This is a genomic window from Pseudomonas sp. YuFO8 (genome assembly GCF_035065025.1).
GTDB classification, from domain to species: Bacteria; Pseudomonadota; Gammaproteobacteria; order Pseudomonadales; family Pseudomonadaceae; genus Aquipseudomonas; species Aquipseudomonas putida_AE.
Genome location: NZ_JAXDEQ010000022.1, coordinates 1 through 103274 on the forward strand (window position 1 = coordinate 1; position 103274 = coordinate 103274).

111 protein-coding genes and 2 pseudogenes are annotated in these 103274 nt (G+C 61.7%); 65 read left to right on the top strand and 48 right to left on the bottom strand.

The annotated features are described in order from the left end of the window. Positions 1-587: 587 nt before the first annotated feature. Both SOP95_RS19425 and SOP95_RS19430 read right to left on the bottom strand, forming a co-directional pair. The gene (locus SOP95_RS19425) at positions 588-2171 is read right to left on the bottom strand and encodes a rhodanese-related sulfurtransferase (RefSeq protein WP_323607999.1); all 1584 of its coding nucleotides are present in this window, start codon (positions 2169-2171) and stop codon (positions 588-590) included. Continuing rightward, complete coding sequence (locus SOP95_RS19430) at positions 2168-2776, bottom strand: cysteine dioxygenase (protein WP_323608000.1); 609 nt, start codon at positions 2774-2776, stop codon at positions 2168-2170. The genes SOP95_RS19425 and SOP95_RS19430 overlap by 4 nt, the downstream gene beginning before the upstream one ends. 242 nt (positions 2777-3018) lie before the next feature. On the opposite strand from SOP95_RS19430, the gene SOP95_RS19435 reads away from it, so the two are divergent. After that, complete coding sequence (locus tag SOP95_RS19435) at positions 3019-3924, top strand: LysR family transcriptional regulator (RefSeq protein WP_323608001.1); 906 nt, start codon at positions 3019-3021, stop codon at positions 3922-3924. A 128-nt stretch (positions 3925-4052) separates the two neighbouring features. On the opposite strand, the gene SOP95_RS19440 is transcribed toward SOP95_RS19435, so the two are convergent. Next, on the bottom strand, positions 4053-4214 hold the full coding sequence (locus tag SOP95_RS19440) for a hypothetical protein (protein WP_274077928.1): 162 nt from the start codon (positions 4212-4214) through the stop codon (positions 4053-4055). Here SOP95_RS19440 and SOP95_RS19445 point away from each other — a divergent pair. The 3 genes from SOP95_RS19445 to SOP95_RS19455 all read left to right on the top strand — a co-directional run bounded on the left by SOP95_RS19445 (position 4202) and on the right by SOP95_RS19455 (position 6865). Next, positions 4202-4870 carry a phosphoribosyltransferase gene (locus tag SOP95_RS19445; RefSeq protein WP_274077927.1) on the top strand — a complete coding sequence of 223 codons (669 nt, stop codon included), beginning with the start codon at positions 4202-4204 and terminating at the stop codon, positions 4868-4870. The two genes, SOP95_RS19440 and SOP95_RS19445, sit on opposite strands and share 13 nt — an antisense overlap. A 154-nt stretch (positions 4871-5024) precedes the next feature. Continuing rightward, positions 5025-5594 (top strand): YceI family protein, encoded by a 570-nt coding sequence (locus SOP95_RS19450; protein ID WP_323608002.1) that lies wholly within the window; start codon positions 5025-5027, stop codon positions 5592-5594. Between the two features lie 164 nt (positions 5595-5758). Then, complete coding sequence (locus SOP95_RS19455) at positions 5759-6865, top strand: DUF3616 domain-containing protein (RefSeq protein ID WP_323608003.1); 1107 nt, start codon at positions 5759-5761, stop codon at positions 6863-6865. 101 nt (positions 6866-6966) lie between these two features. Here the strand turns inward: SOP95_RS19455 and SOP95_RS19460 are convergent, their stop codons facing one another. After that, on the bottom strand, positions 6967-10389 hold the full coding sequence (locus SOP95_RS19460; protein ID WP_323608004.1) for an Ig-like domain-containing protein: 3423 nt from the start codon (positions 10387-10389) through the stop codon (positions 6967-6969). Between the two features lie 315 nt (positions 10390-10704). Between SOP95_RS19460 and SOP95_RS19465 the strand changes: the two genes are divergently transcribed. The 3 genes from SOP95_RS19465 (at position 10705) to SOP95_RS19475 (ending at position 14777) form a co-directional block, all read left to right on the top strand. Next, positions 10705-11214, top strand: a complete 510-nt coding sequence (locus SOP95_RS19465) for a sigma-70 family RNA polymerase sigma factor (protein ID WP_323608005.1) — start codon at positions 10705-10707, stop codon at positions 11212-11214. A gap of 3 nt (positions 11215-11217) precedes the next feature. Beyond that, the gene (locus tag SOP95_RS19470) at positions 11218-12171 is read left to right on the top strand and encodes a FecR domain-containing protein (RefSeq protein ID WP_323608006.1); all 954 of its coding nucleotides are present in this window, start codon (positions 11218-11220) and stop codon (positions 12169-12171) included. A 116-nt stretch (positions 12172-12287) separates the two neighbouring features. Next, on the top strand, positions 12288-14777 hold the full coding sequence (locus tag SOP95_RS19475) for a TonB-dependent siderophore receptor (RefSeq protein ID WP_323608007.1): 2490 nt from the start codon (positions 12288-12290) through the stop codon (positions 14775-14777). A 103-nt stretch (positions 14778-14880) separates the two neighbouring features. On the opposite strand, the gene paoC is transcribed toward SOP95_RS19475, so the two are convergent. The 3 genes from paoC to paoA are packed head-to-tail and all read right to left on the bottom strand — an operon-like array spanning position 14881 to position 18652. Then, entirely contained in the window at positions 14881-17079 is a 2199-nt protein-coding gene (gene paoC, locus SOP95_RS19480; RefSeq protein ID WP_274077921.1) for an aldehyde oxidoreductase molybdenum-binding subunit PaoC, read from the bottom strand. Continuing rightward, positions 17076-18032 carry an FAD binding domain-containing protein gene (locus tag SOP95_RS19485; protein WP_323608008.1) on the bottom strand — a complete coding sequence of 319 codons (957 nt, stop codon included), beginning with the start codon at positions 18030-18032 and terminating at the stop codon, positions 17076-17078. The genes paoC and SOP95_RS19485 overlap by 4 nt, the downstream gene beginning before the upstream one ends. Beyond that, positions 18029-18652 carry an aldehyde dehydrogenase iron-sulfur subunit PaoA gene (gene paoA, locus SOP95_RS19490; RefSeq protein ID WP_323608063.1) on the bottom strand — a complete coding sequence of 208 codons (624 nt, stop codon included), beginning with the start codon at positions 18650-18652 and terminating at the stop codon, positions 18029-18031. Before paoA ends, SOP95_RS19485 begins: the two co-directional genes overlap by 4 nt. A 196-nt stretch (positions 18653-18848) precedes the next feature. On the opposite strand from paoA, the gene SOP95_RS19495 reads away from it, so the two are divergent. Continuing rightward, entirely contained in the window at positions 18849-19529 is a 681-nt protein-coding gene (locus SOP95_RS19495) for a GNAT family N-acetyltransferase (protein ID WP_323608009.1), read from the top strand. On the opposite strand, the pseudogene SOP95_RS19500 reads toward SOP95_RS19495, so the two are convergent. Further along, a pseudogene (locus SOP95_RS19500) lies at positions 19510-19617 on the bottom strand (outer membrane lipoprotein carrier protein LolA); the annotation flags it as partial. The gene SOP95_RS19495 and the pseudogene SOP95_RS19500 sit on opposite strands and share 20 nt — an antisense overlap. A gap of 38 nt (positions 19618-19655) precedes the next feature. After that, the gene (locus tag SOP95_RS19505; RefSeq protein WP_323608010.1) at positions 19656-20096 is read right to left on the bottom strand and encodes a hotdog fold domain-containing protein; all 441 of its coding nucleotides are present in this window, start codon (positions 20094-20096) and stop codon (positions 19656-19658) included. A 146-nt stretch (positions 20097-20242) separates the two neighbouring features. Between SOP95_RS19505 and SOP95_RS19510 the strand changes: the two genes are divergently transcribed. After that, entirely contained in the window at positions 20243-20866 is a 624-nt protein-coding gene (locus SOP95_RS19510; RefSeq protein ID WP_323608011.1) for a TetR/AcrR family transcriptional regulator, read from the top strand. A 390-nt stretch (positions 20867-21256) separates the two neighbouring features. Here the strand turns inward: SOP95_RS19510 and SOP95_RS19515 are convergent, their stop codons facing one another. Together SOP95_RS19515 and SOP95_RS19520 are read right to left on the bottom strand one after the other, a co-directional pair. Continuing rightward, complete coding sequence (locus SOP95_RS19515) at positions 21257-22387, bottom strand: DmpA family aminopeptidase (RefSeq protein WP_323608012.1); 1131 nt, start codon at positions 22385-22387, stop codon at positions 21257-21259. A 156-nt stretch (positions 22388-22543) separates the two neighbouring features. Then, positions 22544-23647 carry a polyamine ABC transporter substrate-binding protein gene (locus tag SOP95_RS19520; protein WP_323608013.1) on the bottom strand — a complete coding sequence of 368 codons (1104 nt, stop codon included), beginning with the start codon at positions 23645-23647 and terminating at the stop codon, positions 22544-22546. 111 nt (positions 23648-23758) lie between these two features. Here SOP95_RS19520 and SOP95_RS19525 point away from each other — a divergent pair, with 111 nt between their 5' ends. Next, the gene (locus SOP95_RS19525; protein WP_323608014.1) at positions 23759-24535 is read left to right on the top strand and encodes a helix-turn-helix transcriptional regulator; all 777 of its coding nucleotides are present in this window, start codon (positions 23759-23761) and stop codon (positions 24533-24535) included. Here SOP95_RS19525 and SOP95_RS19530 read toward each other — a convergent pair. Then, on the bottom strand, positions 24519-25460 hold the full coding sequence (locus SOP95_RS19530; protein ID WP_323608015.1) for a class I SAM-dependent methyltransferase: 942 nt from the start codon (positions 25458-25460) through the stop codon (positions 24519-24521). The two genes, SOP95_RS19525 and SOP95_RS19530, sit on opposite strands and share 17 nt — an antisense overlap. 159 nt (positions 25461-25619) lie before the next feature. Between SOP95_RS19530 and SOP95_RS19535 the strand changes: the two genes are divergently transcribed. From SOP95_RS19535 to SOP95_RS19555, 5 genes are all read left to right on the top strand, one after another. Continuing rightward, the gene (locus tag SOP95_RS19535; protein ID WP_323608016.1) at positions 25620-26237 is read left to right on the top strand and encodes a cytochrome b/b6 domain-containing protein; all 618 of its coding nucleotides are present in this window, start codon (positions 25620-25622) and stop codon (positions 26235-26237) included. Continuing rightward, positions 26234-27019, top strand: coding sequence for a molybdopterin-dependent oxidoreductase (locus SOP95_RS19540; RefSeq protein WP_323608017.1), 786 nt, complete (start codon positions 26234-26236; stop codon positions 27017-27019). The genes SOP95_RS19535 and SOP95_RS19540 overlap by 4 nt, the downstream gene beginning before the upstream one ends. Before the next feature lie 53 nt (positions 27020-27072). Continuing rightward, entirely contained in the window at positions 27073-27339 is a 267-nt protein-coding gene (locus SOP95_RS19545) for a pentapeptide MXKDX repeat protein (RefSeq protein ID WP_274077910.1), read from the top strand. Between the two features lie 187 nt (positions 27340-27526). After that, entirely contained in the window at positions 27527-27934 is a 408-nt protein-coding gene (locus tag SOP95_RS19550; RefSeq protein WP_274077909.1) for a response regulator, read from the top strand. A gap of 104 nt (positions 27935-28038) precedes the next feature. Beyond that, complete coding sequence (locus SOP95_RS19555) at positions 28039-28653, top strand: HAD-IA family hydrolase (RefSeq protein WP_442967743.1); 615 nt, start codon at positions 28039-28041, stop codon at positions 28651-28653. Between the two features lie 108 nt (positions 28654-28761). Here SOP95_RS19555 and SOP95_RS19560 read toward each other — a convergent pair whose 3' ends face one another. Both SOP95_RS19560 and SOP95_RS19565 read right to left on the bottom strand, forming a co-directional pair. After that, positions 28762-29421: a methyltransferase family protein gene (locus SOP95_RS19560; protein WP_323608019.1), complete on the bottom strand. Its 660-nt coding sequence runs from the start codon at positions 29419-29421 to the stop codon at positions 28762-28764. Positions 29422-29448: 27 nt separating this feature from the next. Further along, entirely contained in the window at positions 29449-30393 is a 945-nt protein-coding gene (locus SOP95_RS19565; RefSeq protein WP_323608020.1) for a GlxA family transcriptional regulator, read from the bottom strand. 125 nt (positions 30394-30518) lie between these two features. Here SOP95_RS19565 and SOP95_RS19570 point away from each other — a divergent pair, with 125 nt between their 5' ends. Beyond that, on the top strand, positions 30519-31310 hold the full coding sequence (locus tag SOP95_RS19570) for an SDR family NAD(P)-dependent oxidoreductase (protein ID WP_274077905.1): 792 nt from the start codon (positions 30519-30521) through the stop codon (positions 31308-31310). A gap of 72 nt (positions 31311-31382) precedes the next feature. On the opposite strand, the gene SOP95_RS19575 is transcribed toward SOP95_RS19570, so the two are convergent. Next, on the bottom strand, positions 31383-31691 hold the full coding sequence (locus SOP95_RS19575) for a DUF2388 domain-containing protein (protein ID WP_274077904.1): 309 nt from the start codon (positions 31689-31691) through the stop codon (positions 31383-31385). A gap of 100 nt (positions 31692-31791) precedes the next feature. After that, entirely contained in the window at positions 31792-32811 is a 1020-nt protein-coding gene (locus tag SOP95_RS19580; RefSeq protein WP_323608021.1) for a GlxA family transcriptional regulator, read from the bottom strand. A 229-nt stretch (positions 32812-33040) separates the two neighbouring features. Here SOP95_RS19580 and SOP95_RS19585 point away from each other — a divergent pair, with 229 nt between their 5' ends. Continuing rightward, positions 33041-33982: a LysR family transcriptional regulator gene (locus SOP95_RS19585; RefSeq protein ID WP_323608022.1), complete on the top strand. Its 942-nt coding sequence runs from the start codon at positions 33041-33043 to the stop codon at positions 33980-33982. 119 nt (positions 33983-34101) lie between these two features. Here the strand turns inward: SOP95_RS19585 and SOP95_RS19590 are convergent, their stop codons facing one another. Continuing rightward, positions 34102-34416 (bottom strand): NIPSNAP family protein, encoded by a 315-nt coding sequence (locus SOP95_RS19590; protein ID WP_274077463.1) that lies wholly within the window; start codon positions 34414-34416, stop codon positions 34102-34104. 12 nt (positions 34417-34428) lie between these two features. Then, complete coding sequence (locus SOP95_RS19595) at positions 34429-35595, bottom strand: iron-containing alcohol dehydrogenase (protein ID WP_323608023.1); 1167 nt, start codon at positions 35593-35595, stop codon at positions 34429-34431. A gap of 155 nt (positions 35596-35750) precedes the next feature. On the opposite strand from SOP95_RS19595, the gene SOP95_RS19600 reads away from it, so the two are divergent. From SOP95_RS19600 to SOP95_RS19610, 3 genes are all read left to right on the top strand, one after another. Beyond that, a complete protein-coding gene (locus SOP95_RS19600) occupies positions 35751-36539 on the top strand; it encodes an SDR family oxidoreductase (RefSeq protein ID WP_274077461.1) in 789 nt (262 codons plus the stop codon). 280 nt (positions 36540-36819) lie between these two features. Beyond that, entirely contained in the window at positions 36820-38133 is a 1314-nt protein-coding gene (locus tag SOP95_RS19605) for an MFS transporter (protein ID WP_323608024.1), read from the top strand. A gap of 112 nt (positions 38134-38245) precedes the next feature. Beyond that, complete coding sequence (locus SOP95_RS19610; RefSeq protein ID WP_274077459.1) at positions 38246-38839, top strand: DinB family protein; 594 nt, start codon at positions 38246-38248, stop codon at positions 38837-38839. Here the strand turns inward: SOP95_RS19610 and SOP95_RS19615 are convergent. Together SOP95_RS19615 and SOP95_RS19620 are read right to left on the bottom strand one after the other, a co-directional pair. Further along, the gene (locus SOP95_RS19615; RefSeq protein WP_323608025.1) at positions 38760-39680 is read right to left on the bottom strand and encodes a LysR substrate-binding domain-containing protein; all 921 of its coding nucleotides are present in this window, start codon (positions 39678-39680) and stop codon (positions 38760-38762) included. The genes SOP95_RS19610 and SOP95_RS19615 overlap by 80 nt on opposite strands. A gap of 161 nt (positions 39681-39841) precedes the next feature. After that, on the bottom strand, positions 39842-40741 hold the full coding sequence (locus SOP95_RS19620) for a LysR substrate-binding domain-containing protein (RefSeq protein ID WP_274077457.1): 900 nt from the start codon (positions 40739-40741) through the stop codon (positions 39842-39844). Between the two features lie 117 nt (positions 40742-40858). Here SOP95_RS19620 and SOP95_RS19625 point away from each other — a divergent pair, with 117 nt between their 5' ends. The 3 genes from SOP95_RS19625 to SOP95_RS19635 are packed head-to-tail and all read left to right on the top strand — an operon-like array spanning position 40859 to position 43112. Continuing rightward, entirely contained in the window at positions 40859-41875 is a 1017-nt protein-coding gene (locus SOP95_RS19625) for an aldo/keto reductase (protein ID WP_323608026.1), read from the top strand. A gap of 2 nt (positions 41876-41877) precedes the next feature. After that, positions 41878-42675, top strand: a complete 798-nt coding sequence (locus SOP95_RS19630; RefSeq protein ID WP_274077455.1) for an SDR family NAD(P)-dependent oxidoreductase — start codon at positions 41878-41880, stop codon at positions 42673-42675. A gap of 26 nt (positions 42676-42701) precedes the next feature. Then, the gene (locus SOP95_RS19635) at positions 42702-43112 is read left to right on the top strand and encodes an SRPBCC family protein (RefSeq protein ID WP_323608027.1); all 411 of its coding nucleotides are present in this window, start codon (positions 42702-42704) and stop codon (positions 43110-43112) included. A 137-nt stretch (positions 43113-43249) separates the two neighbouring features. Here the strand turns inward: SOP95_RS19635 and SOP95_RS19640 are convergent, their stop codons facing one another. Next, a complete protein-coding gene (locus SOP95_RS19640) occupies positions 43250-44644 on the bottom strand; it encodes a sensor histidine kinase (RefSeq protein WP_274077453.1) in 1395 nt (464 codons plus the stop codon). Further along, entirely contained in the window at positions 44622-45305 is a 684-nt protein-coding gene (locus tag SOP95_RS19645; RefSeq protein ID WP_020796732.1) for a response regulator transcription factor, read from the bottom strand. The genes SOP95_RS19640 and SOP95_RS19645 overlap by 23 nt, the downstream gene beginning before the upstream one ends. Positions 45306-45623: 318 nt before the next feature. Between SOP95_RS19645 and SOP95_RS19650 the strand changes: the two genes are divergently transcribed. Then, positions 45624-46553, top strand: coding sequence for a hypothetical protein (locus SOP95_RS19650; RefSeq protein ID WP_274077452.1), 930 nt, complete (start codon positions 45624-45626; stop codon positions 46551-46553). A gap of 271 nt (positions 46554-46824) precedes the next feature. Here the strand turns inward: SOP95_RS19650 and SOP95_RS19655 are convergent, their stop codons facing one another. Then, positions 46825-47439 (bottom strand): glutathione S-transferase, encoded by a 615-nt coding sequence (locus tag SOP95_RS19655; RefSeq protein WP_323608028.1) that lies wholly within the window; start codon positions 47437-47439, stop codon positions 46825-46827. Positions 47440-47804: 365 nt separating this feature from the next. Here SOP95_RS19655 and SOP95_RS19660 point away from each other — a divergent pair, with 365 nt between their 5' ends. The 3 genes from SOP95_RS19660 to SOP95_RS19670 all read left to right on the top strand — a co-directional run bounded on the left by SOP95_RS19660 (position 47805) and on the right by SOP95_RS19670 (position 50394). After that, positions 47805-48209, top strand: a complete 405-nt coding sequence (locus SOP95_RS19660; protein ID WP_007935965.1) for a TraR/DksA family transcriptional regulator — start codon at positions 47805-47807, stop codon at positions 48207-48209. A 631-nt stretch (positions 48210-48840) separates the two neighbouring features. Beyond that, positions 48841-50064 carry a methyl-accepting chemotaxis protein gene (locus SOP95_RS19665; protein ID WP_414919567.1) on the top strand — a complete coding sequence of 408 codons (1224 nt, stop codon included), beginning with the start codon at positions 48841-48843 and terminating at the stop codon, positions 50062-50064. Positions 50065-50184: 120 nt separating this feature from the next. Next, positions 50185-50394 carry a hypothetical protein gene (locus SOP95_RS19670; RefSeq protein ID WP_323608030.1) on the top strand — a complete coding sequence of 70 codons (210 nt, stop codon included), beginning with the start codon at positions 50185-50187 and terminating at the stop codon, positions 50392-50394. A 2-nt stretch (positions 50395-50396) separates the two neighbouring features. On the opposite strand, the gene SOP95_RS19675 is transcribed toward SOP95_RS19670, so the two are convergent. The 3 genes from SOP95_RS19675 to SOP95_RS19685 form a co-directional block, all read right to left on the bottom strand. Next, positions 50397-50636: a DUF2789 domain-containing protein gene (locus SOP95_RS19675; RefSeq protein WP_274077448.1), complete on the bottom strand. Its 240-nt coding sequence runs from the start codon at positions 50634-50636 to the stop codon at positions 50397-50399. A gap of 139 nt (positions 50637-50775) precedes the next feature. Next, the gene (locus tag SOP95_RS19680; protein WP_274077447.1) at positions 50776-51006 is read right to left on the bottom strand and encodes a hypothetical protein; all 231 of its coding nucleotides are present in this window, start codon (positions 51004-51006) and stop codon (positions 50776-50778) included. Between the two features lie 155 nt (positions 51007-51161). After that, positions 51162-51401 carry a hypothetical protein gene (locus SOP95_RS19685; RefSeq protein WP_274077466.1) on the bottom strand — a complete coding sequence of 80 codons (240 nt, stop codon included), beginning with the start codon at positions 51399-51401 and terminating at the stop codon, positions 51162-51164. A 430-nt stretch (positions 51402-51831) separates the two neighbouring features. Here SOP95_RS19685 and SOP95_RS19690 point away from each other — a divergent pair, with 430 nt between their 5' ends. From SOP95_RS19690 to SOP95_RS19705, 4 genes are all read left to right on the top strand, one after another. Then, the gene (locus SOP95_RS19690) at positions 51832-52281 is read left to right on the top strand and encodes a hypothetical protein (protein WP_274077465.1); all 450 of its coding nucleotides are present in this window, start codon (positions 51832-51834) and stop codon (positions 52279-52281) included. Further along, positions 52281-52484, top strand: coding sequence for a hypothetical protein (locus SOP95_RS19695; RefSeq protein ID WP_274077446.1), 204 nt, complete (start codon positions 52281-52283; stop codon positions 52482-52484). Before SOP95_RS19690 ends, SOP95_RS19695 begins: the two co-directional genes overlap by 1 nt. 118 nt (positions 52485-52602) lie before the next feature. Next, positions 52603-53616: an ABC transporter substrate-binding protein gene (locus SOP95_RS19700; RefSeq protein WP_323608031.1), complete on the top strand. Its 1014-nt coding sequence runs from the start codon at positions 52603-52605 to the stop codon at positions 53614-53616. 103 nt (positions 53617-53719) lie between these two features. Then, positions 53720-54157, top strand: a complete 438-nt coding sequence (locus SOP95_RS19705; protein WP_323608032.1) for a DUF3995 domain-containing protein — start codon at positions 53720-53722, stop codon at positions 54155-54157. 185 nt (positions 54158-54342) lie between these two features. On the opposite strand, the gene SOP95_RS19710 is transcribed toward SOP95_RS19705, so the two are convergent. From SOP95_RS19710 to SOP95_RS19740, 7 genes are all read right to left on the bottom strand, one after another. Further along, positions 54343-54702 (bottom strand): Na+/H+ antiporter subunit G, encoded by a 360-nt coding sequence (locus SOP95_RS19710; RefSeq protein ID WP_274077443.1) that lies wholly within the window; start codon positions 54700-54702, stop codon positions 54343-54345. Further along, the gene (locus tag SOP95_RS19715; RefSeq protein ID WP_008063386.1) at positions 54699-54977 is read right to left on the bottom strand and encodes a K+/H+ antiporter subunit F; all 279 of its coding nucleotides are present in this window, start codon (positions 54975-54977) and stop codon (positions 54699-54701) included. The genes SOP95_RS19710 and SOP95_RS19715 overlap by 4 nt, the downstream gene beginning before the upstream one ends. Beyond that, complete coding sequence (locus tag SOP95_RS19720; protein ID WP_323608033.1) at positions 54974-55462, bottom strand: Na+/H+ antiporter subunit E; 489 nt, start codon at positions 55460-55462, stop codon at positions 54974-54976. The genes SOP95_RS19715 and SOP95_RS19720 overlap by 4 nt, the downstream gene beginning before the upstream one ends. Further along, entirely contained in the window at positions 55459-57144 is a 1686-nt protein-coding gene (locus SOP95_RS19725; RefSeq protein ID WP_323608034.1) for a monovalent cation/H+ antiporter subunit D, read from the bottom strand. The genes SOP95_RS19720 and SOP95_RS19725 overlap by 4 nt, the downstream gene beginning before the upstream one ends. After that, positions 57141-57485: a Na+/H+ antiporter subunit C gene (locus SOP95_RS19730; protein WP_007986256.1), complete on the bottom strand. Its 345-nt coding sequence runs from the start codon at positions 57483-57485 to the stop codon at positions 57141-57143. The genes SOP95_RS19725 and SOP95_RS19730 overlap by 4 nt, the downstream gene beginning before the upstream one ends. Next, on the bottom strand, positions 57485-60403 hold the full coding sequence (locus tag SOP95_RS19735; RefSeq protein WP_323608039.1) for a monovalent cation/H+ antiporter subunit A: 2919 nt from the start codon (positions 60401-60403) through the stop codon (positions 57485-57487). The genes SOP95_RS19730 and SOP95_RS19735 overlap by 1 nt, the downstream gene beginning before the upstream one ends. 247 nt (positions 60404-60650) lie before the next feature. Continuing rightward, positions 60651-61676: a DMT family transporter gene (locus tag SOP95_RS19740; RefSeq protein WP_323608040.1), complete on the bottom strand. Its 1026-nt coding sequence runs from the start codon at positions 61674-61676 to the stop codon at positions 60651-60653. Between SOP95_RS19740 and SOP95_RS19745 the strand changes: the two genes are divergently transcribed. Next, positions 61671-62234 (top strand): helix-turn-helix domain-containing protein, encoded by a 564-nt coding sequence (locus tag SOP95_RS19745; protein WP_323608041.1) that lies wholly within the window; start codon positions 61671-61673, stop codon positions 62232-62234. The genes SOP95_RS19740 and SOP95_RS19745 overlap by 6 nt on opposite strands. A 341-nt stretch (positions 62235-62575) precedes the next feature. Beyond that, complete coding sequence (locus tag SOP95_RS19750) at positions 62576-64006, top strand: FAD/NAD(P)-binding protein (RefSeq protein ID WP_323608042.1); 1431 nt, start codon at positions 62576-62578, stop codon at positions 64004-64006. Between the two features lie 68 nt (positions 64007-64074). On the opposite strand, the gene SOP95_RS19755 is transcribed toward SOP95_RS19750, so the two are convergent. From SOP95_RS19755 to SOP95_RS19770, 4 genes are all read right to left on the bottom strand, one after another. Next, the gene (locus SOP95_RS19755) at positions 64075-64287 is read right to left on the bottom strand and encodes a hypothetical protein (RefSeq protein WP_274077436.1); all 213 of its coding nucleotides are present in this window, start codon (positions 64285-64287) and stop codon (positions 64075-64077) included. Positions 64288-64640: 353 nt separating this feature from the next. Further along, positions 64641-65381 (bottom strand): response regulator, encoded by a 741-nt coding sequence (locus SOP95_RS19760; RefSeq protein WP_323608043.1) that lies wholly within the window; start codon positions 65379-65381, stop codon positions 64641-64643. 384 nt (positions 65382-65765) lie between these two features. Beyond that, positions 65766-67139: a nucleotide 5'-monophosphate nucleosidase PpnN gene (gene ppnN, locus SOP95_RS19765; protein ID WP_323608044.1), complete on the bottom strand. Its 1374-nt coding sequence runs from the start codon at positions 67137-67139 to the stop codon at positions 65766-65768. Beyond that, positions 67136-67375, bottom strand: coding sequence for a hypothetical protein (locus tag SOP95_RS19770; RefSeq protein ID WP_274077433.1), 240 nt, complete (start codon positions 67373-67375; stop codon positions 67136-67138). Before SOP95_RS19770 ends, ppnN begins: the two co-directional genes overlap by 4 nt. Here SOP95_RS19770 and SOP95_RS19775 point away from each other — a divergent pair. Then, the gene (locus SOP95_RS19775) at positions 67374-67901 is read left to right on the top strand and encodes a DUF3087 domain-containing protein (RefSeq protein WP_323608045.1); all 528 of its coding nucleotides are present in this window, start codon (positions 67374-67376) and stop codon (positions 67899-67901) included. The two genes, SOP95_RS19770 and SOP95_RS19775, sit on opposite strands and share 2 nt — an antisense overlap. Positions 67902-67907: 6 nt before the next feature. Here SOP95_RS19775 and SOP95_RS19780 read toward each other — a convergent pair whose 3' ends face one another. Beyond that, complete coding sequence (locus SOP95_RS19780; protein WP_323608046.1) at positions 67908-68861, bottom strand: LysR substrate-binding domain-containing protein; 954 nt, start codon at positions 68859-68861, stop codon at positions 67908-67910. Positions 68862-68993: 132 nt separating this feature from the next. Here SOP95_RS19780 and SOP95_RS19785 point away from each other — a divergent pair, with 132 nt between their 5' ends. The 6 genes from SOP95_RS19785 to SOP95_RS19810 all read left to right on the top strand — a co-directional run bounded on the left by SOP95_RS19785 (position 68994) and on the right by SOP95_RS19810 (position 74907). Next, positions 68994-70163 carry a M20 aminoacylase family protein gene (locus SOP95_RS19785; protein ID WP_323608047.1) on the top strand — a complete coding sequence of 390 codons (1170 nt, stop codon included), beginning with the start codon at positions 68994-68996 and terminating at the stop codon, positions 70161-70163. Positions 70164-70223: 60 nt separating this feature from the next. Then, a complete protein-coding gene (locus SOP95_RS19790) occupies positions 70224-71012 on the top strand; it encodes an ABC transporter substrate-binding protein (RefSeq protein WP_274077429.1) in 789 nt (262 codons plus the stop codon). 58 nt (positions 71013-71070) lie between these two features. Next, positions 71071-71760 carry an ABC transporter permease gene (locus tag SOP95_RS19795; RefSeq protein ID WP_274077428.1) on the top strand — a complete coding sequence of 230 codons (690 nt, stop codon included), beginning with the start codon at positions 71071-71073 and terminating at the stop codon, positions 71758-71760. Beyond that, positions 71757-72470: an ABC transporter permease gene (locus SOP95_RS19800; RefSeq protein ID WP_274077427.1), complete on the top strand. Its 714-nt coding sequence runs from the start codon at positions 71757-71759 to the stop codon at positions 72468-72470. The genes SOP95_RS19795 and SOP95_RS19800 overlap by 4 nt, the downstream gene beginning before the upstream one ends. Positions 72471-72490: 20 nt before the next feature. Beyond that, positions 72491-73258 (top strand): ABC transporter ATP-binding protein, encoded by a 768-nt coding sequence (locus SOP95_RS19805; RefSeq protein ID WP_323608048.1) that lies wholly within the window; start codon positions 72491-72493, stop codon positions 73256-73258. 95 nt (positions 73259-73353) lie between these two features. Next, a complete protein-coding gene (locus SOP95_RS19810; protein ID WP_323608049.1) occupies positions 73354-74907 on the top strand; it encodes a sensor domain-containing diguanylate cyclase in 1554 nt (517 codons plus the stop codon). A 3-nt stretch (positions 74908-74910) separates the two neighbouring features. On the opposite strand, the pseudogene SOP95_RS19815 reads toward SOP95_RS19810, so the two are convergent. The 3 genes and pseudogenes from SOP95_RS19815 to dapA form a co-directional block, all read right to left on the bottom strand. Further along, positions 74911-75340: pseudogene (locus tag SOP95_RS19815) on the bottom strand (LysR family transcriptional regulator). Positions 75341-75369: 29 nt separating this feature from the next. After that, the gene (locus SOP95_RS19820) at positions 75370-75738 is read right to left on the bottom strand and encodes a DUF2784 domain-containing protein (RefSeq protein WP_274077424.1); all 369 of its coding nucleotides are present in this window, start codon (positions 75736-75738) and stop codon (positions 75370-75372) included. A 60-nt stretch (positions 75739-75798) separates the two neighbouring features. Beyond that, positions 75799-76674 (bottom strand): 4-hydroxy-tetrahydrodipicolinate synthase, encoded by an 876-nt coding sequence (gene dapA / locus SOP95_RS19825; RefSeq protein ID WP_323608051.1) that lies wholly within the window; start codon positions 76672-76674, stop codon positions 75799-75801. A 412-nt stretch (positions 76675-77086) separates the two neighbouring features. On the opposite strand from dapA, the gene SOP95_RS19830 reads away from it, so the two are divergent. The 3 genes from SOP95_RS19830 to SOP95_RS19840 all read left to right on the top strand — a co-directional run bounded on the left by SOP95_RS19830 (position 77087) and on the right by SOP95_RS19840 (position 78313). Further along, positions 77087-77785, top strand: a complete 699-nt coding sequence (locus tag SOP95_RS19830; protein ID WP_274077422.1) for an AzlC family ABC transporter permease — start codon at positions 77087-77089, stop codon at positions 77783-77785. Further along, positions 77785-78096 (top strand): AzlD domain-containing protein, encoded by a 312-nt coding sequence (locus SOP95_RS19835; RefSeq protein ID WP_175649005.1) that lies wholly within the window; start codon positions 77785-77787, stop codon positions 78094-78096. The genes SOP95_RS19830 and SOP95_RS19835 overlap by 1 nt, the downstream gene beginning before the upstream one ends. Before the next feature lie 70 nt (positions 78097-78166). Further along, complete coding sequence (locus SOP95_RS19840) at positions 78167-78313, top strand: hypothetical protein (protein ID WP_323608052.1); 147 nt, start codon at positions 78167-78169, stop codon at positions 78311-78313. 132 nt (positions 78314-78445) lie between these two features. Here SOP95_RS19840 and SOP95_RS19850 read toward each other — a convergent pair whose 3' ends face one another. Together SOP95_RS19850 and SOP95_RS19855 are read right to left on the bottom strand one after the other, a co-directional pair. Beyond that, positions 78446-78715 carry a hypothetical protein gene (locus SOP95_RS19850; RefSeq protein ID WP_274077420.1) on the bottom strand — a complete coding sequence of 90 codons (270 nt, stop codon included), beginning with the start codon at positions 78713-78715 and terminating at the stop codon, positions 78446-78448. 178 nt (positions 78716-78893) lie between these two features. Beyond that, the gene (locus SOP95_RS19855) at positions 78894-79577 is read right to left on the bottom strand and encodes an SOS response-associated peptidase (RefSeq protein ID WP_323608054.1); all 684 of its coding nucleotides are present in this window, start codon (positions 79575-79577) and stop codon (positions 78894-78896) included. Between the two features lie 228 nt (positions 79578-79805). Between SOP95_RS19855 and SOP95_RS19860 the strand changes: the two genes are divergently transcribed. Beyond that, positions 79806-80705 (top strand): polysaccharide deacetylase family protein, encoded by a 900-nt coding sequence (locus SOP95_RS19860; RefSeq protein WP_274077418.1) that lies wholly within the window; start codon positions 79806-79808, stop codon positions 80703-80705. Between the two features lie 96 nt (positions 80706-80801). Then, entirely contained in the window at positions 80802-81041 is a 240-nt protein-coding gene (locus SOP95_RS19865) for a DUF1652 domain-containing protein (protein WP_323608055.1), read from the top strand. On the opposite strand, the gene SOP95_RS19870 is transcribed toward SOP95_RS19865, so the two are convergent. Continuing rightward, positions 81038-81937: a LysR family transcriptional regulator gene (locus SOP95_RS19870; protein ID WP_274077416.1), complete on the bottom strand. Its 900-nt coding sequence runs from the start codon at positions 81935-81937 to the stop codon at positions 81038-81040. The two genes, SOP95_RS19865 and SOP95_RS19870, sit on opposite strands and share 4 nt — an antisense overlap. Before the next feature lie 127 nt (positions 81938-82064). Here SOP95_RS19870 and SOP95_RS19875 point away from each other — a divergent pair, with 127 nt between their 5' ends. From SOP95_RS19875 to SOP95_RS19910, 8 genes are all read left to right on the top strand, one after another. Further along, positions 82065-83204: a muconate cycloisomerase family protein gene (locus tag SOP95_RS19875; RefSeq protein WP_274077415.1), complete on the top strand. Its 1140-nt coding sequence runs from the start codon at positions 82065-82067 to the stop codon at positions 83202-83204. A gap of 10 nt (positions 83205-83214) precedes the next feature. Next, positions 83215-83505 carry a muconolactone Delta-isomerase gene (gene catC, locus SOP95_RS19880; RefSeq protein ID WP_007978984.1) on the top strand — a complete coding sequence of 97 codons (291 nt, stop codon included), beginning with the start codon at positions 83215-83217 and terminating at the stop codon, positions 83503-83505. 50 nt (positions 83506-83555) lie between these two features. After that, positions 83556-84485: a catechol 1,2-dioxygenase gene (gene catA / locus SOP95_RS19885; protein WP_274077413.1), complete on the top strand. Its 930-nt coding sequence runs from the start codon at positions 83556-83558 to the stop codon at positions 84483-84485. A gap of 198 nt (positions 84486-84683) precedes the next feature. Continuing rightward, positions 84684-85643, top strand: coding sequence for an AraC family transcriptional regulator (locus SOP95_RS19890; RefSeq protein WP_274077412.1), 960 nt, complete (start codon positions 84684-84686; stop codon positions 85641-85643). Positions 85644-85876: 233 nt separating this feature from the next. Then, positions 85877-87241, top strand: coding sequence for a benzoate 1,2-dioxygenase large subunit (benA, locus tag SOP95_RS19895; protein ID WP_323608056.1), 1365 nt, complete (start codon positions 85877-85879; stop codon positions 87239-87241). Continuing rightward, the gene (gene benB, locus SOP95_RS19900) at positions 87238-87726 is read left to right on the top strand and encodes a benzoate 1,2-dioxygenase small subunit (RefSeq protein ID WP_274077410.1); all 489 of its coding nucleotides are present in this window, start codon (positions 87238-87240) and stop codon (positions 87724-87726) included. Before benA ends, benB begins: the two co-directional genes overlap by 4 nt. A gap of 10 nt (positions 87727-87736) precedes the next feature. Further along, positions 87737-88750 (top strand): benzoate 1,2-dioxygenase electron transfer component BenC, encoded by a 1014-nt coding sequence (gene benC, locus SOP95_RS19905; RefSeq protein WP_323608057.1) that lies wholly within the window; start codon positions 87737-87739, stop codon positions 88748-88750. Positions 88751-88884: 134 nt separating this feature from the next. Next, on the top strand, positions 88885-89658 hold the full coding sequence (locus SOP95_RS19910) for a 1,6-dihydroxycyclohexa-2,4-diene-1-carboxylate dehydrogenase (RefSeq protein WP_323608058.1): 774 nt from the start codon (positions 88885-88887) through the stop codon (positions 89656-89658). Between the two features lie 10 nt (positions 89659-89668). Here the strand turns inward: SOP95_RS19910 and SOP95_RS19915 are convergent, their stop codons facing one another. Then, entirely contained in the window at positions 89669-90031 is a 363-nt protein-coding gene (locus tag SOP95_RS19915; protein WP_323608059.1) for an NUDIX hydrolase, read from the bottom strand. 219 nt (positions 90032-90250) lie between these two features. Here SOP95_RS19915 and SOP95_RS19920 point away from each other — a divergent pair, with 219 nt between their 5' ends. From SOP95_RS19920 to SOP95_RS19940, 5 genes are all read left to right on the top strand, one after another. Further along, positions 90251-90448 carry a DUF2188 domain-containing protein gene (locus SOP95_RS19920; protein WP_274077406.1) on the top strand — a complete coding sequence of 66 codons (198 nt, stop codon included), beginning with the start codon at positions 90251-90253 and terminating at the stop codon, positions 90446-90448. Between the two features lie 168 nt (positions 90449-90616). Then, positions 90617-91558, top strand: coding sequence for a fatty acid desaturase (locus tag SOP95_RS19925; RefSeq protein WP_274077405.1), 942 nt, complete (start codon positions 90617-90619; stop codon positions 91556-91558). A 134-nt stretch (positions 91559-91692) separates the two neighbouring features. Further along, positions 91693-92484 (top strand): phosphate/phosphite/phosphonate ABC transporter substrate-binding protein, encoded by a 792-nt coding sequence (locus SOP95_RS19930; protein WP_323608060.1) that lies wholly within the window; start codon positions 91693-91695, stop codon positions 92482-92484. A gap of 167 nt (positions 92485-92651) precedes the next feature. After that, the gene (locus SOP95_RS19935; protein ID WP_274077403.1) at positions 92652-93194 is read left to right on the top strand and encodes a sigma-70 family RNA polymerase sigma factor; all 543 of its coding nucleotides are present in this window, start codon (positions 92652-92654) and stop codon (positions 93192-93194) included. Next, positions 93191-94204, top strand: a complete 1014-nt coding sequence (locus tag SOP95_RS19940; protein WP_274077402.1) for an ABC transporter substrate-binding protein — start codon at positions 93191-93193, stop codon at positions 94202-94204. The genes SOP95_RS19935 and SOP95_RS19940 overlap by 4 nt, the downstream gene beginning before the upstream one ends. 92 nt (positions 94205-94296) lie before the next feature. Here SOP95_RS19940 and SOP95_RS19945 read toward each other — a convergent pair whose 3' ends face one another. After that, positions 94297-94533: a hypothetical protein gene (locus tag SOP95_RS19945; RefSeq protein WP_274077401.1), complete on the bottom strand. Its 237-nt coding sequence runs from the start codon at positions 94531-94533 to the stop codon at positions 94297-94299. 180 nt (positions 94534-94713) lie between these two features. Here SOP95_RS19945 and SOP95_RS19950 point away from each other — a divergent pair, with 180 nt between their 5' ends. Beyond that, entirely contained in the window at positions 94714-94932 is a 219-nt protein-coding gene (locus tag SOP95_RS19950; protein ID WP_274077400.1) for a hypothetical protein, read from the top strand. A gap of 73 nt (positions 94933-95005) precedes the next feature. Next, positions 95006-95344, top strand: coding sequence for a hypothetical protein (locus tag SOP95_RS19955; RefSeq protein ID WP_274077399.1), 339 nt, complete (start codon positions 95006-95008; stop codon positions 95342-95344). Between the two features lie 3 nt (positions 95345-95347). Here SOP95_RS19955 and SOP95_RS19960 read toward each other — a convergent pair whose 3' ends face one another. After that, positions 95348-95917 carry an RrF2 family transcriptional regulator gene (locus tag SOP95_RS19960; protein WP_274077398.1) on the bottom strand — a complete coding sequence of 190 codons (570 nt, stop codon included), beginning with the start codon at positions 95915-95917 and terminating at the stop codon, positions 95348-95350. Positions 95918-96207: 290 nt separating this feature from the next. Between SOP95_RS19960 and SOP95_RS19965 the strand changes: the two genes are divergently transcribed. Continuing rightward, complete coding sequence (locus SOP95_RS19965) at positions 96208-97410, top strand: NAD(P)/FAD-dependent oxidoreductase (protein WP_323608061.1); 1203 nt, start codon at positions 96208-96210, stop codon at positions 97408-97410. Between the two features lie 411 nt (positions 97411-97821). Here the strand turns inward: SOP95_RS19965 and SOP95_RS19970 are convergent, their stop codons facing one another. Then, positions 97822-98427 carry a helix-turn-helix domain-containing protein gene (locus SOP95_RS19970; RefSeq protein ID WP_032831756.1) on the bottom strand — a complete coding sequence of 202 codons (606 nt, stop codon included), beginning with the start codon at positions 98425-98427 and terminating at the stop codon, positions 97822-97824. 268 nt (positions 98428-98695) lie between these two features. On the opposite strand from SOP95_RS19970, the gene glnT reads away from it, so the two are divergent. The 4 genes from glnT to SOP95_RS19990 all read left to right on the top strand — a co-directional run bounded on the left by glnT (position 98696) and on the right by SOP95_RS19990 (position 103115). Continuing rightward, positions 98696-100030: a type III glutamate--ammonia ligase gene (glnT, locus tag SOP95_RS19975; RefSeq protein WP_274077848.1), complete on the top strand. Its 1335-nt coding sequence runs from the start codon at positions 98696-98698 to the stop codon at positions 100028-100030. A gap of 141 nt (positions 100031-100171) precedes the next feature. Next, on the top strand, positions 100172-101077 hold the full coding sequence (locus SOP95_RS19980) for a class II glutamine amidotransferase (RefSeq protein ID WP_323608062.1): 906 nt from the start codon (positions 100172-100174) through the stop codon (positions 101075-101077). An 11-nt stretch (positions 101078-101088) separates the two neighbouring features. Next, entirely contained in the window at positions 101089-101772 is a 684-nt protein-coding gene (locus SOP95_RS19985; RefSeq protein WP_046817537.1) for a protein glxC, read from the top strand. A gap of 20 nt (positions 101773-101792) precedes the next feature. Beyond that, a complete protein-coding gene (locus tag SOP95_RS19990) occupies positions 101793-103115 on the top strand; it encodes an FMN-binding glutamate synthase family protein (RefSeq protein ID WP_046817536.1) in 1323 nt (440 codons plus the stop codon). Positions 103116-103274 lie beyond the last annotated feature (159 nt).

Here is a 103274-nt window from a genome sequence, read left to right on the forward strand (position 1 = left end):
CTCCTACAGGGATTTACGGGTGTGTGTTGAATTTGTGGTGTGACACAGATCTGTAGGAGCCGGCTTGCTGGCGATCAATGGTGGCCGTTATGCCGCCATCGCTGGCAAGCCACCTCCTACAGGGATTTGCGGGGTATGTTGAATTTGTGGTGTGACACAGATCTGTAGGAGCCGGCTTGCTGGCGATGCGATGGTGGCCGTTATGCCACCATCGCTGGCAAGCCAGCTCCTACAGGTTTCGCGCAGATAAGTTGAATTTGTGGCGTGACACCGATCTGTAGGAGCCGGCTTGCTGGCGATGCGATGGTGAAGCTGATGCCGCCATCGCTGGCAAGCCAGCTCCTACAGGGTTTGCGGGGTATGTTGAATTTGTGGCGTGACACCGATCTGTAGGAGCCGGCTTGCTGGCGATGCGATGGTGGCCGTTATGCCGCTATCGCTGGCAAGCCAGCTCCTACAGGGTTTGCGGGGTATGTTGAATTTGTGGCGCGACACTGATCTGTAGGAGCCGGCTTGCTGGCGATGCGATGGTGGCCGTTATGCCGCCATCGCTGCGATGCGGCGTCCCGACAAGCCCGTTCACCCTGTCAGATCACAAAAAATCCATGGGTGCCGTCGCGGGCCAATTGGTCGACCAGTCCGAACTCCCAGTCCAGATAGGCTTGCATCGCTTCGCGCGGGTTGTCGGTGCCTTCATAAGGACGGCGATAGCGGTCGATGCGCGGTGATGCCAGGCGGGTCTCGCCTTCTTCCAGGGGCAACTGGGCGGCGATCCAGGCGGCGGTGCCACCCTTGAGCAAAAACACCGCCTTGCCGGTCAACGCCTCGACTTCGGCCACCGCCAGTCGCGCCAACTGGCTGCTGCCGCAGGTCAGCACATAACGCTCGGCTGCGGGCACGTTGGCCAGCGCTTCTTTCAGTTGCCCACGCAATGCCCACCAGGCACCGGGGATATGGCGTTTGACGTAGTTGGCACTGGCGGTGAAATCCAGCAAGGCGGTATCACCGTGGGTCAGCCATTGGGCCAGGGTCTCGGTGCTGATTTCCTCGGCCTGTGGTGGCGTCGGAACGGGTGCCTGCCACGCGCCTTGTGCGCTGAAGTGAGCAGGGTTCAAATCATCCAGCACATGCACCTCCCAGCCCAGTTGCGCGAGCCAGGACGCCGACATGTTGGCGCGCACGCCATCGTCGTCCACCAGTACCAGGCGCGCGCCGCGCACGCTGGCGAAGTGATCGGTTTCCTGCACCAGTTGCCCGCCGGGAGTCGAGCGGGCGCCGGGCAGGTGGCCAGCTTCGAATTCCTCCGGGGTGCGCACGTCGAACAGGTAGGTGCTGCGGGTCGACTCCTGTTGCCAGCGTTGCAGGTCCGCCAATGTGGCGCGGCCGACCAGGGCCTGGTCGGCGACACGACGGGCATCGCGCGCCGCTGTTTGCCGATGCTCTTCACTGGTCGGGGCAAAGCGGCGCGACTGGCCGTGCTGCAGTTTCTGCCCGGCCAGGGTCCAGCCGATGGTGCCGTTGCGCAGGGCCGAAACCGGGTTGGCGATGCCGGCATTGATCAACGATTGCGTGCCGATGATGCTGCGGGTGCGTCCGGCGCAATTGACGATGATGCGCGTGGCCGGGTCCGGTGCCAGCTCACGGGCGCGCAGCACCAGCTCGGCTCCCGGTACGCTGATGCCGGTGGGGATGCTCATGGTCTGGTATTCATCAAAACGCCGGGCATCGAGCACCACCACGTCAGCTTCGCTGTCGAGCAACGCCTGGACTTCTTCGGCTGCCAGGGACGGCGTATGACGCTGGCTTTCCACCAGTTCGCCAAAGGCTTTGCTGGGCACGTTGACGTCGATGAACAACTCGCCGCCGGCGCGGCGCCAACCTTCCAGGCCGCCTTCGAGCAGGCTGACATCGAGGTAGCCCAGGTCCAGCAAGCGCTGTGCAGCGATGCTCGCCAGGCCCTCGCCATTGTCGTAGACGGTCACTTGGGTATCGCGCCGGGGAATCCGCGAGAACACCTCCAGTTCGAGTTTCGACAAGGGAATGTTGGCGGCGAACAATGGATGGGATTCGGCGAAGGGCGCTTCTTCGCGCACATCCAGCAGCGCCAGTTCTTCACGGTTCAGCAGGGCTTGGCGAATCTCGGCGAAAGAGCGGGTCGACAGGGTGCTCATAGGGCTTGGTTCTCTTTGGACAAATCCCAGATGTTGGGCAGGTAGGCGTTGGAATAACCGGAAATGAACAGCTTCTCGCTACCGTCGGGCTGATACACCGCGCGACGCACCGCACCGATGTTGGCGCCATACACATGGATGCTGATCGAGACCTGGTCGGCAAAGGCGTTGCTGACTTGATGGATGTCGCCGATCTTCGGCGACACGGCCTCGACCTGGCCTGGCCGCAACTGTACCCGGCCGCCATCGGCGATCAAGGCACCGTCGCCGTTGCGTTTGAAACCTTGTGAGTACTCCGCACCGCGCAGCATGCCGATCAGCCCCCAGACCCGATGGTCATGGATCGGCGTGCTTTGTCCCGGTCCCCAGACAAAACTGACGATGCTGAAACGCTGCCGTGAATCGGCATGCAGGAGGTATTGCTGATAGCGCTCCGGATCGGGGCGGGCAAACTCCTCGGGCAGCCAGTCGTCATGGCTGACCAATTGGCCGAGTAGCTTGCCGCCACGGTGCAACAGATCACCCTCGCGGGGGTTGCTGTCGATCAATTCCGCCAGGGCGCCTATGAATGCTCTGAGTCTCTCCGGGTGTCGGGCCTGGGTCATGGCGATTCCATCGTTCGTTGTGAAAGTGACCCTTTGATTTAAGCATAATGTTTTAGATCAATATGCGATTGTTTAATGATTAGGTTATAGCTGAATGTAATTTATAGAGTCTCCGTATAGCCCTTTGGCATAGCACCAGAAGCTATTGATCAGTGGCCCGGGGTGCGGCGGGCTATCCTTCTCATGGTGAAGGAACTATGCTTTTCAGACATCTTATTGACTGTTCTCTATGTGCGGGCCAAATGAAAATTGATGATATCGATGCCTTTGTCGAGGTGATTCGTTGCCAGTCCATCAGCCATGCCGCCGAGTCGTTGCAACTGACCCAGCCGGCCATCACACGGCGCGTTCAGAACTTTGAGCAGGCCCTGGGTGTGGAGTTGTTCGATCGCAATACCAAGCCGCTCAAGCCCACGCTGATTGGCACGCGGGTGTATGAACAGTGCCGCCTGATCCTGCGGGAAATGGATGCGCTGCGCGAACTGGTGGCCACCGACGCGCCACCGACCGGACTGCTGCGCCTGGGGGTGCCGCAGACCATCGGCGACGTGGTGTTACTCGACGCGCTCAAGCACCTGCGCAGCGAATACCCCGACCTGCGGGCCCAGGTGGCTACGGGCTGGGGCAGTCAATTGGTGGGCAGGATCGAGCGCGGTGAACTGGATGCCGCCGCGGCGCTGTTCCCGGCCGGCAAGATTTTCCCGGACAACATAATCGGTGAGTCGATTGGCAAGATGGAACTGGTGGTGGTCTGCGCCAAGGCCCAATTGCCCAAGCGCCCGAGCAAGCTGGCGGACGTCTACCAGAGTGGCTGGATACTCAATCCCGACGGCTGCGGTTTCCGCGCCGGCTTGCAACGCACCCTGTCGGACCAGGGCCTGGCCCTGCGCGTCAACCTGGAAACCTTCGGCACCGAATTGCAGCTGGGCCTGGTCGCCGACGGCCTCGGGTTGGGCCTGGTGCCGCGGCCATTACTGGAACGCAGCGTTCACCGCGATCAGTTGGCGGCCATGCCGCTCAAGGATTTCAAGCCGGTGATGGACCTGTGGCTGATCTATCCGCATTTTCTCGGCAACCTGCAGGGGCCGGTCGATGCCTTTGGCAAGCTGGTGGCCGGGTCGTTGCAGAAGATCAAGAGCGCGGCCTGAATGATTTTTGTAAGAGCAGCCGGTCGGCGCTCGAATGCTCGCGAAAAACCTGGGAGCACCGCGGGGTGTCAGGCTGCCCGCGTCATCGTTGACCTCCATCGCGAGCAAGCTCGCTCCTACAGTAGGTCTTATACCGCCGCGAGAGATTGGTTGGCTGTCAGGACGCCATCGCCGGCAGGCCGGGTCTCGTGTTCGGGCTTGCTGACAGCCACCGTCGAACCGACAATTGATGATGTGATGCGAACCGACAGGCGTTGATCGCCTGGGGAGGTTTCAAATGAATCACTCATCGCAAACCATCCTGCAAAACCGCGCGGCTGCCGGGCGACGCCTGGTGGAGCCGCTACTCCAGTACGCCCACAAACCCGATGTGATCATCCTGGCCTTGCCCCGGGGCGGGGTGCCGGTGGCCTATGAAGTGGCCACCGTGCTCGGCGTGCGCCTGGACCTGCTGCTGGTGCGCAAGCTCGGTGTTCCGTCCCATCCGGAGTACGCCATGGGCGCCATTGCCAGTGGCGGTATTGAAATTCGCAATGAGCAGGCGTTGCGGGCGCACCCCATTGACAAGGCGGCGTTCGAGGCCGTGGTCGCCCGGGAAACCCGGGAGCTGTTGCGCCGTCAGCAGGTCTACCGTGGCACGCGGGCGCCGGTGCAACTCAAGGATCAGGTGGTGATCCTGATCGACGACGGGTTGGCGACAGGGGCCTCGATGCTGGCGGCGGTGCAGGCGGTACGGCTGCAGGAACCGACGCGCATCGTGGTGGCGGTGCCGGTGGCACCGGTGGAAACGGCAGAGGCGTTGCGCAGGGAAGTGGATGAGGTGATCTGCCCGATCATGCCTGATTGGTTCATGTCGATCGGGCATTGGTACATGGATTTTTCCCAGACCTCGGATAAAGAGGTCATCGATCTGTTGCAACGGGCGTGGCGGCAAGAGGAAAGTTGATGGTTGCCACCACCGCAACAGCGAAGTCGGAAGTGGAGGCGGTCGGACTGTCATGAGAGGGCTGTTCAAGCCCGGCCCTTGCGGTGGAACAAACGGTGATTCTTTGCTTAAGTCCATCTGTTGGTGGCCTGATCGACAGCACCCGGAGAACCCAATGACTCAGCGATTTGCGCGCTCCGCCATGCTGACTGCCGCTCTCATGTTCGGGATTGTTCACGGCGCCCGAGCCGTCGAATACACCGACGTCAACCCCACGGCCAGCACCATCAGCTTCACGTACAACCAGATGGGGTCGCGGGTGTACGGCACGTTCAGCAAGTTCGAGGGCACCCTCGATTTCGATACGACTCATCCCGAAGCTGCCCACGCCACATTGTCCATCGACCTCGATAGCATCGATGCCGGCAGCAGCGACGCCAACGAGGAACTGAAAAAGTCGCCCTGGTTCGATACGGCCACTTTTCCGGTGGCGACGTTTGAGTCGACGGGCGTCAAGGACCTGGGCAATAACCGCTATCAGATCACCGGTCACCTCACGCTCAGGGGGATTACACGCGAGGTGGTCGCGCCGGTGCTCCTCAAGTCGGAAAATGAAATCGGCATATTCGATGGTGAGCTGACGCTTGAACGGGATAATTTCAAGATAGGCGAGGGCGAATGGGCGGATAGCGTCGTCTCCAACGAAATCAATATCCGCTTTCGCATGGTTGCGCCGCAGCGTTGATTTTCTGCGACCGGTTGGTGGATGGTCCTGTCGTTGGGTTTAAGCATTATTCCAAAACAGCCTGACGCTTTCTTGAGCCGCAAATGCCGGGTTTGTTGCCCGCATCTATAGTGTTTTGTCGGTGTTGCCCGAATCTTGCAAACCTGTATCTGAAGGTGGCTCAAATGAGTCGTATAGGGAAAGTGTTACTTAACTTTGACAGACAGTTTGATGTAGATGACAAGAAGAAGCTGCGTGACGGTTTGTCAGCGGTTCTACAGATTGGTCAGACGCTTTGGCTTGCCAATGATGAAACGCTGAGCCTGGAATGTCTTACCTTCAAGAGCGAGCCGGCCGGTGGAGAACTCGTTTACGAAGGCCATCGACAATTCTCACTGGACACATTACTCGACCTGCCTGCGCCACCGGCATCAGCGCAAAAGTTCGAAGAGGCCGATATCGAAGGGCTGGCCTACGACGAGGCTGGAGAGTACCTGTGGTTGATCGGTTCCCACAGCCTCAAGCGCAAGCAACCGGAAGCCGGAAAAAAACCAGGCCAGAACATCGAACGCCTGAGCAATGTGAGCAGCGATGGAAACCGTTATTTGTTGGCCCGTATTCCTGTGGTGAAAGAAGACGGCGTACTGAAACTTGTGCGCTCGACCTCGGACTTGCAGAAAACAGCCGCACAACTAAGCGGCGATCAGACGTGGAATGCGCTGACCAAAGCGCTCAAACATGATGAACATCTGGGTAATTTTTTTGCGATTCCCGGCAAGGACAACGGGTTCGACATCGAGGGCCTGGCCATCGCCGGCAAGCGTCTTTTCATTGGCTTGCGTGGCCCGGTGTTAAGAGGATGGGCAGTCATTCTTGAAATCGAACCACAAGTGTCCGAGGACGATAGCCACATTCTGAAACTGGCGAAAATCGGTGAGGATTGTCATCTGTATCACAAGCATTTTCTCCAGCTGGACGGCCTGGGCATACGCGATCTGTGCGTGGATGGGAACGATCTGTTGATTCTCGCCGGACCCACCATGGACCTCGACGGCCCGGTGACGGTCAGTCGCTGGGTAAATGGCGTGCGCACTTGCGGGGACAGCGTTGTATTCAGAGAGGGGCTTTCGAAGGTGCTGGATGTTCCCTTTGGTCAACGCGGCGACCATGCGGAAGGAATGACGCTTTTCACTCCCGCCGATGGCCGCGCAGCGCAGTTGCTTGTGGTGTACGACACCCCGATCGGGCGTGGAAAAGACGGCAGCGTCGAGGGGGATCTTTTCGATCTTTAGGCACGTTGTATTTCAGTCCAGAGAATTGGACGCTGGCAAGTTCCGTTGACTTATACGCGCCCGGTCCACCTTGCATGAACCGGGCGCCCATCAATACCCTATCAATGCGCCACGATCGGCACCGTAACGGCCTGCCCGAACGTCGAGCGTACGGTCACGGTCGCGCCTGGTGTTGGCCCGGCGCCAGTGGTGCTGACCGAGATCCTCCAGCGCGCTCCGGTGCCGGTTGGGGTGAGGATCGCATTACCCAGGTTGAGCGGCCCGGCAGTGGTGGTGACGGTGGCCGTCAGCGTGTTGCCCGTACCTTTCGACGTGGTCCCGGCCAGGTCCCAGGTGTAGCGGTTGTTGCTGCGCACGCTGACGGTGGCACTGGTGATCACCAGCTCTTCATTGACCGCAGGTTTTGGCGTCACCGCCACGGACACCATCGCCGGTTCCGACACCGCATTCTTCGCGTCGCTGGCCTGGTAGGCGAAGGCCGCGGTGAAGGGGGCGGGGATGCTGGCCGGCGGCGTGTAGATCACGCGCACGCCGTCGGTGCTGACCGAGCCCTGGCCGGAGTCCGGTTGGGCCAGGCCCACCACTTTGAGCGGCAGGTTGCCGTCCGGGTCGGTGTCGTTGGCCAGCACGTTGATGGTCACCGGCTGGCCGTTGCTGCTGCTGGCGCTGTCAGGGTTGGCGACGGGTTTCTGGTTCTGGTCTTCATTGTCGTCACCGTTGCCGTCACCATTGCCTGGGGTACGGAAGGTCGGCAGGGCGGCGGAGTTGACGTAGGTGACACCGTCCCAGCCGGGCAGCGGGGTCGGCATCAACTGGAACTGCCCCGGATGCTCGATATCCCAGCGCAACAGCATTGACGTGTCCTCGTGCTGGGTGTTGTGGCAGTGCTCCATGTAGGTCCCGGCGAACTCGCGGAAGTGGATGGCCATTTCCACGTCCACCGAACTGTCGATGCCTTCACCGATGCGATACACATCCTTGCGCGCCCATTTTTCCCATTCCGGTGGCGCCTTGCCGTCGCGGCTGAGGACGATGCCTTCTTCGAAATGCACGTGCACCGGGTGGTTCCAGCCGTTGCCGCCGTTCTTGATTTTCCACACTTCCAGCGTACCGTCGCCACCGTAGCCGCCATCGGTCGGGCCGGTGGACAGTTGCGCTGCTGCACTGATGCGCCGCGAGTCCATGTCGTAGCCGAAACCGCCGTCGGTCTTGATCGTCCACGGGGCTTCGTCGGTGCCGTCGGAGCGGCCGAAAATGAACTCGCGATGCCGGGCCGCCTTGACTTTGACCATGTCGGCGGCGTTGTCGCGATCGAGGGTCAGCGGGATCATTTTCTTGCCCGCCGCTTTACCGGGTTTGGCCGGTTCATAATCGGCAGGGTTCATGCTCACATCCTGGCCGGTGTAGGGCTGCACGATCATTTGCATGAACTTGCCCACCACCGGGTCGCCCTTGTCCCACTCCGGCCCTTTGCTGCCCTGCTTGATCACCGCCTTGTACTTCTCGGACAGCACGTCGGCCAGGCTCAGGCCGTTCTTTTCCGGACCCTTGCCGGTCTTGTGTTCCATCAGGTTGACGAAGTACAGCTTGTCGCCGGTCTTGATCCCGTTTTTCGCAAAGTTGACGATGATGTCGAAGCGCTCGGCGATGCCCTGGGTCGGCAGGATGGCGTTGTGGTTCTGTTTGTCTCCATCGCCATCCAGGTCCATGCTGCCGTCGAACGGCACGGCGTGTTCCATGAGGTTGCCGTCGTTGCCGATCAGGTGGAACGGCACCCGGCTGTAGGACACCCCGGAACCGGACGGCCCGGGAAACTCGCCGCCGTTGCCGGCGATTTCACGCACCAGGGCGATCCTGAAATAGCGCGATACCGAGCCGTTGAGGATGCGGAAGCGATAGCTGCGTGCGCGCACTTTCAGGCGTGGCTCGTATTGCCAGTTGACCAGGATCTGATCGCCGAGAAAGCCGTCGGTGTTGAACGGGTTGAACCACAACTGGCCGTTGGCGTCCCAGGCCTTGTCGGCGACCACCAGGTTGACGTCGTAGTCGCGGTTGCCCCAGGGCAGGGCCGAGCCGCTGGGCAGGCGCAGGTTGACGCCATCTTCGATGGCCTCGTTACCGCGATCCAGGGCGCTGTAGTAGTTCATCATCACCGCGTTGCCCTTGTAGACGTTCTGCGCGGTGAAATCGAGCATGTGGTCGTGGAACCAGTGGGTGCTCATGGTTTCGCGCCAGTCGCCACGGATCTTGATCGTGCCGTTTTCGCAGGTCTTGAGGCCGGGGCTGGCGTCGTTGACGAACAGCTTCTCGCCCGGTGCGCAAGGGAACGCCGCGCGCGGGTCCTGGGCGTTGGTGTTGATGGTGTCATAGCCGGCCAGCTGCAGCGGCCAACGATAGTCGTAGTACTGCCCCGGAAAGAAAAACGCATTGGTGTAGCCGTCGCTTTCGGCCGGGGAGTGGCCGTTGTGTTCGTGGGTGCTGATGGTGTGCAGGCCGAAACCCATGTTGGCCGCAGGGTCGATCGGCAGGCCGTTGTAGTGACGCATCAGCACCGGTTGGCCATAGCGGACCATCAGCAGTTTGACTGGAAAGGTGCCGTCGAAGGTCCACAGCGCATTGTGATTCTGCAGCGGAAAATTCGGGTGGAAGCGCGTATCGATGCCTTTGGTAGTGCCCGTGGTGGTGGGGATGTCCGAGGTCTGGTAGTAGAGTCCACCGGGGCCGAATTCACCGACGGCGTAATTGTGCAATTGCCGGCGGTCGCGCATGCCGGTGTTGATCCGCGCGCCCACTTGCACGGTCTTGTACGCGACCTGCGGGTAGAACTCGTTCCAGCGCTGGTGCGACCAGCCTTTTCCCGGTGGCCGCCCCTCGGCTGGCGAACCTACGGGTTGGCGGTTGAGGAAGGTTTCGATCTGCGCCTTCCACGGGTTGCGGTCCAGTACGTTGGAGTACTGCGACGGAAACGGGAACAGGCCAGGCTGGCGCATGAACGCATCCAGCGCCGAACCCGACGGAGCGCTGCGCGCAACAATGTTCGGGTCTTGCGCGGGGGCCGGGCCGACCGTGGGGACGGGGAAGGTCAGGGGCGGGGCCGGGATCGTCGGGTCGATTTTTTCCGTGCCGAATTCCTCGAACAGCAGCAATTGCTGAGTGAACGGCAGGGCCCCGTACAGGGGACTGGGTTTGCCGTTGGTGGGGTAGTTGAACGAGGTCTGCAAACTCGGCGGCAGCACATTGTCGGCACGGGGTGTGTTGCGATCGCCGTAGGCGCCGTTGGGCAGGGCCAGTGCGCCCTGATTGGTCTCGGGCATGGTTTTCAGGGCATCGAGCGCTGCGGCGGCGGCAATCGGATCGGCGGGCGCAGTGTAGTAGGCCGAAGGGTCGGTCGGTGGCGGCTGGCTTTCATCGTCCATGGGGGCCGCGCTGACGGTGGCGAGGCTGGCGGTGATCAGCATTACGGAGGCCACACTGGACCTGCGTATGTAGTTCAAGGAACGGAATGCGGGTGGTGCGTTTTTCATTTGGTTTCCCCTTGCACGTGCCAATTTGGCGAAACCCGCCGTCCCCGAGTTGGGGATGACTGCTGCGGTGCAAGGGGCTGGTGCAACAGATGGGCCATGTCAAAATCGGGAATAAAAAATGTGATTAATTAATAAGTTGTTACAGATTGTTTCATTGGCGCATCAGTCAGCGGTGGGTGCAGTTCCTCATATGCGGGGAAAATTCCCTTATTTCATTGGGTTACTTTCACCAATCACGGGTGCTCTTGCCAAAATGTGTCGGCTTGGAAGAAAATGAGAGTCATTATCAAATAAATTTTGTGTCGGGCTTTCTCCATGTCCTCTGTCGATCTCTCGCTGCAACAGGCCGTGCATACGCTTTACGAGGACCATCACGGTTGGTTGTGTGGCTGGCTGCGTAAACGGCTCGGCTGCCACCACCATGCGGCGGATCTGGCCCAGGACACCTTCATTCGCGTGCTGACCCAACGCAAGTCCTTCGAGCTGCGCGAGCCTCGCGCATACTTGAGCACCATTGCCCGCAGCCTGATGATCGACATGTTCCGCCGTCGCGCGGTGGAGCAGGCCTATCTGGACACCCTGGCCAACCTCCCGGAGCCGGTGGCGTTGTCCCCGGAAACCCGCTCGCTGATCATCGAGACCCTGATGGAAATCGACCGGCTTCTCGATGGCCTGGGCGAGCGGACCCGGGAGATTTTCCTGCTGGCCCAGCTCGATGGCCTGAGCTATGTCGAGATCGGTCGGCGCCTGGATGTCTCGGTAACCACGGTCAAGAAGCACGCGGTGCGCGCCCTGACGCACTGCCTGTTGCTGATCGAGGACTGAGCCGTGGCCCGTGTGCAACCGCTGGATTACGCCACCCTCGAAGCCGCCGCGCGCTGGTACGTCGATTTGCGTGGCGAGGTACCGGACGAAGCCCTGCGTGAGGCGCATCGCCGTTGGCTGGAGCGTGATCCACGGCATCTGCAGGCGTGGGAACGCCTTGCGCGCCTGCAGGACAAACTCGAACAAGTCACCCCCGGCATCGCGCGCCCGATCTTGGCCAGTGCCCGCGCCAAACGCCGCGATGTGCTCAAGGTCCTGTCGATTCTGCTGATGGCGGGCGGGGCGGGGACCCTGGCGTGGAACACCACGCCCTTGCCAACGCTGATGGCCGACCAGCGCACCGGCACCGGTGAACGCCGTCGGCTGCGGCTGGACGATGGCACGCAACTGCAACTGAACACGGCGACCGCGGTGGACATCCGCTACAACGACAACCTGCGTGAAATCCGCTTGCTCGAAGGTGAGATCTTCATCGAAACGGCGCGGGACGAGCGCGCGCGGCCCTTCCTGGTACACACCGCCGAAGGCAGCATTCGCGCCTTGGGCACCCGTTTTGTCGTGCGCCGCGAAGCGGACCTGACGCAGGTCAGCGTGCAGGAGCATGCGGTCGAGGTGCGCTCGGCCAACGTGCCGGGCACCGCCGTACGGGTCGACGCCGGCCAGCAAGTGAGTTTGCGCCAGGACGCCATCGAACCCGTGCAACGGGCCACCCCTCAGGCCGACGCCTGGACCCGCGACATGCTGGTGGTCAACGACTGGCGCCTGGGTGAGTTTATCCGGGAGCTGCAGCGTTATCGCCCAGGCCATCTGGGCTGTGATCCGGCGGTCGCTGCGCTGCGCATCTCCGGGGCTTTCCATCTGGCCAGCAGCGACACCATCCTCGAGAACCTGACCTCGACCCTGCCCGTACGCATTCGTCGATTCAGCCGTTACTGGACGCGGGTGGAGCCGGTTTGAGGATTTCCCGAAAAAAAATCTGCTCAGGGGTTACTGATTTCGATTCTCGTTCGACTTAGGTGTTAGAGGCGCACACAGACGCCGCCATTCACTGCCAACGGGCGAAAGGAAATTGCATGACCCCTCGTGATCCCCAACTCCGCATTTGTTCCGCCAAGCCATCCGTCAGACCCTTGACCCGCGCCGTGCATGCTGCACTGCTCGGGATGGCGCTGGTCTTTCCGTTGGGCATGACGATGGTTGCACCCGCTGCCTGGGCGCAAACCGATGTCGAAACCGAGTTCGACATTCCGGCGGGTCCTTTGGGTTCGGCCTTGACCCAATTCGCCGGCACGGCCGGGGTGACCGTTTCCTTCGAGCCAAGCGCTGCCAACGGCCAGCAAACCTCGGGACTGCGCGGGCGCTACAGCGTTGACGCCGGCCTGCGCCAGTTGCTCGCCGGGAGCAGGCTCGAAGCCGTGCGCCACGACAATGGCAGCTATTCCTTGTTGCCGATCGTTGCCTCAGGCGCGGCCATGCAGTTGGGCGCCACCAGCATTTCCGGAGTTGCCGTGGAATCGGCCTACGGCCCGGTGGACGGCTATGTCGCCACCCGCAGCGCCACCGGCACCAAGACCGATACGCCGATCCTGGAAATTCCGCAGACCATCAACGTGGTCACCGCCGACCAGGTGGAAGCCCAGGGCGCGCGCAACCTGACACAGGCGCTGCGCTACACGCCGGGGGTGAACACCGGTGGTTTTACTGACCGCAACTCGATTGCCGACGAGATCACCAGCCGTGGTTTCGCGCCGACGCCGCTGTACCTCGATGGCGCCTACATCCCGTACGCCGGCAGCCTCGGTGGCGCCCCGCAAATCGATCCCTACACCCTGGAGCGCATCGAAGTGCTCAAGGGGCCGTCGTCGGTCCTTTACGGGCAGAACCAGCCGGGCGGCCTGATCAACATGGTCTCCAAGCGCCCGACCACCGAGCAGCGCAGCCAGGTCAAGCTGGGGGCGGGCAGTTACAGCCGGGTCAACGGTGCCTTCGACACCAGCGGTCCGCTCGATGATCAGAAGCAGTTCACCTATCGCCTGATCGGTGTGGCCGACAAAGGCAACGAAATGGTCGAGCACAACGAAAGTGAGCGCATGCTGCTGGCGCCGAGCCTGACGTGGGCGCCGACTGAAGACACTTTCCTGACCTTGCTGGCGCAGGTCCAGCGCGATGACGGCGTACCCGATTATCAGTCGCTGCCGAGGATCGGCTCGCTCGACCGTGGTCCGAACGGCGAACGCATCGACCGCGATTTTTTCTCCGGCGACACCAACTTCAATGACTACAAACGTGACCAGTACATCTTCGGCTACGACTTCAGCCACAACCTCAGCGACGACCTGAAATACCGCTCCACGGCGCGCTACACCGACGTACGCGACCGCTACAAGGGTTTCTACCTGCGCAGCTTCGTCACCGATGACGCCGGCGTGACCGATTACACCCGGGCCTACCGCACCAAGCTCGACTGGCGCCAGCACAACATCGCCTACACCGTCGATAACAACCTGGAATACAAATTCAACACTGGCGCCCTGGAGCACACCACGCTCGCTGGCGTGGACTACCGGCACTTCAACCGCAAATACGACGGCTACAACGCCTACAACGTGTTGCCGGTGAACCTGTACGGCAAGAACAATTTCGACACCAGCAGCGTCACCCCGGTACTCGACACTAAATGGGATAACACTCTGCGCCAGACGGGTGTGTACCTGCAGGACCAGATCAAGCTGGACAAGTGGATTCTCACCATCGGCGGTCGCCAGGACTGGGCGGAGATCGACAACAAGGATGTGTTGGCCTCGACCCACGAATCCAAGCGCGATAACAAGTTCACCGGGCGGGTGGGCCTGACCTACGTCACCGATTTCGGCCTGGCACCCTATGTCAGCTACTCCGAGTCGTTCCTGCCCACCCTGGGCACGGCCGCACCCCAGCGCGGCGGCAAGTCCTTCGAGCCGACCGAGGGCCAGCAGTACGAAGTGGGCGTGAAGTACCAGCCGTTCGAGAAGACGCTGATCACCGCTTCGGTGTACGAGATCAAGCAGAAAAATGTCCTGACCGGCGACGATGATTATCCGGACTACATGTCCCAGAGCGGTGAAGTGCGCTCGCGCGGCGTCGAGCTGGAAGTCAAATCCAGCCTCGACAACATCGACGTCATGGCCGCCGCCAGCTACATGGACTCGTTCTACACCAAGGACACCTGGGGCAACGAGGACAACCGCAACGAAGCCCAGTCGCCGGTATCGGCCTCGATGTGGGTCGACTATCACTTCACCCAGGCCAGCCTCAACGGCCTGACCTTCGGTGCGGGCGCGCGCTACACCGGGCGCAAACCGGGGGATGCGGCCAACTCGTTCGATGTGCCGTCCTACGTCGTCTATGACGCTACCGTCAGCTACGACATGGGCAAGCTGGACCCGAGCCTGCGTGGTTTGCAGACCCGGGTGAACGTGCAGAATATCTTCGACCGTGAATACGTGTCGGACTGCAACTACGCGTTCGGTTGCTATTACGGGCAGGAGCGGGTGGCTTCGGTCGAGATGACTTACGACTGGTAATCACGCCAGGATCAAAAGATCGCAGCCTTCGGCAGCTCCTACAGTTGGAATGCGTACACCCTGTAGGAGCTGCCGAAGGCTGCGATCTTTTGCATTTCTGCGCTCAAATCATCGCCGGCATTTTATCCAGCATCTTGTCCAGGGTAATCGGGTACTCGCGCACCCGGATCCCGGTGGCGTTGTACACCGCGTTGGCGATGGCCGCACTGACGCCACAGATACCCAGCTCACCAACACCCTTGGCTTTCATCGGCGAGGAAATCGGGTCGGTTTCATCGAGGAAAATCACCTCCTGGTGAGGGATGTCGGCATGCACCGGCACCTCGTAGCCGGCCAGGTCGTGATTGACGAAAAAGCCCAGGCGCTTGTCCACCACCAGGTCTTCCATCAGCGCCGCGCCGACCCCCATGGTCATCGCGCCAATGACCTGGCTGCGGGCCGAAGTCGGGTTGAGAATGCGCCCGGCGGCGCACACCGCCAGCATCCGGCGCACGCGGGTTTCCCCGGTGGCACTGTCGACTGCGACTTCGACAAAATGCGCGCCGAAGGTCGATTGCTGGTACTTCTTGTCCAGCTCGCCAAATTCGATGCTGTCCTCGGCGACGATTTCGCCGGCCTGCGCCGCACTGCGCAATGGCATGCTTTTGCCGCCAGCCCGTACCTCGCCACCGACGAATTCAGCCTCTTGGGCGTTCACACCGAGGCGTTGCGCAACGGCCTCACGCAGTTTGACGCAGGCGGCATACACCCCCGCCGTCGAGCAGTTGCCGCCGAACTGGCCACCCGAGCCTGCCGAGACCGGAAAGCTCGAATCGCCCAGGTGCACCACCACCTTGTCGAGGCCGACGCCGAGCATTTCCGCCGCCGTCTGCGCGATGATCGTGTAGCTGCCGGTGCCGATATCGGTCATGTCGGTTTCCACGGTCACGGTGCCCTGGTCATCCAGGCGGACACGGGCGCCGGACTTCACCAGCAGGTTATTGCGAAAGGCCACGGCGACGCCCATGCCGATCAGCCAACGGCCTTCGCGCTTTGTGGCCGGTTGCGCAGGCCGTTGGTTCCAGCCAAAACGATCGGCCCCGGTGCGCAGGCATTCGACCAGATGGCGCTGGGAAAACGGCCGCTCCGGTTTCGTCGGATCGACCTGGGTGTCATTGATGATGCGAAACTCGATGGGGTCGAGTTTCAGCTTTTCCGCCATCTCGTCCATGGCAATTTCCAGCGCCATCATGCCTGGCGTTTCACCCGGCGCGCGCATGGCGTTGCCTTCCGGCAGGTCGAGCGTCGACAGGCGCATGGTGACCCGGCGGTTTTCCCCGGCGTACAACAATTTGCTCGGTTGCGCGGCCAGTTCCACCTTGCCGCCGGGCAGGTCGCCGGACCAGCCTTCGTGGGCCATCGCGGTGATCTTGCCGTCGCTGCCGGCGCCGATGCGGATGCGTTGAATGGTCGCCGGGCGGTGCGTGCAATTGTTGAAGATCTGCGGCCGGGCCAGCGCCACTTTCACCGGCCTGCCGGCCATGCGCGCACCCAGGGCGGCAAGGACCGCGTCGGCACGGATGAACAATTTGCCGCCGAAGCCGCCGCCGATGTAGGGCGAAATCAGATGCACGTTTTTCTTGGGGATGCCGAGGGTGGTGGCGAGGTCCGTGACCGACCAATCGATCATCTGGTTCGAGGTCCACAAGGTCAGTCGGTCGCCGTCCCAGGCGGCCATCGACGCCATGGGCTCCATCATCGCGTGGGCCTGGTCGGGCGTGGTGTAGGTGGCGTCGAGTTGCACCGGTGCCGCCGCGAAGGCCGTTTCGAAATCCCCGTGCAGGGTGTCCGCCATCTGGTCCTTGGGTTCCACCGCCGAGCCGCGGGCGCTGGCGAGATCGAACGCGCCTTCGGTGGTTGAGTAGGTGATGTCCACCCGTTCCGCGGCGGCGCGCGCCTGTTCGAAGGTGTCCGCCACCACCAGCGCCACTGCCTGATGGTAGTGCTGGATCTCCGGCCCGCCGAGCAGCTTGGCGGTGTTGTATTTGCCTTTGCCGAGCTTGCCGGCATTGGCGGCGGTGACGATGGCGATCACTCCCGGTGCCGATTGAGCCGCTTCCAGGTTCATTGAAGCAATGCGCCCCTTGGCAATGGCCGAACCGACCACCACGCCATAGGCCTGGTTCGGCGCGACGTCGTGGTGTTCGTAGGCGTAGGGCGCCTGCCCGGTGGTTTTCAGCGGGCCTTCGATGCGGGGCGTGGGCTGGCCGATGACCTTGCCTTGGTCGATGGGGTTGGTGGTGGCCGGGGTTTCGAATTTCATGCCTGGGCCCTCGCTTGTGCCATCACCGAGGCGAGCGTGCGCTCGACCAGCGTCAGTTTGAAGGTGTTTTCAGGGGTGGGTGTGGCGCCGTCCAGCAGCTGTTCGCTGAACGCTTTGGCGCCTTTGGCCATGGCTGCTTCAGCGCTTTCCACGCGCCACGGTTTGTGCGCGACGCCGCCGAGGGCTACGCGGCCGGAACCGTCCTGCTGGACCACCGCGGCCACCGAGACCAGGGCGAATGCGTAGGAGGCGCGGTCACGGACTTTCTGATAGAGGTGCGTGCCGCCCAGCGGCGCTGGCAAGGTCACGGCAGTGATCAGCTCGTGGGCCGCCAGGGTGGTTTCGATGTTCGGTGTATTACCGGGCAAGCGATGCAGGTCGGCGATGGCGATCACCCGGGTCGTGCCGTCGGGGCGAACCGTCTCGACCTGGGCATCGAGCACACGCATGGCCACGGCCATGTCGCTGGGATGGGTGGCAATGCAGGCGTCGCTGACACCGATGATGCCCAGCTGCCGACTGAAGCCGCCGATGGCCGCGCAGCCACTGCCGGGCTGGCGCTTGTTGCAGGCTTGATGGGTGTCATAGAAGTACGGGCAGCGCGTGCGTTGCAGCAGGTTGCCGGCGGTCGTGGCCATGTTGCGCAACTGGCCGGAGGCGCCGGCGAGGAGGGCGCGGGACAGCACGCCATAATCCTTGCGGATGCGTGCATCGGCGGCGAGGTCGGTGTTGCGCACCAGCGCGCCGATCCGCAAGCCGCCTTGCGGCGTGGTTTCGATGCGGTCCAGGGCCAGGTCATTGACGTCGATCAGTTGCGACGGCGTCTCGATGTCCAGCTTCATCAGGTCCAGCAGGTTGGTGCCGCCGGCGATGAAGCGCGAGCCATCGACCTGGGCGGCGAGCGAGGCGGCTTCGGCCGGCGACTTGGCGCGTAGATAGGTAAAGGGCCTCATGCGCTGGCCTCCGCGACTTCGGTGATCGCTTCGATGATGTTGGAGTACGCACCGCAGCGGCAGATGTTGCCGCTCATGCGTTCCTGGAGTTCGCTGGCGATCAGCCTGGGTGGTTCGGTTAGGTTCGGGCTTACGTGACTGGGAATGCCGTCGCGGATTTCCCCCAGCACCGCGACCGCCGAGCAGATCTGCCCCGGCGTGCAGTAACCGCATTGATAGCCGTCATGCTTGATGAACGCCGCCTGCATCGGATGCAGCTTGTCCGGCGTGCCGAGCCCTTCAATGGTGGTGACCTTCGCGCCTTCGTGCATCACGGCCAGGGTCAGGCAGGAATTGATCCGCCGGCCGTCGACGATCACTGTGCAGGCACCGCACTGGCCGTGGTCGCAACCCTTCTTGGTGCCAGTGAGCTGCAGGTGTTCGCGCAACAGGTCGAGCAGGGTGGTGCGGGCGTCGAGTTCCATCACCTGCTGTGTCCCGTTGACCCAGATCGACACTTTGCTCTTGACCGGCAGCGCGGCATTGGCGGCCGCTGCCTGTGCAGATATGAACGGTGGCAGGATCACGGCCGCTGCTGTCACCACGCCCACGATCAGCAGTTCTCGTCGGGAAATCGTCATCACGTCGAGCATCGTTGCGCTTCCTATGGTTGATTGGCGATAACAGCCCTCATCCATTGACTGACCCTGGTGCCAAGGGAAATGTTCATGCGGATTTCGGCTATAGACTCATGTGTGTGGCTCATGAATCGATCAAGGCAGGCTCCGGCGCGGTATGATAGGCAGCCGCGCCCATTCTCCGGAGTCAGCCCCCGCAATGCCCCAGATCACCCACTACAAAACCCCGTGCCCGGAGTCGGTCAACAGTCAGATCCTGCAGCTGGTGGTCGACAACCTGACCGACATCAGCATGGTCGCCATCGCGCCGAGCAACCTGTTGTACAACATCTACCAGTACGCGATCGGCTACGAGGTGCACCTGTATCTGGAGGCTTTGAACGGGGCGAAAGGGATGGCGGTGGAGTTGATCGTTGCCACCGATCTGGACGATCCGGACAAGGTCGTCGGTTTCCTGCTGTACCTGCCGGTCAAGGACGATCCCGACGCCTGCAGCGTGGCCTATATGGCCGTGGATGCCGGCCATCGGCGCCAAGGCATTGCGCGCCGGATGCTGCGCGAGATGGTCGGCCGCTACCCGCATGCCGAGCTGGCCTGCGCCGTGGCCAAGGTTCCATATTTCGAGTCGATGGGTTTTCAGGTGGTCGGTGCGCGCAGTACGCAAGTGCTGATGAACACCCGCGACCACGGCAGCGACGGTTTGAGGGCGCTGCTTGATGTGGCGCCGATCTACAGCTCGCTGGAGGTGCGGCAGATTCATACCTACCTGCTGCAAAAGCACGGCAAGCGCCCAATGCTCGATGCGGAAAAACAGCGTGACCGGCACCTGGACCAATTGACGCGCAAGGCCAGCGAGTTCGTCCGCGAACGGTTGGGATAACAGGTTCAACTGTAGGAGCGAGCTTGCTCGCGAAAAACCTGAGCACGCCGCGGGGTGTCAGGCTTCCAGCGTTATCGTTAACGATCATCGCGAGCAAGCTCGCTCCTACAGGGGGCTGCGTGATGCTCAGGGCAGCTTCACATTCATGGTGATCCGTGCCGTGAACACCTTCTTGCCTTCCACATCGTGAATGTCCACCAGCACGATCTTGTCGCCTTCGCTGGTCCAGTCCACCGCCTCGCCGTCAGCCACCGCCGTCACATCGCTTTTGGCCTTGGCCAGGTATTCGACCGTCATGCCCTTGGGAATCCAGCGCGCACCCGCCGGGATTGACACGTCGGTCATCATCCCTGCCGCCAGTTCGGCCGCATTGCACATCGCGATCGCGTGCACGGTGCCCAGGTGGTTGGTGATTTCCTTGACGAATGGCACCTGCACGATGGCCGAACCTTTGCGCAAATCGGTAACCAGCGGATTGATGGTGCTGAAGTACGGCGCCACCTGGCAGGCCATCTGGCTGAAGGCTTGCGGGCCGGCACTGTTGAACAGGCTGAGGAACTGACTCATGGGGTTGAAGCCTCACTGCGGGGTTGATTAACGGAATGATGTTCCGTTACAGAATAATGTTCTGTGACGGAACAGTATTCTGTCGACGGGAAATCTGTCAACCTAGCGCCAGCCTCAACCGTTGATTTTTTTGGACCGCATCCCGCATGGAAACTGCCGATTTACTCGAACGCTGCTACCCCGGCCGCCGCGCCGAACTCAAGCGCGACATCTTCAGAAAGGCCCTCCAACTGTTCAACGAGCAGGGCATCGAGGCCACTACCATCGAGATGATCCGGGCCGAATGCGATACCAGCGTCGGCGCGATCTACCACCACTTCGGCAATAAAGAAGGCCTGGTGGCGGCGCTGTTTTTCACCGCGCTGGACGATCAAGCCAAGCTGCGAGATAGCTACCTGGCCCACGCCCAAACCACCCAGGCGGGTGTGCACGCGTTGGTGCACAGCTACGTCGACTGGGTCGATAACCAGCCGGAATGGGCGCGTTTCCAGTATCACGCGCGATTTGCCGTCACCAAGGGACCGTTCAAGGACGAACTGGTCGCGCGCAACAAGGCGCGCAACAAGCTGCTGTTCGAGTGGCTGGGGGCTTCGGCGCGGGTCGACGTGTTGCGCGGTTATCCGCCGGAGTTACTGCCGTCATTGATCATCGGCCAGGCCGAGAGCTACTGCCGCGCCTGGTTGTCGGGCCGGGCCAAAGGCAGTCCGAAGGCGTACCGCGATCTGTTGGCGGACTCGGCGTGGCGTTCGATTGCCACCCAGGATCACTGACGCCCCCCTGTAGGAGCGAGCTTGCTCGCGAAAAACTCGAGCACGCCGCGGGGCATCAGACTCATAGCGTTATCGTTAACGACCATCGCGAGCAGGCTCGCTCCCACAGAGGATTTGCGGTGGGATTTTGAATGCACAAAGCCCGGCCAAATGCCGGGCTTTTTCATGTCGTTTTTTCGCGCAGTTAAAAAAGAGCCTCAAAGCTCTTTGATGGGGAGAAGTGGAGCCATTGAGGCTCAAGATGCGCATGAAGCAGGCGGTGAGCTTGATAGGGGTTCAGTGCACTCACCACCTACGCAACGGCTTGGACAAGCAAGCGGCTGCGCAACTCCATCGTAGGAAGATGGGGGTTGCGCCTCAAGTACCGCTAGTCGAATCCCCCCACAACTGTCAGCTTCGGCGATTGCGCTCCCCCGGCCAACCGGCCTGATTCAGGGCCTTGAGCAGGGTTTCAGCATCCAGCCCCGGCACCGCGTGGCCGTTACCTTCGGTCGTTTCGGCGGCGAGCAGGGCGTTGATGATGGCTTCTTCAACGGCTTCGGTGGCCGCCAGGAACAATTCGCTGATGTGATCGTTGTTGACCATGCTCAGGTTGTCGCAGGTCGGCGCTTTTTTGCTCTCGTACGCCGCCGGTGGTACGTGCTGATTGCCGGTGGCGAACGCGATGAAGATGTCACCGCTGTGGTCTTCATTGCCGCCGCCGGTACGGGCCAGGCCGAGGCTGGCGCGCTGGGCCAGGCGCGTGCATTGGTGCGGCAGCAACGGTGCATCGGTGGCCAGGCAGACCACGATCGAGCCCATGCCCGGATGCGGCAGCGACGCCTTGAGAAACGGTGAGTCGACCTGCTCCATGTAGCGCCCGACCGGGTAGCCATCGACGCGCAACTCATTGCGGATACCATGATTGGCCTGCACGATCGCGCCCACCGTCCAGCCGCCCTGGGCACTGCTCATGCGTCGCGAAGCGGTGCCGATGCCGCCCTTGAACTCATGGCAGATCATACCGCTGCCACCGCCGACATTGCCTTCGGCTACCGGTCCGCCCACTGCCGTGCGCAGTGCTTCGGCCACATGCTCGACCTTGACGTGAAAGCCGTTGATGTCATTGAGCAAGCCATCGAAAGTCTCCAGCACCACAGGCATGTTCCAGTAAAGCCGCCCGTCGTCCGGTTGCTGCTCACGGTCGAGCACGATCAAGGCATCGCGCACCACGCCCAGGCTGTGGGTGTTGGTGAAGGCGATCGGGCTGGTCAACAGGCCCGCCTCGCGAATCCACTCCAGGCCCGTGGCGTCACCATTGCCGTTGAGCACATGGACACCAGCGAAGCACGGCTGCTGGCTGGTGGAACCGGCACGGGGTTCGATCACGGTGACGCCGGTGACGATGTCGCGACCCTTGGCGCTGCGACCTCGGACATTGCTGTGGCCGACGCGCACGCCGGGTACATCGGTGATGGCGTTGAGGGGGCCGGGTTGCAGTTGGCCGAACTGGATGTTGAGGTCGCGGGCACGTGGTTTCATCGGTTTTCTCATCTTCAAATTCATGGAGGAAAAAAGTGGACGCAGACCCTGTGGGAGCGGGCTTGCTCGCGAAGGCGGCGTGTCAGTCGACATCTTCTTTGCCTGATGCACCGCCTTCGCGAGCAAGCCCGCTCCCACAAGGGGAATGCGGTGGGCCTACTGGCCGTTCTTGACCTTGCTCCAGATCCGCGTACGCACCCGTTCGGTCGCCGGCGGCAAGGGCTGCAGGGTGAACAAGGTCGCCAGGGCCTCGGCCGACGGGTAAACCGCAGGATTGGTCCGTGTCGCCTCGGCTACCAAGGCTTTCGCGTTGCGGTTGCCGTTGGGGTAGTTGAGGTGATTGCTGACCGGGGCGATGACCTCGGCGCGCATCAGGTAGTCGATGAAGGCCAGGCCCTGTTCGGGGTGCGGGGCGTCCTTGAGCAATACCAGCGTGTCGAACCACACCGGCGCGCCTTCCTTGGGCAGGCTGTAGGCGATCTTCACGCCATTGCCGGCCTGCTCGGCGGTGGCCTTGGCTTCGAGCATCGCGCCGGACCAACCGACGGCGACGCAAATGTTGCCGTTGGACAGGTCACTGATGAACTTCGACGAATTGAAGTAAGCGATATGCGGGCGCAACTTCAGCAGCAGCGCTTCGGCCTTCCTGTAGTCCTCAGGGTTGGTGCTGTTCGGCGGCAGGCCCAGGTAATGCAGGGCGACTGGCAGCATTTCCGATGGCGAGTCGAGCATCGCCACGCCGCATTCGCCGAGCTTGGCCAGGTTCTCTTCCTTGAACACCAGGTCCCAGGAATCCACCGGCGCCTTGTCGCCCAGCGCAGCGCGCACTTTGTCGACGTTATAGCCGATTCCGTTGGTGCCCCACAGGTACGGCACGGCGTACTGGTTACCCGGATCGTTGTTGGCCAGTTTCGCCAGCAGATCGCTGTCCATGTTCTGAAAATCCGGCATCTGCGCGTGGGGCAAAGGGGCGAGGGCGCCCGCCTTGATCAGGGTCGGCAAACTGAAGTTGCTGGCCACCACCACGTCGTAGCCGCTGCGGCTGGTCAGCAGTTTGCCTTCGAGGACTTCGGCGCTGTCGAAGGTGTCGTAGACCGGCTGGATACCGGTGTCGCGCTTGAAGTCATGCAGGGTGGTCGGGCCGATGTAGTCATACCAGTTGTACACGTGCACGGTCGGGCTTTCGGCCGCCACCGCAGTCAGCGACACCGCCAGGCAGGCGCCAAGCCCCAGATTGAAATACGAGCGGTGACCACTCATGATGCGGCACTCCTGGCCTGCTGCAGGCCGGTGATAATCAGGAGTTTGCAGCGTATCGACCGGGGTGGTCGTTACCCATTCCCATCATGGGTTACTCGAAAGGGGTAGTGCGTGGACGCGTTGTTGAAAGAGTTGCCGCTGCACCAGGGGCTGGCGCGAATGTTTGCCGCGGTGGGCCAGGACGGATTCTGGCGCGCGCTGGTCGACACCCTGCGCCTGCTGGTGCCGCTGGATAACGCGCTGGTGGCAGTCATGCAGGCCGGTCGAGTACCCAGGTTGCTGATCGATTTCGACTCCCGCGACAGTGCCCACGAGCATGAGGAACTGGCTGACTACAGCGCCGGCATGTACCTGCTCGACCCGTTTTACCTGGCCGTCTGCGCCGGCATCGCCGATGGCTTGCACAGCCTCGATTCCGTGGCACCCGACCAGTTCCAGCAGAGCGAGTACTACCTGAGCTACTTCCGCACGGTGGTGGGTGGCGACGAATTGCAGTTCATGCTCAACCTCGACGGCGCCGTCCTCGGTCTGTCCCTGGGCCGCTCGACCCGCTTCACCCTGGAAGAACAGGGCCGCTTGCTGTGCGTGCGCGACTGGGTGCTGGCGGCGATGCGCCGGCACCTGCAATTGTTACCACCAGAAGGCCCCGCTGCCGAAGCGGTAGCCGGGGACCTGGCGAGCTTGCTCGACCGCTTCGATGCGCGCCTGACGATGCGCGAAATCGAAACCGCGCGCCTGATTCTCCAGGGCTTCTCCAGCAAGGCCATTGCCCAGCAGATGGGCATTTCCCCGGAAACGGTGAAAGTGCACCGGCGCAATCTCTATCACAAGCTCAATGTGAACGGGCACGGTGAGTTGTTTGCGTTGGTGCTTAATCCGCCAGGGTAAACACCAACGCCTTCAACCCGCACTCGACATCGGCGTCGGGAAACTCTGGCGGGTTGTCCAGGCGTTGCTCGAACCGCAGGCTCGGCGCTTCACGGGTCACACCGTCGATGAGGAAATCCGCACCAAAGGCGGGGTCGTTCATACAGGCCAGCACCGAGCCCTCGGGGCTGAGCAGTTCCGGCAGGCGACGCAGTACCCGCTGGTAGTCCTTGGTCAGCAGGAAGCTGCCTTTCTGGAACGACGGCGGGTCGATGATCACCAGGTCGTATGGGCCCTTGCCGATGACCTTGCCCCAGGACTTGAACAGGTCGTGGCCGAGAAAGGTCACCTTGCCCAGGTCATGCCCGTTGAGCCGGTGATTGTCGCGGCCTCGGCTCAGGGCCGGGCTCGACATGTCCAGGTTGACCACATGGGTCGCGCCGCCCTCGATGGCCGCCACCGAAAAACCGCAGGTGTAGGCGAACAGGTTCAGCACCCGTTTGCCTTGGGCGTTGGCCCGCACCCAGTCGCGGCCGTAGCGCATGTCGAGGAATAGCCCGGTGTTCTGTTTGCGCCCCAGGTCCACTCGATATTTCAGCCCGCCCTCGGTGATGGTCATTTCCTCGATGACGTCCCCGAGTAGCCATTCGGTGGTGCTTTGCAGCAGGTAGCGATGTTGCAGCAGCAGGGTGTGGGCGCCGGATTGCGTCCATGCCGCTGACTGCGTGAGCTCCAGCAACAGCGCTTTCAACGCCTCCAGCTGCGCCGTTTCCGGCTCCTTGAACAGCGCCACCAGCACCACGCCCTGCAACCAGTCGACGGTCACTTGCTCCAGCCCCGGCCAGCAGCGGCCACGCCCGTGGAACAGACGTCGGGTTTCGGCGGGGGCGGCTGCCAGGGCGGTCAGCAAATGTTCGCGGAGGGTGGCGAGGGCTTCAGGGTTCATCGGTCTGGGGTCGGCAATCTTTGGGGGGCGGCATTTAACCATAATTGCAAGCAAAACACCGGGCGGCGAGTTATCACGATTAATTTAACTTTACGTGAGGATTTGGCGATCTTGCGACTCCCATAATCGGCTCCAACGAACAACAACCGGGAGCCGGACATGTCGCAGCCAACTGCTTCACCCAAGGCCAGCCATCCACGCTGGCTGCGGCTCACCCACTGGCTCAACGCCCTGGCGGTGCTGGTGATGGTTACCAGCGGCTGGCGCATCTACAACGCCTCGCCGCTCTACGACTTCAGCTTTCCCACGTCGATCACCCTTGGCGGCTGGCTCGGCGGCGCCCTGCAGTGGCACTTCGCGGCGATGTGGTTCCTGGGCGTCAACGGTCTCATCTACCTGGCCTGCAACCTGTTCAGCGGGCGCCTGCAACGACGCTTTTTTCCGGTCTCGCCCAAAGGCGTACTGCATGACCTGTGGGCCGCGCTGCGCGGCAAGCTGGGGCATGCGGACCTGAGTCACTACAACCAGGTGCAGCGTGTGGCGTACCTGTTCGTGATGGTCGATATCACGCTGCTGGTGCTCTCCGGGCTGGTGCTGTGGAAGTCGGTGCAGTTCCCGCTGTTGCGTGAATTGCTGTGGGGCTACGAAGGCGCGCGGCGGGTGCATTTTTTCGCCATGGCGCTGTTGGTGGCCTTCGTTGCGGTGCATCTGCTGATGGTCGCGCTGGTGCCAAAAACACTGCTGGCCATGATTGTCGGTCGCAAGGAGCACGTATGAAAAAGCGCATTCAAGACGCCGGGCTGGACGAGTCATCCATTCTCATCGACGCCCGGAAAATCCTCGCCCCGCAGATCGAAGACCGCTCACGCCGCTCGTTCCTGCTGCGTGGCCTGACCCTCGGCGGCGTGGCCATGTTGTCCGGTTGCAACCTCACCGACAACGACAGCGTCGAGACCGCGTTGTCGTCCATGTCGCGCTTCAACGACCGGGTGCAAGGCTGGCTGTTCAACCCCAATGCCATGGCGCCGACCTATCCGGCGTCGATGATCACCCGGCCATTTCCTTTCAATGCCTTCTATGGCATCGACGAGGCGCCGACGGTGGAGGAGGAGAGTTATCGACTGGAAGTCACCGGCCTGGTCGCGGACAAGCGCAGTTGGCGCCTCGAAGAACTGCGCGCCATGGCACAGACCGAGCAGATCACCCGGCACATCTGCGTCGAAGGCTGGAGCGCGATCGGCCGTTGGGGTGGCGTGCGCTTCAGTGATTTCCTGAAAAGGGTCGGCGCCGACACTGATGCCAAGTACGTCGGCTTCAAGTGCGCCGACGACTACTACACCAGCATCGACATGGCCACCGCACTGCATGCGCAAACCCTGTTGACCCTGACCTACGACGGCGCCGTGCTGCCGCGCGAATACGGCTTCCCGATGAAGCTGCGCATGCCCACCAAGCTCGGCTACAAGAACCCCAAACACATCCAGGCGATCTTCGTCAGCAACACCTACAGCGGCGGCTACTGGGAAGACCAGGGCTACAACTGGTTTGGTGGCAGCTGACGAGAATCCGCCATTCCCCCTCGTCCACACACCCTGCATCAAGGAGTTTCATCATGAAGAAGTTGACCACCGTTGTTCTGTCCATGTGCCTGGCCGTCGGTGCTGCCAGTGTTTTTGCTGCTGACACCATGAGCAATGATTCGATGTCCAAGGACGCCATGTCGAAAGATGCGATGAAGAAGGACACGACGTCCAAGGATGCCATGAGCAAGGACGCCATGAAAAAAGACGCGATGTCCAAGGATGCCATGAGCAAGGACGCCATGAAGAAAGATGCCATGTCCAAGGACGCGATGAAAAAGGACGCCATGTCGCAGTAACTCGAATCCTGTCCTGGGGGGCACGCGGCTTGCCCCCCCATGACGATTGATAGCACAAAGCCTCGCAACCACCGATTTCATCGACCGCCTGTATCAAAAATGAATTTCCGCGGATACCGTTGCTCATACCTGTAGGTAGCGGATTTAGAGCCCGCGAAAACTTTAGTACGATCAGGGAGCAGCAGTCATGGGTCGAGTATCGACGGCGGGCGAACACCTTCCTGGCGGGTTGATTCTGGTGGTTGAAGACGACCCGCTGATCCTGGAATTTCTCTGTGAAATTCTTCAGGACGAAGGTTATGTAGTGCAGCCGCAATCCAGTGCGGATGCGGCGTCGGTGTACCTGCAGGGGCACGCTTCGGAAGTCGGGTTGTTGCTGACCGACATCACCATGCCGGGCACGCTCAACGGTGCCGATCTGGCCAACCTGTTCGGTGATCGCTGGCCGGACAAACCGATCATGATCATGTCCGGATTTGAAACCCCGGAAAGTTCAGGGGTTCGGCATGAAGTGTCGTTCATCAAGAAACCCTGGGCGCTCGGGCAATTGCTCGATTGCGTAGACGGTGCCCTGAAATCCCGCCGTACCTTATGATCGTGTACATTGCGCAAAATCCCGCTGATCCTTGAGATAGGAAGGACCCTTTGCCTGTTCCCGATACCATTTTCAATGTCCCGTACCGTGCCTTCCTGTTCGACATGGATGGCACCATCCTCACCTCGATAGCCGCAGCCGAGCGAGTCTGGGCCAGGTGGGCCGTTCGCCACGGCGTCGATGTAGAGACCTTCCTGCCCACCATCCACGGTGCCCGCGCCATCGATACCATTAATCGCCTGGCCTTGCCTGGCGTCGATGCCGAGGCAGAAGCCGCGTGGATCACCCGTGCTGAAATCGAGGATGTCGACGGCGTTGAAGAGGTGGCTGGCGCGGCGGGTTTTCTGCGGTCGTTGCCGGCTCATCAATGGGCCATCGTCACCTCGGCACCGAGGGCGCTGGCGTTGCGGCGGATGGCCGCCGCGGGTATTCCCGAACCGGCTGTGATGGTCACTGCCGAAGATGTCAGCGCCGGCAAGCCCGACCCGGCGGGTTATCGATTGGCTGCGCAACGGCTGGGTGTCGAGATCAGGGATTGCCTGGTGTTCGAGGATGCGACGGTAGGCATCCTGGCGGCCGAGGCGGCGGGGGCGGATTTGTTGATCGTCACGTCGACGCATGAGCAGCCGATTGTGACGGCGCATGCGACGTTGGGGAGTTATGACACGGTTGTTGCCCGCTTGGATGTGGACAGTTTCATCAGGCTGCAGAAAATCTGAATGTGGGAGCGGGCTTGCTCGCGAAAGCGGTGTATCAGTCGACATTTCTGTTGTATGACACGCCGCCTTCGGGAGCAAGCCCGCTCCCACAGTGGGGTTGTGTATGGCTCAATAAATTTTGGGGATCAATCGCCAGCTGCGGGCGCAATAAGCTTCGTATTCATCGCCAAACTGTGTCCGTAGCAGCGCCTCTTCCGAATGTATCCGCGCAATCAACGGAATCACCGTCAACGCCGCCAGCAACAACCCCACCCCCGAGCGAAACGCCAGCGCCCAACCTACGGCAATCACCAGCATCCCCAGATAACTGGGGTTACGCAGGCTGCGATAGATCCCATCGGTCACCAGGCGATGGCCCGGCTGGATCGCCACCAGTCCACTGAAGCGTTTGCCCAGCACGAACACCGGCCACAGCCGCAGGGCGCCGCCGATGATGAACAGCAACGCGCCCAGCCAACGCACGCCCTCACCACCAAAGGTCCAGAAGTCGATCCGGTCGGTGTACGCGGGCAAGAAGCCACTCAACAGTCCGATCACCCCGAACGCCGGCAGCACCCAGCGATTGGCCCGGTCCTCGCGTTCGCCGGAACTCAGGTTGACTTCGGTAAACAGCGAAGCGATGACCATGGCCAGGGTTGCCAGCGCCACCACCACCAAGGCGGCATGGGAGAAAAATGCGGCAAAGCCGCCCAGCCCCCAAATCGCCAGCCAGAAGTAGGCGAGGGTGGAGACGATGGCGAAAAACGCCAGTTTGGCCGAGATTTTCATGATGTCTCCACAGGTGAACACACCCCGTCATTGTACCTCTGACCGTGCATTGCGCCTGATCACTTGGGGCGGCTGGCCGAACGCTCGAAGGAAGGCTTCGCGCATGCGCCGAGGATCAAGAAAACCGGTTTCCAGGGCGATCTGGTCCAGCGTCAGGCGCCCGCGTTCGAGCAGCTGCCGTGCCGCTTCCAGGCGCAGGTTCTCGATGGCTTTGGCCGGCGACTGACCGGTTTCGGCGCGGAACGCACGGCTGAACTGGCGCGGGCTCAGCCGCGCCTCTTGCGCCAGTTGTTCCACCGATAACGTCTGGGCCAGGTGTTCCCTGGCGTAGGTGAGGACAGTCTGGATACGGTCGGATTTCGGTGCCAGTTCCAGCAGCGCCGAGTGTTGCGACTGGCCGCCGGCACGGCGGTGGTACATCACCAGTTTCTGCGCCACGGCACGCGCGAGTTCGCCGCCGTGATCCTTTTCCACCATGGCCAGCGCCAGGTCGATACCGGCGGTCATGCCGGCGGAGGTCCAGATCGAGCCGTCGATCACGTAGATGCGGTCGGGTTCAACCTTGATCGATGGAAAGCGTTCCTGCAGTTGTCGCGCATAGGCCCAGTGCGTGGTTGCCCGGCGGCCCTCGAGCAGTCCGGCCTGGGCCATGACAAAGGCGCCGGAGCAAATCGACGCGGTGCGGCGCGCGGTCCTGGCGCTGGCTCGCACGTAGTCGAGCACGCCCTCGGGCGCCTGTTCGAGGATGGTGTCGCCGCCCACCACGATCACCGTGTCGAACAGCCGTTCACCGAACGCTTCGGTGCCGACGTTCAGGCCACCGGAAGCGCGCAAGGTGCGCCCGTCTTCGGACAGTACACGCACGTCATACAGGGCTTCGCCGGCGCTGAAGTTGGCGTACTCGAACACCGGCATGGCCGCCAGCGCCATGGACTGGAAACCCTCGAAAACCACGAACGCCACGCTGATCATCGCCAGGTCCTCAAAACGCTGATGGCAGAAAAACGTAGGTTAAACGTCATTTGAGACGAGCGCGAGACCATTTATAACTGCGCTCACCGGGCGATTGTCTCGCCTCATTGTGAAGGAAATTGCACATGGCTCTCTCTTCCAAAGGTACCGCGTTGATCACTGGCGCTTCTTCCGGCATTGGCGCGGTGTATGCCGGCCGTCTCGCCCGGCAGGGTTACGACCTGATCCTGGTCGCTCGCAGCCAGGCAAAACTCAACGCCTTGGCCACTCGCCTGAGCGACCAGACGGGCCGCACCGTGGAGGTGGTCGCCGCGGATCTGAAAGACAAGGCTGACTTGTCGCGGGTCGAACAGATCCTGCGCAGCGACGCGAGCATCACCCTGTTGGTCAACAACGCCGGGGTCGGCGCGGTCATGCCGTTGCTCGGCAGCCCGGTGGATGACATGGAAGACATGATCAACCTCAACATCACCGCGCTGACACGCCTGGCTTATGCGGTGGTGCCAGGCTTCGTCGCACGCGGTGCCGGAACCGTGATCAACATTTCCTCGATCGTCGCCATCGCCCCGGAAATCCTCAACGGCGTGTACGGCGGGACCAAGGCGTTTGTCCTCGGCCTGAGCCAATCGATGCACCGGGAACTGGCCGATAAGGGCATTCGCATCCAGGCCGTGCTACCGGGCGCGACCGCCACCGACTTCTGGAGCGAGGCCGGAAACCCGGTAGAGAACCTGCCACAGGAGATCGTGATGTCCGCTGAAGACATGGTCGATGCGGCGCTGGTGGGGCTGGAGAGGGGGGAAGTGGTGACTATTCCAGGCTTGCATGATGGTGAGCAGTGGGATCGTTATGAAGCCCAGCGCCAGGTGCTGTCCGGGTTGTTTGGCAACTCTACGTCGGCACCGCGTTATCGTTGATTGAAAGATCGCAGCCTCGCTTCGCGAGACATCTCCTACAGGCGAAGCGAGGCTGCGATCTTTAAATCTCGGTTATTGGCCTTCCTGGACAAGAATGGCGCGAGCCAGTTCTTCGTCGCTGGCGCTGTTGAGGTCGGGATGTTCCTGGCGCACCCGCTGCATGACCTGCTCCAGGTAAACACCGCGAATCGCGCCACCACTGGCCACGAAGCTGGAGGCGTCATCCCGGGCGGGAATCATCAGTTTGTCATCCTTGAACGTCGAATACAGCGAGGCGGAAACCCCCGCTGAGGTGGCGACATCTTTCGCGTCGACATCGGCCATCGCGGAGCCCACGGGTAAGCACAGCAAAAGGGAAGAAATGATAATCAGACGGCGCATGACGTAGTCCTCTGAAGGCGTGATGCAAAAAGGAAGTACCTCACCCTTAGGATGCACAACTGTCGACAGGAGTTCCCTTGTCGATGCTTGAACCGGCGATTCAGCGGGAAAACCGGTTGCGATAATCCCTCGGCGAAACCCCCAGGTTGCGCTGGAAGGTCAGGCGCATGCGCTCCTCGTCACCGAAGCCACACAACCGGGAAATTTGATCGATGTTGCGCCCGGAATCTTCCAGCAGACGCCGGGCGGCTTCCACGCGCAGCACTTCAACGGCCTTGGCCGGGGTGCGGCCGGTCTTGAGTTTGTAGACCCGGGCAAAGTTGCGCGGGCTCATCTGCACCTGTTGGGCGAGTGTCTCGACGGTGAGGTTGGCACCGGACAGGTTCTGCGTGATCCACAGGTGCAGGTCATCGAAGGCCGCGCCTTCGCTGGTTTGCGCTTGCAGCAACTGGCTGTACTGCGCCTGGCCACCGGGGCGCTTGAGGAACACCACCATTTCCCGAGCCGTGAGCAGCGCCAGTTCCCGTCCGCAATCTTCCTCGACCAACGCCAGTGCCAGGTCGATGCCGGCGCTGACCCCGGCGGAAGTCCAGACCGAACCCTGCTGGACAAAGATCGCATCGTGGTCGACTTCGATGGACGGATGGCGCTCCTTGAGCATGCCGCACATTGCCCAATGGGTGGCGGCGCGCCGACCTTCGAGCAATCCGGCCTCGGCGAGCAGGAAGGTGCCGCTGCACACCGAAGCGGTGCGCCGCGCATTACTCGATGCCTGTTTGAGCCAGTCGACCAGGCTCAGGGAGTTGTTCATCGCCAGGATAATGGCCGGGGCACCGGGAACGATCAGTGTGTCGATCGATTGGTCGTCGAAGGCGCTCAATGGCAGAGTGTCGACGGCCAGGCCCTCGGCAGTCTGGATCAGGCCCCCGGTCAGGCTGGCGGTCTGCAGCTTGTAACCTGGCAGGTTGCTGCTGTTGAGGTAGCGCGAGGCCGCCCAGAACACGGTTTGCGCGCCGGTCAAATCCAGCAGGCCCATTTCGGGGTAGGCGAGGAATACGATCAAGCGCGGTTGCTCAGACGGAGACTGGGAGGTGACGGAAGTGCTGGCGATATCGTTCATGGGCTTGTGCATTGACTCGTTGGAATAATAATAATTCGCAAACGGTATAAGCGTTATCGCAGCTGGTCGGCTGTCCGCAATTCAGGGTTTTATGTCATTAGTCGGGGGAAACTTCAAGTTCACCCACTCGTGAAAATCCGGAACAATTGCATTGTCATTACCTGTCTGTTTTCGCACAAAAAGCCAGCGTACCCTTGACGATTCGCTATTGAATCGAGCACACACAGACATGGTTCCTTCCCTTGGCAGCATCGCTTCACGCTTGCGCCTCAAACAACTGCGCCTGTTGATCGCGCTGGATGACCGCGGCTCCCTGCACAAGGCCGCCGAGCAGATTTCGATTTCCCAGTCCGGCGCCACCAAGGCCCTGCAGGAGGTTGAGTCGCTGCTCGGCATGCCGCTGTTCGAACGCCAGCCCAAGGGCCTGGTGGCCAATGAGATGGGGCGATGCATGATTCGTTATGCGCGGCTGATCTACAGCGACGTGGAGCACCTGCGCGAGGAAATGGTCAGCATCATGCGCGGCCAGGGCGGGCGTTTGTCGGTGGGGGTGATCATGGGCGCGGTGCCGTTGCTGACCCGGGCATTGACCGAGTTGCGCCTCAAGCAACCGGAGTTGTCGGTGGAACTGGTGGAAAACACCAGCGCCACCTTGCTTGGGCTGCTGGATCAGGGGCGCCTGGACCTGGCCATCTGTCGAACCAGCGTCGGCCAGCGTTCGGACGCCTATGACTGCATCGAACTGAGCGAAGAGCCCTTGGCCGTGGTTGCCAGCAAGGATCATCCGCTGGCCAGCGCCGAGTCGTTGCAGCTGTCACAGTTGAGCGACTATCGCTGGGTGGTCTACCCCAAGGACATGCCGATGCGCCAGGCCCTGGAGCGGGAGCTTAACGAGGCAGGGCTGCAGATCCCGCGTTATCCGCTGGAAACCTCGTCGACCTTCGGCACCATTCTGCTGGTGCAACAGGACCCGACATTGCTGGCGGTGATCCCGGGGGAAGTGGCGGAGTTCTGCGAAAAATTCGATTTGCTGGTGAAGCTGCCGGTGTCCTTGCGTGCGCTGATCGAGCCTTACGGCGTGATCAGCCGGGCCGGCGCCAATCTGTCACCAGCGGCGACTCTGCTGATCAACGAGTTGCAACGGGACCCATGTCCTGAACGGAACCTGTAGGAGCTGGCTTGCCAGCGAAAGCGGATTGTCAGCCAACACTTGTGTCGACTGGCACGCCCTCTTCGCTGGCAAGCCAGCTCCTACAGGTTTTCGTTTTGCCTGTCAGGTCGGGGCAGGGGTTATTTGATGGGCGAAAACTGCGCCGGCATCAGCAGCTTCGATTCCATTTTTTCCAGCATCGGGAAGGCGATCGGCACGAAGCCTTCGAGCCAGTCCGGGTCCTGGTACAGCGCGGCGCGTTTGTTGATTCGCTCGTCCAGGCTCTCGTAGGCCCAGATGTGAATCACCTGGTTGAGCTCGCCGATTTCCGTGTACCACCAGCCCACCAGAGTGGCGTAGCGGGAGATTACCGGCAGGCCGTTTTCCTCGAAGTGCTTGAGGTAGGTCTGCATCGTGCCGATCTTCAGGGTGTAGGTTCGCATCTCGTAGAACATGGGGTTTGTCTCTCAGGAGTGAATGCCATGGAAGGCGTTGCCGATGATTCGCTCGACGTCGGCTGCAGTGGTCAGGCGCGGGTTGACCAGCACATTGGCGCTGCGCATCGAGTCGCTGACCATTTGCGCCATGTACTCCAGGTCCACGCCCAGGTCCTTGATGTTGTCGGGAATGCCGATGGCCTTGTTCAGTGCCATCACGTGCTCCACCACCTTGTGCCCGGCACCGGCAGGGCTCAGGCCGCTGACGTCTTCACCCATGGCGATGGCGATATCGCGGAACAGCTCCGGGCAGGCCGGCAGGTTGTACTCGATGACATAGGGCAACAGCGTGGCGTTGGCGATGCCGTGGGGGATGTTGAACACGCCGCCGAAGGTGTGGGAAATCGCATGCACGTTGCCCAGTTTCGATTGGGCGAACGCGACCCCGGCGAGGAACGAAGCGAGCAGCATCTGCTCCCGGGCGTGCAGGTCTACGCCAGCGAAAAACGCCTTGGGCAGGTGCGTGCAAATCATCTTGATCGCCTGCAGGGCCAAGGCCTGGCTGATCGGGTTGGCCTGCTTCGAGACGTAGGATTCGATGGCGTGGGTCAGGGCGTCCATGCCGGTGGCGGCGGTGATCGACGGCGGTAATTTGAGGGTCAGTTCAGCATCGAGAATGGCCAGTTTTGGAAACAAGGCCGGGCTGATGATCACCGTCTTGAACAGGGTCTTGGTGTTGGTGAACACCGTGGACGCCGTGCACTCACTGCCGGTGCCCGAGGTGGTCGGAATGGCAAAGATCGGCAACGGCGGGTGCAGCAGTTTGTCGTAGCCCTCGTAGTCGAGGATGTTGCCAGGGTTGGTGGCCATGGCCGCGACACCCTTTGCAGTGTCGATGCTGCTGCCGCCGCCGACGCCGATCACCGAGTCGCAATCGTGCTGCTTCAGGAAAGCGACGGCGCGTTCCAGCACATCCGTGGTGGGGTTGGGTTCGACGCCGGCAAACACTTCGTAGCCAATGTCACTTTCGGCCAGCGAGGCAAAAAAACTGTCCATGACCCCCGAGGCCATCAGCCCTTGGTCGGTGACCACCAGCAGCTTGTTGCGAACATGGGGCTTGAGCAAGGCGCCGGCCTGACGCACCAGGCCGTTGCCGCTTTTAAGGGTCGTGGGGAAATGGAACTGGAACGGGTTCATGGGGCTCTCCGGTTTCTTGTTGGTTGCGCAACAGTAATGAGCGCTGCTGGCTGTCGATAATGAAAAGGCCTGATACACCGATCACGCTTTGTCATCCCCCGAGTGACGGTTGCGCGGTGGTAACGTGGGCGCTTTGAACAGTCAGGAGCATGGACATGGATTTGGGTATTTCGGGGCGCTGGGCGATTGTCTGCGCCGCCAGCAAGGGCTTGGGCCTGGCCTGTGCGCGGGCCTTGGCGAAGGAGGGCGTCAACCTGGTGATCAACGCCCGTGGCAACGACACCTTGCAGGCCGCCGCCAATGAGTTGCGCGGCCTGGCGCCGAACATCGAAGTGCGCACCGTGGTCGGGGACATCAGCACACCTGCGGTGCGCGCGCAGGTGCTGGCGGCGTGTCCGCAGGTGGATATCCTGGTCAACAACGCCGGCGGGCCGCCTCCGGGCGACTTTCGCGACTGGCAGCGCGAAGACTGGCTCAAGGCGCTGGACGCCAACATGCTCACGCCCATCGAGCTGATCAAGGCTTGTGTCGATGGCATGGCCGAGCGTGGTTTCGGGCGCATCGTCAACATCACCTCCGGCGCGGTGAAGGCGCCGATCGATGTACTCGGGCTGTCCAATGGCGCCCGCAGCGGCCTGACCGGGTTCATCGCCGGGCTGGCGCGTCAGGCGCGACTGGCGGGCAACAACGTCACGGTCAACAACCTGCTACCGGGGCCGTTCGAGACCGAACGCTTGCACAAGACCCTGAATGCCGCCGCCGAGGCCAATGGCAGCAGCGTCGAAAGCATTGCCGAACAGCGGCGCAAAAACGTCCCGGCCCAGCGCTTCGGCCAGCCGGATGAATTCGGGGCTTATTGCGCGTTCATTTGCGGCGCGCAATCGGGATTCCTGACCGGGCAAAACCTGTTGCTGGACGGCGGCAGTTACCCCGGTACGTTCTGATCGGCGGGGGATGACCGTGGGTGATCCCCCAATCAGATCCCATCATTATTCAGCACTCGGGGGCGTGATTAGAGTGGGGCCGCTTGCCTCATGCCGGTCAGCCAAGACGCAAAAAACTGTGGGAGCCAGCCTGCTGGCGATAGCGGTGGGTCAGTCACATAAATGTTGGATGTGCTGCCGCCATCGCCAGCAGGCTGGCTCCCACAGGAGAATGCGGTATGCAGAACCTTGAATGACAGGCATCGGGCAGCTCGTCTCCACAACAATAAGAGCGCCCCACATGAACAATCCGAGTGCCGAAAGCCTGGCGTTGCCAGCCGCGTCCGCAACCGAACGCGCCACCAACGTGCGTTGGCGGATATTCCTCATCATGCTGTTGCTGACCGCGATCAACTACATCGACCGCGCCTCGCTGTCGGTGGCCTTGCCGCTGATTTCCAGCGAGTTCCAGATTCCGCCGGCCCTCGAAGGCCTGATGCTCAGCGCGTTTTTCTGGTCCTACGCATTGATGCAGATTCCCGGCGGCATGCTGCTGGACCGCTTCCACACCCGCCGCGTCATCGTCGTCGCGACCGTCGCCTGGGGCGCGTTCCAGGCGCTGGCCGCCGGGGCGCACAACTGGATCACCCTGCTGATCACGCGCATGGGCTTGGGCGTCGCTGAGTCGCCGATCATGCCCGCCGGCGCCAAGCTCAACGGCGCCTGGCTGACCCCCAATGAACGCGGACGCGGCGCGGTGCTGGTCGATGGCGGTGCGCCGCTGGGCAGTGCCTTCGGTGCGATCATCATTGCCGGGCTGATCGGCTGGTTCGACTCCTGGCGCATCGCCTTCGTGATCGCCGGGGTCGGCACCATGCTCGCCGGCGTGCTGGCCTGGAAATACATCCGCAACCACCCCAGCGAACACCCCGGCGTCAATGCCGCTGAACTCGCGCACATCACCGCAGGCAACGCCACGCTCAGCCAGCCCGGCGCCGTCACCAGCATCCCGTTCAAGGAACTGCTCAAGGACCGTTCGGTGCTGGCGATGTTCGCCGGTTACTGCTGCATCCTCAGTGTGTTCTACGGCCTGCTGACCTGGATGCCGAGCTACCTGCACCAGACCCACGGCCTGAACATTTCCGGCATGGGCGGGGCGACCTTCCTGATTTTCATGTGCGGTTTCATCGGCGAACTGGTCGGCGGCTACCTGGGGGACAAATGGAAATCCAGCGGCGCCTCGCCCAACCTGGTGATGCGCAGCATGTTCAGCGGTTCGGCGCTGGTCGCGGCGCTGTGCATGCTGGCCACGGCCTATACCGCCCAGGCGAGCCAGGCGATTGGCCTGCTGTGCGTGGCGATGTTTTTCATTCGCTGGTGCGGCATGTACTGGTGCATTCCGTCGATCCTCGGCGGCACCTCGAAAACCGGTGTACTGGCCGGCACCATGAATTTCTGCGGGAACATGGCCGGGGTGATCGTGCCGATCCTGATCGGCCTGATCGTGCAGTTCACCGGCTCGTATTTCCTGGTGCTGATCTTCTTCGTGGTCATGGCCATGCTGCTGGCGATATTCTCCAGCCTGATCGATTACCGGGAGCGAGGGCTGGTTTGACTGTAGGAGCTCGCTCCTACAGGGGAGGGGAGACCGATGATCAGCGGCTGCGCCACAGCCCGCGGATAGCGCTATCCTTGGAAGATGTGCTCTTCGCCATCGGAGAAGTCTGATGATCAACGTACGCACTGCCCGCATGCTTGCCGATTACAAGCAATGGGCCAACCAGCGCCTGTTCGAGAACCTGGCGTTGCTGCCGCCGGGGGAAGTCGAAAAAGAACGTGCCGGGGTCTTCAAGAACATCATCGGCACGCTCAATCACATCTACGTGGTGGACCGCATCTGGCAGGCTCACCTCGAAGGCCGAGGGCACGGCTTCAAGACCTCCCATGACCTGGTGCACCCTGAACTGGCGGTGTTGCGTCTGGCGCAACAGGACGCAGATCGCTGGTACTGCAACTGGAGCACGAGGCAGACCGATGCTTCGCTGGACAAACCCGTCAGGTTCACTTTCGTTTCCGGCGAAAGCGGCACCATGAGTGCCGGCGCGATGCTGATGCACGTGGTCAACCACGCCAGCTATCACCGGGGCTGGGTGATCCAGATGTACTTCGAGATCCCGGCCATGCCGCCGATGACGGACTTGCCGGTCTACCTGCGCGAGACCGACCCGCACTTCAACTCGCTCAATGCCCCGGCAGTGGCGCCGACATGTGCTCCACTATTCGCGAGCGCAACCAACGTTCTGCCGGATCGTTATCGTTGACGCCGTTCCAGACCATGGACAGTTCGGACAGGTTGATCTCAAACGGCGGGTCGTCGGCGCGCAGCTGATTGCTGCCATCGATCAGCGCACAGGCGGCGTAATCGGGCACCGAGGCCAGCATGTCGGTGCCTGCCAGCAAGGCGCGCAGGCCCGAGAACTGCGGCACCGCCAACACCACCCGGCGCGAGCGGCCGATGCGCGCCAGGTCATTGTCGATGGCGCCGCTCAAGTCCCCGGAAAACGACACCAGCGCGTGGGGACGCTCGCAGAATTCATCCAGGGTGAGGGGCCCGGGCCGGTCATCGCCGCGCAGCACCTTGACACTCAGATCCCGCAGCTTCTTGCGCTTGGCGTTGGCCGGCAACTCCGTGGTGTAGCTGATGCCGACGGAAATCTCGCCGCTGCCGAGCATCGACGACATCAACAGGTAATTGACCCGGCGCACCACCACCACGACGTTCTGCGCTTCCTCGCGAATCTGCTTGAGCAGCGGCGGAAACAGGCCGAACTCGGCATCGTCGGACAGGCCGATGCGAAACACATCGCGGCTGATCGACGGATCGAAATCCTTGGCCCGGCTGACCGCCCCGGAAATGGTGTCCATCGCCGGCTGCAGCTCCTTGAGAATCACCAGGGCCCGCGGGGTCGGCTCCAGCACCCGCCCGTTGCGCACCAGCAACGGATCGTCGAACAGATCCCGCAACCGCGCCAGCGCCGCACTGACGGCGGGCTGGCCGAGGAACAGCTTCTCCCCGGCGCGGGTCAGGTTCTTCTCGAACATCAGGGTTTCGAAAATCACCAACAGGTTCATGTCCACGCGGCGCAGGTCGTTGCGGTTCATGGTGGGGGCTCGCTGGGTTTGGAGTCTTTTCAGTAAAGCACCAAACCCTCAGGAAAGACGCGCAACCTGTGGGAGCGGGCTTGCTCGCGAAGAGGGAGTGTCAGTCGACATTTATGTGTCTGACACACCGCATTCGCGAGCAAGCCCGCTCCCACATTTTGTCATGTGCTGGATTCTGAATCCGTCAGCACCTTCCTGAACGTCTCCACCAAGGGCCGCAGATTGATCCGGTGCCACGCCGCCCACAGCGGCCTGGTGAGGGCAATCCACGGCACTTCCCGCAGCACCACGCCCGGCGGTGCGTTGCGGCTCAAGCCTTTCTGAATCATCGCGATGCCCAGTCCCGAGGCCACCAGGGCCATGGCGGTGAAGGGGCCGGTGGCTTCCATGCGGATATCCGGGGTGAAGCCGGCGCGGATGCAGGCGCTGACGAAGTTTTCGCGGCTGCTGACATTCTGGTGGTGCTGCACGCCGATCCATTCCTGGTGGGCGAGATCGTCCGGGGTCAGCACGGCCTGCTGCGCCAGCGGATGGTCCTCGGGCAGGGCCAGCAGCATCGGATCGTCCAGCACCTGGAAGCCCAGCAGGTCGGGGTCGTCGTCTGTCGGCGGTTCGCTGACCAGGGCGATATCCAGACTACGCTGACGCAGGCCTTCGAGTTGTTCGGCGGAACTCTGGTTGTACAGCGCGACGTGCACGTTCGGCCGATCGACCCGCAGCACGCGCAAGGCATTGGGCAGGACGCCGGCGTGCATGGCGTTTTCGATGTAGCCGATGCACAGGCCGCCTTCTTCGCCGCGGCCCAGGCGTTTACCCAGGGATTCCAGGCGGTTTGCGTGGGTGAGCAGGGCACGGGTTTCGGCGAGGAAGGTCTGGCCGTCGCGGGTCAGGCGAATGCGTTGCTGGCTGCGCTCGAACAGGGTCAGGCCCAGGCGCTCTTCGAGCTGGGCGATCTGCCGGCTCAGGGGCGATTGGGAAATGTGCAGGCGTTCGGCGGCGCGACCGACGTGTTCTTCCTCGGCGACGGCGACGAAGTAGCGCAATTGGCGGATGTCGATCATGTAAGACCTATAGGGACTCAAGTGCTGCACATTATGTCTTGGACGGTCCGAAGACGGCAATCTAGGATTGGCTCATCGGTCATTTGAACTGACCACTGACACCAAGAGGATTCACGTATGAGCTTGAAAGACAAACTGCCCGGCGCCCTGGGTTTCGGCACCGCGCCATTGGGCAACATGTTCCGCGCCATTCCCGAGGAAGAAGCGCAAGCCACCGTCCACGCCGCCTGGGAGGCCGGCGTGCGTTATTTCGATACCGCGCCGTTCTACGGTTCCGGTCTTTCGGAAATTCGCCTGGGCGAGGCGTTGTCCCGCTACAACCGCGACGACTATGTGCTCAGCAGCAAGGTCGGCCGGGTGATCCTCGATGAAGTCGAAGACGCCGCGGCACGCGACTTGGGTGAGAAAAGCGGGGTGTTCGAACACGGTCGCCCGAACAAGATCGTCAACGACTACAGCGCCGACGCGACCCTGCGTTCGATCGAAGACAGCCTCAAGCGCCTGCGAACCGATCGCCTGGACATCGTCTGGGTGCATGACATCGCCCAGGATTTCTACGGCGATCAGTGGCTGGAGTACTTCAACCAGGCCCGCACCGGTGCCTTCAAGGTGCTGACCCGCTTGCGCGAAGAAGGCGTGATCAAGGGCTGGGGCCTGGGGGTAAACAAGGTCGAGCCGTGCGAATTGACCCTTGATCTGAGCGAAGCGCAGCCGGACGGATTTCTGCTGGCGGGTCGCTACACTCTTCTCGACCATGACCGCGCGTTGCAGCGTTTGATGGACGCGGCGCTGGCGCAGAACGTCGAGATCGTGGTCGGCGGCCCCTACAGCTCGGGCATCCTGGCCGGTGGCGCGCACTTTGAATACCAGAAGGCCAGCCCGGCGATCGTCAGCAAGGTCGAGCAGATCAAGCGCATCGCGGCGGCCCACGGTGTCGACATCAAGGCGGCGGCGTTGCAGTTCTCGTTGGCCAACCCGGCCGTGGCCGCGGTGATTCCAGGCGCCAGTCGCCCGCAGCGGATTGCTGAAGATGTGGCCGCCTTGTCGACGGTGATTCCCGCCGCTTTCTGGCAAGCGATGCGTGAAGCGAAGCTGGTGTCCGAGCGCGCACCCTTGCCGATCATTGGAGCTTGAGCATGAAAATCGATCTGAGTGGAAAACTGGCGATTGTCAGCGGCAGCACCGCCGGCATTGGCCTGGGCATCAGCAAGGCACTGGCCGAATCCGGTGCCACGGTGGTGGTGATCGGCCGCGAGGCGGCCAAGGTCGAGCAGGCGCTGGCGAGCATTCGCCAGCAGGTGCCCGATGCGCAACTGCGCGGGCTGACGGCCGACCTCGGTACCGCTGAAGGCGCGGAACAACTGTTCGCCGCCGAACCAAAGGCAGACATCCTGGTGAACAACCTGGGGATCTACAACGCAGTGGATTTCTTCGACACGCCCGACAGCGAGTGGACGCGCTTCTATGAGGTCAACGTGATCTCCGGTGTGCGCCTGTCCCGGCATTACGTACCGGACATGGTCAAGCAGGGCTGGGGGCGGGTGATTTTCCTGTCTTCGGAATCCGGCATCGCGATCCCCGCGGACATGCTCAACTATGGCGTGACCAAAAGCGCCAACCTGGCGGTGTCCCACGGCCTGGCCAAGCGGCTGGCGGGCACCGGGGTGACGGTCAATGCGATCCTGCCGGGCCCGACCTTGACCGATGGCGTGGAGCTGATGCTCAAGGATGCGATTGCCGCGTCCGGTCGCAGTGTCCAGGAAGAGGCCGACGACTTTGTGCGCAAGGCGCGGCCGACGTCGATCATCCAGCGCGTGGCGAATGTCGAGGAAGTGGCGAACCTGGTGGCGTACATTGCTTCTCCGCTATCCTCGGCCACCACGGGCGCGGCGCTTCGAGTCGACGGCGGCGTCGTCGACAGCATGGCCATCTGACCTTATTCATTGAGAGAGAGCTTTACATGGCAACTGCATCAGCAACCATCGACATCCCGGCCTCGGCCGATCAGGTCTGGCAATTGATCGGCGGCTTCAACTCGCTGCCGGACTGGCTGCCGTTCATTCCCAAGAGTGAGCTCAGCGAAGGCGGGCGGGTGCGTAGCCTGCAGACGGCGGACGGCGCTGTGGTGATCGAGCGGCTGCAAGCGTTTGACAACGAGGGCAAGACCTACAGTTACTCGATCGAGCAGGCGCCGTTTCCGGCGACGGAGTACCTGGCGACGATCAAGGTCGAAGCTCAGGGCGGCGGGGCCCGGGTGACCTGGTCCGGCCGGTTCGAGCCGGTGGGTGTGAGCAATGAGGAAGTGGTGGCGTTGTTTGCCGGGATCTATCAGGGCGGCCTCGAGGCCCTGCGGGCCAACTACCCAACCTGACAACACCACATATCCCTTTGTGGGAGCGGGCTTGCTCGCGAAGGCGGAGTGTCAAACAACATCAATGGTGTCTGACACTCCCTCTTCGCGAGCAAGCCCGCTCCCACATTTGATCGTGGTTGTCAGGGAGATTTGGGTCAGGTCGTAGCAATCAGACTCTGCCGACAATCAAGCACCAACCGCGCGCCACCCAGTTCGCTGTTACCCACTTCCAGCGTAAACCCGTGCAGGCTGACAATCGCCGCAACGATCGACAATCCCAGGCCAAAACCGCTTTTCTGGTTGCCCGCCTCGGCGCGATAAAAGCGCTGGAACACCGCCACCCGTTCTTCCTCCGGGATACCCGGGCCGGAGTCGAGCACTTCGATGCGGGTATGCCCGTTTTCATTGAGCCCACGCAAAATCACCTGGCCACCGGGCGGGGTGAACTTGATCGAGTTGCTCAACAGATTGGCCACCGCCTCGAACAGCAAGGCTCGGTCGCCATTGAGCGGTGGCAACCACTGCGGCAACTGCAGTTCAAATTTCAGGCCGTCGTCTTCCGCCAGGGGCAGGTAGAAGTCATGCAGTTCCTGCAGCAACGGCACCGGGTCGAGCTGCACGAAGCCGGAACGGCGCTGGCGATCCTCCAGTTCGGAGATTCGCAGCAAGCCGCGAAAGCGCGCCATCAGCGTATCCGCCTCGCCCAGCACCAGGTCCAGTTGCGCCGCTTGCGCCGAGCCTTCGCCGGCCTGTTGTTGCATGCGATAGAGCTGCGCGCGCAGGCGGGTCAGGGGAGTACGCAGGTCGTGGGCAATGTTGTCGCACACGCCCTTGACCTCGTGCATCAGGCGCTCGATGCGTTCGAGCATGGCGTTGACGATGGCGGCGAGCATGTCCAGTTCGTCGCGGCGATTGGACAGCGGCAAGCGTCGGGTCAGGTCACCGTTGACTATCGCCTCGGCGCTGCCCTGAATCGCGCGAATCCGCCGTAGCGGGCGGCGGCGCAACAGGTGCCAGCCGACGATGCCCGGCAGGATGGTCAGGGTCACCCCCCAGAACAGCGCGTGCAAAATGATCCGCGTCACGGCGAACAGCGAGCCATTGTCACGCACCAGCACCAGCCAGAGACCATCGCGGGTCTGGGTCGCCACGGCGTCGCAGCTGTCGTTGGGCAGCGTCGGGTCGTCGGAGTCGGCGCAGTCGCTGAGCATGTGGATCTTGCCATCGAGGGGCAAGCCGCGCGGGATATGGTTCAGCGCACCGCTGAGGTAGCGATGCTGGCGGTCGAACAGGCCATAGGCGTCGATGCCGCGGATGTCGAAGGTCATGCTGACGGCGAGGGCGTCCACCAGTTGTTCGCCCTGGAAACGCGAGAACAGGTGCTGGCGTTGCATCAGCGAATGCTTGGCCAGGTTGTCCAGGTAAGCGGACACCTCGTAGTACATGACCCCCATGAGGATCCCGCTCCACACCACGAACAGCGCACTGTACAGCGCCAGCAAGCGACTGCTGGAGGAGCGCCAGCCTTTAGACGGGTTCGGCAATGACATAACCCGAGCCTCGCACGGTTCGAATCAGTGGGACATTGCCAGGTGGGTCGATCTTTTTGCGCAGGCGGCCGATGTGCACGTCGATCAGGTTGGTGCCGGGGTCGAAGTGATAACCCCAGACCTCTTCGAAGATCATCATCCGCGAAAGGATCTGCCCGGTGTTGCGCATGAGGAATTCCAGCAGCTTGTACTCGGTGGGCAACAGTGTCAGCAACTGGCCGTCGCGGCTGGCTTCATGGCTGATCAGGTTCAGTTCCAGGTCCGCCACCCGCAACGTGGTGGCTTGCGCGGTCACTGTGTTCTGGCGGCGCAGGAGGACTTCGACCCGGGCGGCCATTTCATCGGTGGCGAAGGGCTTGGTCAGGTAATCGTCGCCCCCGGCACGCAAGCCACGCACGCGCTCGTCGACGTCGGAGAGGGCGCTGATCATCAGGATGGGCGTGGCCACGCCCATGGTGCGCAACGTGGTGACGATCGCCAGGCCGTCGAGCTCGGGCAGCATGCGGTCGAGGGTGATAAGGTCGTAATTGCCGCTGACCGCACGCTCCAGGCCCTCTCGACCGTTGTCGACCCAATCGACGTCAAGGCCGTGGCTGCTCAGTTCGGCGACAATTTCCCGGGCGGTCACGGCGTCGTCTTCGATGGTCAAGATGCGGGTCATAGGGCTGGCCTGATTGAGTGTTCACACGTTTGTGCGCCATTTTGCCAAGAAATGATCGCAGGCTTACTAAATAAAAGTTCATTTGAAGCACTATCCACCCCAAGGAGCTGCCGAAGGCTGCGATCTTTTGATCTTTCAAATCAATGCATAAAACCCGCTGAACAGACCCCTACGTTGCATATTGCATGGCCCGTAGAAGTTCAAACTTTGTAACTATATGACGGACAACGATTTATTAAAAAAACGCGACTGGCACGGTGACTGCAATTGCTCTTTCGAGACTTGTAACACCATCTTTCTGCCTGGAGCGATACAACAATGAATAGATCCTCTGAGGGTTTCTATCCCGCCACGGATGAGTCGAGCACAGTGTCCGGCGTGTCCTGGGGTGCGATATTCGCCGGGGCCGCGGCTGCCGCGGCGTTGTCGCTGATCCTGGTACTGCTCGGTTTCGGCCTGGGGTTCTCGGCGGTTTCGCCGTGGGCCAATGAAGGCATGAGCGCCAAGGGGCTGGGCATTTCGACGATTGTCTGGCTGGCCGTCACGCAAATCGTTGCGTCCGGGGCCGGTGGCTACATCGCAGGCCGGCTGCGGGTGAAGTGGGCTTACATGCATGGCGATGAAGTCTACTTTCGCGACACCGCCCACGGCTTTCTCGCCTGGTGCGTGGCGACGCTGGTGACGGCGACACTGGTGGCCGGCTCGGTCAGCAGCATCGTCAGTGGCGGGGTGCAAGCCGGGGCGCAGGTCGCCGGTGGCGCCGCCAACGCCGTGACCCAGGCGGCAGGCACCGCGGCAGCCAATACCGACAGCGACCAGTACGGCTACTACATCGACAGCCTGTTTCGCGATGACCGTCCGGCTGCCGTCAGCGATGATGCCGCCCGCGGCACTGTGACGCGCATTTTCGTACGTTCCCTGAGCGATGGCCAGTTGTCCCCTGAAGACCGCACCTACCTGGCTCAACTGGTGGCGCAGCGGACCAACCTGACGCAAGCGGACGCGGAGCGTCGTGTGGACGAAGTCTATGCCCGTACGCAAAAAGCCGTGGCCGACGCCAAGCTGGCTGCGCAACAGGCTGCTGACACTGCCGCCAAAGTCGCTGCCTGGACCACCTTGTGGATGTTCGTCGCGCTGCTGGCCGGTGCGTTCTTCGCCAGCCTTGCGGCCACCTTCGGCGGTCGTCGCCGGGATGCCGTGGTGTATGTGGAAACCGACACCTACGTCAGCCCCGCACCGATTCGTTAACCCAGGAGAATCATCATGCGTTCATTATTGTTGTTCTTTCTCGGCGTACCTATCCCGATCATCATCCTGATCGCTCTGTTCATGCACTGATCTACTGAGGCTTGTGCCTCTGCCGCTCCTGCCTTGCGCAGGAGCGGCGTTTTTATTTTCGACAGTTACGTTGATGTTGGCTGTAACTGCCTCTTCGCGAGCAAACCCGCTCCCACAGTGGACCGCATTCCCTTGTGGGAGCGGGCTTGCTCGCGAAGAGGCCTTATCAGGCGCTATAAATTCATCCATCAATCGGCGTAGCAACAAACGCCTCAAGCCCCTCGGCATAAGCGGTAAACGCAGCAATCAGCGGAAACTGCGCGGCATCAACCTGATCCGGCACTACCAGATTGGTAAAACTCCACGCCACGGCGAGGGTAATGCCATCCTGACCAATCAAGCCGTCACTCGGCAGCGCCTGCTTTTCCAACTCCCGTTCCAGCGCCGAATAAGACGCCGCCAGTTGCCCCACGACGCGTTCGACCCAGGGTTGGAACTGGATCTCTGCCGGGCGCAGGTTGCGCTCATAATAAAGCTGCACCGACTTTTCGCTGGCTGCGAGTGCCAGGCCAATCAGGCGCAATGCACGCAGGCGTTGCTCGATACTCTGGGGCATCAGGCTGCGGCCAGGCCCGGCCAGGGCTTCCAGGTAATCGATGATCAGCGTCGAATCCATCAACACCTCGCCATCGTCGAGCACCAGGGTAGGCGCCTTGACCACCGGGTTGATCTGCTTGAACTGCTCGAAGGTCCTGAACACCGACACCGATTGCTGCTCCAGGTCGATGCCCAGGCGCTTGGCCGAAATGGCGACGCGTCGCACGTAAGGTGAGTCCAGCATGCCGATCAGCTTCATATAACCGCTCCTTGAGATAACCATTTGCCGAGCCACAACCTTAGCTGAGCCCGATCGACCCGCACCAGAGGGGGGATGCAGCTCAGCGGTTTGTCTCGCATATCCCTGTGCGGGATTGAATTTCTTGCTATAAACGCACTCCGATATCCTCCTGGATGCCTGTCATAGAGCATTTTCGAGGCCTTGTCGGACAAATTCGCTGTCTTTTCAGTTGCTGAGGCCTCAAGTCGGCCTTAGACTGCCGCCCCTCTTAAATTGAGTGCCGGGTGGCGCTTGGTATAAACGGCGCCTTTGCGATGACCTTCGATGGTCTGCCGCAACGCTCCCTAATTCGCCTTAATGCACGTTTTTTTATAGAGATATCAATGACAAAGGACAAGTTGCTGGCCATGCCGGCGGATGACTACATGAATGCCGAGCAACATGCTTTTTTCTCCGAGCTGTTGCAGAACATGAAAGTCGAAACCCACGAGCGCATCGAACAGAACCGCATCGCCATCGAAAGCCTGGACACCCCGGCCGACCCGGCTGACGCCGCTTCCGTCGAAGAAGAGCGCACTTGGCTGGTGAACGCGATCGATCGCGATCAGCGCATGCTGCCCCAGTTGGAACAAGCCCTGGAACGTATCAAGGAAGACAGCTTCGGCTGGTGCGATGACAGCGGCGAGCCGATCGGCCTCAAGCGCCTGCTGATCAGCCCGACCACCAAGTACTGCATCGAAGCTCAAGAACGTCACGAGCAGATCGACAAGCACCAGCGTCAGGCCTGATTCCCGTGAAGTAGCCCATTAAAGGTGGGCTGCTTGAAAAGATCGCAGCCTGCGGCAACTCCTACAGGTTTCAGCGAACCCCTGTAGGAGCTGGCGCAGGCTGCGATCTTTGCTTTTTGACGTCTACACAAATCCCCGCTGACTTCTATTGATCTGCTGCAACGTCCCCGACTAAAGGCTCATGGATAATGGCCTTGTGCCGTCGTTTAATGCGAAGACAACAACTAGAATATTTTGCGGGGTGACAAATATGACGAGAGACGGATCTCGGGATGCGGCAGTGCCTGCACCGGTGCTTTTGCCGAAAAACCGCTGGCTGACGCCGACTCTGCAAAGCATCGCCCTGGTGCTGTTGCTGTGTGGCATGACCCTGGGCGGCTGGTCGCTCTACCTGGGCCTGCCTGTGGCGGTGCTGATCATCTGGCTGCCGCGCCTGCGTACTCGCGCATCGCCCGAAGCGGTACCTGCCAATACCTCCAGCGCGCTTTCGGCGCTGACCCGCGAACTTTCCTACACCACCAGTCATAACGCCCTGTCAGCCGCTGGCGTGGCCTTTTCGGTCAAGCAGCTGGCGGACAAGTTGCAATCGCAACTGGGCGCGGCGGCGCAAATCGTCGGCAATGCCGAAGTCATGATCGCCACCGAGCAGGCCACCTCCACCCTCAGTCGCCAGGCGCTCAGTGCCGCGAGCGAAGCACATCAGAGCGGCGTGGCAGGGCGCACCGAATTGATCGAGTCCATCGCCCGCATGCACCAGCTCAGCCAGCGGGCCAGCAACAGCCGTGAACTGATCGAGGCCCTGAGCCTGCGCAGCGATGAGATCCAGCGGGTCACGCTGGTGATCCAGTCCATCGCCAGCCAGACCAACCTGCTGGCCTTGAACGCGGCGATTGAAGCGGCGCGGGCTGGAGAACACGGGCGAGGCTTTGCGGTGGTGGCCGATGAGGTCCGCGGGCTTGCCGCGCGCACTGCCACGGCCACCGGCGAAGTCGGGGAGATGGTGGCCGATATCCAGCAACGCACCGCGCAAGTGGTCGAGCAGATCCGCCAGTTGTCGGGCGACCTCGACACCGGGGTCCAGCAGGTCGAACAGACTGGCCAGCACCTGGAAAATATCGCCCGCCTGGCTGCCAGCGTCGAAAGCCAGGTCGGTGAGATCGCCCGCGGTGCGGAAACCAACCGCGAACAACTCGATAGCCTGTTTCACGCCATCGAGCAGATGCGCAGCGACCTGGCCATCAGCGACCAACAGACCCAGCGCCTGGCCCTGGCAGCGGTGCAGATGGAAGGCCAGGCCGAGACCATCAGCGAGCGCCTCGCCGAAGTCGGCCTGGATGACTACCACCAGCGGATCTACGACCTGGCCCGGGAAGGCGCGAGCCTGATCGCCGCGCGTTTCGAGGCCGACATCGAGGCGGGGCAGATCAGCCTCGAAGACCTGTTCGACCGCCATTATCAGGCGATCCCCGATACCCACCCGACCAAATACCGGACGCGTTTCGATCGCTACACCGATCAGGTCTTGCCAGGGATCCAGGAGCCACTGCTGCCACGCCACGAAGGCCTGGTGTTCGCCATCGCCTGCACCCAGCAGGGCTATGTGCCAACGCATAACAAGGCGTTCAGCCAGCCACTGACCGGCGACGTACAGCGCGATACCCTGCAGAACCGCAGCAAACGCAAATTCGCCGACCGCACGGGGATCCGCTGTGGCAGTCATCAGCAGGCGGTGCTGTTGCAGACCTACACCCGCGACACCGGCGAACTGATGCACGACCTGTCGGTGCCGATCATGCTCAAGGGCCGCCATTGGGGTGGTTTGCGCTTGGGCTACAAACCGGAAAACCCTCGATGATGGAAGGCTATTGTTACAATTTTGGTAACGAAGCTATACAAAGTCGATATTGTTTGCGTGCCTGTGAAGTCGTTACCATACCTGTATTAGTTAGGTAGCTAACGGAATTGGAGGCGCAGCATGCACAGTAAAGTTGATGTCGCGGTCATGATCGGCAGCGGAGTACCCGCCAGTCTGCGGGCTTTGGGCCAAAGCATCTGCTGGGTGGTGCTGCTCAATGGCGAACGCCGTGGCACTGCCTATTCCAGTCGTTATGAAGCCGAAGAGTGCAAGGCTGCCTGGTTGGCGCAATTGCGCGCCGAAACGGCAGGCAGCCGGCACTGTGCCTGAGGCTAGTGAACCTGATGCATGCGCAGGTTCAGGTCGTCGACCACCCGCGCCCAGTCGGCGTCTTCACGCAATTGTTCTTTGAGGAAGCCTGCCTGTTGCGGGGTCCAGAAATCGGCGTCGATGAGTTTTTTGTCGTCGGGCAGGGGGGAATGGTCGGCAATGAAATCGTCAATGGCTCGCTGGCTGGAGTCCAGGCCGAGCTGGTCGAACAGGCCTTTCAGGTCGTGGGTCGGTGATTCCATCTTGATCTCCTTGCGGTCATCGGTCGTGTCGAGTGAAAGGTATGAAGCGCGCCTGCGTTACATCTGAGGGAGGCGGGCTTCAGTAAGTTCGAAAACGATGTTCAAACGCAGCAGTGAGCATAGACCGCAAATTCGCCTGTCAGCTTTTCAAGGCGCCCGCATCGACGGCGTCCTTGAGTTCCCTGGCCGATTGCTGGGCGGCGAGGGCGGCGATGTCGGAGGATTTGAACCAGCGATCTTTCTCGACCTGATGATAGGTCACGGTTTTCAGCGGCGGTTTGGCGCGCATCACGATCACGGCCTGGAATTCGCCGTCGATTTCCCTGGCTTCGCCCCTGATGAAAAACTCGCCGATATCAAATTCCGTCACGTTGCAGCCTTCCCATGAAAAATATTGTTGTTTAACGCGCCCGCCACCGGCAGGCGCGTTTGATTGGTCGGGCAGTATGGCAGCAGTTGCAGGCCGGCGGCTGAGTAAAGTCGCCGGCCTGACGAAAGCTTCAAGGGGAAAACGGGACGAATGTGTCACATACGTGACTCAAGTGCGCGGGCGAGGGCGCAGGCCTGGTTATGGTCGCCGCGGAAACCTCTTACGTGTCCCGTGGAAGTTTCCTTGATATGGAAGAAAGCGTTGCCCGCCAGGACCACCTGGAATCGTGGCGGCGCAGCATCGGCTTCGCTGGCAAGAAACACCGCGGGGTGCAGGGAAGATGGGGTGTTGGAGTAAGATGCCTGGGGATGGGCAAAGTGTGTCAGTGTGCACATATGAAGTCCTTTTCGTGGTTTGCCGACGTAATGTTCGTCGTTATGGGTAGTCTCGGTGAGCATCGCTGCTCTAGAATCAGCCTTACTGGTGGGTGGACAAGGGTTATCTAAAGCAATTTTCGCCTGGCGATATGTCAGAAAAGTGCTTTTTTATAAGAGTTTTTTCCCTAAAGTTGATAGTCCGTATTTTTCTGGCCGTTCCGAGGGCTTTTTCCTTCAGCCTTTGTCGAACGCCGGGCGAGACGATGTGAACGGCATCCAGTAATCTGCTCAAGCCTCGAGAGGGATCAGCACTCTGCTCATCCCAGGATCTCAACCCGGGTTATCTGGCTTCACCTCGGCATTGCCGCTTTTTTGGCTGCGCGCTTTTTTCGCGTGCGGCGTCATTTTCAGATGTGGGGATGTTTCCTTGGCAGTAAGTAATCTCGATATGCATGCTTTGTTCGTGCTGGGCGATTTGCGCGCAAAGCTGGTTAAACAGTTTCAGTCACGTTTCGTTTACCTTACCGAACAGAGCGCCGAAGGCATTTATGTTGCCGAAATCGACACCGAAGCCGCGCTGGTGGTGGACGATAAACCGGGGCTCAAGCTCAAGGTCGGCGATCATTTCAGCGCATCGGTGTTGCCCAGCCGCGAAGGCGGCAAGCTGGAAATCAAGTTCCGCGACATCAAGCTGACGGTCTACGGCCTGGGCGACTACGCCTTCGTGACCACCGCCGATGGCCACGCCATCCTGTTCAAGGAAGGCCATAGCGTGGTGACGGTATTCGCCGCCCACCAGCAGCTGCAGGAAGGCCTGACCAAGACCCTCAAGGCCGTGACCGCCAAGGCCGCGAAATGGCGCAAGGGTGAACTGGTGACGTTCAAGGCCAGTGAGTAGTGAGCCTGCCCCGCGCCGATTTCCACCAGCAGCACCAGGCCAGCGCGCAAGCCGAGGCCCTGCGCCTGTTCGAGCACAAGGCCGTCCTGCAGGGTGCCTGGCTGAACTGGGTGGCTTCGCAGATCTACGCGTTGCAACCCGCGGCGTACGCCAGCATGGTCAGGAGAGAGCTGGCCCGCCTGCAGGAAATATCCGATAACTGATCCCCGTCCCTCGAAAGCAGGAACCTCTACTACAGTCAGTTGACTGAGTATTCAGAGGCTTCGCGGTCTTCTGCCAGGCCATCCTGCTATTGCTGTGAACAGCACGAGGTGCACAAGCATGAAAGGCATTCGCCGGTTGCTGGCCGCTGTCGTGGCCACGTTCGGATTGTTGGCGTCACCCGTTCCGGTGCTGGCTGCCAGCGCACCGATCCACTTTGCCGACCTCAACTGGGAAAGCGGCAGCCTGATCACCGATATCCTGCGGATCATCGTCGAGAAGGGTTATGGGCTGCCGACCGACACCTTGCCGGGCACCACCATTACCCTGGAAACCGCACTGGCCAACAATGACATCCAGGTCATCGGCGAAGAGTGGGCCGGACGCAGCCCGGTCTGGGTCAAGGCGGAGGCCGAAGGCAAGGTCGCGAGCCTGGGCGACACGGTCAAGGGTGCCACCGAGGGCTGGTGGGTGCCGGAGTACGTGATCAAGGGCGACCCGGCCAAGGGCATCAAGGCGATGGCGCCGGACTTGCGCAGTGTCACGGACTTGCCCAAGTACAAGGACGTGTTCAAGGACCCTGAAGCACCGAGCAAGGGCCGCTTCCTCAACAGCCCCATCGGCTGGACCTCGGAAGTGGTCAACAAGCAGAAGCTCAAGGCCTATGGGCTCGAGGACAGCTATGTGAACTTCCGCAGCGGCTCGGGGGCGGCGCTCGATGCGGAGATCAGCTCGTCGATTCGCCGGGGCAAACCAGTGCTGTTCTATTACTGGTCGCCCACGCCGCTGCTCGGTCGCTTCAAGTTGATCCAGCTGGAGGAACCGCCTTTCGATGCGCAGGCCTGGAAAACCCTGACCGACGCCGACAACCCGAATCCGCAACCGACCCGCTCGCTGCCCTCGAAGCTGTCCATCGGCGTGTCCACGCCGTTCCAGAAGCAGCACCCGGACATTGCCGAGTTCTTCGCCAAGGTCGATTTCCCCATTGACCCGTTGAACCGGGCTTTGGCCGAGATGAGTGAAAAGCACACGCCACCGCGCCAGGCCGCCGAAGCGTTCATGAAGGCGCATCCGGAGGTCTGGAAGGCGTGGTTGCCGCAAGAGGTGGCGGACAAGGTTTCTGCCGCTCTGTAGGCGCTGGCTGCCTCGTTGGTCGGGTCGCGGGTGTGAGTGCGTGCAGGGCCAAAAAAGCCGACTAGGATGAGTCTGTTCAAATCCCTTTCAAGGATTGCAGACCATGACCTTCGTGTTGGCTCAATGGCTGGCGACGGTAATTGCGGTGATCGCTCTGGTACACCTGTATTGGGCGTTTGGCGGTGAATGGGCCGCCGTGGCGGCGGTGCCGCAGGTGCCGGTGGAGGGCGGTACGCGGTTGCAGCCGGCCTTCCAGCCCCGTGGCTGGATGACGATGCTGGTGGCGGCGGCGTTGCTGATCATTGCCCTGTTGGTGTGCCTGCGGGTTGGCTGGTGGCTGCCGCAGGTTGATCACCGAGGGTTGCAGTGGGTGATCAGCGTCATTGCGCTGTTGCTGTTCGCCCGGGCCATTGGTGATTCGGAGCTGGTGGGGTTTTTCAAGGAGGTCAAGGGTTCGCGGTTTGCGCGGCTGGATACCTGGGTCTACTCGCCGTTGTGTGTCTTGCTTGGGGCGGGGTTGTTGGCGGTGGCGTGGGTCTGAAACCCATTTCTCGCGGCCATGCCCGATCTACTGTGGGAGCCGGCCTGCCGGCGATAGCGTCCTGACAGACGACCTATTGTTTGTTGACCGAGCGATGGAGGTCAACGATGACGCGGGGAGCCTGACACCCCGCGGTGCTTTCGGTTTTTCGCGAGCAAGCTCGCTCCTACAGGAGGTGCACGCGGTCACCCACTTTCCGTACGCCGACTCGACACCTCCGCCGGCACATCATCCCCAGCCATGCGCTTGCGAAACAACGCCGCCCGGGCCAACAGCAATGTGGTCACCGGCACAGTAATCGCCAGCAGGATCGGAATCAGCCAGGCATGCAGGACCGGCCCTGACTTGAGCGCCGAAAAGAAGATGATCGAGGCCAGGGCCACGCACCAGGCGCCCAGGGTCGAGGCCAGGGCCGGTGGGTGCATGCGTTGGAAGTAATCCTTCATCCGCACCAGGCCGATGGCGCCCACCAGGGCAAACAGGCTGCCGAGCACCAGCAGGATGGCCACGGGTATTTCGACCCACAGGGACAAATGCGCATTCATTCGATCACCTCGCCACGCAGGAGGAATTTGGCCAGGGCGAACGAGCCGACGAAGCCGAACAGCGCGATCAGCAACGCGGCCTCGAAGTAAGTGTCACTGGCATAACGAATGCCCAGCGTCAGCATCATCAGCATCGCCACGATGTACAGGTAGTCCAGGGCCAGGACCCGGTCCTGGGCCGACGGTCCCTTGAACAGGCGGATCAGGGTCAGGATCATTGCCACGCAAAACAGGAACAGGCTCAGCAGGATCGCGTTCGACAGCAAGCTGCTCATTCGAAGATCTCCATCAGGGGGCGCTCGTAGGTCGCCTTGAAGTGCTGGATGAACAGCGCTTCGTCATCCAGGTCGAAGACGTGCAGCAGCAGGATGCTGCGGTCCAGCGCCAGTTCCGACCAGACCGTGCCGGGCACCACCGTGCAGATCATCGACAGCGCGGCCAGGCCGTTGGCGTCGCGCAGGTCCAGCGGTACCTTGATGAACGCCGAACGCGGTGGTCGGCGGCCAGCAGTGAGCACGCCAACGGCGACCGCCAGGTTGGATACCACCACATCGCGACCGACCAGCAGGAACAGGCGCAGGATCACCCCGGGCCGGCGGATACGGATCGGCAGCGGGCGCAGCTTGCGCATCATCAACGGCGCGCAAAACCCCAGCAGGGCACCCAACAGCAAGTTGCCGGGGCTCAGCGACAGGTTCAGCAGCAACCACAACAGCCACAGGGCCAGCGATAGCCACGGCGCAGGCAACAGGCGCTTCATGGTTGCACCTCCAGCAACGCCGCCTTGGCCTCAGGGCTTGGCACCGCACGGGTGCCGAGCACGGCCATCACATACTGCTGCGGGTTGTTCAGGGCATTGGCCGCCGCTTGTGTGTAGCGCAACAGCGGTTCTGCCTTGAACGTCAGCAGGATGCTCAGGCACAGCAGGGCGAAAATCGGTAAGCATTCCAGGCGCCGCAGCACAGGCGAGGGGCGTTCTGCCGGGGTCCAGAAACGCTGGATGCCCACACGGGAAAAGGCGATCAGCGACGCCAGTCCCGAGAGAATCAGCAACGCCAACAAGCCCCAGGCGGCATTCGAGACCGGCGCGTCGCTGCCGTTGCCCAGGCCCATCGGGTTGAGCAGGGCGCTGAGCAGGCTGAGCTTGCCGATGAACCCGGAAAGCGGCGGCATGCCGATGATCAACAAGGCGCAGGCGATGAAGCTCAGGCCGAGGAACGCCATGGTCCAGGGAATCACCTGGCCGACCACGGCTTTCTGGTCGTCGTCGAGGTTGATGCCCTTGACCGGATGCAACGACTCCAGCGGCCGTGGCAGCATTTCGTTTTCATCCTCCAGGGGGATTTCGTTGGCCGAGCGCGAACGTTCGATCAACTCCGCCAGCAGGAACAGCGCGCTCAGCGCCAGGGTCGAGCTGACCACATAGAACAGGGCCGCACCGATCAGGTTGGGCTGGGCGAAGCCGATGGCCGACAGCAGGATCCCCGCCGACACCAGGATGCTCAGGCTGGCCATGCGTTCCAGGCGTTGCGCCGCGAGGATCGCCAGGGCCGCGCAGACGATGGTGGCCATGCCGCCGTAGATCAGCCAGTCGCCACCGAAGTAGGCCGAGGCGCCGGCCTGACCGGAAAACAGCAGGGTCCACAGGCGCAGCAAGGTGTAGATGCCGACCTTGGTCATGATCGCGAACATAGCTGCCACCGGCGCGCTGGCCGAGGAGTAAGCCGGCACCAGCCAGAAATTCAGCGGCCACATCCCGGCCTTGGCCAGGAACGCCACCGCCAGGATGCCCGCGCCCGCGTGCAGCAGGCCGCGATCGGCCTCCGGCACCAGCGGGATCTTCAGCGCCAGGTCGGCCATGTTCAGGGTGCCGGTGACGCCGTAGATCAGCGCCGCGCCGATCAGGAACAGGGTCGATGCCAGCAGGTTGATCGAGATGTAGTGCAACCCCGACGATACCCGCGCCCGCCCCGAGCCATGCAGCATCAGGCCGTAGGACGCGGCCAGCAGCACTTCGAAAAACACGAACAGGTTGAACAGGTCCGCCGTGAGGAAGGCGCCGTACAGGCCCATCAACTGGATCTGGAACAGCGCGTGGAAGCTCGAACCGGCACTGTCCCAGCGCGCCATGGCGAACAGCAGGGCGCAGACGCCGATGATGCCGGTCAGCACCAGCATCAGCGCCGACAGGCGATCGACCACCAGCACCAGGCCGAACGGCACTTGCCAGTTGCCGGGCAGGTACACGCCGATGGAGCCGGCGATGCCGGTGCTTTGCGTCCATTGCAGCAGCACGACGGAAATACCGAGCCCGAGCAGGCTGGAGAACAGATTGATTTTCGCCTTGAGCGGGCGGTGTTTCTCGCCGAGCATCAGCATGATCGCGGCGGTCAGCAGCGGCAGGAGGATGGGCGCGACGATCAGGTGCGACAACGGATTCATTCCTTAGGCTCCCGGCCATCCACATGGTCGGTGCCGGTCAGGCCCCGGGAGGCCAGCAAGACCACCAGGAACAGCGCGGTCATGGCGAAACTGATGACGATCGCGGTCAGTACCAGCGCTTGCGGCAGCGGGTCGGTGTAGTGCAGCAGGTCCTGCGGCACGCCGTCCTTGATGATCGGCTCCTTGCCGATGAACAGGCTGCCCATGCTGAAGATGAACAGGTTGACGCCATACGACAGCAGGCACAGGCCCATGACCACCTGGAACGTCCGTGGACGCAGGATCAGCCAGACGCCGGACGCGGCCAGGACGCCGATGGCGATGGCGATGACTTCTTCCATCAGACAGCCTCCTTCATGACGGCGGGTTTTGGCTGGGCCGCGGTCTTGTGGCCCCGTACCGATTGGTGGGCGAGGGCGGTGAGGATCAACAGCGTCGAACCGACCACCACGGCGTACACGCCAACGTCGAAGAACAGGGCGCTGGCGATGTGGATGTCACCCAGCAACGGCAGCTCGAAGTGCCAGGTGTGGGTGGTCAGGAACGGATAGCCGACGACCATCGCGCCGAGGCCGGTGACGGTGGCGAACAGCAGGCCGACGCTCATCCAGCGCAGCGGACGCAGGCTCATTTGCGCTTCGACCCACTGGGTGCCGGCGACCATGTATTGCAGGATGAACGCCACCGACATCACCAGGCCCGCGACAAAACCGCCGCCTGGCTGGTTGTGGCCGCGCATGAACAGGTAGAACGAGATCACCAGCGCAACCGGCAGCAGCAGGCGCACCAGCACCGCCGGGACCATCATGAAACCGAGCGCGGTGTCGCTGGCGTGGCGCGGGTTGACCAGGTCGGTGACCACGTCGGGCGCGAGCAAGCGCTGTTGGGCTGGCAGCTGCATGCTTTCTTTCGGCGGGCGGAAACGTCGCAGCAGGGCGAACACGGTCAGGGCCACCGCCACCAGCACGGTGATTTCACCCAGGGTGTCGAAGCCGCGGAAGTCCACGAGCATCACGTTGACCACGTTGCTGCCGCCGCCCTCGGGCAGGGCGCGGCTCAGGTAGAAGGAGGAGATGTCGTTTGGCGTCTGCCGGGTCAGCATCGCATAGGCCAGCAACGCCATGCCGCCGCCGACCACGGCCGACAGCAGCAGGTCGCGAATACGGCGGATGCGCGCCTTGCGCAGGCTGCTCGGCAGTGGCGAGACCTCTTCGATTCGCCGTGGCAGCCAGCGCAGGCCCAGCAGGATCAGCACCGTGGTCACCACTTCGACCACCAGTTGCGTCAATGCCAGGTCCGGGGCCGAGAACCAGACGAAGGTCACGCAGGTCATCAGGCCGCAGACGCTGACCATGGTCAGGGCGGCCAGGCGGTGATACTTGGCCTGGTACGCGGCACCGAGGGCACAGGCAATCGCCAGTAGCCAGAGGATGACGAACACGATCGAGCCCGGAATCTTCGGCCGATCACCCCAATGCAGGCTGCTGTGCAGCATCGGGATCAACCCGGCCAGCACGGCGGCGAGCACCATCAGGAACAATTGGGTTTGCAGGCGCCGGGTGCTGATCCGTCGCTCAAGACGCCGGGCCAGGCGCATCTTGATCACCAGCAGGCGTTCGAACAGACGCTTGCCGTTGAACCGGCCAATCAGCGGTGGGTAACGGAAACGTCCGCGCTTGAGCTGATTGCGCAGCAGCAGGTACAAGAGAATGCCGCCGGACATGGCGACCAGGCTCATGATCATCGGCGCGTTCAGGCCGTGCCAGATCGCCAGGCTGTACTCCGGCAGGGTGCCGCCCACCACCGGCTGCGCAGCGGCAGCGAGCAGCGGGCCGACCACTTGCGCCGGGAAGATACCCACCACCAGGCAGGTGAACACCAGCAGCTCGACCGGCGCACGCATCCAGCGCGGCGGCTCGTGGGGCGTGTGGGGCAGGTCGGTGGCGGTCGGGCCGAAGAACACGTCCACGGTAAAGCGCAGGGAGTAGGCGACGCTGAAGGTCCCGGCGATGGTCGCAACGATCGGCAGGGTGGCTTCGATCCAGGCCGTGGCGTTGATGAACACGGTCTCGGCGAAGAACATCTCCTTGGACAGGAAGCCGTTGAGCAGCGGTACCCCGGCCATCGAGGCGCTGGCGACCATGGCCAGGGTCGCGGTGAACGGAATCAGTTTGAACAGGCCACTAAGCCTGCGGATATCACGGGTGCCGCTTTCGTGGTCGATGATCCCGGCGGCCATGAACAGCGAGGCCTTGAAGGTGGCATGGTTGAGGATGTGGAACACCGCGGCCACGGCGGCCAGCGGGCTGTTGAGGCCCAGCAGCAGGGTGATCAGGCCCAGGTGGCTGATGGTCGAGTAGGCCAGCAGGCCCTTGAGGTCGTTCTGGAACATCGCGCAATAGGCGCCGAGCAACAGGGTGCAGGCGCCGGCGCCGCTGACGATGTAGAACCATTCTTCGCTGCCGGACAGCGACGGCCACAGCCGGGCCAGCAGGAACACCCCGGCCTTGACCATGGTCGCCGAGTGCAGATAGGCCGATACCGGTGTCGGCGCGGCCATGGCGTGGGGCAGCCAGAAGTGGAAGGGGAATTGCGCACTTTTGCTCAGTGCGCCGATCAGGATCAGGGGTAGCAGGATGGGGTAGAGGGCATGTGCGCGAATCATGTCGCCGGCGGCCAGGACCTTGTCCAGGTCATAGCTGCCGACCACATGGCCAAGCAGCATGACCCCCGCCAGCAGGCACAGGCCACCCGCGCCGGTGACCATCAGCGCCATGTACGCGCCGCGTCGGGCGTCGGCGCGGTGGTGCCAGTAGCCGATCAACAGGAACGAGAAAAGGCTGGTCAGTTCCCAGAAAAAAACGATCTGGATCAGGTTGCCGGAGATCACCAGCCCGAGCATGGCGCCCATGAACGCCAGGAAAAACGCGAAGAACCGCGGCACCGGATCGTCCGGCGACATGTAGTAGCGGGCGTACAGCGACACCAGCGTGCCGATGCCCAGCACCAGCATCGAGAACAGCCAGGCGAAGCCATCCATGCGCAGGACGAAGTTCAGACCCAGGCTCGGCAGCCAGAAGAATTCTTCGCGGATCACGCCGCCATGGGCGATTTGCGGGTACAGCAGGGCAACCTGGACAGTGCCGATCAAGGCAACCAGGCCCGCCAGAAGTGATTCGGTATTACGCGCGTTGTGTGGCAGCACCGCTGCCAGACAGCTGCCTAAAAAAGGCAGAAGCAGTAGAACTATCAGGGACATAGGCTTCTAATCTGCGGAAGTTTATGAAGCATCATACGTGCCAGCTCCCGGATCGCCAAACGCCAAGCTGTCGCAGAATCCTACAAGGTAGACGGAAAAGTCTTGTTTATCATTGTTTCGAAGGGTGGTAATCAGCAGGTCTGGCCCCTTCGCGAGCAAGCCCGCTCCCACAGGGTGAAACGCGTTCCAAATGTGGGAGCGGGCTTGCTCGCGAAAGCTGTTTATCAAACGCCGCAAATATTGCGGTTCAACCCTGGGTTTCCCGCTCCAACTCTTCCTCAATAACAACCGCCTTACCCTTGGTCTTCAACTCACTGACAATCACCGCCGCCACGATCAACCCCGCACCGAGCAACGCAATCGCCGGCAGCCGCTCCCCGGCGATCCGCCCGACAATTCCGGCCCACACCGGCTCGCCGGCATAGATCAAGGTCGCCCGGGTCGGCGAAACACTCTTCTGCGCCCAGTTCATCGCCACCTGGATCGCCGCACTCGCCGCGCCCAATCCCAGCGCACTGCACAACAGCAGCCAGGAGAAGTCCGGAATGTGTTCCTGGGTCGGCACCACCATCAGGAACGACAGCAGCGACGTCACCGCCAATTGCACCACCGTCACCCGTTTCACATCGACCTGGCCGGCAAAGTTGCTGATCAAGATGATCTCGGCCGCAATGGCAATGGCGCTGATCAACGTGGCGATTTCACCGGGGCTGAAGTTCAGCGCCGCGCTGGAAGGCCCCGACAGCAACATCAACCCGGTAAACGCCAGCATGATCCCGATGCTGGGCATCAGCCCAGGACGACGTCCCAGCACCAGCCATTGCAGCAGCGGCACAAAGGGTACGTACAACGCGGTGATGAATGCCGACTGGCTGCTGGGGATGCTCTGCAACCCCACCGTCTGCAAGCCGTAACCGAGCATGATCGCCACGCCGATAAAGGCCCCGGCCTTGAGTTCGAACAGGGTCAATTGGCGCAGGCTGCGCCAGGAGAACAGGGCGACGATGATCGCGGCGGCGGCAAAGCGCAGGCCGACAAAAAACATCGGGCCGCTGACGGTCATCGCATGCTGGACCAGCAAAAAGGTGCCACCCCAGACCATGGTGATCAGCACCAGCACGCATTCTGCCTTGCTGAGCCGCAGGAAACGGGAGGAAGCCTGGGAGGAGTTCGCCGACGTCATGATCTTGCACACTATATGAGGGGGACGCACAATGCGTCGCAAGTTGGGCAGTATACTGCGCAACACCACCAAGTGAGCAATATAGTGCACAAAGATTCCTCGCCCCGGGCTTCGGTCCTGCAGCACGTCAGCCAGAACATTCGTCGGTTGCGCCATGCCGCCGACATGAGCCAGACCGCGTTGGCGGAAAAATCCGGGGTCAGCCGGCGGATGCTGGTGGCCATCGAGGCCGGCGAAAAGAACGTCAGCCTGACCACCCTTGACCGGGTGGCCGAAGCACTGGACGTGGCCTTCAGCGACCTGATCCAGGCCCCCGATGTGCGCGACCACAGCCGCATCAACGAGCTGGCCTGGGCCGGTACGATCCCCGGCAGCAAGGCGGTGCTGCTGGCCAAGGCCAACGCCAGCCGTGAAGTCGAACTCTGGGAATGGCGCCTCGAACCGGGCGAGCATTACCCCTCGGAGCCGGACGCCGATGGCTGGAGCGAACAGTTCTACGTATTCGAAGGCTGCCTGACGGTGATGGTCGGCGAGGTGCCGCACAAGATCGCCGCTGGCGAGTTCTTCATGTTCGCCAGTAACCAGCCCCACTCCTATCGCAACGATGGGCCGGTGGCGGTGCGGTTTGTGCGTAACGTGGTGATCTGACTGTTGGCCAGTCGCCGGGACTGCGGGGGGCCGAGCCATCGTCAGCAAGCCGGCTCCTACAGGTTCCTGGGTCGTTCACAAATTCTGTGGTCGCCTCAAACCCCCTGTGGGAGCGGGCTTGCTCGCGAAAGCGGTGTGACAGACGAAAACGATGTTGGATGTGCCGGCCTCTTCGCGAGCAAGCCCGCTCCCACATTGGACCGAGGCTCCTGGCGCCGACGCCTGTGGGTTGAACATCCATGACCTCGACCGACGCATCCTACTTTGGTACTGCTCGATGAGCCTTCCATGGGTTTGGCGCCTATTATCGTCGAGGATAAACACTGATCAGTGAGAACGGCATGAGTGAAACCCGAAACGGACAGGCAACTGACGCCATCCGTCACGCAGACATCCTGATCATCGGCGGCGGCCTCAGCGGCGCGATGCTGGCGGCGCAGTTGGTGCGCCTGCCGGGCAAGCGCCAGGTGCTGGTGATCGAACCGCGCGCCGAGCTGGGGCGCGGCGAGGCCTACAGCGCCGTGGAGCTGGGGCATACGCTCAACGGCAACGCGGCGCGCATGAGCGTCGACCCGGACAATGCCGATGACCTGACCCAGTGGCTGACCGACTACATTGCGGCCGGTGGCTGGCCGGAGTCGGATGAGCAGCATGTACCCATCAGTGAGCTGTTCCCGCCGCGGGGGATTTTCGGCCTGTATGTGCAGCAACGCCTGGCCGAGGCGCAAGCGGTGGGGGCATTGAGCGGCTCAACGGTCGAGCATGTGCGGGCCGAGGTGGTTGATCTGCAAACCGATCCGCAGTCGGTGCACTTGACCTTGAGCGACGGCCAGCGACTGCAGGGCTCTTTTGCGGTGCTCGCGACGGGCATGTTCCCGGCTGCGCGCACACCGCAGACTGAGTCCAGCGGCTTGAACGCGGCGGCGCTCGACCCGTGGGATGTGGCGGCGATGCAGCAGCTCGATCCGCAGTCGACGGTGCTGATCATCGGCTCGGGCCTGACCATGGTCGATGCCGTGGTGTCGCTGGAACAGGCCGGTCATCGCGGGCCGATCGAAGTGTTTTCCCGTCACGGCCTGCTGCCCCATGTGCGGCGCCAGCCACCGGCCTGGGTCGATTTCCTCGCCGAGGACCCGAGCATTCGCACGCCGCGACAGCTGGTACGTGAATTGCGCCGACATTGCCGCGACGCCATCGACCAGGGCATCGATTGGCAGGCCCCACTGGACACGGTGCGGGCGCACATCGGGCGCTTGTGGAACCAGGCCAGCGACGTGCAACGCCGTCAGTTCGTCAGGCATGTCCGGCCGTGGTGGGAAAGCCATCACCATCGCTCGCCGCCGCTGAGCGCCGAGCTGGTGGAGCGCTTGCACGGGGAAGGACGGTTGCGGATTCAGGCGGCGTCGTTCAAAGGGCTGGAACCTTCTTTGGGTCAAGCAGTGAGTATTCGTATCCGCCGTCGGGGCGAAGGGCAAACGGTGGTGGTCAGTGGCGCGGCGTTGATCAACTCCAGCGGCATCGAATACGACTGGCGTCGGGTGGCTCGACCGCTGCCCCGGCAACTGCTGGCGCGCGGGCTGATCCAGCCGGGACACCTGGCACTCGGCATCGCCGCAAAGGTCGACGGCGCGGTGCTGGATGCCGATGGCCAGGCTGCCAGCCGCTTGTTTGCCATGGGGCCACCGTTGCGCGGGATGTGGTGGGAGAGCACCGCCGTGACGGACGTGGCCAGTCAGGCCAAGGCGTTGGCCGCGCGTCTGGCATCGCCGTAAAGGTTGCGCAAATGAAGAAACCCCGCAATTGGCGGGGTTTCCTGTTTCAGGCAGCCCAAGGCCGTTGATCAATAACGCTGATATTTGGAGCCGAACTCAGGACGGTTTTCCGCGACGTAGAGTTTGTCTTTGTGGTCAGCGCTGACGGTGTTCATGTTCTGTGAGGCCGGTTGGCTCACTTTCACCGCTGCAACGATGGGGGAGGTGGCGTGTGGGGCGGCGATGGCGCCAGTGCTGCCAAGAACCGCAAGGGCGAAGCCGATACCGATGATGCTTTTCATGATGATGCTCCAGAGCGTGGGAAGAAGATGTGGCCACTGTAGGGCTGGAGCATCGCGATGAAAAAACACCTGTACGCATAGTCGTTATCGAGAACAGTGATCCTTGTACGAAAACTGTGGGAGCGAGCTTGCTCGCGATGGGGACCGGTCAGTCGATAATGATGTTGACTGACACGCCGTCATCGCGAGCAAGCTCGCTCCCACAATGGATATCTGTTGTTTTGGAGACCGCGATCAGTAGCGCTGATATTTCGGTGTATCGCTGATGTGTGCCTGAACGGTCCGAAATGGGCTTGTGCGTATCCAGACCGGGTTTCTATACAAACGGATACAAACCTGCGCAAAGATCCCCATCAACTGTGCGCATCGAGCATTTCCACCGGGTAGGAGAATACGTAGCCTTCGCTGCGCACGGTCTTGATGTAGGTCGGTTCCCGGGAGTCGTCCTTGAGCCGTTGGCGCAGGCGGCTGACCAGCAAGTCGATCGAGCGGTCGAACAGGTCGGCGTCGCGGCCCTGGGTCAGGTTGAGCAACTGGTCGCGACTGAGCACCCGTTGCGGATGATCGAGGAATACCCGCAGCAGCCGGTATTCGGCGCCACTGAGGGCCACCAGGGTGTCGTCTTCGTCCAGCAGGTGTCGGGCGGTGGTGTCCAGGCGCCAGCGACCGAAGCCGAGCATTCGCCCGCTTTCGCTGATCAGCAGGTTGGGTGGCAGCATGCGGGTGCGGCGCAGCACGGCATTGATCCGTGCCAGCAGTTCGCGGGCGGCGAAGGGTTTGGTCAGGTAGTCGTCGGCGCCCATTTCCAGACCGAGGATGCGGTCGGTTTCGTCATTGCGTGCGGTGAGCATCAGGATCGGCGTGGCCTTGTGCTTGCCCGCGCGCAGTTCGCGGCACAGGACCAGGCCGTCGTCGCCGGGGAGCATGATGTCGAGCACGATCAGGTCGACCTGGTTGCTTTCGAGGAAGCTGCGCATGTGCCGGCCGTCGGGAACCACGGTGGTGCGCAGGCCGTTTTTCTTCAGGTAGTTGCCGACCAGTTCGCGAATTTCACGGTCGTCGTCGACGATCAGGATGTGGTTGACGTGGTCCATCGGTCGATCCTCTTTTTTTGTCGTTGCCGGCCGCTGGGCCAACCATACATTTTGTAGACGCTGGCTTGTCTGGTCGCCGCATCGCATCGATGACGGCCTTACAGCCAACTAATCACTCACGGCTGTAACCAACCCATTGTGGGAGCTGGCCTGCCGGCGATGGCGGCCTGAGAGACGACCTATTATTTGTTGACTAAGTACACCTGACAGACAATCGTCGGCTCTCAGGACGCCATCGCCGGCAGGCCGGCTCCCACAGTAGATCGGGTACGGCCGCGAGAGAGTGGTCGCCTGTCAGACAGATGCACCGCAGCGGCTGATCCTGGAAACAACAAGCCGAAGCATTTGGCTTCGGCTCGCGTTTAACAATTTACATCAACTTGATCACGCAACCACTCGATAACACGGCACATAAGCCGCCCCACCCGGCAGTTTCATCCGGTGCTGGGCGACGAAGGCCTTGAGCAGTTGGTCCAGCGGCTGCATGACGGCCGCGTCACCACGGATCTGGTACGGGCCGTGTTTTTCGATCAGGCGGATGCCCTTGTCCTTGACGTTGCCGGCGACGATGCCGGAGAACGCGCGGCGCAGGTTGGCGGCCAGTTCGTGGGCCGGCAGGTCGCGGCTCAGCTTGAGGTTGGCCATGTTTTCGTGGGTCGGGTCGAAGGGGCGCTGGAAACCTTCGTCGATCTTCAGCAGCCAGTTGAAATGGAACGCGTCGTTGCGTTCGCGACGGAACTGTTTGACCGCCTTGAGGCCCTGGGTCATCTGCCGGGCGACTTCCGCCGGGTTGTCGATGATGATCTGGTAGTGCTTCTTGGCGGCCTCGCCCAGGGTGGCGCCGACGAACGCGTCGAGCTGTTCGAGGTAGGGCGCGGCATGTTTCGGCCCGGTGAGGATGACCGGGAAGGGCAGGCCCTGGTTGTCCGGATGCATCAGGATGCCGAGCAGGTACAGGAATTCTTCGGCGGTACCGGCACCGCCGGGGAAGATGATGATGCCGTGGCCGACGCGGACGAAGGCTTCCAGGCGCTTCTCGATGTCCGGCAGGATCACCAGTTCGTTGACGATCGGGTTCGGTGCTTCGGCAGCGATGATCCCGGGTTCAGTCAGGCCCAGGTAGCGCCCGCCGTGGATGCGCTGCTTGGCATGGGCGATAGTGGCGCCTTTCATCGGGCCTTTCATCACGCCGGGGCCGCAACCGGTGCACACGTCCAGGCTGCGCAGGCCCAGTTCGTGGCCGACTTTCTTGGTGTATTTGTATTCTTCGGTGTTGATCGAGTGACCGCCCCAGCACACCACGATCTTTGGCTCGACGCCAGGGCGCAGGGTGCGGGCGTTGCGCAGCAGGTGGAAGACGTAGTCGCTGATGCCCTGGGAGGTGCTCAGGTCGATGCGTTGGCTGTCGAGTTCGTTTTCGGTGTAGACGATGTCGCGCAGGGCGCTGAACAGCATTTCACGGGTGCTGGCAATCATTTCACCGTCGACGAAGGCGTCGGCCGGGGCGTTCAGCAGTTCCAGGCGTACGCCGCGGTCTTGCTGGTGGATGCGGATTTCGAAGTCCTTGTAGGCTTCGAGGATGGTCTTGGCGTTATCGACGTGGGCGCCGGTGTTGAGGATGGCCAGGGCGCACTGGCGGAAGATGTCGTAGGTGCTGCCGGATCCGGCTTCGCTCAGTTGCTGGACTTCCCGTTGAGAGAGTGTTTCCAGGCTGCCTTTCGGGCTGACCGAAGCATTGATTACTTGTCGTTGGGTCATTCAATGATCCTTAAAACGATGTCATTCACGCGCAAACAACGAATGGCATCCGAATAGAGAGTATCCATGAAAGAAGATGGCACGAACTGCGCGGTCTCGCCACGTCCTCCTTTTGATGATGTATAGATGAAAAGGAGCCCCAGCATAGCTAAATCCGTCGCAGAGGCGATAATGACCCGCGGTCTTTTTGTCCTGCGAGCCTTTTTACCATTGAAGCCAAGGAATCCCGACGTCATGTTCGAAATCCAGCCGATGAACGCCGACGACTATCGGCAACGGACGCGGCGCAGCACGGTGATGATCGCGCTGATCTTCCTGGCGCTGGCGATGGCCCTGTCCACCGCGGCGGTGACTTTGTTCGGCGAGCCCGGCGGGGACAACCTGCGCTTCAACATCGGCGGAGTGTTTGCCGCGGTATTGATCATGGCCGGGTTGATGCGCAAGCTGTTCTGGCATCAGGAATGGATGGCGCCGGCGGTCTACAGCTGGCAGCTCAAGCGCAGCCTGATGAGCATCACCAACGTCATGCACCACCTCAAGGCCGCCGTGGAGGCGGGGGATCCGGACGCCATGAAGCTGTTGCGCTTCTATCACCTGGGATTGAGCCAGATGCATCAACTGGACGGTAACTCCAGCGATGATGCGCAATTGCACCGGGAAATGCAGCAGCATGAGGCGCGGATGCAGGCGCTGGGTATCGACCCCCGGCAAACCCGATTGAATCCGGCGTGGCTCGAAGCCCTGAAGCCGCCGCGCAGTTGAACCCGCTCAAACCCGCAGGCGCAGTGTTTCGAAGAGTTGCCGGTCTTCCTTCCTGGCCGAACGCGCATGCCGACGAATGACCTGCAGCAGGCACTCGGTGAAACACTGGGCCGAATGGCTTAACGCGCCATTGCGCCGAGTCACGATGCTCAACTGCCGGGATTCGAATTGTTCGTTCAGGTCCAGGGCCACCAGGCGTCCGAGGAACGGCGGGGCAATGCTGACGATGGAAGGGCCCCAGGTGCACATGTCCGCCCGTTCGACCAGCATCTGCAAGATGGCCAGTGAATGGGCCCTGACGATGCGGTTCTCGTCGATTTGCGCGCCGTGTTGCCAGAACAATGCCTGCATCAACCCGGCGTGGCCGTCCGGCGCATAGTTCAGGGTCCAGTTCTGGTCCAGCAGTTCGTGGATCGAACGCGCATTTTGTCGCGCATGGCCCTCGCGCACCAGCACCGACGTCTGGTAGTCGAGCAGGGTTTCACAGGCAAACTCCTGGGTGGTCTGCGCCGGGTGCAGCTGGCCGATGGCGAAATCCATGCTGCCGTCGCGCAGCAGTGGTTGGGCCACGGCCATCAGGCTTTCGTACAGTTCCAGCCTGATGTGCGGCATCCGCTCGCGAAATGCCAGGACCACTTCAGGCAGGAATGTCAGGGCGATCCAGGGCGTGACCCCGACGCAAAGCCTGCCCTGGGCCTTGCCACGCATGTGATCGAGTTCGGTTTGCGCATGTTCGAGTTGTTTGATCACCAGGCGCGCGTGGGTCAGCAGGACTTTGCCGTACTCGGTGAAGTTCAGGCCGCTGGGGGTTCGGCTGAACAAGGGCAACTGCTGGCTGGTTTCCAGCTCCCGCAGCGCCTTGGTCACGGCCGCCTGGGAGATGTTCAGCGAACGGGCGGCGGCGCGGATGCTGCCGGTCTCGGCGCTGGCGATCAGTGCTTGTAATTGATGCAGTTTCATCTGCTAACCCTTGAGACAACCATTGGTTGTCATCATAACCAAACTGGGCCTCCCCAGCCCAGGGGCTGTTCCCTAAGATCGATTCCAGCAGCGCTTTCCAAGGCGCGCCGCCTCAATCGAAGGAGAACGACAATGGATGCCGGCCAGGTGCTGCCAGGTATTGCAGCGCTACAAGATGAAATGATTGCGTTGCGTCACAAGATTCACGCGCATCCCGAACTGGGTTTTGAGGAGTTTGCTACCAGCGAACTGGTGGCCCGCTGCTTGCGCCAGTGGGGATTCGAGGTCAGCACCGGTGTGGGCAAGACGGGCGTGGTCGGCACCCTGAAAAATGGTGAGGGCCGTTCCATCGGCTTGCGGGCGGACATGGATGCCTTGCCGATTCAGGAAACCACAGGATTGCCCTACGCCAGTCGCAACGACGGGGTCATGCATGCCTGTGGCCACGACGGGCATACGGCAACCCTGCTGACAGCGGCCAGGTACCTGGCGCAAACCCGGGCATTCAAAGGCACGCTGCAGGTGATTTTCCAGCCGGCTGAAGAAGGTCTGGGTGGTGCGCGGAAAATGCTCGAGGACGGCCTGCTCGAACGTTTCCCCTGCGATGCGATTTTCGCCCTGCATAACGTGCCGGGTCATCCCGTCGGGCATCTGGGATTCTACAGCGGGCCGTTCATGGCCTCTGCCGACACGGTCACGATCAAGATCATCGGCACCGGTGGTCACGGTGCGGTACCGCACAAGGCCGTCGACCCGGTGGTGGTCTGCGCTTCGATCGTGATCGCCCTGCAAAGCATCGTCTCGCGCAACGTCAACCCGCAAGACACGGCGATCATCACCGTCGGCTCCATTCATGCCGGCAGCGCCTCGAATGTCATCCCGGCCAGCGCCGAGATGAGCCTGAGCGTGCGCGCACTGACCCCCGAGATTCGCCAGTTGCTCGAATCGCGGATTACCGCGCTGGTCACTGCACAGGCCGCCAGTTTCGGCGCCCAGGCGCATATCGATTACCAGCATTGCCATCCGGTACTGATCAACGATCCCGCGTCGACCGCGTTTGCCCGGGCCGTCGCCAGTGACTGGTTAGGCGACGAGCAGTTGATCGACGACCTGCGCCCCTTCACCGCCAGTGAAGACTTTGCCTTCATCCTTGAGCAATGCCCCGGCAGCTATCTGGTGATCGGCAACGGCGATGGGGACAGCGGCTGCCTGCTGCACAACCCCGGCTACGACTTCAATGATGCGTGCCTGCCGATCGGCGCGAGTTACTGGGTCAAGTTGGTGGAAAGCTTTTTGCGTTGAAACACCGTCATTTCAAGCGCCTGTCATTACAAAAACAACTGCGGCCTGGAGAAGAAGGACATGAACAAGATACTTGCAGCGGTTTCACTGCTGGCAATCACGGCATCGAGCCTTGCGGGCGCGGCCGACTGGTCTGGAAAAACCCTGAGACTGGGGGTGGACCCCACCTATCCGCCGCTGGAATACAAGCAGCGGGACGGCACGCTGACCGGTTTCGGGGTCGACATTGCCGAGGCGCTTTGCGCGCAGTTGCAGGCGCATTGCGTCTGGGTGGAGAGCAGCTGGGACGGGATGATCCCGGGCTTGCTGGCGCGCAAGTTCGACGCGGTGGCGTCTTCGATGACGGTCACGCCCAAGCGAATGGAGCAGATTGCGTTCACCGACAAGGTGTCGAATGCGCCGGCTCGCCTGGTGGTCAAGCGCGGCTCGGGTTTGCTGCCAACCCTTGAATCGCTCAAGGGCAAACGCATCGGTGTGGAGCAGGGCTCGACGCAGGAGGCCTATGCCAAGGCCGTGTGGGGTTCAAAAGGCGTGGAAGTCCTGTCCTATCAGAATCAGGACCAGGTGTATGCCGATCTGGTGGTGGGACGCCTCGACGCTTCGCTGCAGGGCTCTATCCAGGCCAGTTACGGATTCTTGAACACGGCCGTGGGCAAGGATTACGAGTTCGCCGGCGCCACCCTGGACGATCCGCAGTTTTTCGGCGTGGGCGATGGCATCGGTGTGCGCAAGAACGATGTCGAGTTGCGCGAGGACTTGAACAAGGCCCTGGCGGCGATTCTCGCCGACGGCACTTACGAACGGATCAACAAGAAGTACTTCGATTTCGACGTCTACGGCGCGAAATGACCGGCATGCCCGTTCAGCCCATCCAATAAGAACACTCAATAAGAAGAAGGAGAGTGAAATGCTTCTGGAAGGCTTTGGCCCGCAGATTCTGCTCGGCACCCTGGCCACCATCAAACTGGCGCTCTGGTCGCTGCTGATCGCGGTCCTGGCAGGGCTGCTCGGGGCCAGTTCCAAGCTGTCGTCCAATCGCTTGTTGCGAGCGCTGGCCACCGGCTACACGACGGTTATCCGCAGCATGCCGGACCTGGTGATCATGCTGCTGCTGTTCTTCAGCCTGCAGATGCTGCTCAACCGCATGACCGACTGGCTGGGCATCGGGCAAATCGAGATCGACCCCTTCCTGGCAGGCGTGGTGACGCTGGCGTTCATCTACGGGGCCTACTTTACCGAGACCTTCCGGGGGGCGTTCCAGGCCGTGCCGGCAGGCCAGGTCGAGGCGGCGCGGGCCTACGGCATGAGCCGTGGGCAAACCTTTCGCAAGGTGCTCCTGCCGCAAATGCTGCGCCACGCACTACCAGGCATCGGCAACAACTGGCAGGTGTTGATCAAGTCCACGGCGCTGGTATCGATCATCGGCCTGACCGATGTGGTCAAGGCCACCCAGGATGCGGGCAAGGGCTCGATGCAATTCTTTTACTTCACCCTGGTGGGCGGCCTGATCTACCTGGCGATCACCAGTGTGTCCAACGTCGTCCTGCTGTGGCTGGAGCACCGCTACTCGGTCGGTGTCAGGAAGGCCGCGCTATGAACGGTATTCTCGAAGAGTATTGGCAGGCTTACCTGTGGAGCGACGGGCCACACTTTTCCGGGTTGGCGGTGACCTTGTGGCTGCTGATTCTTTCGGTGGTGATCGGGTTTGTGCTGGCGGTTCCGTTGTCGATCGCGCGCGTCAGTCGCAATCCGCTGCTGCGCTTGCCGGTCTGGTGCTACACCTACGTGTTTCGCGGCACGCCTTTGTACATCCAGCTGCTGTTCTTCTACACCGGGGTGTACAGCCTGCATGTGGTCCGCTCCCAGGACTTTCTCAACGCGTTCTTCCGTGACGGATTCAACTGCACGGTGCTGGCGTTCGGGCTCAATACCTGTGCCTACATGACCGAAATCTTTGCCGGCGCCATCCGGGCCACGCCCCATGGCGAAATCGAGGCGGCCAGGGCCTACGGGATGGGGCGGTGGACCCTCTATCGGCGCATCGTATTGCCGTCGGCCCTGCGTCGGGCACTGCCGTTCTTCAGCAACGAAGTGATCCTGATGCTGCATTCCACCTCAGTGGCATTTACCGCCACGGTCCCCGACTTGCTGAAGATTGCCCGTGACGTCAATTCGGCGACCTACGCCTCCTTTACCGCTTTCGGTATTGCCGGGCTGCTGTATGCCGCCAGCGCATTTTTGCTGATCTGGCTGTTTCGTCGTGGCGAACTGCATTGGCTGGCCTACCTCAAGCCGCGCACGCACTGACCCCTATTGGACTTGCTCGAATGTATAAATTGATCGTTGAAGATGTGCACAAGAACTACGGCAGTCACGAAGTCCTGAAGGGGGTATCGCTCAAGGCCCGCGCCGGCGACGTGATCAGCATCATCGGCTCCTCGGGATCCGGCAAAAGCACGTTTCTGCGCTGCATCAACCATCTCGAACAGCCATCGGCCGGGCGCATCATCGTCAATGCCGAAGAACTGCGGACCCGCCGCGATGCCAGGGGACAGCTGTGCGTGGTCGATCCCGGACAATTGCGGGTCATGCGCAGCCAGCTGTCGATGGTGTTCCAGCACTTCAATCTGTGGAGCCACATGACGGTGCTGGACAACATCATCGAGTGTCCGATGAGCGTGCTCGGCGTCAGTCGGGCGCAGGCGACGGAGCGGGCGCGGCATTACCTCGCCAAGGTCGGCCTGCCCGCCAAGGTGGAAGGGCAGTATCCGGTGCATCTATCCGGCGGCCAGCAACAGCGGGTGGCCATTGCCCGGGCGCTGGCCATGGAGCCGCAGGTGATGCTGTTCGACGAGCCGACGTCCGCGCTGGATCCCGAACTGGTCGGTGAAGTGCTCAAGGTCATGCAGCAACTGGCCGAGGAGGGCCGGACCATGGTGGTGGTCACCCATGAAATGGCGTTCGCCCGGCAGGTCTCCAACCACGTCATGTTTCTGCATCAGGGCCGGGTGGAGGAGCAGGGCGCACCGGCCAGCGTCCTGGAGTATCCGCGAAGCGAGCGGCTGCAGCAGTTCCTGGCGGGGAGCCTGAAGTAACGCTGCACGGAATGTCGCAACAGCCCATGTATACTGGTCGTGGTTAAAATGGCGAATGGGACAATTCGCCATGGCATGAGTATCCAGGGAGTTTCATGGGGCATCCGTCTAACAACGAGCGTATCGAAAAAAACCGCTACGGCGTCGCCAGGCTCAAGACTCGCTCGGCCGTGACGCTGATGATCGCCGTCTGCCTGTCGATGGTAGTGATCGTGAGCTGGGAAACCTGGAGCTCGCGCCAGTACCATCTGCATGACAAGGAAGTGGCGATGTCCAACCTTGCGCAGACCCTGGCCTCCCAGGCACAGGCGTCGATCAAGCAAGCCGACACGCTGCTGTTCACCCTGGTCGATCGCCTGGAGAACGACGGCATCGAACAGGGCCGGCTCGATCGCCTGCAACGCTTGCTGCGCGCCCAGCGCAGTGAGTTGCGTCAGCTCCATGGGCTGTTCGTCTATGACGAAACCGGCAAGTGGGTCGCCAACTCCAATGGTGCCGAGGTGGGGGGCGCGAACAACTCCGACCGTGAGTACTTCATCTATCATCGCGACCATCCAGACCGCGGCCCGCACATCGGCCCATCGATCAAGAGCCGCTCCAGCGGTGAATGGATCATGACGGTGTCACGGCGGATCAATTATCCGGACGGCCGTTTTGCCGGCGTGGCCCTGGCCACGATCTACCTCAGCCATTTCCTGCAGCTTTACGATGGCATCGACATGGGCAGGAACGGCGTGATCAACCTGATCGCCGACGATGCCAGCATCGTCGTGCGCCGGCCGTTCCACGAGGCGGAGATCGGCACCAGCCTGGCCAGGAGCCCATTGTTCACCCGGCTGTTGCCACAGGGCAGTTCGGGGACGGCAACGATGCGATCGATCGTGGATGGCGTGGAGCGGGTCGTGGGCTTTCGCCGGGTCGAGGGGTATCCGCTGATCGTCTTTACCGCGCTGAACAAGGATGAAGTCTTGGCCAGCTGGCGCCAGGAGTCCTTGCTCAGCGCGGGCATCGTCGCGCTGCTGCTCGGGGGACTGGGGGTGCTCGGTTATCGCCTGATCCGGTTGATGAAGAAGCAGGACCGCATCCAGGGCGAATTGCTCGGCACACAGGAGCGGCTGCTGGAGCTCAATCGCAACCTTGAGTTGCTGGCGCTGGAGGACGCGCTCACGGGCCTGGCCAATCGACGCCAGTTCGACCTGTTCATCCAGGCCGAAATGAGCCGCGCCCGCCACAACGTGTCGGGACTGGCGCTGCTGATGATCGATGTCGATCACTTCAAGCCTTTCAACGATCGTTATGGCCACCTGGCCGGCGATGAGTGCCTGCGCAAGATCGCCGGGATCATTACCGAGCACATCAAGCGCCCTGGCGATCTGGCTGCGCGTTTTGGCGGCGAGGAGTTTGCCGTGGTGCTGCCGGGGACTGACTACGTCGGCGCTTTCCTGCTGGCGGAGAAAATCCGCCATGCGGTGCAGGCCGCCAGCTTGCCGCACAGTGAAAGTCCGGATGGCAAGGTCACGGTCAGCGTGGGGGTCTGCGGTTACGATCCGGCGTCTCAAGCCCAGACCGGCGAGCTGATCGGCGCGGCCGACAAGGCGCTGTACGTGGCCAAGGCCAGCGGGCGCAACATGAGCGTGATTGCCAACTGAGGCTCAGGCAAAGCGGTCGCTGCCCTGTACCAGCCGGGTGCACAGATAGGATTGCTTGAGCTTTTCCAGCCACCAGCCCAAAGCACGCCCGTCGTGATCACCGCGCCAGCCGGCATACAGGATGTTCGGCTCGCGCGGGTCGGCCATCTGCTTTTCAACCAGCGAGCCATTGCTCAGTAACGAGCCGACCCGGTGCCTGGGTAGCTACGTCCTGCATCAGGCGCGCCGCCTCGTTGACCAGCAATTCACCCGCCGGGGTGAGTTGCAGGCGGTAGCGCCGGCGATCGAACAGCAGGGCATCGAAGCGTTCTTCCAGTTGCCGCGCGGCATAGGACACCGTCGAGGGCGCCTTGCCGAGGTAGGCGGCGGCCCGCGACAGGCTGCCGGTCTCGCGGATCGCTTGCAGCAGCGTCAGGTCTTCAGTCGACAGCATGGACCGGGTCCTCGTGTTTGCCGTAGGCGTTACAGTCGGCGTTTCCTCTGCCGGATCAATCGAAGATAGACCAGTACGTTCACCAGCAGTACCGCACCGCCCAGTCCGAGCTGGATGGCCGGCGTCAGTCCTGCCGGGTAAATGATCGGCCACACGTAGTGTTCGATGAAGCCAGCGCCGTAGCCCGTTTCCCCTGCGGCCTGGCGCATGCTGTTTTCCCAGCGTGTCAGCGGGCAGGGCAGGTGGAACAGCTCCACCGCCACGCCCCAGGTGGCGGCAGGCAGGTGCCACATCATCAGGCGCGGCCATTTGAGCACCAGCAGGCCGCCGCCCACCACGAACACAATGAACGCCAGGTGCAACAACACCAGGCCATCGGCGGCGATTCGATAGAGCATGTCGACCTCCTGGCGCGTCGGTCCAATCGCACCATGGTACGCGGGCGGCGGCCTGGCGCTCTATCGATTGTCGCTGGCCAGCGCGCCGAGCACCTCCTTCAAACGCGTGACCATGGCCTCGCTGCTGCGTTGCATCGGCGCGCGCAGCTCATCGCCGATCAAACCTTGCAGGGCCAGCGCGGTTTTCACCGGCGCGGGATTGGGTTCGATGAACAGGCTCTGGATCAGCGGCAGCAGCTGGAAGAACGTGGCACGGGCGGCCGCCAGCTGGTGGTCGCGAACTTGTCGGTACAAGGTCACGAAACGATCGGTATGGACATGCGCCGATGCGGCAATCGCGCCTTTGGCGCCCAGGCACAGGGCATTGAAGATCTGGTTGTCTTCACCGCACAGCACGTCGACCTTGCCGCTGGCCAGCAATGCCAGGGTGTTGTTCAGGTTGCCGCCACAGTCCTTGATCGCGACGATGCGCTCATGGGCGACGATGTTCAACAAGGTCCCCTGGTCGAAGGTCACGCCAGTGCGGTAGGGGATGTCGTACAGGATCAGCGGTACGCTGGAGGCATCGGCGACCGTCTGGAAAAACCTTTCGAGCCCGGCCTGGGACGGCCGGATGTAATAGGGCGGCGGCACCAGCAGGCCGGCCACCGGGCGCTTGAGAATCTCCTCCTGAAAGTGCAGCAGCTCGATCAGGTTGTTGCCGGCGAGGCCCATGACCACCTGCTCAGCCGGCACCTGCTCCAGCACCGCATCGAGCACCGCCAGCTGCTCGTGCTTGCCCATGGCCGCCGGTTCGCCGGTGGTGCCACAGACAATCAGGCCGTCGACGCCACTTTCCAGCAGATGGCTGACCAGCCGGCGCAAACCGATGAAATCGATGGCGCCATGGTGGAACGGCGTAACGAGGGGAACCCAGATACCTTGGAACGATGACATGCACTTTCTCCTGATGGTCGACCGATTTCGTCACCGTCAGAAGGGCAGGAGGAGGTAAGCAAGGGGCGGGTGGTCCGTCGCGCTCAATGTCCTGTCAGCTCATCTGACGGGACAGCGCGCCCCGGTCACATGAGCGACTGTTTCTTCGATTTGAGGGTGCGCGCAACACGAGCCTGGGCCTTGGCAGTCAAGCCAATGACACGAGCGTCGAGATTGAAGGTTGCGGACATCTTTGTTTACACCCTGAATGAGGCGCCCAGTTTTAAAAGCCGGCGGGTGGTTTGTCAATCAGGAAAATGCGGCATCGTCATGTTGAGCGAGGCAGCAGCCAGTGCAAACTGCGCAAGATTGTTCAAGCCATCGGCCGTGACTGCTGGCAAAGTCTGCGGTCTTTCCCTGGTTGCAGAGCGTTATGTCCAACTCACTCATGCCGCGCAGCGCGTTTTTACGTGGCGCCGTGGCGATCATGCCGTTATCCCTGGCGACGGCCCCCTGGGGCTTGCTGGCCGGGTCCATGGCCATCGAAGCCAACCTCACACCCCTGCAAGGCCAGGGCTTGTCGAGCATCGTGTTTGCCGGCGCCGCGCAATTGGTGGCGATCGGCATGCTCAAGGGCGGGGCCGGGATCTTTTCGATCCTGCTGACCACTTTGCTGCTGACCTCCCAGCATCTGCTCTACGGCATGAGCCTGCGTTCGGTGATCTCGCCGTTGCCGGGGCGCTGGCGCGCGGGCCTGGGCTTCTTGCTCACCGATGAACTGTTCGCCCTGGTCAGCCAGCACGACAGGCAACAGTTCAATCGCTGGTACGCCCTGGGTGTGGGCCTGACGTTCTACATCGCCTGGAACCTCTTCACCCTGGCGGGCATCGTGCTGGGCAGCAGCATTCCGGGCCTGGAACACCTGGGGCTGGACTTCTCCATCGCGGCCACCTTCATCGCCCTGATCACCCCGGTGGTGCGCAACGTGCCGACCGTGGTCTGCGTCGCGGTCTCGCTGTTCTGCTCGGTGCTGTTCAGCTACTGGCAATGGGGCTCGGCCCTGGTGCTGTCGGGGCTGGCCGGCATGACCGCCGGGTTTATCTGCAACAAATTCCATGGAGCACGCACATGATGGTCTGGGCAGTTATTTTCGGCATGGGCGTGCTGGTGTTTCTCAACCGCTATGTGTTCCTCGAACCGCGTCTGCCGGTGCGCCTGAGCAGCAATGCCCGGCAGTTCCTCGGCTTCGCCGTGCCGGGCATGCTGACCGCGATCTGCGGGCCGATCGTGTTCATGCCGGACAAGCAACTGAACCTGCAATGGGACAACCCCTACCTGATCAGTTCGCTGGTGGCCGTCGGCCTGGTGCTGTACACCCGCAACACCCTGCTCAGCATGTTGTTGAGCATGGGCTTTTTCTTTTTGCTGCGTTGGTGGCTGTAGGTGGGGCGCGGGAAATTGTTCTACGCTTGAAGTTGATGACCGATCCCTTTTCAGGAAGAGAGGTGAGCACATGGCAACAGAGCAAAAACAACCGCGTCCGGATGTAGACGAGGATGAACCGACGGAAGAAGAAATCGAACAGCAGAAGCGTTCGACTCCGGACTGGAAACATCCCGACGATGGCAAGGATTTGTCGGAACCTGACCGCAAGTTCTAAGCAACCTGCGAACACTGCAACTGTGTAGGAGCGAGCTTGCTCGCGAAAAACTCGAGAACGCCGCGGGGCATCAGGTACCCCGCGTCATCGTTGACGACCATCGCGAGCAAGCCCGCTCCTACAGGGTTGCGTTTATTCCAGCAACGGCGGGAAATCAGGGTGCGTGGCCCGATAACCCAGCTTCCTGTCAATCCAGGCGTTCAGTTCGTTGACCATCACCGGGGGCTTGCCCGGATAGCTTTCGAGTATTGAACTCAGGACTTCTTTGATATTGGGAATGGAAAGCAAGTTACGGGTCTGTATGTATTGCCCGATGAAACAGTCGAGTTGGTAGTGCTCTGTCTTTGTAAGATAAATGCACGCCAGACTCGCGACTTGATCAATTGTAAAATCGTCGCGCAATTGAGTTCTCTGCAAGGCTTGATGTATGGGATTTCCTTAATTGTTGACTCTTTGGTCAATTGGTATGCCACTCGGCAATACGGCGCGAATCCTAGCGGCAGTGCCGACAAATGTATGTAAGACCATGGCGTTGTCTGACAAGCGGTGGAAGCATCAAAGTGCCATGCTTTTACAGGTGTTATTCCTTCAAAGCGTCAATCAATCCGGGCCCCTGATTCCTGACATTGCCCACCGCCTTGTCGACCCGGTACCACTCAAAAGCGCCACTGTCTTCGCCTTGGAGCAGCGCCATCTGCTCGGCACGTTCCCTGGGCGTCGCCGGGTCCAGCCATTCCCGCGCGAGTTCGGCGTTGAACACCACCGGTCGACGATCATGCACGTCCAGCATGCCGCCCGCGCTGTCGGCGGTGATGATGACAAAGCCGTCGTCGTCCCTCGGGGCTGCGCCACTCACCGGGAATTGCCCGATCGCCGCACAGAAGACCGGCCCCTGGTCGCGCCGGCGAATCAGCCAGGGTTGCCGGGTGCCGTCCCCGGCATCGACCCATTCGAACCAGTTGTCCACCGGGCAGATGGCGCGATGGGGCCAGATCGCTCGAAAGAACGGGCCGTGGGCGACTTTCTCGACCCGCGCATTGATCGGCGCCGCCCGATCCTTCGCCCAGTGCGGTCGCCAGCCCCAGCGCTGCGAGTCGGCGTGCAGGCCGTCGTTCTCCAGGTGCAACAGCGCGAGCTGGGTGGTGGGCGCGGCGTTGTAGCGCCCAAGCGGCTGATCGCCGACCTGGTTGAGCAAGGCATCGGGAATGCTCAGCACCGCCACGAAATCGTGGATGCCCCGGTATTGCGACAATCGTCCACACATCGATCGAACCCTCCGGCTGGATTATTGAGCATAGATGTTTGAACAATCTGCGTTCAGCCGAGCGCTGTAGGAGCCGGCTTGCTGGCGATGCGATGGTGGCCGTAACGCCGTCATCGCGGGCTGGCCCTGGCGAACTGAGCCAACGCCCGGGCGAGCACCGGAACCAAACACTGTGTACCTTATCCAACCTCGGCCCGCCGCTGTGTGCGGGTCTGCCCAAGGCGAAACATGAAACAGCTGCTCAAGGTTCTATCGGTGTGCACCCTGGCAGTCGGTCTGCTGGGCTGTATCGCCGCTCCCATCGAAATGACCCCGCAAACCGAACAGGCTTTGCGCGCGCAACCACCGATCCGCTTTCTGCTGACGTTCGACGACGGGCCCAGCGCCTCGAGTTTCTGGAACCCGACCGAGACCGTGCTCGACAGCCTGGCGATCAATCCTGTGCAACCCGGGATCAAGGCGGTATTTTTCGTCCAGACCCGCGCCCCACGGGCCGGCGCCAGTGACATCGGGCGGGCGGTCATGCACCGCGAACGTGATGCCGGGCATATCCTGGCCTTCCACACGGCCACGCCTTCGCACACCAATCATCGCTCCCTCGACGATCAGGAACTGGAGCAGGCGCTCAACGAGGGGTGTGCCGACATCGCCGCGATCACCGGTGCGCCGCCGACCCTGTTGCGCCCGCCATTCTGGAGCTACGACAAACGCACGTTCGCCGCCTATCAGCAGCATGGCCTGCATGTGCTGCTGACCGACCTGAGCGCCAACGACGGCAAGATCTGGGGCTTCAACGCCAGCCCCCGGCGCCGCGCTCATATGCTGCGTTCGATGTCCGAGGTGCGCGAGCGCATTGCCCGCGGCGAGCTACCGGTGGTGGATGGGGTGATTCCGGTGGTGGTGACTTTCCACGACCTCAATCGCTACACCGCCCGGCATGCCCGCGAGTACCTGCAGATTTTGCTCGACAGTGCACGGGCGACAGGGGTGAGCGTCGCCCCGATGGCGTTTTACGACGACACCGCCGCGCTGCAACGGGCCGCCATGGCGCGCACGCTGCGCGACAGTTCACAGCCGGCGCAATTACCGGGGATCTGGAACTGGATCTGGAAAGACAACAGTCATTGATGAAGTGGATATCACTAATGGACTGGCGCACATTTGGCCAAACGCATCTATTCTGATTGGATCCGTTCTGATCAACCCGCCACGGAGGCAACGGCCATGGTCGCCATTTCAGCCCTTTGCAACATTCTGGAGTCCGGTTTTAAGCCCCTGGCCTGTCAATGCACGGAGAGTGGCGGGCTGCTGCGGATCGAGGTCTTTGATCCCGCCAACGGGCAAGTCAAGCTGATGCTTGCCGGCGTATCGACCGAGCAGTTGACCAGCATGCGGGCCATCTCCGACTTCATCGGTGAACTGCGCACCGAGATGAGCGCCGGGCGCCGCGCCTTCGCCGGTTAAACACCACGCGTGATCGTATGTGGCAATAGTTCGTCGATCACCCGCAAACAATGGTTCAACCCCGGTGACACGTCGCCGACCCGCCGACTGAGAATGATCGGCGAGGTGGCGTTGTCTTCCAGCAGCGGGGTGAAACCGATGTCGTCGCGGTGCAGCAACTGCACCGAGGCCGGCACCAGGGTGATGCCTATCCCGGCCCCCACCAGCCCGATCGCCGTCTGCAGCTCGTTGGTCCATTGCGCCACATGGATGCTCACCCCATAGGATTCGAACAGCGCGATCACGTGGTCGGCGTAGCTGGGGCGCGGGTTGCCGGGGTACAGCACGAAGGGCTCCTTGGCCAGGTCGCGCAGGCTGACAGGGCCCGCCAGCAGCGGGTGGCCGGCGGGCAGGGCGGCCACCAGGCGGTCTTCGGTGAGCACGGTCTGGACGATGGCCGGGTCGTCGATGCGGATGCGGCCGAAACCGACGTCGATGCGCCCGGCCTTGAGGGCCTGGACCTGCTGCAGCGTGGTCATCTCCGACAGCCCGAGTTCCAGCTCCAGCGGCTCGCCGCTGCGCAAGCGGCGAATCAATTGCGGCAGCACGCCGTACAGCGTCGATGGCGCAAAGCCGATACCCAGCCAGGTCTTTTCCCCCAGGCCTATGCGCCGCGTGTTGTCGCAGACCTTGTGCAACTGGTCGAGCAGGGCGGTGGAGTGCTCATGGAAAAAACGCCCGGCGTCGGTCAGCTTCAGCGGCCGGCCGCGCTCGAGCAGCATCACCCCCAGTTCATCCTCCAGTTGCTGGATCTGCCGGCTCAAGGGCGGCTGGGCGATGTGCAGCCGTTCGGCGGCGCGGGTGAAATTGAGGGTTTGAGCCAACACCTGAAAGTAACGCAGGTGACGCAGTTCCATGGAGCCTCCGGATCTTCAGCGGTTGCATACCTTGAAGGTATCAAGCCAGACCAATTCTATATTGGCCGCCCGGAAAAAGCCGTATGAGAATCGGGCTCAGAACTTCAAGAACCTGACGGGTATCGAAATGCTTGCTACAGCCATTGAATCGATCGAGACGATCATCGTCGATCTGCCGACCATCCGCCCGCACAAGCTGGCGATGCACACCATGCAGAACCAGACCCTGGTGGTGATTCGCGTGCGCTGTGCCGATGGCATCGAAGGCATCGGCGAATCCACCACCATCGGTGGCCTGGCCTATGGCAACGAAAGCCCCGACAGCATCAAGACCAACATCGACAAACACTTCGCGCCTTTGCTGATCGGCCAGGACAGCAGCAATGTGAATGCCGCGATGTTGCGCCTCGAGCGCAGCATCCGTGGCAACACCTTCGCCAAGTCCGGCCTGGAAACCGCGCTGCTCGACGCCCTGGGCAAACGCCTGGGCCTGCCGGTCAGCGAGTTGCTGGGCGGCCGCGTGCGTGACTCGCTGCCCGTGGCCTGGACCCTGGCCAGCGGCGACACCGAGAAGGACATCGCCGAAGCGGAAAAAATGCTCGACCTGCGCCGCCACCGCATCTTCAAGCTGAAGATCGGGGCCGGCGAGGTCAATCGCGACCTGGCCCACGTGATCGCGATCAAGAAAGCCCTCGGCGATCGCGCGAGCGTTCGGGTCGACGTCAACCAGGCCTGGGACGAAGCGGTGGCCTTGCGTGCTTGCCGAATCCTGGGCACCAATGGCATCGACCTGATCGAACAGCCGATCTCGCGCAACAACCGCGCGGGCATGGCACGCCTGAATGCCATGAGCCCGGCGCCGATCATGGCCGACGAATCCATCGAGTGCGTGGAAGATGCCTTCAACCTGGCACGCGAAGGCGCGGCCTCGGTGTTTGCCCTGAAGATCGCCAAGAACGGCGGCCCACGCGCCGTGTTGCGCACCGCCTCGATCGCCGAAGCGGCCGGGATCGCCCTGTACGGCGGCACCATGCTCGAAGGCGGAATCGGCACCATGGCCTCGGCCCATGCCTTTGTCACCCTGAACAAACTGGCGTGGGACACCGAGCTGTTCGGCCCGCTGCTGCTGACCGAGGACATCCTCAGCGAGCCGCTGGTCTATCGCGATTTCGAACTGCATGTCCCCAACACGCCGGGCCTGGGCCTGAGCCTGGATGAGGAGCGCCTGGCGTTCTTCCGTCGCGACAAGACTATTCATCAAGCCTGAGGAGAGCATTATGCTGTTCCACGTAAAAATGACCGTGAACCTGCCGGTCGACATGAATCCCGAAGCGGCGGCCAGGCTCAAGGCCGACGAAAAGGCCCTGGCCCAGCGCCTGCAAGAGCAGGGCAAGTGGCGTCATCTGTGGCGCATCGCCGGGCACTATGCCAACTACAGCGTGTTCGATGTCGACAGCGTCCAGGAACTGCATGACCTGCTGATGCAACTGCCGCTGTTTCCGTACATGGCCATCGAGATCGACGCGATGTGCCGGCATCCTTCTTCCATCCGTGACGACGACCGCTGAGCCCAGCCTGTCCAGCGCTACGCTAATAATTACAAGATGAGAAACCCCTGATGAACGTAAAGATTTCCCACACTGCCGAAGTCCAGAAATTTCTCGAAGAGGCCAGCGGCCTGCACAACGATGCCGGCAGCCCACGCACCAAGGCCTTGATCTACCGCATCCTGCGTGACTCGGTGAACATCATCGAAGACCTGGCCGTGACCCCGGAAGAGTTCTGGAAAGCGGTCAACTACCTGAACGTGCTGGGTGCGCGCCAGGAAGCCGGGCTGGTGGTGGCCGGTCTTGGCCTTGAGCACTATCTTGACCTGCTGATGGACGCCGAAGACGAGCAGGCCGGCAAGTCCGGCGGCACCCCGCGCACCATCGAAGGCCCGCTGTACGTGGCCGGTGCACCGCTGTCCCAAGGCGAAGCCCGTCTGGATGACGGCGTCGACCCGGGTGTGACCCTGTTCATGCAAGGCCGCGTGTTCAACACCGCTGGCGAGCCCCTGGCCGGTGCCGTGGTCGACGTGTGGCACGCCAACACCGGTGGTACCTACTCGTACTTCGACCCTACGCAATCGGATTTCAACCTGCGTCGCCGCATCGTCACCGATGCCGAAGGCCGCTACCGTTTCCGCAGCATCGTGCCGTCGGGTTATGGCTGCCCACCGGACGGTCCGACCCAGCAACTGCTCGATCAACTGGGCCGTCATGGCCAGCGCCCGGCGCACGTGCACTTCTTCATTTCCGCGCCGGACCATCGCCACCTGACGACCCAGATCAACCTGGATGGTGAGAAATACCTGCATGACGATTTCGCCTACGCCACCCGTGACGAGCTGATCGCCAAGATCACTTTCAGCGACGATCAACAGCGCGCGGCGGCCCATGGTGTGAGCGGTCGTTTTGCCGAAATCGAGTTCGATTTCACCCTGCAGTCGACCGCCCAGCCTGAAGAGCAGCAGCGCCACGAGCGGGTTCGCGCACTGGAAGACTGATAGCAACCCCCCTTGTGGGAGCGGGCTTGCTCGCGAAGGCGGTTTAACATTCAACACTTATGTTGACTGTCACTCCGCCTTCGCGAGCAAGCCCGCTCCCACAAGGGGTTTCGGTTAACGGTCTGGATTATCCCGAGCGAATGACCCAGTGTTCTAGAATGTCCCGACGCAAACCATAATAACAACGAGAGTGACCCGATGATGCAAACTCAACTGTTGAGTCAGCGCAGCAGAGTATTCGACCAGGCCGACCCCTACGCGGTGTCCGGCTACGTCAATCAGCACGTCGGTAATCACTGCATCCTCATGCCCCGAGCCGGCCGCCCGCTGGCCAGCCTCGATCATCGTAAATTCGCCAGTCTCGACCTGTGCCGCATCAGCTACGGCGCCAGTGTGCGGGTGACCTCCGGTGCGCTGGAGAGCATTTACCACCTGCAAGTGCTGCTGCGCGGCAACTGCCTGTGGCGCGGTCACGGCCAGGAGCACTACTTCGCCCCCGGCGAACTGTTGCTGATCAACCCCGACGATCCGGTGGACCTGACGTATTCCGCCGATTGCGAAAAATTCATCCTCAAAGTCCCCACCCGTTTGTTCGAGTCCGTCTGCGATGAGCAGCGCTGGCGCTATCCGGGGCAGGGCGTGCGGTTCCTGGAAAACCGTTATCAGCTCAATGAACTGGAAGGCTTCGTCAATCTGCTGGCGATGATCTGCCAGGAGGCCGAATCCAGCGAGCAGATTCCCAGGGTGCAGGAGCATTACACGCAAATCATCGTCAGCAAGATGCTCAGTCTGATGAAGACCAACGTCTGTCGCCTTGAACTGGGCTCGCAAACGGCCACCTTCGAGGCGATTGCCGACTACATCGCCAATAACCTCAAGCAGGACATCGACAGCGAAGAGCTGGCGCGCCAGGCGCACATGAGCTTGCGCTCGTTGTATGGCCTGTTCGAACGCAACGCCGGCCTGACGCCAAAAAACTACCTGCGCCAGAAACGCCTGGAACGCATCAACGCCTGCCTGAGCGACCCGACCTGCAACGTGCGCAACGTCACCGAAGTGGCGATGGACTACGGCTTCCTGCACCTGGGCCGGTTCTCCGACAGTTACCGCAAGCAGTTCGGCGAGTTGCCGTCCGACACCCTCAAGCGCCGCCACTGAGTCAACCCGACCCCCTGTAGGAGCTGGCTTGCCAGCGAAGGCGGCGTATCAGGCGACATTGAAGTTGCCTGACCCACCGCTTTCGCTGGCAAGCCAGCTCCTACAAGGGGGGGCGGTGTCCATCCCAAGCCCCTGCACAAAACGGATAAAGGTCTGCACCCCGCGGATAGTCCGCCCCATCGCCCCGTCCTAGCATGACCCCTGCCTGGACAATAACAATGGAGGCGGCGGCCATGACCCTGCGACCCGAATATTTGCAATCCCTGCTTGAAGACGATCCAGAGCAGGGCCTCTATCGCTGCAAACGCGAGATGTTCACCGACCCCCGGTTGTTCGATCTGGAGATGGAACACATCTTCGAAGGCAACTGGCTGTACCTGGCGCACGAAAGCCAGATCCCCAACATCAACGATTTCTACACCACCACCATGGGGCGCCAGTCGATCTTCATCGCGCGCAACAAGGACGGTGTGCTCAACGCCTTCATCAACGCCTGCAGTCATCGCGGCGCGACCCTGTGCCGGCACAAGTCCGGCAACAAAAGCTCATACACCTGCCCGTTCCACGGCTGGACGTTCAACAACTCCGGCAAGCTGCTCAAGGTCAAGGACCCGGCCAACGCCGGCTACCCGTCGAGCTTCAACTGCGAAGGCTCCCACGACCTGACCAAGGTGGCGCGCTTCGAATCCTATCGCGGTTTCCTGTTCGGCAGCCTCAAGGCCGATGTGCTGCCGCTGGTCGAGCACCTGGGCGAGTCGGCGAAGATCATCGACATGATCGTCGACCAGTCCACCGACGGCCTGGAAGTGCTGCGCGGTTCTTCCAGCTACATCTACGAAGGCAACTGGAAACTCACCGCCGAAAACGGTGCCGACGGTTACCACGTCAGCTCCGTGCACTGGAACTACGCCGCCACCCAGAACCAGCGCAAACAGCGCGAAGCCGGTGACACCAACCCGACCATGAGCGCCGGCAGCTGGGCCAAGCAGGGCGGTGGTTTCTACTCCTTCGACAAGGGCCACATGCTGCTCTGGACCCGCTGGGCCAACCCCGAGGACCGTCCGCTGTACGAGCGTCGCGATGAGCTGGCGCAAGATTTCGGCAAGGCCCGCGCCGACTGGATGATCGAGAACTCGCGCAACCTGTGCCTGTACCCCAACGTCTACCTGATGGACCAGTTCAGCTCGCAGATCCGTATCGCCCGGCCGATCTCGGTCAACCGCACCGAAATCACCATCTACTGCATCGCTCCAAAAGGCGAAAGCGATCACGCGCGTTCGAGCCGGATTCGTCAGTACGAAGACTTCTTCAACGTCAGCGGCATGGCCACGCCGGACGACCTGGAAGAGTTCCGCTCCTGCCAGACCAGCTACCAGGGCAGCGTCACCACCTGGAACGACATGTCCCGTGGCGCCGAGCACTGGATCGAAGGCGCTGATGACGCGGCCAAGGAAATCGACCTGCACCCGCTGCTCAGCGGCGTGCGCACCGAAGACGAAGGCCTGTTCGTGCTGCAACACAAGTATTGGCAGCAGACCATGCTCAAGGCCCTGGCGGCCGAGCAGTCGAAACTGATCGCCGTGGAGGATGTGTTATGACCATTTCCTATGAAGCGGTGCGCGATTTCCTCTATCGCGAAGCACGCTACCTCGATGACCGCCAGTGGGACGAGTGGCTGGAACTGTATGCCCCCGACGCGACCTACTGGATGCCGTCCTGGGACGACAACGACGAACTGACCGAAGACCCGCAGCGGGAAATCTCGCTGATCTGGTACGGCAACCGCACCGGCCTCGAAGACCGCATCTTCCGCATCAAGACCGAGCGTTCCAGTGCCACCGTGCCGGACACCCGCACCTCCCACAACATCAGCAACATCGAGCTGCTGGAACAAGCCGACGGCCTGTGCAAGGTGCGCTTCAACTGGCACACCCTGAGCTTTCGCTACAAGACCGTCGACAGCTATTTCGGCAGCAGTTTCTACACCCTTGACGTACGCGGTGAAAACCCGCTGATCAAGGCCAAGAAAGTGATCCTGAAGAACGACTACGTTCGCCAGGTCATCGATGTTTACCACTTGTGAGGCTGCCGTCATGACCCATTCCATTGCGTTCAACTTCGAAGACGGCGTCACCCGGTTCATCGACGCCAATGCCGGCGAAACCGTGGCCGATGCCGCGTACCGCCAGGGCATCAATATTCCGCTGGACTGCCGTGACGGCGCCTGCGGCACCTGCAAGTGTTTTGCCGAAGCGGGCAGCTACGACCTGGGCGAGGAGTACATCGAAGATGCCTTAAGCCCCGAAGAAGCCGGGCAAGGTTATGTCCTGACCTGCCAGATGCGCGCCAAGAGCGATTGCGTGGTGCGGGTGCCGGTGTCCTCGGATGTCTGCCGCACCAGCCAGGCCAGCTATGACGCTACCATCAGCGCCGTGCGCCAGTTGTCCGACAGCACCATTGCCCTGTCGATCAAGGGCGAGTCCTTGAGCAAGCTGGCGTTCCTCCCGGGTCAGTATGTGAACCTGGGCATTCCCGGCAGCGAGCAGACCCGCGCCTATTCGTTCAGCTCGTTGCAGCGCGACGGTGAAGTCAGCTTCCTGATTCGCAACGTGCCCGGCGGCCTGATGAGCAGCTTCCTCACCGGCATGGCCAAGGCCGGCGACAGCATGAGCCTGGCCGGGCCCCTGGGCAGTTTCTATCTGCGCGATATCCGCCGGCCGTTGTTGCTGCTGGCGGGCGGCACCGGGTTGGCGCCGTTCACCGCGATGCTGGAGAAGATCGCCGAGCAGGGCAGTGAACACCCGCTGCACCTGATCTACGGCGTGACCCACGACTTCGACCTGGTGGAACTCGACCGCCTGGAAGCCTTCGCCACCCGCATCCCCAACTTCACCTACAGCGCCTGCGTGGCCAGCCCCGACAGCCAGCACCCGCGCAAGGGCTACGTGACCCAGCACATCGAACCCAAGCACTTGAACGATGGCGACGTAGATCTGTACCTGTGCGGCCCGCCGCCGATGGTCGAAGCGGTCAGCCAGTTCATCCGTGAGCAGGGCATTGCGCCGGCCAATTTCTACTACGAGAAATTCGCCGCCAGCGCGGCCTGAACCCACTCCATACGACGACGCCTCCCCTGTAGGAGCTGCCGCAGGCTGCGATCTTTTGATTTTGTTTTTTACAATCAAGATCAAACGATCGCAGCCTGCGGCAGCTCCTACAGGGGGCGGCGTGTGAGGTACACATGAACAGATTCCACGACAAAGTCGCGCTGATCACCGGGGCGGCCCAGGGCATCGGGCGGTGCGTTGCCGAGCGCATGGCCGCTGAAGGCGCGAAGCTGATCCTGGTCGATCGCTCGGACCTGGTGTTCGAAGTGCAGCAACAACTGGCCCCGCACAGCCAGGTCCTGGCCCTGACCGCCGATCTTGAGCAATACGAGGAATGCAACCGGGTCATGCAAACCGCCATCGAGCGTTTCGCTCGTCTCGATGTGCTGGTCAACAACGTCGGCGGCACCATCTGGGCCAAGCCGTTCGAGCACTACGAAGCGGCGCAGATCGAGGCCGAGGTGCGCCGTTCGCTGTTCCCGACCCTGTGGTGCTGCCATGCCGCCTTGCCGTACATGTTGGAGCAGGGCAGTGGCGCTATCGTCAACGTGTCGTCGATCGCCACCCGCAGCGTCAACCGTGTGCCCTACGGCGCTGCAAAGGGCGGGGTGAATGCGCTGACCGCGTGCCTGGCGTTCGAAACCGCCGGTCGCGGCGTTCGGGTCAACGCCACAGCACCCGGCGGCACCGAGGCACCGCCGCGGCGAGTGCCGCGCAATGCGGCCGAGCAGACTGAGCAAGAGAGGGTCTGGTACCAGCAGATCGTCGATCAGACCCTCGACAGCAGTTTGATGAAGCGTTACGGCACGCTGGATGAGCAGGCCGGCGCCATTCTGTTCCTCGCCAGCGACGAGGCGTCCTACATCACCGGCATGGTCATGCCGGTGGGCGGTGGCGATCAGGGCTGAGGCGGGTGAACTACAGGCGACGCCGAAATGCGCTGATGATCCGCAGCGTGGCGTCGCTGGGGTTCAGGTTCTGCACCGAATCCAGCGGGTACCAGAGGCAATCGAAAATCTCGTTTAGCGGTCGCGCATGCTCCGCATCGAGCAACGATGCTTCGTAGACATGGTGTCGGGTGCCCCGTGTTTCGAGTTCCATCAGGTACAGCATATCCTCGGCGCCCAGCCCTGTTTCTTCCTGCAACTCGCGCAATGCAGCATCCTGCACGGTCTCACCGCGCTCGACCTTGCCGCCGGGCAACATCCAGCGACTTCTGGCCTTGCGCACCATGAGGATATGGCGGTCGTGCTCGCAAATGACGGTTGCACGTACTTTCATCTGTTCATTCAATCCAGGCTGTCACATAAGTGTAACAAAAATGCAATATTCGGGCCGTAATCCATTGCAAGCTTTCCTGGACATTTTGAACAACAAAGGTGTCTAAAAGTGCAATCTCGCTGCCACTGGCCTGACTCGACGTCTGGTCGGCCTCTTCACGGCAGGGGGGTGTAAGGTAGGCAAGTCAACCCTGTGATCACTGCCAAGATGGAGGTGACTATGAGCGTTCCGATGTTGAACAAGATGCACATGAACGGCTATGACGTACTGAGTGTGAACAACGGCCCATGGCGGGTCTGCACCCAGGGCGACCGGCTGGGCTCGTTTGCCAGTCGGGAAGAGGCGCTGGCCTTTGCGGCTGCGCTGCCGGGTTATAAAGCCCGCTCAACCAAGCCTCGCAATCAGCAAGCGACATGAAGGCAGGCTCAAGGCCCAGGTCCTATGGAAACCGGGTCTTGATTGCGCAACCAATGTGGGAGCGAACAGCTCCCACAATTGATCCCTGTAGAACTCGACAAAAATAATCTGCAAGAAAACCCGGCGCCGTTGCACAGAAGGGGACTGGTCCCCGATCCGAGCAACGCCATGCCCCATTACTTCGACAACGCCCACCGTGTAGAAATCGACACCTTGCGCCAACGCCTGACCGCTCGCACCGAGTGGCCGACCTGGTTGCTGCTGATCGGCGTGTACGCCGGCTGGTTCGGCATCATGCTGGGCAGTCACTGGTTGGGCCTGTGGTGCAGCACCTTGTTGTTGATCCCTTTGCTGGTGCTCTGGTTGTCGCTGCAGCACGAACTGCTGCACGGTCATCCCACCCGCTGGGTATGGCTGAACAAGATCCTCGGCTACGCGCCGTTCGCCGTGTGGTATCCCTACACCCTGTATCGCGACAGCCATCTGTTGCATCACCGCGATGAAGACCTGACCCTGCCGGGCCGTGATCCGGAAAGCCGCTACCTGAGCGCCGGGCAGTGGCAGGGCAGTTCAGTGTTCGAGCAAGGCCTGCACTGGCTGAACAAAACCGTGCTGGGGCGTTTCCTCCTGGGCGCTCCGCTGGCTTTGCTGGCGCTGGCAAGGGAAGAACTGCAGCGTTTGAAGGCGGGTGAGCGACAGGCCTGGTTGATGTGGTTGAGCCACGGCACGTTGACCCTGTTGATGTTGCTGTTCATCGCCCGCTACAGCGTGCTGCCGGTGTGGCATTACCTGTTGCTGGTCAGCGTGCCGGCGCTGTCGATTGCCATGATTCGCTCCTACTACGAACACCGGCCCCATGCCGCGCCCGAGCACAGGACGGTCCTCAATGAAGCCGCCTGGCCGTGGCGCTGGCTGTTCCTGAACCTCAACCTGCACCTGGTGCACCACGATTTGCCGGGGCTGCCCTGGTACGACTTGCCCCGCGCTTATCAGGCGCGTCGCGAGCAATGGCTGGCGCGCAGCGGCGGGTTCCTGGTGCAGGGTTATGGCCAGTTATGGCGCCGGCACGGGGTGAAGGCCATCGACAGCCCGCGGCACCCTTTTCACTGATTGCGAATGAATTCCCTGTGGGAGCGAGCTTGCTCGCGAAGAGGCCATGACATCCAACATTGATGTGCCTGCCACGCCGCTATCGCGAGCAAGCTCGCTCCCACATTTGAATGCCGTTGTATTGGAATATTTCGATGACACAACACCTGGCTGAATTACTGATGTACGTCGCCCCCGAACCGGTCCGCCAAGCCAACGAACGCTGGCTGGCACTCATCCTCCAGCAACTGGGCGCCACGCGCCGCGATGCCGAGGGCCTTGCGCTGATGGACCTGTGGCTGTCGCCGCACTTGCTGCTGACGCAAACCTGCGGCTACCCGCTGATGACCGTGTTGCGTGGGCGAGTGCGGGTCATCGGTCGTCCTCGTTACGAACTGCCGGACGCCAGCGGCGGCAATCATTGCAGCCTGTTGCTCAGTCGCGCCGATGATCCACGGCGCAGCCTGCCGGCTTTTCGCGGCAGCCGTGGCGTGATCAACGGCGAAGATTCCAACAGCGGCATGAACCTGCTGCGTCACCGCCTGGCTGCGCTGCAGCGAGAGGGGCAGTTTTTTGCCCGTGTCGGAATCAGCGGCAGCCACCGGGAAAGCCTGCGCTGGGTGCGTGAAGACAAAGCGGACCTGGCGGCCATCGACAGCGTGACCTTTGCCTATCTGGCGCGACACGCCGAAGACGAAGTGGCTGGCTTGCGAATAGTCGGTCGCAGTGCATTCAGCCCGACCTTGCCGTTCATTACGGCCGCGAGCGCCACCGATGCACAGGTCGCGGAGATGCAGCAGGTAATGAACATGACGCTGCAGCAATTGCCCGAAGTCCGCGAAATCCTCGGTCTGCAAGAGGTATTGGCGACCAGCGAAAGTGACTATCAAATCGTTCTCGATTATCAGCGAGAGGCCAAGGATTTGGGGTATGGACGATTAAGGTAGGCAGGTTCTTAACCTGTAGGAGTTGTCTCGCGAAGCGAGGCTGCGAACTTTTGATCTTAAAAGGAATATAAAAATTCTTTTTTAGTATTATTAATGAATAAGGCTCCTTGCTAGGATCGCGCCACCGGATCACCGGACATTCTGCGACCCCTAACCTTGGAGCCTCTATGTCCGGCACCGACCTTTCCCATCGCAACGACGTGGGCGCATTGTTCCGCGACCATCACCCTTGGCTGTGCGCTCGGTTGCGCCGGCACCTGGGCGCCAGTTCCAGCGTCGAAGACATTGCGGCCGAGACCTTCCTGCAGTTGCTCGAATCGCCAGCACTGACCCCGATCCGCGAGCCCCGCGCCTTGCTCACCACCATTGCCCAGCGCTTGCTCTATCAGCTGTGGCGCCGTCGCGACCTGGAACGCCAGCACCTCGAACAGTTGCAACAGGTTGATCAACAGCAAGCGATCTCGCCTGAAGAACAAGCGCAACTGACCCAAACATTGCATGGCCTCGACCGCACCCTTGAACGCTTGCCGGGCAAGGTTCGGGCGACCTTCCTGTTGTCGCGAGTCGACGGCCTGTCCTACCCGCAGATTGCCGCCCGATTGGGCATTTCCCAACGCTCGGTCAGCGATTACATGACGCGCTCCCAAGCCCTGTGTGCCCGGCACAGCGCCAACCAACCCTTGAATTCCCTGAACTGGAGGTCTGCATGAAATCGCTCAAAACCTTGCTCGGCAGTTCGCTGCTGGCCCTGAGCCTGGTGGCAACCCAGGTTCCCGCCGCAGAAAAAGCCGCGCCGATCCACTTCGGCGACATCACCTGGGAAAGCGGCAGCCTGATCACCGAAATCCTGCGCTTGATCGTCGAGAAAGGTTACGGCTACCCGACCGATACCTTGCCGGGCAGCACCGTCAGCCTCGAAGCGGCACTGGCCAAAAACGATATCCAGGTGATCGGCGAAGAGTGGGCCGGGCGCAGTCCGGCGTGGGTCAAAGCCGCTGCGCAGGGCAAAGTGTTCGGTCTGGGCGACACGGTCAAAGGCGCCACCGAAGGCTGGTGGGTGCCGGAATACGTGATCAAGGGCGACCCTGAACGTGGCATCAAGCCCCTGGCCCCGGAACTGAAATCCGTCGCCGACCTGACCCGCTACAAGGACGTGTTCCGCGACCCGGAAGACCCGGGCCGTGGACGCTTCCTCAACAGCCCGACCGGCTGGACCTCGGAGATCGTCAACAGCCAGAAACTCAAGGCCTATGGCCTGACCGACAGCTTCGTCAACTTCCGCACCGGATCGGGTGCGGCACTGGATGCCGAGGTGGCGTCATCGATCCGTCGCGGCAAACCGGTGCTGTTCTACTACTGGTCGCCCACGCCGCTGCTGGGGCGTTTCAAACTGGTGAAACTCGACGAGCCGGCGTTCGACGCCGAAGCCTGGAAGACCCTGGCCGACGCCAACAACCCGCATCCAAAGGGCACCCGGTCAATGCCGGCGAGCCTGGCGATCGGCGTGTCCGCGCCTTTCAAGGCGCAGTACCCGGACCTGGTGGCGTTCTTCGAAAAGGTCGACCTGCCGATCGACCTGCTCAACCATACTCTCGGCCAAATGAGCGAAAAGCGCCTGCAACCGCGTCAGGTGGCAGAAGCCTTCCTGCGGGATCAGCCGCAGGTCTGGAAGGGCTGGGTGCCGGAGGAGGTGGCTGAGCGTGTGACCGCGAAATTGTAAGCGGGTTTTCTGAATCGGTGCTGCAGCCCGCCAGCACCGTGATCAGGGTAGCGAGGATGCAGAGTGCCCTTTTCACCCCATGCCCCCCGCTATTAGGCCTTGTGTCGACTGATGATCTTGGCCTTCACTTCCTCGGCATAACCCGACAGCCGTTGTTCATCGCCCTGGAACAAATCGCACAGGCGCTTCACGGCTTCGGCGTCGACCTCGTTGCCTGAAAGGCGCAATCGTTCGGCGATGCGCAACAGCTCAACCGCCGACCAGCGCAGGTCCGATGCCAGCCCTTGCAGATCACGCCGAAGCGTTTGTTCATGTTCGTTAAGCCACATGACTGATCTCCCGTAACTTCGTGCTACGAAATTTTAGACCCATTCCCGCGGCGGGGCGTAGTGTTCTTCTGATGCCAAAGGGCTACCTTTGGTCGGGAATTCTGCGCCCTTCGCAAGATTCGCTGTTGTTTGCTGTCGTATTGAAGTGCCGACATTTTACCAGGGCAGGGTCCATTCAAAATGACGACAACCGATGACTTCCGGGCGCATGCCCAGGAACTGAAGGCCGATCTGGATGCGGCCACCAGCGAAATGATGAAGCTGATTTCCGAGCACCAGTTCAGCGGGGCGGAATGGGAGCGGGTCAGTTTATGGCAACACGAAGCCTTCGAACGATGGACGACTTATCTCAACGAGCGAACCTACCCGGACACCGGCGATCAAAGCGTCGGTCACTGAGGCTCGATGCAACAAAATGGCTGTCAGCGCGGCAACAGGCTACATTTTATTTTTTCAGGTTTAAGGATGCTTCATGAGTCGAGTGTTGATGGGGGGAGTGGTAATGGCGTTGCTGGCGGGGTGTTCGTTGCCCGCGTCCCTGGTGCCAGGGGAGCCGAACTACAATAAGCCGAGCGACAAATTACCCAAGGAAGTAGCAGCGTGTGTATTGCCGGCATGGCAAAAAGAGATCGCCAAGACGACCCAGACATCGATTTCCAACGGCTACCGGATCACCGCGCCGAGCATCATAACCGCCGATGAAGTGCTGGATATCGTCAAGTACAAGGACGGCAGTCGGGTTTCGCTTTACCAGGGGCCGCCGTGGGCAAAGTCAGGGGTCATGCGCCAGGCGGTGCGGGACTGCCTGTAGGGTTCAGCCGTCGATCTCGGTGACCTGGATAAGCTGATCGACATTGCCCTGGGCACTCGCGGTGCCTTTCTTTTCCCGCCGATCATTCATCCAGCTCTCGACCTGCGCATTGAACTGCGCCGGTGCTTTTCGCCCGACCCTCCTGGCGATGTCCAGGATGGTCTGCTGGGCGAGGGCTTCTTCCATGCGCTTCTGCGCAGTCAACATGGCGCCGTGCACCGAGCAATGGCCGTCCACTGCCCATTCGGGCACCTCGCCTGCAAATAACGCACAGCGACCGCGGATTTCCCGACATTCGAAAATGGCCTTGGCCCCGTCGATGGCATTGACGATGTCCAGCAGGCTGATCTCATCGGCCGGCCGCGCCAGCTTGAAGCCGCCACGCACGCCTTCGGTGGCGACCACCAGTTTTGCCTTGGCCAGTTTGGTGAAGATTTTTGCCAGATAGTCCAGCGGCACGCCTTGCAACTCTGCAAGGTCCCGCACGCTCGCCTCGCGGGTCTCACCACCATTGCCCACCAGGAAAATCAGGCAGTGAATGCCGTACTCGACACCCGCGCTGTAAAGAGACATATCGATCTCCGACTAATGTAGTCGCAAATATTAGCAGTTGACCCTTAGCCGGGCAACGATCGCGATTTTTCTCCAGGCGCTGCAAAGGCCTTCCAGGTTGCAGATTCAGTGCGGTTTGGCCGCTGTATCGATGGGATCGATTCGAACCATTGAGAAAAACATCTTGCTCGATTTAACTACGATCAATAAAGTCGTAGTTATCAGGTTGGGAGCGAAAGCGGCATCCAAGCGAATGCGAGTGCCAACCCCCTGAGCCCATTTCATTGCCTGTTTTTCCCCTGGAGTTAAAAATGAAACAACGCATCCTGGTAATTGGCGCAGGTTTTGGTGGCATGTGGACCGCTTTGAGCGCTACTCGCCTGTTCGATATCCACGGCCACAATGACGTTGAGGTGACGGTGCTGGCGCCTCAAGCCGAACTGCGTGTGCGTCCACGCTTCTACGAGCCGAACGCCCACCAACTGGCCGCGCCGATCGGCGAACTGTTCGATGAGATCGGCGTGCGGTTTATCAAGGGCGCCGCCGAGACCATCGACGTCGAGCAGAAACGTGTCGGGTATGTTGATGCCCAGGGCGAAAAACAGGTCTGCATCTACGACAAACTCGTTCTGGCCACCGGCAGCCGTCTCGCCCTGCCGGACACCCCGGGTGTGGCCGAGCATGCGTTCGACGTCGACCAGATCGAACAGGCCATGCGCCTGGAAGCCCACCTCAAGTCCCTGGTCAACCAGCCGCAGAGCCAGTCTCGCAACACGGTCGTGGTCGCCGGCGGTGGCTTCACCGGCATCGAAACGGCGACTGAAATGCCCACCCGTTTGCGCGCTATCCTGGGGGAGGGGGCGGACATCAACGTGATCATCGTCGATCGTGGTAATAAGGTCGGCGGCTCCATGGGCCCGCAAATCGCCGAGAAGATTGCCGAAGCCAGTGAGGAAACCGGGGTGAAATGGCAGCTCAACGCCTCAGTGGTCGCCGTCGATGAAAACGGCGTGACCCTGTCCGACGGCCAGCGCATCGACGCCAGGACCGTGATCTGGACCACCGGCGTGCGTGCCAGCTCGCTGACCGAGCAGATCCCCGCCGAACGCGACCACCTGGGCCGACTGCACGTCGACGCTCACCTGCAAGTCATCGGCCAGCCCGACATCTTCGCCACCGGCGACGTGGCCTACGCGGCCAGTGATGACATTGGCAACCATGCACTCATGACCTGCCAGCACGCCATCGTGCTGGGCCGTCATGCCGGCAACAACGTCGCCGCACAGATCCTCGGCGTGGACCCGACACCGTACAGCCAGCCGAAATACGTGACCTGCCTGGACCTGGGGGCGTGGGGAGCGGTGTACACCGAAGGTTGGGACCGACAGGTCAAGCTGACCCGGCAGGAAGGCAAGTCGCTGAAGACCCAGATCAACACCGTGTGGATCTACCCACCGGCGGCGAACCGTGAAAGCGCCTGGGCGGCAGCGGATCCGTTGATTCCGATCGCGTGAATGGGGTGAGGTTGTGTGATTGAAAAAATCCCGTCCGGAATATCCGGGCGGGATTTTTAAATGCAAATGGACATTTCTCCGTAGGAGCCGGCTTGCTGGCGATGCGAGGGTGGCCGTTATGCCGCCATCGCTGCGATGCGGCGACCCGACAAGCCAGCTCCTTCAGGTTTTCGGGTGCCTGCGGATTGTGGGGCAGTACACAAATCTGTAGGAGCCGGCTTGCTGGCGATGCGAGGGTGGCCATGATGCTGCCTTCGCTGGCAAGCCAGCTCCTACAGGTTTTCGGGTGCCTGCGGATTGTGGGGCAGTACACAAATCTGTAGGAGCCGGCTTGCTGGCGATGCGAGGGTGGCCGTTATGCTGACTTCGCTGGCCCAGCACCTACGGGGAAAGACAAAGAGCCCTTCGAAATCATTCTTTGTCGCTACCGTAGTTCATGATTGACAACAACCGAATCGGCACCTGCACCAACTCCTCCGGCCCATGGGGAATTTCCCCTTCGAAGGTCAGGCTGTCCCCGGCCTCCATGCGATACAGCTGATTGCCATGGCGATAAATCAGCTCACCTTCCAGCAAATGCAAAAACTCCGTCCCCGGGTGGGAGAAGGTCGGAAACTCTTCACTGGCGTCATCCATGCTCACCATGTAGGCCTCGAAACTCTTCTTCGGGCCACGGGTGTGATTGAGCAGATGGTAGGTATGACCTTTCTCGGTCCCGCGGCGAACCACCTCCATCCCCTGATCAGCCTTGACTAATAGTGCGCTGCCATCCTGCTGGTCGTACTCGCTGAACAGTTTCGACAGCGGCAGGCCCAGCACGTCACACAGACGGCTGAGGGTGTCGAGGCTGGTGGAGACCTGGGCGTTTTCAATCTTGCTCAACATGCCCTGGCTGATATCGGCAATCTTGGCCACATCGGCCAGCTTCAGGTCCTGGGCCTGGCGCTGGCGCTTGATCTGCAAACCCAGGTATTGCTCAAGCTTGAGGCGCGGGGCGGTTTCGGTCGGCATAGTCATCGGATCCTGCACACTTTCCGTTCAGTAATATTAGTTTCGCACTGGGAAAGTGCAAATCGCGGCGTCCGGGCGCGCATATACCGATCAATATTCCCATGGGGAAAAGAATTTTCCCATATAAACAGCACAGATAACGCTTTTCACAAGTCACTCGCGAAGCTGGCAAGGGCCTTGCATTCCTATTGGGAAACAAACTTTCTTTTCAGGAATAAAGAGAAAGTCAGGGCCAACCCACAACTGATTTGCCTTTCGCGAGGAGTGACGAGCAATGTTGCCAGCAGAGACACAGCGCATTATCGACAAGCACGGGATCAAGTACGTGCTTGCGCAGTTTGTCGATATCCATGGCGCGGCCAAGACCAAATCGGTGCCGATCTGTGGGCTCAAGACGGTGGCCGAAGAGGGCGCCGGTTTTGCCGGGTTCGCGATCAGTGGCATGGGCATGGAGCCCCACGGTCCGGACTTCATGGCCCGCGGCGACCTGTCCACGCTGACACCGGTGCCCTGGCAGCCGGGGTATGGCCGGGTGGTGTGCGTCGGTCACGTCGATGGCAAACCCCATCCCTATGACAGCCGTTACGTGTTGCAGCAGCAGATCCGCCGTCTGGAGGACAAGGGATGGACCCTCAATACCGGCCTGGAGCCGGAGTTCAACCTGATGCGTCGCGACGAGCAGGGCAAGCTGCAACTGGTCGATCTCAGCGACAACCTGGACAAGCCTTGCTACGACTACAAAGGCCTGTCGCGCTCCCGGGTGTTCCTCGAGCGCCTGACCGAAGCCTTGCAGGCGGTGGATTTCGAGGTCTATCAAATCGATCACGAAGACGCCAACGGCCAGTTCGAGATCAACTACACCTACAGCGATGCCATGACCTCGGCGGATCGCTTCACCTTCTTTCGCATGGCCGCCGGCGAGATCGCCAATGACTTGGGCATGATCTGTTCGTTCATGCCCAAGCCCGACCCGAAACGCGCCGGCAATGGCATGCACTTTCACCTGTCGATCAGCAGCGCCGAGAACAAGAACCTGTTCCATGACGCCAGCGACCCGAGCGGCATGGGCCTGTCGAAAATGGCCTATCACTTCGCTGCCGGCTTGCTGGCTCATGGGCCGGCGCTGTGTGCCTTCGCCGCCCCCACGGTGAACTCCTACAAACGCCTGGTGGTGGGCAATTCGTTGTCCGGCGCGACCTGGGCACCGGCGTTCATCGCCTTTGGTGCCAACAACCGCTCGGCAATGGTCCGGGTGCCTTATGGCCGCCTGGAATTTCGCCTGCCGGACGCCGGTTGCAATCCCTATCTGGTCAGCGCCGCGATCATCGCCGCGGGCCTGGACGGCATCGACCGCCAGCTGGAAATCGATCACGTCTGCAACGAAAACCTCTACAGCCTGAGCCTGGAGCAGATCGCCGCCCGCGGCATCAAGACCCTGCCGCAGTCGCTCAAGGAAGCCTGCGATGCGCTGGAGGCCGACCCGTTGTTCGCCGAAGTGCTGGGCCCGCAGATCGTCGGCGAGTTCATCAAGCTCAAGCGCATGGAGTGGGTGGAGTACAGCCGCCATGTGAGTGACTGGGAAATCGCGCGCTATACGGAGTTTTTCTGAGGTTGCTGGGCGGCAGCTACGAGTTGCAAGCGTCGAGCCGTAAGTAACAGCGGGTTGGCGGCGTGTCACGAATATTTCTATCTATGCGGATTGCTTGCAGCTCAAAGCTTGCAGCTCCCGAACGAAGTGAGGACTGTTCTAATGTGCGGAATCGTAGGTCTTTACCTGAAAAACCCGCAGCTGGAATCCCGGCTGGGCCAGCTTTTCGAACCGATGTTGCAGGCCATGACCGACCGTGGCCCGGACAGTGCCGGCTTCGCCATCTATGGCGATGAAGTGGCCGATGGCTGGGTCAAGCTGACCCTGCAGGCCACCAGCGAAAGCTTCGACTGGAGCGCCCTGATGGGTGAACTGGAAGGCCGGCTTGGTTGCTCGCTGGACTGGTTTCAGAACGCCAGCGCCGCCGTCTTGAAGATCAACGCCGAGGAGGCGCCAGTACGCCTGGCCCTCGCCGAACTGGCGCCGGGGGTGCGCATCATGAGCGCCGGGCAGAGCATCGAAATCCTCAAGGGCATGGGCTTGCCCCAGGAGATTTCCCAGCGCTTTGGCCTGGCCGGCATGCAGGGCAGCCACATCATCGGCCACACCCGCATGGCCACTGAAAGCGCGGTGACCATGGAAGGCAGCCACCCGTTTTCCACCGGCGCCGACTTGTGCCTGGTGCACAACGGCTCGCTGTCCAACCACTTCCGCCTGCGCCAGGAACTTAAGCGTGAGGGCATCAAGTTCGAAACCGACAACGACACCGAAGTGGCCGCCGGTTACCTGACCTGGCGCCTGCAGCAAGGCGACTCGTTGAAAGAGGCGCTGGACCATGCGCTGGAGGACCTCGACGGCTTCTTCACCTTCGCCATCGGCACCCGCAACGGCTTTGCGGTGATCCGCGACCCGATCGCCTGCAAGCCGGCGATCCTCGCCGAGACCGACGACTACGTGGCCATGGCCTCGGAGTATCAGGCGTTGTCGAGCCTGCCGGGCATTGAAAACGCCAGGATCTGGGAGCCGGCACCGGCCACCTTGTACATCTGGGAACGCGAGTCAGCTTAAGGAGCGCACACATGAAAACCATCGATCTTTCCATCGCCAGCGTGCGCGACCTCAATCAGGCGCTGCATGACCAGGTGCACAACGTAGAAGACCGCGAATGGGTGGTGACCCACTCCAACGGCAAGCACAACCTCGCCGTCGGGGTGAACCAGGCGGTGTCCATCGATATCCAGGGGCATGCCGGTTACTACTGCGCCGGCATGAACCAGAAAGCGAGTATCACCGTTCACGGCAACGCCGGCGTCGGTGTCGCGGAAAACATGATGTCCGGCTGCGTGCGCATCAAGGGCAGTGCATCCCAGGCCGCTGGCGCCACCGCCCATGGCGGTTTGCTGGTGATCGAAGGCGATGCCGGGGCCCGTTGCGGGATTTCCATGAAGGGCATCGACATCGTGGTCGGCGGCAGCATTGGTCACATGAGCTGCTTCATGGGCCAGGCCGGGCGCCTGGTGGTGTGCGGCGATGCCGGCGATGCGCTGGGCGATTCGCTGTACGAAACCCACATCTACGTGAAGGGCAGCGTCGCGTCCCTGGGCTCCGACTGCATCGAGAAAGAGATGCGTGCCGAGCACCTGGAAGAACTGCAGGTGCTGCTCAACCGCGCCGGTTTTGAGCACAAGGCGGCTGACTTCAAGCGCTATGGCTCGGCCCGTCAGTTGTACAACTTCAAAGTCGATAACGCGTCCGCGTACTGATCCACGCGAGGAGAATAGATATGAGCGAGAAAAATACTCCGGTGCTGCGCGAGTCCGCGACCTTCGATCGCCTGACCATCCAGGAAATCCAGCGCGCCGCCGAGACCGGCATCTATGACATTCGCGGCGGCGGCACCAAGCGCAAGGTACCGCACTTCGATGATCTGCTGCTGCTCGGCGCCAGCGTGTCGCGCTATCCGCTCGAAGGCTATCGGGAAAAGTGCGGCACCGATGTGATCCTCGGCAACCGCTTCGCCAAGAAGCCGATCCACCTGAAGATCCCGGTGACCATCGCCGGCATGAGTTTCGGTGCGTTGTCGGCCAATGCCAAGGAAGCCCTGGGCCGCGGCGCGACCATCGCCGGTACCAGCACCACCACCGGTGACGGCGGCATGACCCCGGAAGAGCGCGGGCAGTCGCAGCACCTGGTCTATCAGTACCTGCCGTCACGCTACGGCATGAACCCGGATGACCTGCGCAAGGCCGACGCCATCGAAATCGTCCTGGGGCAGGGCGCCAAACCCGGTGGCGGCGGCATGTTGCTGGGCATGAAAGTCACCGAGCGGGTGGCCGGCATGCGCACCTTGCCGATCGGTGTCGACCAGCGCAGCGCCTGCCGTCACCCGGACTGGACCGGCCCGGATGACCTCGCGATCAAGATCGCCGAGCTGCGCGAAATCACCGATTGGGAAAAACCGATCTACGTGAAGATCGGCGCGAGCCGGCCTTATTACGACGTCAAGCTGGCGGTGAAGGCCGGGGCCGACGTGATCGTGCTCGATGGCATGCAAGGGGGCACGGCGGCGACCCAGGAAGTGTTTATCGAACACGTGGGCATCCCGATTTTGCCGGCCATCCCGCAAGCGGTACAGGCTTTGCAAGAGATGGGCATGCACCGCAAGGTGCAGCTGATCGTTTCGGGGGGGATTCGCAACGGAGCCGACGTGGCCAAGGCCATGGCGCTGGGCGCGGACGCGGTGGCGATTGGCACGGCGGCACTGATTGCGCTGGGCGACAACCACCCGCGCCTGGATGAAGAACTGCACAAGATTGGGTCAGCCGCCGGTTTTTATGACGACTGGCAGAACGGCCGCGACCCGGCCGGGATCACCACCCAGGACCCGGAATTGTCCAAGCGCCTGGACCCGGTGGAAGGCGGTCGCCGACTGGCCAATTATTTGCGGGTGTTGGTGCTGGAGGCACAGACCATGGCCCGGGCGTGCGGCAAGTCGCATTTGCACAACCTGGATCCGGAGGACCTGGTGGCGTTGACGGTGGAATCGGCGGCCATGGCACGGGTGCCGCTGGCGGGGACCAGCTGGATTCCGGGTTCGGGGTACTGATACCTGCTTCTGTAGGAGCCGGCTTGCCGGCGAAGGCGCCCGAAAGATCGCCATCGTCTGTAGGAGCCCGGCTTGCCGGCGAAGGCGTCCGAAAGATCGCCTTCGTCTGTAGGAGCCCGGCTTGCCGGCGAAGGCGTCCGAGAGATCGCCTTCGCCGGC

Bases quoted from the DNA above. Each gene is read 5' to 3' on its own strand.
- SOP95_RS19425 (WP_323607999.1), bottom strand. From the start codon at position 2,171: ATGAGCACCCTGTCGACCCGCTCTTTCGCCGAGATTCGCCAAGCCCTG.
- SOP95_RS19430 (WP_323608000.1), bottom strand. From the start codon at position 2,776: ATGACCCAGGCCCGACACCCGGAGAGACTCAGAGCATTCATAGGCGCC.
- SOP95_RS19435 (WP_323608001.1), top strand. From the start codon at position 3,019: ATGAAAATTGATGATATCGATGCCTTTGTCGAGGTGATTCGTTGCCAG.
- SOP95_RS19445 (WP_274077927.1), top strand. From the start codon at position 4,202: ATGAATCACTCATCGCAAACCATCCTGCAAAACCGCGCGGCTGCCGGG.
- SOP95_RS19440 (WP_274077928.1), bottom strand. From the start codon at position 4,214: ATGAGTGATTCATTTGAAACCTCCCCAGGCGATCAACGCCTGTCGGTT.
- SOP95_RS19450 (WP_323608002.1), top strand. From the start codon at position 5,025: ATGACTCAGCGATTTGCGCGCTCCGCCATGCTGACTGCCGCTCTCATG.
- SOP95_RS19455 (WP_323608003.1), top strand. From the start codon at position 5,759: ATGAGTCGTATAGGGAAAGTGTTACTTAACTTTGACAGACAGTTTGAT.
- SOP95_RS19460 (WP_323608004.1), bottom strand. From the start codon at position 10,389: ATGAAAAACGCACCACCCGCATTCCGTTCCTTGAACTACATACGCAGG.
- SOP95_RS19465 (WP_323608005.1), top strand. From the start codon at position 10,705: ATGTCCTCTGTCGATCTCTCGCTGCAACAGGCCGTGCATACGCTTTAC.
- SOP95_RS19475 (WP_323608007.1), top strand. From the start codon at position 12,288: ATGACCCCTCGTGATCCCCAACTCCGCATTTGTTCCGCCAAGCCATCC.
- paoC (WP_274077921.1), bottom strand. From the start codon at position 17,079: ATGAAATTCGAAACCCCGGCCACCACCAACCCCATCGACCAAGGCAAG.
- SOP95_RS19485 (WP_323608008.1), bottom strand. From the start codon at position 18,032: ATGAGGCCCTTTACCTATCTACGCGCCAAGTCGCCGGCCGAAGCCGCC.
- paoA (WP_323608063.1), bottom strand. From the start codon at position 18,652: ATGACGATTTCCCGACGAGAACTGCTGATCGTGGGCGTGGTGACAGCA.
- SOP95_RS19495 (WP_323608009.1), top strand. From the start codon at position 18,849: ATGCCCCAGATCACCCACTACAAAACCCCGTGCCCGGAGTCGGTCAAC.
- SOP95_RS19505 (WP_323608010.1), bottom strand. From the start codon at position 20,096: ATGAGTCAGTTCCTCAGCCTGTTCAACAGTGCCGGCCCGCAAGCCTTC.
- SOP95_RS19510 (WP_323608011.1), top strand. From the start codon at position 20,243: ATGGAAACTGCCGATTTACTCGAACGCTGCTACCCCGGCCGCCGCGCC.
- SOP95_RS19515 (WP_323608012.1), bottom strand. From the start codon at position 22,387: ATGAAACCACGTGCCCGCGACCTCAACATCCAGTTCGGCCAACTGCAA.
- SOP95_RS19520 (WP_323608013.1), bottom strand. From the start codon at position 23,647: ATGAGTGGTCACCGCTCGTATTTCAATCTGGGGCTTGGCGCCTGCCTG.
- SOP95_RS19530 (WP_323608015.1), bottom strand. From the start codon at position 25,460: ATGAACCCTGAAGCCCTCGCCACCCTCCGCGAACATTTGCTGACCGCC.
- SOP95_RS19535 (WP_323608016.1), top strand. From the start codon at position 25,620: ATGTCGCAGCCAACTGCTTCACCCAAGGCCAGCCATCCACGCTGGCTG.
- SOP95_RS19540 (WP_323608017.1), top strand. From the start codon at position 26,234: ATGAAAAAGCGCATTCAAGACGCCGGGCTGGACGAGTCATCCATTCTC.
- SOP95_RS19545 (WP_274077910.1), top strand. From the start codon at position 27,073: ATGAAGAAGTTGACCACCGTTGTTCTGTCCATGTGCCTGGCCGTCGGT.
- SOP95_RS19550 (WP_274077909.1), top strand. From the start codon at position 27,527: ATGGGTCGAGTATCGACGGCGGGCGAACACCTTCCTGGCGGGTTGATT.
- SOP95_RS19555 (WP_442967743.1), top strand. From the start codon at position 28,039: ATGGATGGCACCATCCTCACCTCGATAGCCGCAGCCGAGCGAGTCTGG.
- SOP95_RS19560 (WP_323608019.1), bottom strand. From the start codon at position 29,421: ATGAAAATCTCGGCCAAACTGGCGTTTTTCGCCATCGTCTCCACCCTC.
- SOP95_RS19565 (WP_323608020.1), bottom strand. From the start codon at position 30,393: ATGATCAGCGTGGCGTTCGTGGTTTTCGAGGGTTTCCAGTCCATGGCG.
- SOP95_RS19570 (WP_274077905.1), top strand. From the start codon at position 30,519: ATGGCTCTCTCTTCCAAAGGTACCGCGTTGATCACTGGCGCTTCTTCC.
- SOP95_RS19575 (WP_274077904.1), bottom strand. From the start codon at position 31,691: ATGCGCCGTCTGATTATCATTTCTTCCCTTTTGCTGTGCTTACCCGTG.
- SOP95_RS19580 (WP_323608021.1), bottom strand. From the start codon at position 32,811: ATGAACGATATCGCCAGCACTTCCGTCACCTCCCAGTCTCCGTCTGAG.
- SOP95_RS19585 (WP_323608022.1), top strand. From the start codon at position 33,041: ATGGTTCCTTCCCTTGGCAGCATCGCTTCACGCTTGCGCCTCAAACAA.
- SOP95_RS19590 (WP_274077463.1), bottom strand. From the start codon at position 34,416: ATGTTCTACGAGATGCGAACCTACACCCTGAAGATCGGCACGATGCAG.
- SOP95_RS19595 (WP_323608023.1), bottom strand. From the start codon at position 35,595: ATGAACCCGTTCCAGTTCCATTTCCCCACGACCCTTAAAAGCGGCAAC.
- SOP95_RS19600 (WP_274077461.1), top strand. From the start codon at position 35,751: ATGGATTTGGGTATTTCGGGGCGCTGGGCGATTGTCTGCGCCGCCAGC.
- SOP95_RS19605 (WP_323608024.1), top strand. From the start codon at position 36,820: ATGAACAATCCGAGTGCCGAAAGCCTGGCGTTGCCAGCCGCGTCCGCA.
- SOP95_RS19610 (WP_274077459.1), top strand. From the start codon at position 38,246: ATGATCAACGTACGCACTGCCCGCATGCTTGCCGATTACAAGCAATGG.
- SOP95_RS19615 (WP_323608025.1), bottom strand. From the start codon at position 39,680: ATGAACCGCAACGACCTGCGCCGCGTGGACATGAACCTGTTGGTGATT.
- SOP95_RS19620 (WP_274077457.1), bottom strand. From the start codon at position 40,741: ATGATCGACATCCGCCAATTGCGCTACTTCGTCGCCGTCGCCGAGGAA.
- SOP95_RS19625 (WP_323608026.1), top strand. From the start codon at position 40,859: ATGAGCTTGAAAGACAAACTGCCCGGCGCCCTGGGTTTCGGCACCGCG.
- SOP95_RS19630 (WP_274077455.1), top strand. From the start codon at position 41,878: ATGAAAATCGATCTGAGTGGAAAACTGGCGATTGTCAGCGGCAGCACC.
- SOP95_RS19635 (WP_323608027.1), top strand. From the start codon at position 42,702: ATGGCAACTGCATCAGCAACCATCGACATCCCGGCCTCGGCCGATCAG.
- SOP95_RS19640 (WP_274077453.1), bottom strand. From the start codon at position 44,644: ATGTCATTGCCGAACCCGTCTAAAGGCTGGCGCTCCTCCAGCAGTCGC.
- SOP95_RS19645 (WP_020796732.1), bottom strand. From the start codon at position 45,305: ATGACCCGCATCTTGACCATCGAAGACGACGCCGTGACCGCCCGGGAA.
- SOP95_RS19650 (WP_274077452.1), top strand. From the start codon at position 45,624: ATGAATAGATCCTCTGAGGGTTTCTATCCCGCCACGGATGAGTCGAGC.
- SOP95_RS19655 (WP_323608028.1), bottom strand. From the start codon at position 47,439: ATGAAGCTGATCGGCATGCTGGACTCACCTTACGTGCGACGCGTCGCC.
- SOP95_RS19660 (WP_007935965.1), top strand. From the start codon at position 47,805: ATGACAAAGGACAAGTTGCTGGCCATGCCGGCGGATGACTACATGAAT.
- SOP95_RS19665 (WP_414919567.1), top strand. From the start codon at position 48,841: ATGATCGCCACCGAGCAGGCCACCTCCACCCTCAGTCGCCAGGCGCTC.
- SOP95_RS19670 (WP_323608030.1), top strand. From the start codon at position 50,185: ATGCACAGTAAAGTTGATGTCGCGGTCATGATCGGCAGCGGAGTACCC.
- SOP95_RS19675 (WP_274077448.1), bottom strand. From the start codon at position 50,636: ATGGAATCACCGACCCACGACCTGAAAGGCCTGTTCGACCAGCTCGGC.
- SOP95_RS19685 (WP_274077466.1), bottom strand. From the start codon at position 51,401: ATGTGCACACTGACACACTTTGCCCATCCCCAGGCATCTTACTCCAAC.
- SOP95_RS19690 (WP_274077465.1), top strand. From the start codon at position 51,832: ATGCATGCTTTGTTCGTGCTGGGCGATTTGCGCGCAAAGCTGGTTAAA.
- SOP95_RS19700 (WP_323608031.1), top strand. From the start codon at position 52,603: ATGAAAGGCATTCGCCGGTTGCTGGCCGCTGTCGTGGCCACGTTCGGA.
- SOP95_RS19705 (WP_323608032.1), top strand. From the start codon at position 53,720: ATGACCTTCGTGTTGGCTCAATGGCTGGCGACGGTAATTGCGGTGATC.
- SOP95_RS19710 (WP_274077443.1), bottom strand. From the start codon at position 54,702: ATGAATGCGCATTTGTCCCTGTGGGTCGAAATACCCGTGGCCATCCTG.
- SOP95_RS19715 (WP_008063386.1), bottom strand. From the start codon at position 54,977: ATGAGCAGCTTGCTGTCGAACGCGATCCTGCTGAGCCTGTTCCTGTTT.
- SOP95_RS19720 (WP_323608033.1), bottom strand. From the start codon at position 55,462: ATGAAGCGCCTGTTGCCTGCGCCGTGGCTATCGCTGGCCCTGTGGCTG.
- SOP95_RS19725 (WP_323608034.1), bottom strand. From the start codon at position 57,144: ATGAATCCGTTGTCGCACCTGATCGTCGCGCCCATCCTCCTGCCGCTG.
- SOP95_RS19730 (WP_007986256.1), bottom strand. From the start codon at position 57,485: ATGGAAGAAGTCATCGCCATCGCCATCGGCGTCCTGGCCGCGTCCGGC.
- SOP95_RS19735 (WP_323608039.1), bottom strand. From the start codon at position 60,403: ATGTCCCTGATAGTTCTACTGCTTCTGCCTTTTTTAGGCAGCTGTCTG.
- SOP95_RS19750 (WP_323608042.1), top strand. From the start codon at position 62,576: ATGAGTGAAACCCGAAACGGACAGGCAACTGACGCCATCCGTCACGCA.
- SOP95_RS19755 (WP_274077436.1), bottom strand. From the start codon at position 64,287: ATGAAAAGCATCATCGGTATCGGCTTCGCCCTTGCGGTTCTTGGCAGC.
- SOP95_RS19760 (WP_323608043.1), bottom strand. From the start codon at position 65,381: ATGGACCACGTCAACCACATCCTGATCGTCGACGACGACCGTGAAATT.
- ppnN (WP_323608044.1), bottom strand. From the start codon at position 67,139: ATGACCCAACGACAAGTAATCAATGCTTCGGTCAGCCCGAAAGGCAGC.
- SOP95_RS19775 (WP_323608045.1), top strand. From the start codon at position 67,374: ATGTTCGAAATCCAGCCGATGAACGCCGACGACTATCGGCAACGGACG.
- SOP95_RS19770 (WP_274077433.1), bottom strand. From the start codon at position 67,375: ATGACGTCGGGATTCCTTGGCTTCAATGGTAAAAAGGCTCGCAGGACA.
- SOP95_RS19780 (WP_323608046.1), bottom strand. From the start codon at position 68,861: ATGAAACTGCATCAATTACAAGCACTGATCGCCAGCGCCGAGACCGGC.
- SOP95_RS19785 (WP_323608047.1), top strand. From the start codon at position 68,994: ATGGATGCCGGCCAGGTGCTGCCAGGTATTGCAGCGCTACAAGATGAA.
- SOP95_RS19790 (WP_274077429.1), top strand. From the start codon at position 70,224: ATGAACAAGATACTTGCAGCGGTTTCACTGCTGGCAATCACGGCATCG.
- SOP95_RS19795 (WP_274077428.1), top strand. From the start codon at position 71,071: ATGCTTCTGGAAGGCTTTGGCCCGCAGATTCTGCTCGGCACCCTGGCC.
- SOP95_RS19800 (WP_274077427.1), top strand. From the start codon at position 71,757: ATGAACGGTATTCTCGAAGAGTATTGGCAGGCTTACCTGTGGAGCGAC.
- SOP95_RS19805 (WP_323608048.1), top strand. From the start codon at position 72,491: ATGTATAAATTGATCGTTGAAGATGTGCACAAGAACTACGGCAGTCAC.
- SOP95_RS19810 (WP_323608049.1), top strand. From the start codon at position 73,354: ATGGGGCATCCGTCTAACAACGAGCGTATCGAAAAAAACCGCTACGGC.
- SOP95_RS19820 (WP_274077424.1), bottom strand. From the start codon at position 75,738: ATGCTCTATCGAATCGCCGCCGATGGCCTGGTGTTGTTGCACCTGGCG.
- dapA (WP_323608051.1), bottom strand. From the start codon at position 76,674: ATGTCATCGTTCCAAGGTATCTGGGTTCCCCTCGTTACGCCGTTCCAC.
- SOP95_RS19830 (WP_274077422.1), top strand. From the start codon at position 77,087: ATGTCCAACTCACTCATGCCGCGCAGCGCGTTTTTACGTGGCGCCGTG.
- SOP95_RS19835 (WP_175649005.1), top strand. From the start codon at position 77,785: ATGGTCTGGGCAGTTATTTTCGGCATGGGCGTGCTGGTGTTTCTCAAC.
- SOP95_RS19840 (WP_323608052.1), top strand. From the start codon at position 78,167: ATGGCAACAGAGCAAAAACAACCGCGTCCGGATGTAGACGAGGATGAA.
- SOP95_RS19855 (WP_323608054.1), bottom strand. From the start codon at position 79,577: ATGTGTGGACGATTGTCGCAATACCGGGGCATCCACGATTTCGTGGCG.
- SOP95_RS19860 (WP_274077418.1), top strand. From the start codon at position 79,806: ATGAAACAGCTGCTCAAGGTTCTATCGGTGTGCACCCTGGCAGTCGGT.
- SOP95_RS19865 (WP_323608055.1), top strand. From the start codon at position 80,802: ATGGTCGCCATTTCAGCCCTTTGCAACATTCTGGAGTCCGGTTTTAAG.
- SOP95_RS19870 (WP_274077416.1), bottom strand. From the start codon at position 81,937: ATGGAACTGCGTCACCTGCGTTACTTTCAGGTGTTGGCTCAAACCCTC.
- SOP95_RS19875 (WP_274077415.1), top strand. From the start codon at position 82,065: ATGCTTGCTACAGCCATTGAATCGATCGAGACGATCATCGTCGATCTG.
- catC (WP_007978984.1), top strand. From the start codon at position 83,215: ATGCTGTTCCACGTAAAAATGACCGTGAACCTGCCGGTCGACATGAAT.
- catA (WP_274077413.1), top strand. From the start codon at position 83,556: ATGAACGTAAAGATTTCCCACACTGCCGAAGTCCAGAAATTTCTCGAA.
- SOP95_RS19890 (WP_274077412.1), top strand. From the start codon at position 84,684: ATGATGCAAACTCAACTGTTGAGTCAGCGCAGCAGAGTATTCGACCAG.
- benA (WP_323608056.1), top strand. From the start codon at position 85,877: ATGACCCTGCGACCCGAATATTTGCAATCCCTGCTTGAAGACGATCCA.
- benB (WP_274077410.1), top strand. From the start codon at position 87,238: ATGACCATTTCCTATGAAGCGGTGCGCGATTTCCTCTATCGCGAAGCA.
- benC (WP_323608057.1), top strand. From the start codon at position 87,737: ATGACCCATTCCATTGCGTTCAACTTCGAAGACGGCGTCACCCGGTTC.
- SOP95_RS19910 (WP_323608058.1), top strand. From the start codon at position 88,885: ATGAACAGATTCCACGACAAAGTCGCGCTGATCACCGGGGCGGCCCAG.
- SOP95_RS19915 (WP_323608059.1), bottom strand. From the start codon at position 90,031: ATGAAAGTACGTGCAACCGTCATTTGCGAGCACGACCGCCATATCCTC.
- SOP95_RS19920 (WP_274077406.1), top strand. From the start codon at position 90,251: ATGAGCGTTCCGATGTTGAACAAGATGCACATGAACGGCTATGACGTA.
- SOP95_RS19925 (WP_274077405.1), top strand. From the start codon at position 90,617: ATGCCCCATTACTTCGACAACGCCCACCGTGTAGAAATCGACACCTTG.
- SOP95_RS19930 (WP_323608060.1), top strand. From the start codon at position 91,693: ATGACACAACACCTGGCTGAATTACTGATGTACGTCGCCCCCGAACCG.
- SOP95_RS19935 (WP_274077403.1), top strand. From the start codon at position 92,652: ATGTCCGGCACCGACCTTTCCCATCGCAACGACGTGGGCGCATTGTTC.
- SOP95_RS19940 (WP_274077402.1), top strand. From the start codon at position 93,191: ATGAAATCGCTCAAAACCTTGCTCGGCAGTTCGCTGCTGGCCCTGAGC.
- SOP95_RS19945 (WP_274077401.1), bottom strand. From the start codon at position 94,533: ATGTGGCTTAACGAACATGAACAAACGCTTCGGCGTGATCTGCAAGGG.
- SOP95_RS19950 (WP_274077400.1), top strand. From the start codon at position 94,714: ATGACGACAACCGATGACTTCCGGGCGCATGCCCAGGAACTGAAGGCC.
- SOP95_RS19955 (WP_274077399.1), top strand. From the start codon at position 95,006: ATGAGTCGAGTGTTGATGGGGGGAGTGGTAATGGCGTTGCTGGCGGGG.
- SOP95_RS19960 (WP_274077398.1), bottom strand. From the start codon at position 95,917: ATGTCTCTTTACAGCGCGGGTGTCGAGTACGGCATTCACTGCCTGATT.
- SOP95_RS19965 (WP_323608061.1), top strand. From the start codon at position 96,208: ATGAAACAACGCATCCTGGTAATTGGCGCAGGTTTTGGTGGCATGTGG.
- SOP95_RS19970 (WP_032831756.1), bottom strand. From the start codon at position 98,427: ATGACTATGCCGACCGAAACCGCCCCGCGCCTCAAGCTTGAGCAATAC.
- glnT (WP_274077848.1), top strand. From the start codon at position 98,696: ATGTTGCCAGCAGAGACACAGCGCATTATCGACAAGCACGGGATCAAG.
- SOP95_RS19980 (WP_323608062.1), top strand. From the start codon at position 100,172: ATGTGCGGAATCGTAGGTCTTTACCTGAAAAACCCGCAGCTGGAATCC.
- SOP95_RS19985 (WP_046817537.1), top strand. From the start codon at position 101,089: ATGAAAACCATCGATCTTTCCATCGCCAGCGTGCGCGACCTCAATCAG.
- SOP95_RS19990 (WP_046817536.1), top strand. From the start codon at position 101,793: ATGAGCGAGAAAAATACTCCGGTGCTGCGCGAGTCCGCGACCTTCGAT.